The sequence below is a fragment of the Streptomyces triticagri genome (assembly GCF_003429565.1).
In the GTDB taxonomy this organism is placed as follows: Bacteria; Actinomycetota; Actinomycetes; order Streptomycetales; family Streptomycetaceae; genus Streptomyces; species Streptomyces triticagri.
Window position 1 is genome coordinate 57,672 of the sequence record NZ_QUAK01000120.1, and the last position, 115,343, is coordinate 173,014.

Consider the following 115,343-nt stretch of genomic DNA (forward strand, 5'->3'; position numbering starts at 1 on the left):
GGGTGCGCTGCACGCGTGTCCATGCGATCCGACACCGATGCCTCCGGACCGGCCCTGCCCGCCGCCCGACGCCGCCCGATGAGTGCATCGTCACGTCCCCTCGAAAACCCGCAGCAGCCAAGGACAACCGGCGTCCACCGGGCGCCCGTTCACGCCCACCCCACGGCCCGCTGGGTCCGCTGTCTGCAACCCCGCCCGGACGCCACCCTGCGTCTGATCCTCCTGCCGCACGCGGGAGGCGGTTCGGGCTTCTTCCGTATGTGGCCGGCGCTGCTGCCGGACAGCATCGAACCCTGGGCCGTGCAGTACCCGGGGCGCGAACGCCGCGCCGCGGAGCCGCTCCCCGCGCGCCTCGTGGACGTCGTGGCCGACGCCACCGCGGAGTTACACCCACTCCTCGACCGCCCCACAGGTTTCTTCGGTCACAGCATGGGCGCGACGATCGCCTACGAGATCGTCCACCGCCTCGCGACCGAGCACCCCACCGCATTCCGCCAGGTCGCCCACCTCTTCGTATCGGCCCGGCAGGCTCCGCACCACCCACGCAGGGGCATGATCCACACTCTCCCCGACGACGAGTTCGCCGAGGTGCTGCGCCGGCACGGGGGCACCCAGGACGCCGTACTCGACGACCCGGAGATGTGGGAACTCTTCCAGCCGATCCTCCGCAACGACTACCGCATGGCGGAGACCCATCGGCCGACGCCGACGACGCCCCCTCTCCCCGTGGACATCACCGCTCTGACGGGAGATGACGACCCGTCCGTGCACTCCCCCGCCGCGGCACGGTGGTCCGATGCCGGCGACGGCGAGTTCACTCACCGCCGCTGGCCCGGAGGACACTTCTACCTCGTCCCGTACGCCGCCGAAGTGGCCGCGACCGTCGCACGACTGCTCCGGGATTCGGCGGAACGCGGGGCTTCCGCTGCTACTTGACCGCCTTGAAGACTGCTACTTGACGGCCTTGAAGGACGGGGCCAGCTCGTCGAGGAGCCAAGGGATCCCGAGGATCGACGGGTTGCGCAGCTCCGTGATGGTCGCGTTGTCCACCGGCGCGTAGACCCCCGTCGTCTTGACCTTGGTGAACGAGGGGCCCTTCTCCAGCGTGTTGCGCACCTGCGGCGAGGTGAACCCGATCACCGTCAGATCGGAGGCGAGCTTCTCGGCCTGCTCAGGACTGAGCATCCCGGGCTGGGTCTTGCTCGCCGACTTCTCCGTGCCCTGCAGCGTCGGATTCACCTCGAGGCCGAGCGCCTGCAGGAACTTCACGGCGAAGTCGTCGGGCGAGGCGATCGTGGCGATCTGGGTGGCCGAGTAGGCGTACGAGGCGGAGAAGGTCCTGCCCTCGAGCTTCGGGTACCGCCTCGCGGTCGCCGCGATCAGCTTCTCCGTGTCACCCACGGCCTTCTTCGCCTCGTCCGGCTTGCCGAGGGCCTTGCCGATCTTCTCTTCCCGGCTCTGCCAGGAGTCCTCGGCGGCCGACTTGCCTGGGGCGAGGGTGGGCGCGATCTGGCTGAGCCTGGCGTAGTTCTTGCTGATGCCGTAGTCGCCGGTGGCCAGGATGAGGTCCGGCTCGAGGGCCGCGATCTTCTCGAAGGGCATGTCCGGCGTCGTGTTGATCAGCTCGGTCTCCGAGTCGAGCTTGTCGGAGAGCCACGGGCTGACCCCTGACTTGGCGAAGGGATCCTTGGCCGCCCCCACGGGCTCGACCCCCAGCGAGATCGCGGCATCGAGATCCATCGCGCTCAGGGCGACCACACGCTTCGGCGCGGACGCCAACTCGGCCTTCCCCTGGGAATGCTGAAGAGTCACGGGAAACGCGCCGGCACTGCCGGTTTGCGAGTCCTTGCCGGTCTTGGCCGAGTCGTCATCGTCGGACGACCCGCACGACGCCAACCCGACGCACAGCACGCCGACCGCCAGCAATGCGCCGCCTCGTCGCGGTAACGACGAGGCCCGACGCATGCCCCCACCCTCATACCCCGCTCGCGCCGTGCGCGTCTGTCTCATCTCTCCACCCCTCGTCGCAGTTGATGCGGCCACTTTAAGACAGCCTGTCTTTAATAAGCAAGGCTTGCCTAATTGACTGGCTTACCTGATTGACCTTCATGGGCTGCGTTCTGCCGGCCATGGGGCGGTGGCGGTCAGGCCCGCGCACGGCGTCGGGTGAGAAGCCACGCCAGATAGACGCCCCCACCGAGCCCTGTGGCCAACCCGGCCGGCACTTCCACCGACGGCACCATCCACTGGACCGCGACATCGGCCCCCTGGAGCAGCACGGCCCCGGTCAGTGCGGATACGGCGATGCCGGGCCCCGGGTCATGGGTGAGACGCCTGGCGATCTGCGGCGCGGCCAGCGCCACGAAGGTGATGGGTCCGGCCGATGCCGTGGCCACACCCACCAGGGCGACGCCGGTGGTCAGGGCGAGCAGCCGGGTACGCGACGGCGACATCCCGAGCGCACTTGCCGGCTCGTCGCCGAGGGAGAGGATGCCGATCCGCCGGCCCTGCGCCATGGCGAGCGGGAGCAGCACGACGAGGCTGACGGCGACCGGGGTCACGTTCTCCCAGCCGCGGCCGTTGAGGGTCCCGGTGAGCCAGAGTTGGGCGGTCTCGGCGTCCTGCAGTTCGGCCCGGCTGAGCAGCCAGGCGTTGAAGGAGTACGCCATCGCGGAGACACCGATGCCGACGATGATCAGCCGGTGTCCCTGCAGTCCGTCCTTCCGGCAGATGACGTGGACGAGGCAGGCGACGACGGTGCCGCCCGTGAAGGCGGCCACGGAGGTCTCCGCGGGCCCGCCCTGCCACCACAGCAGGGAGAGCAGCGCCCCGGTGGCCGCGCCGTTGCCGAAGCCGACGATGTCCGGGCTGCCGAGGGGATTGCGGGTGACGGACTGGAAGAGCGCTCCGGAGACGCCGAGTGCCGCACCGACGAGCAGCCCGTCCAGACCGCGCGGGACACGCAGATTCATCACGATGAACCGGGTTCCCGAGTCTCCGCCGCCGGCGAGCGCGCGAACCACCGACATGAGGGACAGCGGGTAGTCGCCGGTGGCACAGCCGACGGCGAACATCACCGCGGCGATGACGAGCAGCCCGATCGAGACGAGCAGCCCTCGCGGCCGCATCCGCAGCGACACCCGCCCGACACGCAACACCCTCGCGCCGGACAACGGCACGTCCACGGCCTGCCGTTCGGCCACCGGCTCCGGCGATGCATGGGACGCCGCGGTCATCGGCGCCGCCGGGCTCGGCGGGTCAGGACGACCAGGGCGGGGGCACCGAGGAAGGCGGTCACGATGCCGACCTCGAGTTCGGCGGGGCGCGCGACGGCCCGGCCCACCACGTCGGCCACCAGGAGGAGCAGGGCGCCGAGAAGCGCCGCGTAGAAGAAGATCCATCGATGGTCGGGGCCGCTGATCGCCCGGGCGATGTGCGGCACGGCGAGGCCGACGAAGGCGATCGGGCCGACGGCGGCGGTGACCGCTCCGCACAGCAGGGTGACTGCCAGGACGCCGAGCACGCGGGTGACCCGGACGCGCGCGCCGAGAGCCGCGGCCCCTTCGTCCCCCATCGCCATGGCATCCAGCGGCCTGGTGGTGAGCACGGCAAGCAGGACACCGGCGGCGACGAACGGCAGTACCTGCCACAGCACTTGGGCGTCGCGCCCGGCCAGCGAACCGACCGTCCAGAAGCGGAAGGCGTCGAAGACGGCCGGCCGCATCAGCAGGACGGTCGAGGTCAGCGCGGTGAGCGCGGCCGCGACCGCGGTGCCGGCGAGCACCAGCCGCGCCGGTGTGGCACCGCCCGGTCCGATCGCCCCGATCAGATGGACGAGTCCCGTCACGGCCGCGGCGCCCGCGAGGGCGAACCAGACGTAGCCGACGAAGGTCTGCAGTCCGGCGAAGCCGATGGCCACGACGACGGCGGCCGAGGCTCCGGCGTTCACACCCATGATGCCCGGGTCTGCCAGCGGATTGCGGGTCAGCGCCTGCATCAGCGCCCCGGCCAGGCCGAGCCCCGCACCCGCCACCAGACCGAGTCCCGTACGCGGCAGGCGCATGTCCCGTACCAACTGCTCCTCGACAGTGCCGTGGTACGCGAAGAGCGCGTCGAACACGACTCCCGGCGCGATCGGCTTCGCGCCCACGGCCACCGACGCCAGAGCCGCGAGTGCGATCAACGCCAGCCCCAGCGGGGCGCCCCTGATCCGCCGGCGCCGCCGACGTCCCGAACGACTCGGACGCGGGCCGGCCGGACTCCCGGCCACCCCGGCGCCACCATCCGATTCACCTTCGGGCGGCCGTAGTTGCCGATGCTCCGCATCGACGGTCTCCATGGCACCCCCTCGCTCGAATCTAAGGTGAAGCTAACTTATAAATGACAGCATGTCTTCATCGATCGGGTCCGTGGTCCGTGATCCGCGGACCGCGGTGCTCGACCTCGCCGACCCATGACGGGAGAAGCCGCCCCTGTGCCTGCATCTGCCCCAACTGGCCTTCTACGGCTAACTGTTGACCCCGATGTCCGCAGCCTCGGACTGCGCCATGTGCGCGCCTGGACCCTCACCGCCCGGTGCCCGATGACCGAGCCGGCACTGAGCGCCGCGGCGGCGACCGAGCTGCTCGCCCTGTCGCCCCGGGAGGACTCCGGCGCCGGATACCGAAAGCTGCTCGCCACGCTCGGCCACCCCGGGACGACACCGGCCGGGGAGCGCCTGCGCCGGCTCGTCGCGCAGCGCCCCTGGCGGGGTCACGGTGGCGTCATCGATGCCGTCACCATCGCCTCGGTCGTCCTCGGCGGCGGCATCGGCCTGCACGACGTCACGGACATCCCTGACGGATCAACCGTCCTCGTCCGCAGATCACCCGGCGGCGAGCGGATCGTCCCCGCCTTCTCCTCCCGCTCCCGCCCCGTGCCTTCCGGAGACCTCACGTACGGACTCCGGGCGCCGGACGGGACGTTCACCCCCCTCGCGTGGCTGGGCAGGCAGGACTCGGACTCGGCGGACCATCAGGTGACGGCGAGCAGCCGCACGGTGTGCGTCATCGCGCTGGGACACCCCGACGACGATCCCCGGCACACGCGCACGGCGATCACCACGATCGACGGTGTCCTGCGACGACTTGGCATCCACCTGGACATCCACCCGGTACCCGACGACCACTCCACGGCCGGCCGACCTGAACGAGTGAACAAGTGACAGGTGAAGGGAGACGCACATGAGCAACAGCACGGTGAAGGCCCAGGCGATCGGGTCGCTGCTGCGTCCGGCCGAGTTGGTGTCCGCGCAGGCGGCACTCGAGGCCGGACGTATGACGCCCGCCGAGTTCAAGGTCGTCGAGGACCGGGCGGTCGACGGTGCGCTGCGTCTGCAGGAGAGCGCAGGACTGGATGTGGTGAACGACGGCGAGATGCGCCGCACCACGTTCATGGACCACCTGCTGGCCACGGTGCCCGGCGCTCTGGACCACGAGGCACCGATCGACACGGAGACCGAGGCCGGCGGTGCGTACGCCGTCGAGAACCCGATCGCCGTGGTCGAGCCCATCGCCGCGAGCCGGAACATAGGCGTGGAGGAGTACGTGTACCTGCGCGGCCGCACCCACCTCCCCGTGAAGGTCACCGTCCCGAGCCCGCTCATGCTCTACGGGTTCTGGTCGGCCGAGCGCTCCGCGCGGGTGTACCCGGACCCCTTCGATCTGTTCGGCGCCTGGGCCGCGTTGCTCCGCTCCCAGATCGAGGAGCTCGCCGCCGTCGGCTGCACCCGCGTGCAGATCGATGCGCCCGACATGGCCGTTCTGGTGGACGAGGAGCAGCGCCGGCAACGAGAGGCGCTGGCCATCTCGGTCGAACGCACCCTGTCGGAAGGCTGCGAACTGATCGACTCACTGGCAGCCGTGCCCGGGGTGTCGGTCTCCCTCCACCTCTGCAAGGGCAACTTCCGCAGCATGTGGGCGGCACAGGGCGGCTACGACTGGCTGGCCGAGCGGGTGTTCGCCGGAACCCCTCATGTCGACACGTACCTCCTGGAGTTCGACGACGAACGGTCCGGCGGCTTCGCACCGCTGGCCGCACTCCCTGCGGACAAGAACGTCGTCCTCGGCCTGGTGTCGACGAAGCGCGACGAGTTGGAGCCACTGGACACGTTGCTGTCGCGGGTGGACGAGGCGGCGCACCACGTCGACCGGGCCCGCATCGGCGTGTCCCCCCAGTGCGGTTTCGCCTCGGTCGCAGCAGGAGCCAACCGCATCACCCCGACCATGCAGGCGGCAAAGCTGTTCCGCGTCGGCGAACTCGCGGAGGCTGTGGGGGCGTAGGGCCGAGCGGCAGCAGGCGGGCATGGCCGTCGGAGGCGGGCGGTGGCCTGCGCCGCGATTCGTCAGCCGAGCCCGATCGAGAAGACGTGCAGGTCGGTGTTCTTGGGCAGGGTGACGGATGCGATCCGTTTGCCGGCCGGGATCTCGTACGGCTTCGTGGCGTATACGTATGCCGCCTTGTCGCTCTTGCCGTCGGGGGAGTTGCGGTACGCGGTCTTCGCCACCACCGTGTTGCCGAAGACGGGGTCGCTGCCGCCTCCCGGTTCGGTCCAGTCCCCGAGGGACAGGTCGGCTTCGGCCGTGGTGCCGTCGGTGAAGGTGACCGTCGCCTCGGCCTTCTGATCGCCGTTCGTGGCCGAGCCGACGAAGAGCAGCTTCCGCGCATCCTTGGCATCGGAGGCGATGTCGAGCGTCTGCCCGTTCGCGGTGGCGTTGTCCGGTCGCACGCCGGGCGGGCCCGGCCAGCTGAAGGTGGTGCCCGAAGCCTCGGCCTCGGCCCCGCTCTTCAGCCCCTCGGCGGCCAGCGCCTGGCGGGAGTAGCTGTTCCCGGCGCCGTCGAAGTCGGCCACGGCGGGGTCCTCGTCGCCGGTGACGCCGGCCGCGTCGTACGCGTCACCGAGAGCCGCCGCGACGCTGCCGTCCGCCGCGACCAGCACGATCGCCGTGCGGTGCACCGGATCGCCGCCCTTGCCGCGGATGGTCAGCGGCACCTCGTGGTAGCCGGGCTCGGCGTCCGCCGCGGCCTCGACCTGCAACTCGGCCGTACCGGAACCGGTTTCGCGGTCGAGTGCGACCCGCCCGTCCGGCACCGAAAGCCCCTTCGGCGCCTGGGCGGTGACAGCGAGCCGGCGATCGTGGCCGCCGAGCCGCTGCGCGTGCACCGTGAGCTTCGCCGGCTCGCCGCCGGGCGCCGCCGTGACCTGGTTCGGCGTCGCGTGGGCGAGGAAGTCCTGTTCACCGCTGCGGTACGACGGCGGGACGGACTCGGCGCCGGTGGCCCAGGACTTGTCCGGCGTACCGGACAGCTCGAAGTCGAGCCGGCCGCCGTCGCGGACCGCGGACTTCGGGAGGTAGGTGCGCTCCCAGTCCTTGCCGTCCAGCTGCAACCGGTGCACGTACGGCGCGTCGGCCGTGGCCTTCGGGGCGCGGATGTCCAGGTCCTTGCCGTCACCCGGCAGGTCGAGGACCGCGCGCTCGAAGAGCGGGCTGTGCACCGCCAGGTCCGAGGTGCCCGGAGTCGACGGGTACAGGCCGAGCGCGGCCCACACGTACCACGAGGACTGGGCGCCGAGGTCGTCATTGCCCGGCTCGCCGTCCGGAGTCGGCTTGAAGAGGGTGGTGGCGACCTTCCGTACCGACTCCTGCGTCTTCCACGGCTGCCGCAGGTGGTTGTAGATCCATGGGACGCCGAAGTTGACCTCGTTGCCGGCCCACAGGTACGGCTCGTTCGGGCCGGCGTTGAGCTTGCCGAAGAAGGTGTCCAGACGCTCGGTGGTGGCCTCGCGGCCGCCCATCGCCTCGATCAGGCCGGCCGTGTTCTGCGGTACGAGCCAGTTGTACTGGGCGGCGTTGCCCTCGTCGAAGCCGTCCTGGCCGAACTTGCCCTCCGGCGGCGGGGTGTAGCCGGGCCCGTCGGGGAAGCGTCCGTCGTCGCCGCGTGGGGAGAGGTAGCCGGTGGCGGGGTTGAGGATGTTCTGCCAGTTCTGGCCGCGGCGCGTGAAGGTGCGCTCGGTGTCCTTCTCCCCCGCCGCCCGGGCCAGTTGGGCGATGGCGAAGTCGTCGATGGCCCACTCCAGGGTGACCGAGGCACCGACGCGGGCATGGTCGCCGCGGACCTTGGAGTTGTTGGCGTAGCCACGCTCCATGTACTCCTCGACACCCGGCCGCTCCTGATACGCGCCCGGCCTGTCGTCCACCGATGTCGCGCCCTTGACCAGGTACTTCAGCGCAGTCTTCAGGTCGAAGTCGCGAGCGCCGTACGCGTACAGATTGGCGATGAGCGGGACCGAGTTGTCGCCGGTCATCTGCCCGGTGTAGCCGTTGGCGACCGGCCAGCGCGGCCACCAGCCGCCCTGTTCGGCGTCATGGACGAGGGACTGTGCCATGTCGCTCGCCTGCTTCGGGAAGAGCATCGCCTGCAGCGGGGCGAGCGAACGGTAGGTGTCCCAGTCGGAGAAATTCGCGTACTGGGTCCGGCCGTTCGGGAGCGTGCGGATCTTGTCGTCGAAGCCGATGTAGCGGCCGTCGGCATCGTTGAAGGTGTTCGGATGCATCAGCGAGTGATAGAGGAAGGTGTAGAACATCTTCCGCTCGCTGTCCGTCCCGCCGCCGATCCGGATCTTCCGCAGCGCCTCGGTCCAGTCGGCGCGCGTCCGCTCGCGCAGGTCCTCCAGGCTCCAACCCGGCACCTCCTCGGCCATGTTGGCCTCGGCCCCGTCGACCGAGACGTAACTCATGGAGACCTTCGCGCGTACGGTGCGCTCCTCGGCGGCATCGAAGGTCAGGTACGAGCCCGCCTTAGGCGCGTCCACCGCACTGCTGCCGTCGGTCACCTCCTCGCCGTCCCAGGTCCCGTGCTTCGCGAACGGCCGGTCGAACGTGATCGCGTAGTGAACGGTGTACTCGTTGCCCTTGCCGCAGAAGTTTCCGGTGGTGACGGAGCCGGTGACCTGCCGGTCGCCGGTGATCTTCAGCTCGGCCTGCTGGGTGTTCTCGGCGTTGACGGCGCCGCCGCCCTTGACCAGGACCTGCGCCTTGTCGCCCGCGCTCGCGGGGAACGTGAAAGCCGCAAGGCCCGTGCGCGTGGTGGCGGTGAGTTCGGTGCGCACCTTCGCGTCGTCACCGCCGGAGTTCACCGCGTAGTAGCCGGCTTCCGCCTTCTCGTCGTCGTGGGAGAACTCCTCGGTCCGCTCCCACGGCTCGTCACCGACGTCACCGGCGACCGGCAGCAGCGGTACATCACCGAACGCGGTGCAGCCGACGGAGGCGTGGTTGAGGCTGAAGCCCTTGAGCTTGTCGCTGTGGTACTGGTACCCGGCGTAGGAGTCCTCGGTGTCCGGCGAGAACTGCATCATGCCGAACGGGGCTGCGGGCCCGGGGAAGTTGTTGATCTCACCGACGGACTCACCGCCCTTGCCGGTGCCGATCAGCGGATCCACGTAGTCGGTGGGGTCGTCGATCAGCGCGACCTTCGACGCAGCAGCTGCTGACAACGTTGTCGGAGTGGCCGAGGCCGCCCCGAGAGATCCCGCGAGCAGCGCCCCCACGACGGCGGCGACCACTCCCCCTTGGGCTTTCCAGCTCATCACGTGCGACTCCTGTGCGGTGACGTCCCTGTGCCACCCACACACTCAGCCACTCGCCTGTACGCGGTCAAGAGGCCCGCCGCCCTTCGCGCGGAAGGCCCTGCACCGGAGCGCCGTCGCCCCCAACTCCAGGAACTGGACGCCGACATGGCCGCCCGCCCCGATCCGGGCCTTCGGCGACCTGTCACGCCAGGCCGCCGAAGGCGTACGGAGTCAGGTGCGCCGCGTGCTCGGCCGGCTCGGCGCGACAGGTGCCCTGCGCGAGGGCCGGGCGAGGCGAGCGTGCGTATGCCTCAGCAAACAGTCACGCGCGTCGGTCTCAACGAACGGTGATCTGCACCGTGTTGGAGACAGCGCCCCCTCCCACCATCCGGATATGGCCGAGCCCCTTGACGCCGAGCTTGACGCGCACGCTGTACGTGTGAGCGTCGGTGGTGTTCACATGGATCGGCAGGCCGACCCACTTCTCGTTCTGCAACTGCTGCAACGTGACCCGGGTACCGGCCGGAAGGTGCGTGGAGGCTCCCTGCACGCGGAACTCCTCCCACGCCTCGACGGACTCCACGCTCGCTTCCGCCGACAGGGTCGGCTGCGGAGCGGCGTCCTCCGCGGCCGCACCCGGCACCGTTCCGGCCGTGGTCGAGGTCGGATCGGGGGCGTCGACCGCGGTTGCGGCGGACGCAAGCCCCGCGACGGACAGCAGCAGGGCCGCACTCACACAGACGACCCGCTTCACGGCAGAGTTCACGAAGGTCTCCTCAGACAGACGATGGGATCACGGAAATCTAGACCGATACGCCCGGACTGTCCTCGAAGTGCCGCTTCCCGCGGACCGCGTGTCGCCACGGCCGGCCGCGACGGGATCAGGCAGACCGTTTGCGGAACCTCACGTTGCCGGCCGGCGCGCGGCGTCGCGCGGGCGCAGGTCACAGCATCCGTTCACCATCGCGGAGTTCAGGACTCGCTGCGGGGGGTGAGCGTCCAGGAGGTGAGGAGGTCGAGCGCGTGACGGGACGGTGAGCCTGCTTCGGTGCTGTAGACGAAGACGGCTGCTTCGGTGTCGCCGGGAAGGGCGAAGGTCTCGTACTGCACGGTGATCTCACCGACAAGCGGGTGGAGCAGTCGCTTGGATCCGTACGTGCGCTGATGTACGCGGTGCTGCTGCCACCAGCGACCGAACTCCGTGCTGTTCTCCTTCAGTTCGGTGATGAGGTCCTGCGTCGGTCGGTCGTCGGGGGTACGGCCGCCGTCGAGGCGGAGGCTCTCCACGGCTGCGCGGGCTTGGCGTTCCCAGTCGACGAAGAGGGTGCGGGCCTCCGGGGCGAGGAGGAGCCACCGTGTGTAGTTGCGCCGAGCCGGTGGCAGGGCATCGAAGTCGGTGAACAGCGCCTTGGCCAGCCGGTTGATGCCCAGGACGTCCGCTCGGCGTCCCAGGACCAGCGCCGGGGTGCCCTCCATGGAGTCCAGCAACTGGTGGAGGCCGGGGCGCAGGCGTTGGACAGTGGGCGGACGTCGGCGTCGGTGAACGGCAGTGGTGCCGATGAGGTCGTCGAGGTGGGCACGGCCCGCGGCGTCGAGTTCCAGGGCCTCGGCCAGGGCTTCGACCACCGCGGACGAGGGAGTGATGTGGCGCCCCTGTTCGAGGCGGGCGTAGTAGTCGGCGGAGACTCCGGCCAGTCGTGCCACCTCTTCACGTCGCAGGCCCGGAACGCGGCGGACACGGGTGTCCGGCGGCAGTCCTGCGCGCGACGGGTCGCACTGGGCACGGGCCCGGCGCAGGAAATCGGCAAGTTCGCGGTTCGCGGCGACCATGCATCCAGTGTCGCCGATTCGATGCGGTCGGGACCGCCTCAACGAAGGACTGCCAGTCCTAGGCACAGCGGGCCGCGGCAGGTCAGGGCCGATGATGGCCGCCGTCGGGCCGCCTGGGAAGGCGACAGTGGAGGGGCTGATGGATCCGATTCGGCAGCCCGGTCCCGCACGCGACCGGAGCTGCCGGATCGGCTGCCGACGAGACCCCGAGGAAAAAGCCATGAGTCGCATTCTGATCATCATGTCCGCAGCCGCAGTGTGGGAGCGCACCGACGGATCGCAGTACCCCACGGGCTACTGGGCGGAGGAGCTCGCTGCGCCGCACAAGGCATTCGTCGGCGCCGGCCACACCGTCGACTTCGCCTCTCCCGGGGGCGTGCTGCAGCCGCTGGACAAGCACAGCGCGGATCCGGCGATCGCCGGTGAGGACTGTGCCCGGCACGTGGCCCACGCTCAGCACGCGCTCAGCGACTTCGGGCCGCTGCTGAAGCTGGAGGAGGTCTCGGCCTCCGATTACGACGCCATGGTGCTGCCGGGCGGGCACGGTCCCGTGGTCGACCTCTTCCAGGATGCGGACCTGGGGCGGCTGCTGATCGAGGCCGACCGCGCCGGCAAGATCGTCGGCGCGGTCTGCCACGGTCCGGCCGCACTGCTGTCCGCGGTCGACGAGCAGGGCAAGTGGATCTTCTCCGGCCGGCGGATGGCCGCGTTCACCGACGAGGAGGAGCGCCTGTTCGGCACCGCCGACAACGCTCCATGGCTGCTGGCGAGCCGTCTGCGCGAGATGGGCGCCCGGCACCAGCAGGGTGACCCCTACCAGGCGTTCACCGTCCAGGACGGCAACCTCTTCACCGGGCAGAACCCGGCTTCCAGCACCCCGATGGCCGACGCGATCAACGACGCTCTGGCCGCGGGCTGACTCCTCGCCCCGGGCCGCCGCTGTCCGCACCACCAGGCAGCGGCGGCCCGGGCGACGCTCCTCTTGCTCCACTCCTTCGACGGCAGGTGAGAAGCCACCATGACGGACCGCAGACGACTCCCCTACGGCGCTGATGCTCCGCCGCAGAAGCTGCTGATCGGCGGAAGGTGGGTGCCCGCGGCCGGCGGCGCCACGTTCACCGTCGAGAATCCCGCGACGTGCGAACCGATAACCCGCGTCGCCGATGCCGGCACCACAGACGCCCTCGACGCCCTCGACGCGGCCGCCTCGGCGCAGTCGCAATGGGCCGCGACATCGCCGGGACACCGCAGCCGCGTTCTGCGTCGTACCCACGACCTGCTCCTGGAGCGCCGTGCGGACTTCGCAGAGCTCATCACTCTCGAGATGGGCAAGTCCCTCGCCGAGGCCCGTGCCGAAGTCGACTACGCGGCCGGTTACTTGCGCTGGTTCGCCGAGGAATCCGTCCGCATCGACGGGACCTGGAAGGTCAGCGAGGACGCAACAGCGAGGGTTCTCGTCATGCGTCAACCCGTCGGACCGTGCCTGCTGATCACGCCCTGGAACGCTCCGCTGGCGATGCCGGCCCGTAAGATCGCCCCGGCGGTGGCCGCCGGCTGCACGATGGTCCTCAAGCCCGCCCCGCAGACCCCGCTCACCAGCATCGCACTGGCAACAGTCCTGATCGAGGCGGGTCTGCCGGCCGGCGTCCTGAACCTCCTTCCCACCACCGCCCCTGCTGCAGTGTCCGAGTCACTGATGAAGGATCCGCGGCTGCGCAAGATCTCCTTCACCGGCTCCACGGCGGTCGGCCGGTTACTGCTGGCCCAGGCATCCGAGAACGTACTGCGCACGTCGATGGAGCTGGGCGGCAACGCCCCGTTCATCGTGTGCGCCGACGCCGACGTGGAAGCGGCGGTGGACGGCGCCATCACCGCGAAGCTCCGCAACATCGGCGAAGCGTGCATCGCGGCGAACCGCTTTCTCGTCCATGCCGACATCGCGCAGGAATTCACCGAGCGTCTCGTGGACCGGATGCGTGGTCTCACTCTTGGCAGCGGAACGGAACCAGGTACCGACCTCGGCCCGCTGATCGATCGCACGCAGCGCGACCGTGTCGCCCAGCTGGTGGCGGAGACCATCGCCGACGGCGCTCTGCTGCACACCGGCGGCAGCACCCCCGACCTGCCCGGCTACTTCTATCCGCCCACCGTGCTCACCGACGTCCCGGACGGCGCACGCATCACCCGCGAGGAGATCTTCGGCCCCGTCGCCGCCATCCGGACCTTCCGCAGCGACGACGAGGCCCTCACGATGGCCAATGCCACCGAGTTCGGCCTGGTCGCCTATCTCTACACCCGCGATCTCGGCCGAGCGCTGCGAATGAGCGAACAGATCGAGAGCGGCATGGTCGGCCTCAATCGCGGCTACGTCTCCGACCCCGGCGCGCCCTTCGGCGGCATCAAGCACTCAGGCGGCGGCCGCGAGGGCGGCAACTCCGGTATCGAGGAGTACCTGGAGCAGAAGTACATCGCCATCGACACTTCCACCGACGCGGATACGCCCGCCGTCCCGGACCCGTCATGAGCACCCACGCCCCGCGGCCGGAGCCCTTCTCGCTGACCAGCCGGCTCGCGGCCGACCCCGACCAGTGCGCACTCTTCTGCGAGGACGCGACCCTCGACAGCTGGCTCGCCACCGAACGCGCTCTCGCCCGGGCGCAGGCCGAAGCCGGAGTGCTCACCCACGCGGAAGCCGCCGCCATCCGCGACGCGGCACGGCTGCACCACATCGACCGCGAAGAGCTGTGGCGCACCGCCCGCACGGTCGGCTACCCCATCCTGGGTCTGGTCCGGCAGATCAGCCGCCGGCTCCCGCCCGGACCCGACGGCCGCTTGCACTACGGCGCCACCACGCAGGACATCATGGACACCGGTCTGGCCCTCCAGATGGTCCGCTCCCTGGCCGCTCTCGAATGCCGGATCGTCGAACTCGGCGATGTCCTCGCCGACCGTGTCACCGAACACGCCGCCACCGTGATGGCGGCCCGCACCCACGGCCAACAGGCCGTACCCACCACGTTCGGCGCCACCCTGGCCGGCCTCCTGGCACAGTTCACCCGCCACCGGCAGCGTCTTGCGCAGGCAGCCCCGCGCATCGGCATGATCTCCCTCTTCGGAGCCGGAGGCACCGCTGCCGCATTCGGCCCGCACGCCGCAGCCATCAGAAGGGACACTGCTCGGCTGCTCGGCCTGCACGACACCGCGACCCCGTGGCACGTGGCCCGCGACGGATTCGCCGAGTTCGGCTGGCTGTGCTCCTTGCTCACCGCGACATGCGCGCGGCTGGCTCGCAACATCGTCGACCTCTCCCGTACCGAGATCGCCGAAGTCTTCGAGCCCTACGACGACCACCGCGGCGCATCCTCGACCATGCCGCAGAAAGTCAACCCGATCACCTCCGAAAGCATCATCGGGCTGAGCGGCAGCGCCGGAGCCCTCACCTCCGCACTGCTCCGCGCACAGGAAGCAGGCCATGAGCGCGCGGCCGGCGAATGGCACATCGAATGGCGCGTCCTGCCCGAACTCGCCGTATCCGCCGGAGCGGCCCTCACAGAGACGATCGCCCTGCTGCGCGGACTCCGGGTCGACGCCCGCCGCATGCGCACCAATCTTGGCAGCGACCGCGGCCTCGTCATGGCGGAGTCGCACATGATCGCCCTCGCCGGACCCGTCGGCCGGGAACGCGCCCACGATCTCGTACACGAGGCAGTGACCCGCACCCGCACCACCGGCGCACACCTCACGCAGGCACTGCGCGACGTCCTGGCCGAACGCCATCTCGACACACTCCTGCCCGGCCTGCACACCCAGCCGGAGAACTACCTCGGACAGGCACACCGGATCGCCGAAACCACCGTCCGCCTCTGGCGCACCCAAACCGCACCGCTGCCCGAGCCACCCACCCCACTCACCCAACTCGTCGCCGACTGACCGCCCCGCGGTACGGCCCCGCGGCCGTTCCCTGGCAGGACCCTTACGGTTGTGACGGCCGGCCACCAATCCGAGCACCTGAAAGGTTGCAAATCGCCTTGAAATGCGCTATTTACCGTCACCGCGAACCGCGAACCGCGAACCGCGAACCGCGAACCGCGAACCGCGAACCGCGAACCGCGAACCGCGAACCGCGAACCGCGAACCGCGAACCGCGAACCGCGAACCGCGAACCGCGAACCGCGAACCGCGAACCGCGAACCGCGAACCGCGAACCGCGAACCGCGAACCGCGAACCGCGAACCGCGAACCGCGAACCGCGAACCGCGAACCGCGAACCGCGAACCGCGAACCGCGAACCGCGAACCGCGAACCGCGAACCGCGAACCGCGAACCGCGAACCGCGAACCGCGAACCGCGAACCGCGAACCGCGAACCGCGAACCGCGAACCGCGAACCGCGAACCGCGAACCGCGAACCGCGAACCGCGAACCGCGAACCGCGAACCGCGAACCGCGAACCGCGAACCGCGAACCGCGAACCGCGAACCGCGAACCGCGAACCGCGAACCGCGAACCGCGAACCGCGAACCGCGAACCGCGAACCGCGAACCGCGAACCGCGAACCGCGAACCGCGAACCGCGAACCGCGAACCGCGAACCGCGAACCGCGAACCGCGAACCGCGAACCGCGAACCGCGAACCGCGAACCGCGAACCGCGAACCGCGAACCGCGAACCGCGAACCGCGAACCGCGAACCGCGAACCGCGAACCGCGAACCGCGAACCGCGAACCGCGAACCGCGAACCGCGAACCGCGAACCGCGAACCGCGAACCGCGAACCGCGAACCGCGAACCGCGAACCGCGAACCGCGAACCGCGTAGTCGGCAACGGGCACCGGGGGCAGCGTGGCTTCGCACCCCGCTGACATCCCGTTCCTGCGAACTCCCGTAGGGCAGGACGCACATCGCTGGCGCACGTTTCCCGGCGAACGCACACTCGTTGTCGCAGCCCGGACCCTCACGTCGACCATCCGCATCCTGGAGGTACTGCCCGCACTGCTGCGCGGCGACAGTCGCCTCACCGTGGTCTTCGCGTACGACCCGGGCTCCGCGTTCAGTGACGGATCACTCGACCTGCTGCACGACTCCGGCTGCCGAGTCATGCCGTGGCAACAACTCGCCGACGTCGAGCCCGACTTGATCCTCAGCGCCAGCGAGCACATCGACGTTCCCAAGGGGCGCTGTCCGGTGCTCGTGCTCCCGCACGGCGTCGGATTCCAGAAGTACGTCCCTGACTCCCACTCCCCCCGCACACGCCTCTCGGGCGCCGTGTCGAACGAGCTGCTCGACACCGGCCGGACCTGGATGGCCGTCTCGCACCCGGATCAGGAACGCCAACTCGCCGCTGCGCAACCGAACATCACCGGGCAGACGCTGCTGATCGGCGACCCGTGCCTGGACGAACTCCGGGTGAGCGCCGACCGCCGCGACCAGTACCGTCGTGCGCTCGATGTCGAGCACAATCAGCGCCTGGTGATGGTCAGTTCGACCTGGGGCCCGGGCTCGCTCATCGCCCAGAACCCGGACCTGCCGGCCCGGCTGCTCGGGCAACTGCCGGCCGATCGCTTCCGCGTCGGCCTCATCCTGCACCCCAAGTCTGGTCGGCCCACGGGGAATGGCACGTCCGCACACTCCAGGCCGCCGCCCTCGAAGCCGGCCTGCTCCTCATGCCACCCGTGCACGACTGGCGGCCCGCCCTCGTCGCAGCCGATGCCGTCGTCGGCGACCACGGATCCGTGACGCTGTACGGCGTTGCGCTCGGCAAACCCGTGAGCCTGGCCGCACACGGCGACGAAGCCGTGCCCGGGACCGCCGGCGCCGAACTCGCCCAGGTCGCACCACGCCTTGCCCCCGACGCCGAACTCCTGCCTCAGGTCGTGGACCTCCTGAGACTCCCTGCAGGTCGACGTGCGCAGTACGAGGCCGTGACCGCCCGGGCCTTCAAAGACCCCGGCACGGCCCTGGAGCGGCTCCGGGAGGCGGTCTACGAGCTGCTGCGCCTTCCCCCGCCGTCGACCGACCCCCCGAGACCTCGCGCCCTCGTCGCCCCCGCCAATCCCGCGGCCCCCGTCACCTCGTGGAGGGTGAGCACCGACCTGCTCTCCGACCGCGCCGCCTCCGGCGCCCTCTCCTTGGCCGTCCGCCGCTTTCCCGTCTCTGTCGCGACGGAGCAGCCCGAGACCGCACGCTCCTTCTCGCACCTTGCTGTTCAACCGGCCGAGGAACACGATCGGACGCTTGTCGAGAGCGCCTCGGTCCTGCTCGGCACAGCGCCTGCTCCTGATCTCGACGCGGCCCGCGTCTGGGCAGCCGGTGCCCTGGCCCGCCTGCCCGGAAGTCTCCTTGCCGCCACCGGAGTTCCGACCGGCGTGTGTCTGGTGAGCTCCCGCGACGGTCAATCGGTGGAAGTGTCCTGCCCCGACGGCACGTTCACCGATCCCGGACTGGCTGCCTCTGCCGTCTACGCCTGCCTGCGCGCCGGCATCGCTCCATCGGAGATCGAAGTGTCGCTGTCCCTCGACTGCCCGGACGCCGATTCGATGCGGCTGAAGCTGCGCAGGTTCTGCCCATGAAGCCACGGCCCGGACGTTCTTCAAGGACGTTCTTCAAGGACGTTCTTCAAGGACCTGCTCCCCATGCGATCGCGCTGCATCTACGGTGGTCACCAACGCAGGAGGCGCGGCCGGGACACCAGGACCGCCCGTACTCGGAGGGGGACTCTGTGGCGATTGAGGTGGCAGCGCTTGCCGCGTCCGGAGCAACAAGCATGGTCATCAACCTTGCTGTGACCGATACATGGACCCAGGCACGCACCCGCCTCTCACGCCTGTTCGGCCGCCGCCGGCAGCCTTCCACCGCGGACGAAGAGCTCATCTCCGCTCTCGAACAGTTGGTGGGTTCCATGCAATCGGGCGACCCGCATGCCGTGGGCGACTACGCCGACCAGCTGCGCCGCCGCCTGCGCCATTCCTTACGCCAAGGCTCCGAGGTCGCGCAACGGCTCGTGGCGCTGTTGAACGAGATGGACGAGCTGGAGGGCGGCGCAACAGCAAGTCGCAGCAACCATCCGGGGGCGGCAGCCTCCTCCGCCGACTCGCCCATCTCCCACCGCGTACCCGAGGCTCTGCGCCGCCATGGCCCGCCGTCGCAAGTACCTGCCCTGCGCCACCGGTTCATCAACCGCTCCGACGAACTGGGCTCCTTGGACGCGCAGTTCGAAGACGCCGCTGTTCCCTCGCACGTGGAGGTCCGCGTCCTCGCAGGTCCGCCAGGAGTCGGAAAATCCGCACTGGCCAGACACTGGGCGCTCGGGCCGCATGCCCGTGAGCGTTTTCCCGACGGCCGTCTCTATGTGGATTTCGCGTCCCTTCGCGATCACGCGGAGGCCGGCGCGGACGTCACGGAGGCCGTCGGGCACTGCTTGCGCTCTCTGGGGGTGACGGAGGCTCTGCTGCCTTAGTCGCTCGCTGCGCGCACCGCGCTCTTCCGTGCACGCACGGCCGACCTGCGTGTGCTGCTCGTTCTCGACGATGTGTCCTCGCCCGCCCAAGTACGCGCACTGATCCCCGATGGACCGGGCAGTACCGTGCTTGCGACGAGCACCGCCAAGCTCGGTGAGCTTTCCCTCGACGGCGCCCGCGCCATGCCCCTGGAACCGCTCAGCGAGAGGGCCGGGCTGCTGCTCCTCGCCGACCGGTGCGGCGAGGAGCGAGTGGCTGCGGAGCCCGATGCGGCCAAGGCCCTGGTGGATCATTGCTCGGGCCTTCCGGTCGCACTGCACGTCGCCGCCGCCCGTCTCGCCAACAACCCCCACCTCACGCTCCACGACCTGGCCACGGAACTCTCGGTCGACGAGAACCGCCTGGCCTCCCTGAATGCGGGCCTGAGCGCGTCACCGGTGACCGCGATCCTCGACGCCTCCTACCGGCAACTGCCCGCCCACATGGCGCACGGCTACCGGCTCCTCGGCTGGATCCCTGGCCCCACCTTCGACGCGGCAACAGCAGCGGCAGCCCTCGACTCGGATCCGACGTCCGCCCAAGTGCTCCTCGACGTGCTCGAGGACATGAGCCTGCTGGAACTGACCGAGGACCGCCACTACCACTTTCACGGCCTCATCCATCTCCACGCGCGCAACCGTACGGACGCCGCGGACCGGGTCACCACCAGACTGACCGTCATACACCGTGTGCTGAGGCACTATCTGATCCTCACCGCCTTCGCAGACCGCGCCGTACGAGCGGACCGCCTGCGCATCGCCGACCTGGCCGGCCTGCTGGACGGGCAGACCGACCCCTTCGCCGCCGAGAACGGGCCGGGACCGCTGGACTGGCTTGCGGCCGAAAGCACCAACATCATGGCGGTCCTGCGTGCAGCGGACGAGCCCTCGCTCCATACGCCCGCCTGGCAGCTCGCCGAGGGCTTCACCGTCCTGTTCCTGCACCACAGGCATCTCGACGACTGGCAGGAATCCCTTCGACTGGGCGCACGCTACGCAGCAGCCGCCGTCTCCCCGGCCGCAGAAGCGCGCCTGCGCAGCCTCCTCTCCCGCCCGCTCATGGACCTCGGCGAGGACGAACAGGCGCGCCAGGAACTGACGACGGCGATCTCCTGCGCCGAGGTCGTGCACGATCCGGTACTCCACGCCTCCGTGATGGAGTTCTCCGGCCGCTACTGGGACCGGTTCGACCCGGACAAGGCCGTGGCCGCCTATCAGCACTCCAGGGAACTCAACATCCGAGGCCGGGAACCTCGTGGCGCAGCCATCGCCACGCTCTTCCTCGGCCGCGCCCAGGGCGCCCGCGGCGACCACGGCGAGGCTCTCGCCACACTTCGGCAAGCACGCACGGACCTCCTTGCCCTGCCCACTCCCGATCACCGCATGGCCGCGCGAGCCACCGCCGCATCCGGCCGGGCTCTCGACCGTATGGGCCGAACCACCGAAGCCGTTGCGACCCTCCGCGAGGCAGCAAACACGCTGAACGCCCTTGAGGCCCATGCCTACGAGGCCGAGGCGCTGCTCGACCTCGTCGCCATCGCAGAGCGCCCGGGCACGGACCGCACCACACTCCTGGACGACCTGCGTCGCGCCGTCACCATCCACACGACCATGGGAAGCCCGCAGGCACAGGACCTGCGCAACCGCCTGAACGCACTCACCGCCTCCGCCGGACCGGACCGCTGAGGCCGCCCCGGCTCTCGGATGCAGGAGACGCAGGAGACGCAGGAGACGCGGGAAGAAGTCAGCCGGAGGCGATCGGCAGGGTGTCCGGGGAGAGTGTCGCCGCGCGAGCCGACGCGCTGGTCATCTGCCGGCTGTGGTGGCGGCGGCACAGCACCTCGTACCCGATCTCCTCCGGGGCGTGGTCGACGTCGCCGACGACGACCTGGGCGCCCTCGACGACCATCTCGCCCCGGATCGTCCGGGCATTGTGCGTCGCCCGCGCTCCGCACCAGCACATCGCCTCGACCTGCAGCGTCTCTATGCGGTCGGCCAGTTCGATCAGGCGCTGTGAGCCCGGGAACAGCTTCGTACGGAAGTCGGTCGTGATGCCGAAGGCGAAGACGTCCAAGTCCAAGTCGTCGACGACACGGGCCAGTTGGTCCACCTGCGGCGGGTCGAGGAACTGCGCCTCGTCCACGATCACGTAGTCCACCCGGCCCCCGTGCGACATCTGCTCGACGAGATAGCCGTACAGATCCATGCCCGGCGCCGCCTCCACCGCGTCGGTGACCAGCCCGAGCCGCGACGACAACTTCCCCTCCCCCGCCCGGTCGTCCCGAGTGAAGATCACTCCCTGCAGCCCCCGCGCGGACCGGTTGTGCCCGATCTGGAGCGCGAGAGTCGACTTTCCGCAGTCCATCGTCCCGGAGAAGAAGACGAGTTCGGGCATGGGGAGTTGAGGGCCTTTCGGTGCGTGGAGAGGGCGAGAGGGGGTGGTTCAGGTGCGTACCTCGAGGAGGGGTACGAGCTGTTCGGCGGGGGTCATCGAGCCGTGGTTTCCGACCATGGCCGATTCCTTCGGCTCGCGTTCGGAGGCGATGATCAGGACGTCGTCGCGGGCGGCGGCGATGACGTCGCCGAGGCGGCCGTGCACCCGTTCGTCGCAGGTGCCGGGCGGACCGAACCAGCCCGCGTCGATGGCCTCCTCGCGGCCGGCCACCCAGAACTGCTCGCCGAGCACCTCGCGCCAGCAGGTCAGTACGTCGGCCTCGGCCCCCGGCACCGCGTAGACGTGCCGGGCCCGGCCCTCGCCGCCGAGCAGGGCGACGCCCGCGCTCAGCTCCCAGTCCTCGTCGAAGTCGATACGGGACTGCTCGTCGAAGGGGATGTCGATCATGCCGTGGTCGGCGGTGACGTACAGGGCGCTGCGCGGCGGGAGTTGCTCGGCGAGCCGCTGGGCGAGGCGGTCGACATGGATCAGCTGACCGCGCCAGGCGTCGGAGTCGACCCCGTAGCGATGGCCCTTGCCGTCCACCTCGCTGTAGTACGTGTAGACCAACGACCGGTCACCCGCGGCGAGTTGGACCGCCGCGAGGTCCATGCGCTCCTCGCCGGAGAGCCGGCCGTGGAAATTGCCGCCGCTGAGCGCGACCTTGGTGAGCGGGGTGTCGCGGAAGGTGGGCGAGGAGACCTGCGCGGTGTGCACACCGGCCGCGTCCGCGCGGGAGAAGAGGGTGGGGTACGGCTGCCAGCTGTGCGGTGGCGTCCATGGGTTCCAGCGGAGCTGGTTCATCAGTGCGCCGGTGGCCGGATTGCGCACCGTGTAGCCGGGCAGGCCGTGCGCGGCGGGCGGCAGGCCGGTGCCGACGGAGGCGAGCGAGGTGGCCGTGGTCGCGGGGAATCCGGCGGTGATCGGGCTCCCGGTGCCGCCGCGCGACGAGGCGATCAGGGAGTTCAGGAACGGAGCCTCGTCGGGGTGGGCCAGGAGCTGGTGCCAGCCGAGGCCGTCGATCAGGAAGACGCAGTTGCGGTCGGCCGGTGTCAGTTCGGCGATGGTGGCCGTGGTGTCCGGGACGCCCAGGCCCGCGGCGAGTGTCGGCAGCAGGTCGGCGAGCGAGCCGCTTCCGTAGGCAGGGGCGGGGGCGGAGGAGACGGGCAGCAAGTCCGGGTCGGGCCAGGCGGGCTCGGCCATCAGCGGGTGGTGGCCGCGGTCGCCTCGGACAGTGCCTGGGCGAAGGCGAGCGTCTCGCGCACCGTGTCCGGGCCGTCGCCGGCCTCGCTGACGCGCAGGCTCAGGTCGTCGGCGGTCGAATTGCCCGTGTACCCGTGGTCCGCCTCGCAGTTGGGGTCGCCGCAGGCCGCCGGCTCCAGATCGATACGGGAGACCGCGCCCCAGCCGATGGTGAGGAGCACCTCACGGGGCAGCGTGCCGGGCTTGTACTTCTCCGGGTCGGCGACGACGCGGCTGAGCACCACGGACGAGATCCGGCCGAGCTTCACCGACTCGGTGGACGTGGTGGCGTACGACGACGAGGGTGCGGTGCCGTCGGCCGCCTGCTCGTCGGTGTGGCTGACGATGAAGCGGGTGCCGGTCAGGACGAGGACCGTGACGTGCCGCCGCACCTCGTTGGCATCGAAGGTCGTCTCCTGGTGCACGAGGTACGACACGATCGGTTCGCCGCCGACGGCGGCCTCCACCGCCTCGGCCACGAGGGCCGGGTAATAGCCGCTGCGCTCGATCGCCGTGCGCAGCCCCTGGGTCGTCGTACCGGTCTTTGCCATGGGGCCCATCCTACGGGGGCGCGGTGACAGTGGTGACCCCGGCGGAGCAGGGTCGGCACGGGCCGCGGCGTCCTGCTGTTTCTCCGTACGACGGCTGCTGCTCAGTACAACGGCAGCGCGCGGGGTCCGACGTCCGTGCGTGCGGGCGGTGGGGCCAGTCGTACCGATGCGCTCAGCACGGAGAGGCCGCGGGGTGCGACCACGACCGGCTCGAGGGAGACGGCGACGACCTCGGGGTGGTCGTCGACGAGGCGGGAGACCCGCTGCAGCAGTTCCTCCAGGGCCGCGGAGTCCACCGGTGCCGAGCCCCGCCAGCCGAACAGGAGGGGCGCGGTCCGGATGGAACGCAGGAGTCCGGCCGCATCACGGTCGGTGACCGGGATCAGCCGGTGCGCGGTGTCGCCGAGCAGCTCGGACGGCGCGCCCGCGAGGCCGAAGGAGAGGACGGCACCCGCGGCCTGGTCGATGACGGCGCGCACCACGGTGTCGACGCCGCGCGGCACCATCGCCTGGACGACCGGTCGCAGTTCGGCGGGCTTACCGAGGGTGTCGGTCAGTTCCTGGTACGCGAGGCGCAGCTGGGCCTCGCTCGCCAGGTCGAGCCGGACGCCGCCGAGGTCGGCGCGGTGGCGCAGATGGGGTGCCGTGGTCTTCAGGGCGACCGGATAGCCGAGCTCCGCAGCGGCGCGTACGGCGGCGTCGGCGGTGTCCGCGGGGAGCGTCGGGTGCACCGGGATGCCGTAGCGGCGCAGCAGGTCGGCCGCGTCGGCGGCGTCCAGGCTCACTCCGCGGGACGATTCGGTGCCGGCGAGCAGTTCCTCGATGCGGGCCGCGGCGCCCTGTTCGTCGATGTCGTCGTACTCCGGTACGCGGCCGGGCTCGGCCTCGGTGCGCCGCCAGTGTGCGTACCGTACGGCCTCGCCGAGCGCACGGGCGGCCCGCTCGGCGGAGGGGTACGAGGGGATGGGGCCGGTGGTGCGGGGCTCCGGCGGCGCGGCCTCGGCGCCCTGGTCCGGCACCGGGGCGGGGCCCGTCCCGGTGGATGCGTCGGCCGGCGCGGGCGTCTCGCCGTGCCCGCCGGGAGCCGTGACTCCGGGCGAAACGGGGGCCGCGGCCGTCGGACGGGAGGTGCGCCCGGGCGCGGAGGCGGTGGCCGCGGCGAGTGCCTCGGCGAGGCCGCCGAGCTCCACGGCGACGACCGCGACGGGTTTGGCGGGGGCTTTGGACGCCGCCTCGCGCAGCGCCGCCGCGAGGACCTCGCCCTCCGGGTACTGTGCCGCGCTGTGCTCGTCGACCCAGGGGATCGCGGTGACCACGACCGCGTCGCAGCCGGGATCCGCGAGCGCCTCGGCCAGTGCCGCGCGGAAGTCGCCGGGCGTCGCCGAGGTGGTCAGGTCGACGGGGCTCTGCGGCCGCAGGCCCTCGGCGAGGCAGGCGTCGTAGGTGAGGACGCCGAGCGATTCGGAGTTGCCGAGGATCGCGACGCTGGGCCCGGCGGGCAGCGGCTGGTCGGCGAGCAGGATCCCGGCGTCGACGAGTTCGGTGACGGTGTCCACACGGATCACGCCGGCCTGCCGGAAGAGCGCGGAGACCGTGGCGTCGGGGATGCCGGGGGCGGCGACGGTGTGTCCGGTGGGTGCCGCGCCCGAGTGCCGTGCGCCCTTGACGACCACGACCGGTTTGACGGCCGCGGTGCGCCGGGCGAGGCGGGTGAACTTGCGGGGGTTGCCGATGGATTCCAGATACATCAGGGCGATGTCGGTGTCCGGGTCGTCGTGCCAGTACTGCATGACGTCGTTGCCCGAGACGTCCGCACGATTGCCCGCACTCACGAAGGTGGACAGGCCGGCGCCGCGGCGGTGCAGTGCGGACAGCAGGGCGATGCCGATCGCGCCCGACTGGGTGAACAGGCCGGTGCGGCCGGGGAGCGGCATGGTGGGGGCGAGGGAGGCGTTGAGGCGTACGGCGGGCGCGGTGTTGATCACGCCGAAGGCGTTGGGGCCGAAGAGTCGCATGCCGTACGAGCGGGCCTGGCGGACCAACTCCCGCTGCCGCTCCCGCCCTTCGGGGCCGGACTCCGCGTAGCCCGCGGACAGGACGACCATGCCGCGCACCCCCGCCTCGCCGCATTCGGCGACGGCTTCCGGGACTCGCTCCGCGGGGACCGCGAGCACGGCGAGGTCGACGGGCTCGCCGATGGCGCGCACGGTGGGGTGCGCCGGTACGCCGCCGATCTCGGCGGGACCGTCGAGGGCCGCGTTGACTGCATACACCCGGCCGGAGAAGTCCGCGTCGAGCAGGTTGTGCAGGACCGCGCGGCCCACGCCGCCCGGGCCGCGGCCCGCGCCGATGACGGCGACCGAGTCGGGGGTGAGCAGGCGCTGCACGGAGCGGGCCTCGGCGCGCTGTTCACGGCCGCGCTGCACGGCGAGCGAGGCCTCGGTGGGTTCGAGGCCGAACTCGAGGCGGACCACGCCGTCCTCGAAGCTGCGCTTCTGCTGATAGCCGGCGTCCGTGAAGACCTTGATCATCTTGGAGTTGGCGGGCAGCACCTCGGCGGCGAACCGCCGGATGCCTCGCTCCCGGGCGACCGCGGCGATGTGCTCGAGCAGCGCGGAGGCGACGCCGCGCCCCTGATGGGCGTCCTGTACGAGGAAGGCGACCTCGGCCTCGTCGGCGGGTGCGGTGGCGGGCCTGCCGCGCTCGTCGATGCGGTCGTAGCGCACGGTCGCGATGAACTCGCCGCCCACGGTGACCGCGAGGCCCACCCGGTCCACGTAGTCGTGATGGGTGAAGCGGTGCACGTCCTTGTCGGAGAGGCGCGGGTACGGCGCGAAGAAGCGGTAGTACTTCGACTCGTCCGACACCTGCTCGTAGAAGCTGACCAGGCGCTGCGCGTCGTCCGGCGTGATGGGTCTGATCCGTGCGGTGCCGCCGTCGCGCAGCACCACGTCGGCCTCCCAGTGGTCGGGGTACGCCGCGTGCTCGGACGGGGTCTGCATGACGCCAGCGTACGGGGCGGGGGCCGGCCGGCACCGTGCGCGGCGGGAAGCCGCCCGGGGCGGAGGTGGCGGCGCGGCGGCGGGCGTTGCACTCTGGGGGAGCATCCGGCGGCGTCCGTGCCGGGGCCAAGGCACCCGGCGGCGGCCGGGAGCACGCCCCGCCCGAGCATCGCCGACGGCATGAGAGACTGGTCTAGACAACTGTGAGTCACCTGAAGGGCAGCATCACATGGCTGAGCGCCGCGTCAACGTCGGCTGGGCCGAGGGCCTCCACGCCCGCCCCGCCTCCATCTTCGTCCGTGCGGCCACGGCCTCCGGCGTCCCCGTGACCATCTCCAAGGCCGGCGGCAACCCGGTCAACGCGGCCTCCATGCTGGCCGTCCTGGGTCTGGGCGCCCAGGGTGGCGAGGAGATCGTGCTCGCGTCGGACGCCGAGGGCGCCGAGGGCGCTCTGGACCGTCTGGCCAAGCTGGTCTCCGAGGGCCTCGACGAGCTTCCCGAGACCGTCTGACCGCCTGACGGTCCGCTCGTACCGAAAGCGCCCGGGGTTCGCTCCCCGGGCGCTTTCGCGTTTCCGGGCCGCCTTTTCATGGCACCGCGGCATACCCTTATTGCGCTCGTGAGTTTCCGCGCAACAGTCGTACGGAATTCTTTCGGGGCAGGCGAAATCACCCGGGCCACCGGCACGGCGAATTAATGTCCTTGTATACGGGCCGCATGTTAATTGCCGACGCTCGGGGTGTTTACGCCATGTTGCGAAGGCCTCACGATGCCGTTCGCGGCGACGGTCCGCGGGCGTCGGCCGGCCGCGGCGCGCTCGGCGTGCAGGGCGGTCAGCGACCGGGCGCGCTCCGCGTCGCCGCGCGCCACCGCGTCCACCACCGCGCCGTGTTCGGCCCAGGTCTCGACCGGCCGGGCCGTCACCGTACTGCCGTACATCCAGGTGATCTTGTACTGGAGCTGGGTGAGCAGCGAGGTGAGCCCCTGGCTGCCGGAGGCCTGCGCGAGCGTCTCGTGGAACCAGCTGCCGAGCGAGGCGAGGTCGTCGCTCTGGCCCGATCTGGCGCGCTCCTGGCCCAGCCTGACCAGGCCGCGCAGCACTTTCAGGTGCGCGTGCGTGCGCCGCTGGGCCGCGCGGGCCGCGGCCAGCGGCTCGAGGAGTACGCGCACCTCAAGCAGGTCCGCGGCCTCCCGCGCCGTGGGCTCGGCGACCTGGGCGCCCGCGTGTCTGCGGGTCACCACGAACCCCTCGGCCTCCAGCGTGCGCAGCGCCTCGCGCACCGGCACCCGGGAGACCCCGTACCGCCGGGCGAGCAGTTCCTCGGTGAGCCGGCTGCCGCGCTCGTACACACCGGAGACGATGTCGTCCCGGATGGCCGTGCATACCGAATGCGCGGGAATGCGCATGACCTGACCACCGCCTCGAATCTCCGCGAAACACCACCGCTTCGCCGTTCCTGCAGCGACTCTATTGCAGTGCATCCGGATTTCCGACGCCGGAGCGAAATTCATGGAATTCTTTTGTACGTCCGCCGGGCGCGGGAGAAGTCGACAGGAGGCGTCGGGCACGGGAGAACGCCGAAGGCCCCGGCGGGGGAATCCGGGGCCTTCGGTGTTCTGAGGGGTGTCGGGCGGCGACGCCCGGGGACGGGCGTCAGACGTCGACGCCGTGCCCGCGCAGGTACGCCACGGGGTCGATGTCCGAGCCGTAGTCCGGGCCGGTACGGGCCTCGAAGTGCAGGTGCGGGCCGGTGACGTTGCCGGTGGCGCCGGACAGGCCGATCTGCTGGCCCGGGGTGACGGACTGGCCCACCGAGACACCGATGGACGAGAGGTGCCCGTACTGGGTGTACGTGCCGTCGCTCATCCTGATCACGATCTGGTTGCCGTACGCGCCGCCGTCACCGGCCTCCACGACGGTGCCGCGGCCGACGGACACCACGGAGGTGCCGGAGGCGGCGTGGAAGTCCACACCGCTGTGGCTGCCGGAGGACCACAGGGCGCCGCCGGTCTGGTAGCCGGTGGACACGTAGGAGCCGCTGACGGGTGCGACATAGGCGTTGAGGCGCTTGCGCTCGGCCTCGCGCGCGGCACGCTTCTTGGCCTCGCGCTCCTTCGCGGCGCGCGCCGCGGCCTTGCGCTCGGCCTCCGCCTTGCGCTTGGCCTCGGCGGCCGCCTTCTTCTCGGCGGCGGCCTTGGCGGCGGCACGGTCGGCGGCCTCCTCCTGGGCGCCTGCCTGCGCGGCGATGTGCTGTACGACGGCGACGTCCATCGAGGCGGCCTCGTTCAGGGCGGTCTTCTCGACGGTGGTGCTCTCGGCGGCGTTGTCGGCGGCGAGGGCCGGCGCGGCCAGGGTGCCGACGACGCCGGTGGTCGCCAGGGCCGCGACGCCCACGGCGCCGGCGCCCTTGCGGGTGAGCCGGCTCGGACGGCGGTGCTTCCCGGTGGCACGGGGGAAAGCCATGAAGCGGCGGGATCCTTTCCTTCCTTCTCGCCTACCGGGTTAGCTGACGGGTTCGGAGCAGGAAGGTCTCCTACGGGCGCCCCTGACGGGGCATCCGATTCACCCCAGGGATCGTGCCTCTCGGGCCACAACTGCGGTGCGGCCGCGGAGAGTTGGGTCCCCGGCTCCCCTGGCTCGCGCCGTACGGGGACTCGGCGATGACTGTCCGGTGCCGCGGTTGCGGCGCATGCCTGGCGAACAGCCGGACCGACGCTAAACGGGACATCTTTCAATCCCCAAACGGAGACAGGAGTTTGTAGCGGATGCCACAGGACAGAACGCTCAACACTCCAGCAATACGGACATAAAGGGACCCCGGTGCCTCCTCCGGCACCGGGGTCCCCTCTGCTCCACCCTGCTCGAGGTCCGTCAGCCCGTGACGACCGACACCTCGCCGATGCCGAGGGCCTTCACCGGCTCCGCGATCTGCGCGGCATCACCCACCAGAACGGTGACCAGCCGGTCCACCGGGTACGCACTCACCGCGGCGGCCGTGGCCTCCACCGTGCCCGTCTCGGCGAGGCGCCGGTACAACTGCGCCTGGAAGTCGTCCGGCAGGTGCTGCTCGACCTGGTCCGCCAGGGTGTCCGCGACGGCCGCCGCCGTCTCGTACCGCAGCGGGGCCACGCCCACCAGATTCTGTACCGCCACGTCCCGCTCGGCGTCCGTGAGGCCCTCGGCGGACAGGGTGCGGAGCACCGTCCAGAGGTCCTCCAGGGCCGGGCCCGTGGACTCCGTGTCCACCGAGCCCTGGATCGCGATGAGGGAGACACCGGTGCCGTCCGGGGCGGAACGCAGCACCTGGGCGGAGGACCGCACTCCGTAGGTGTAGCCCTTCTCCTCGCGCAGCACCCGGTCCAGACGGGACGTCAGGGTGCCGCCCAGGCAGTAGCTGCCGAGCACCTGGGCCGGCCAGACCCGGTCGTGCCGGTCGGGGCCGACGCGGCCGATGAGCAGCTGCGTCTGTACGGCGCCGGGGCGGTCCACGATGACCACACGGCCCGTGTCGTCGGCGCTGACCGGCGGGACGGGGCGGGACTCGGCCCCGCTGCCGGTCCACCGGCCGAGGGTGTCCGCGAGGATCGCGTCCAGATCGGTGCCCGACAAGTCACCGACCACGACTGCGGTGGTGGCCACCGGGCGTACATGCGCGTCGTAGAAGGCGCGGACCGCCGCGGCGTCGATGCGCTCCACCGACTCCTCGCTGCCCTGGCGCGGACGCGACATCCGCGAATCGGCCGGGAACAGCTCCTTGAACAGCTGCACGGCCGCGCGGCGGGCCGGGTTGGCCAGCTCGTGCGGGATCTCGTCGAGGCGGTTGCGCACCAGGCGCTTGACCTCGCTGTCGGCGAACGCCGGGGCGCGCAGCGCGTCCGCGACGAGGCCGAGCGCCTTGGCCAGTCGGGAGACCGGGACCTCGAGCGAGAGGCGTACGCCCGGGTGCCCCGCGTTCGCATCGAAGGTGGCGCCGCAGCGCTCGAGCTCGGCGGCGAACTCCTCCGCCGAGTGTTTGTCGGTGCCCTCGGAGAAGGCCCGCGCCATGATCGTGGCGACGCCCTCGATGGCCTGCGGCTCCGCCTCCAGAGGCGCTTCCAGATTGATCTCCACGGCGACGACCTGCTGACCGGGGCGGTCGCAGCGCAGCACGGTCAGGCCGTTGTCCAGGGTGGTGCGCTCGGGTGCCGGGAAGGCCCAGGGCTTGGCCGTGCCGGCCCGGGGCTGCGGGTGGAAGTCCATCGTCACGTCGATGCCGGTGTCGGTCACTTGCCCGCCTCGTCTTCCTGTGCGTCGCCTTCGGCGGCGTCGGCCGCTTCGTCGCCGGTGTCATCGGCCGCCACCGGTTCGTACACCAGGACCGCGCGGTTGTCCGGGCGCAGGCGGGCCGCGGCGATCTCGCGCACCTCGTCGGCCGTCACCTCGAGGACGCGGCCGACGGCGGTCAAAGCGAGCTGCGGGTCGCCGAACAGGACGGCGTACCGGCACAGTTCGTCCGCGCGGCCGGCGACCGTGCCGAGCCGGTCCAGCCACTCGCGCTCCAACTGGGCCTGGGCGCGCTCCATCTCCTCGTCCGTGGGGCCCTCCTCGGCGAACCGGGCGAGCTCCTCGTCGACCGCGGCCTCGATGACCGGCACCTCGACGTCTCCGGAGGTCTTCACGTCGAGCCAGCCGAGCGAGGGTGCGCCGGCGAGGCGCAGCAGGCCGAAGCCGGCCGCCACGGCGGTGCGGTCACGGCGCACCAGGCGGTTGTACAGCCGGGACGACTCGCCGCCGCCGAGCACCGTCAGTGCCAGATCGGCCGCGTCGCACGCGCGCGTGCCGTCCGCCGGGAGCCGGTAGGCCGCCATCAGGGCGCGGGCCGGCACCTCCTCCTCGACGACCTCGCGGTGCTCGGCGCCGTGCACATCGGGCAGGGTGCCGTCGCGCGGGGGCTGCTTGCCGTCGTGCTGCGGGATGGAGCCGAAGTATTTCTCGATCCAGGCAAGGGTCTGCTCCGGGTCGATGTCGCCGACGACCGAGAGCACCGCGTTGTTCGGCGCGTAGTAGGTGCGGAAGAACGTCCGGGCGTCCTCGAGCGTCGCCGCGTCCAGGTCCGCCATCGAGCCGATCGGCGTGTGGTGGTACGGGTGGCCCTCCGGGTACGACAGGGCGGTGAGCTTCTCGAAGGCGGTGCCGTACGGGACGTTGTCGTAGCGCTGGCGGCGCTCGTTCTTGACGACGTCCCGCTGGTTCTCCATCGACTCCTCGTCGAGGGCGGCGAGCAGCGAGCCCATCCGATCGGCCTCGAGCCAGAGGGCCAGCTCCAGCTGATGGGCGGGCATGGTCTCGAAGTAGTTGGTCCGCTCGAAGCTCGTGGTGCCGTTGAGCGAGCCGCCTGCTCCCTGGACGAGCTCGAAGTGGCCGTTGCCCTGCACCTGCTTGGAGCCCTGGAACATCAGGTGCTCGAAGAGGTGCGCCAGACCGGTGCGGCCCTTCACCTCGTGGCGCGAGCCGACGTCGTACCAGAGGCAGACCGCGGCGACCGGGGTCAGGTGGTCCTCGGAGAGCACCACGCGCAGGCCGTTGGCCAGGCGGTGCTCGGTCGCTGTCAGGCCGCCGGAGCCGGCCTGCGCTGTGGCCGTGTGACCCATGGGCATGTGGTCCCTTCGATCGCTGGTGGACAAGCTGCTGCGCCCTCGCGTGCAGCGCCCTGTCACTGTATGCAACCGCCGCGACGTCTGGCGAAGTTCCCGGATTCGTCACCCGCTCGTCCGGACCCCGCCGCACGGCCGTTGACCCGGGCGTTCGCCCTGCGCGGACAGCGCCCGCGGCACGCTGTGGACGGGCGTGCGGAGGCGGATCGGACGGGTCGCGGTCCGCGTTGTCGGTGGCTCGGTCCACAATGGTCGGCGTCAGAACTGGAGATTGCCCCGTACTGGTACGTGAAGGAGCCGCAGCAGCGATGGCCCGCCGCAGCACGAAGACCCCACCGCCCGACGATTTCGAGGAGCGGATCCTCGACATCGACGTCGTCGACGAGATGCAGGGCTCCTTCCTCGAGTACGCGTACTCGGTCATCTACTCGCGCGCCCTGCCGGACGCCCGGGACGGACTGAAGCCGGTGCAGCGCCGCATCGTGCACCAGATGCAGGAGATGGGCCTGCGCCCCGACCGGGGCTATGTGAAGTGCGCCCGCGTCGTGGGCGAGGTGATGGGCAAGCTGCATCCGCACGGCGACGCGTCGATCTACGACGCCCTGGTGCGGATGGCCCAGCCGTTCTCGATGCGCGTCCCCCTGGTCGACGGCCACGGCAACTTCGGCTCGTTGGGGAACGACGACCCGCCCGCCGCCATGCGGTACACGGAATGCCGGATGGCCTCGGCGACGTCCCTGATGACCGACTCCATCGACGAGGACACGGTCGACTTCACGCCGAACTACGACGGCCAGGAGCTCGAGCCGGTCGCCCTCCCGGCGGCATACCCGAATCTCCTGGTCAACGGCTCGTCGGGCATCGCCGTCGGCATGGCGACCAACATGCCGCCGCACAATCTGGGCGAGGTCATCGCCGCCGCCCGGCACCTGATCAAGCACCCGGGCGCGGATCTCGAGACGCTGATGCGCTTCGTGCCCGGCCCCGATCTCCCCACCGGCGGACGGATCGTGGGCCTCGGCGGCATCAAGGACGCCTACGCCACGGGCCGCGGCACCTTCAAGATCCGCGCCACGGCCTCGGTGGAGAACGTCACGGCGCGCCGCAAGGGCCTCGTGGTGACCGAACTGCCCTTCAGCGTCGGCCCCGAGAAGGTCATCTCCAAGATCAAGGACCTGGTCGGCTCGAAGAAGCTCCAGGGCATCGCGGACGTCAAGGACCTCACCGACCGCGAGCACGGACTGCGCCTGGTCATCGAGATCAAGAACGGCTTCGTCCCGGAGGCCGTCCTGGAGCAGCTGTACAAACTGACGCCGATGGAGGAGTCCTTCGGCATCAACAACGTGGCACTGGTCGACGGCCAGCCCCTCACCCTCGGCCTCAAGGAACTCCTCGAGGTCTATCTGGACCACCGGTTCGACGTGGTGCGGCGGCGCAGCGAGTTCCGCCGCGGCAAGAAGCGCGACCGGCTGCACCTGGTCGAGGGCCTGCTCGTCGCACTGCTCGACATCGACGAGGTCATCCGGCTCATCCGCTCCAGCGACAACTCGGCGCAGGCCAAGGAGCGCCTGATGTCCGCGTTCTCACTCAGCGACATCCAGACGCAGTACATCCTGGACACCCCGCTGCGCCGGCTCACCAAGTTCGACCGTATCGAGCTGGAGTCGGAGCGCGACCGGCTGACCGCGGAGATCGAGGAGCTCACCCGGATCCTCGATTCGGACGCCGAACTGCGCAAGCTGGTCTCCGCCGAACTGGCCTCGGTGGCCAAGAAGTTCGGCACCGACCGTCGCACGGTGCTGCTCGAGTCGGCGGGCAAGCCCGCCACGGCGGTGCCCCTCGAGGTGGCCGACGACCCGTGCCGGGTGCTGCTCTCGTCCACCGGCCTGCTCGCCCGTACGGCCACGGGTGAGCTGCCGTTCGAGGCGGACGCCAAGCGGGCCAAGCACGATGTGATCGTGTCCGCGGTGCCGGCCACCCAGCGAGGTGAGGTGGGCGCCGTCACCTCGGCGGGCCGCTTGCTGCGGCTCTCCGTGATCGACCTCCCGCAGCTGCCGGAGACGGCGAGTACGCCCACGCTGTCGGGCGGCGCGCCGGTCTCGGAGTTCCTCAGCCTGGACACCGGGGAGTCGCTGATCTGCCTGATGACGCTCGACGAGTCCTCGCCCGGCCTCGCGCTCGGTACCGCACAGGGTGTGGTGAAGCGCGTGGTGCCCGACTATCCGGCGAACCGCGAGGAGTTGGAGGTCATCACCCTCAAGGACGGCGACCGCATCGTGGGCGCCTGCGAGCTGCGCACCGGCGAGGAGGATCTCGTCTTCATCACCGACGACGCCCAACTCCTGCGCTATCAGGCCTCGCAGGTACGCCCTCAGGGCAGACCGGCGGGCGGCATGGCGGGAGTGAAGCTGACCCAGGGCGCGAAGGTGATCTCGTTCACCGCGGTGGACCCGGGTGCGGACGCGATGGTGTTCACGGTCGCGGGCTCCCGCGGCACGCTCGACGACTCGGTGCAGACCACGGCGAAGATCACGCCGTTCGACCAGTATCCGCGCAAGGGCCGCGCGACGGGCGGTGTGCGCTGCCAGCGGTTCCTGAAGGGCGAGGACTGCCTGTCCTTCGCCTGGACCGGCCCGGTCCCGGCCCGTGCGGCCCAGCGCAACGGCAATCCGGCGGAGCTCCCCGAGGTCGATCCGCGCCGCGACGGCTCGGGCGTCTCCCTGGCGAAGCCGGTGGCGGCGGTGGCCGGGCCGGTGTAGGTCCTGCGCGGAGCCGGTCGAGGTGAGACGGCCTGCACGGGAGGGCCGTCTCACTCCTCCTCGGGTACGAAGCGCCGGCTCATTCCTCCTCGGGTACGAAGCGCAGGACGCCCCAGAGCGCCTCCTCCCGGACCTGCTGCGGCTCCTCGTCCCGGCAGGCGTCGAGTTCCGCGGCCAGGGGCTCGGGGTCGATGCCCGAGCCGATCAGGACGAGCGCGGTGCCGTGCTCCTCGCCTTCCGGCCACGGCTCGGGGTAGAAGCGCAGGAAGCGGCCCACGGCGTGCAGCACATACCGGTTGCGCGGGTCGTGGGCACCGAAGTCGACGTACCCCTTGATCCGGTAGAGGCCCTCGGGCCTGCGGTCCAGGAAGTCGAGCAGCGGACGCGGCCCGAGCGGCCGCCCGGTGGCGTACGAGACGCTCTCGTACCCGGCGTGCAGATGGCCGTCGTGCACCGGCGCCCACGCCGAGTCCGCCTCCCTGCCCTCCCCCGCCACGTCCTCGAAGGACAGCTGGCCGAACCGCTCCGCCCGAGGCTTCCGGTCGAAGAGCAGCTCCGGGTCGATCCTGCCGTACGAGGCACTCACCACGGCGGCCCCGTCGGCGAGCCCGGCGACGGTCTCCGCAAGCCGCTCGCGGTCCGCGTCCGCCACCCGGTCGGTCTTGTTGAGTACCACCAGATCGGCGAGGGACAGATGGCGCCCGATCTCCGGGTGCCGCTCGCGGGTGGCCTCGAATTCCGCGGCGTCCACGACCTCGACGAGGCCGCCGTACACGATGCGGGGATTGTCGCTGGCGAGCAGCATGCGCACCAGCTCCTGCGGCTCGGCCAGGCCGCTTGCCTCGATCACGATCACATCGAGCCCGACAGAGGGCCGGGTCAACCGCTTCAGATAGCTGTCGAGTTCACTGCCGTCGACGGCACAGCACAGACAGCCGTTCCCCAGCGAAACCGTCGACCCGACCTGCCCGGACACCGACATCGCATCGATCTCGATGGCCCCGAAGTCGTTGACGACCACCCCGACCCGAGTGCCACCGCTCCCCCGCAGCAGCTGATTCAGCACGGTGGTCTTCCCGGCCCCCAGAAACCCGGCAAGAACGATCACCGGGATCTGTCGTGCGCGTGCTGTCACTCCGTGGCTTCCTCACACTCGTACCGGGACACCGCGTCGTCGGCGCATGCCTCCGCACGATGCGCGGCGGCCTTCCCGGCCAGGGTATTTCCCCTCCGGAGCAGACGGCCAACACGCCTGATCGCGAGTGCCGGGCCGGTGTGTGAAGTCGAGGTCGCGCGGGTGCCGCCTCAGGGGGACAGCCAGGCTGCGGTGTCCGGAGGGAGGGTGCCGTCAGGGGGCAACGGCGTACTGGAGAGCAGTAGTTCGCGGTGTGCCGGCAGAGGCGCGGGGGTGTCGCCCAGGTTGACGACACAGGCGGCTCCGCCGGGTCGTTCGAACGCGAGGACGCCGGGTGCGGCCGGCAGCCAGTGCAGCGGGCCGTCGCCGAAGGCGGGCGTCGCGCGGCGCAGCGCGAGGGCCGCTCGGTAGAGGGCGAGCATCGAGTCCGGGTCCCGGTCCTGCCGGTCCACGGCGTACGAGGACCAGTCCGCCGGCTGCGGCAGCCAGGGTTCGGCGGCGGCCTCGGTGCCGAACCCGGCGTACGGGGCCGATGCCACCCATGGCAGCGGGACCCGGCACCCGTCCCGCCCGGGGTCGACACCGCCGGACCGGAAGTGCATCGGATCCTGGATGCGGTCCAGCGGCACCTCGGCCTCGGGCAGGCCCAACTCCTCGCCCTGGTACACATAGACCGAACCGGGCAGCGCCAGCGTGAGCAGGGCCGCGGCGCGTGCCCTGCGGGTGCCGAGCGCCAGGTCGCTCGGCGTGCCGAACTCCTTGGCGGCGAAGGAGAATCCGCTGTCCGCGCGCCCGTAGCGGGTCACCGTGCGGGTGATGTCGTGGTTGCACAGCACCCAGGTGGCCGGGGCTCCGACGGGTGCATGCTCGGCGAGGGTCTCGTCGATGACCGTGCGGAGCCGGTCGGCGTCCCAGGGACAGCTCAGGAAGGACAGGTTGAAGGCCGTGTGCAGCTCGTCGGACCGCAGATAGCGGGCGAAGCGCTCGGAGTCCGGGAGCCACACCTCGCCGACGAAGATCCCGCCGTACTCGTCGGCGATCGACCTCCAGGAGCGGTAGATGCCGTGCAGTTCGTCCCGGTCGATGAAGGGGTGCGGGTCGGTGCCCTCGACGAAGTCGGGGAGTTCGGGGTCCTTCGCGAGCAGTGCCGCGGAGTCGATGCGTACGCCGGCCACTCCCCGGTCGAACCAGAAGCGCAGGATGTCCTCGTGCTCCTGGCGGACCGCGGGATGCGCCCAGTTGAGGTCGGGCTGCTGCGGCGCGAACAGGTGCAGGTACCACTCGCCGTCCGCCACCCGGGTCCAGGTGGACGCGGTGGGCGAGAACTGGGACGGCCAGTCGTTGGGCGGCAGTTCGCCGTTCTCGCCGCGGCCGGGCCTGAAGTGGAACAGCTGCCGCTCGGGGCTGCCGGGCCCGGCATCGAGCGCGGCGCGGAACCAGGCGTGCTGGTCAGAGACATGGTTCGGCACGATGTCGACGATGGTGCGGATGCCGAGCGCCCGCGCCTCGGCGATCAGCTTCTCGGCCTCGGCGACGGTGCCGAAGGCGGGGTCGATGACCCGGTAGTCGGTGACGTCGTATCCGCCGTCCACCATCGGGGACAGGTACCAGGGGTTGAACCACAGGGCGTCGACGCCGAGTTCGGCCAGATACGGCAGTCGGGCGCGGACGCCCGCCAGGTCGCCCGTACCGTCTCCGTCGCCGTCGGCGAAGCTGCGGACGTACACCTGGTAGATGACGGCGGAGCGCCACCAGTCGTCCCGTTCCTCGGGATTTCGGGCAGGGGTGGGCTGTCCCACGGTGCGTACCTTTCGTCGTGCCGGTTCGTGGTGGGGGTAGGGCGGCCTGCCGGTCAGCCCTTGGTGCTGCCCGCGCTGATGCCGGCGATGATGTGGCGCTGGAAGACCAGGAACATCGCCACCATCGGGATCGAGGCGATCACCATGGACGCGATCACCACGGTCAGGGAGATGTTCTGGGTGAGCTGGACGAGCGCCACGCTGATCGGCTGCTTCGAGGTGTCGGAGAAGACCATCAGCGGCCAGAGGAAGTCCTGCCAGACGTTGACCAGGGCGAAGATGGAGACCACCCCGAGCACGGGCCGGGACATCGGCAGCACGATCGACCACAGCGTGCGCAGCCGTCCGGCCCCGTCGATCTCGGCGGCCTCCAGGACGTCTCGCGGGATCTGGTCGAAGAACCGTTTCAGGAGATAGAGGTTGAAGGCGTTGGCGACGGCCGGCAGCCAGATCGCCAGAGGGTCGTTGAGCAGGCTGGTGTGCAGGATCGGCAGATCGGCGACCGTGAGGTACTTCGGTACGACCAGGGCCTGGGCCGGCACCATCAGGGTCGCCAGGATCCCACCGAGGATCACCTTGCCGAAGGCGGGCCGGAGTTTGGACAGGGCGTAGGCGGCGGCCGTGCAGAAGATGATCTGCAGGAGCCAGGCACCGCTCGCCTGGACCACCGTGTTCCACAGGTGGGTGGGCAGCTGCATCAGGTCCCAGGCGTCGGTGTAGCCGCTGAGCTGCCAGGAGTCGGGGACCAGCGTCGGTGGCGTACGGACCAGCTCGTCCGGCGACTTCATGGCTCCGGTGACCATCCAGTACACCGGGAACAGGAACGCGAGGGCGAAGAGCAGCACCACCCCGGTGAAGACGCACCAGTAGCCGATCTTCCCGCGGCGCTTGGCGAGCGCGAGTGGCGAGACGAGGGTGCGGGTGGCGGACGTGGGCGCGGTCATGCGGCGTCCTCCTTGGTGCGGGTGAACCGCAGATAGACCGCGGAGAACGCGCTGAGCAACAGCAGAAGCATCACGCTGAGCGCGCAGGCACCTCCGAAGTCGTTGTAGAGGAAGGCGTATTTGTAGATCAGATAGAGCACGGTGACCGTCGAGTTCTCGGGCCCGCCGCCGGTGATCACGAAGGGTTCGGTGAACACCTGCATGGTGGCGATGATCTGAAGGAGCATCAGCATGAGGATGATGAACCGGGTCTGCGGGACGGTGACATGGCGCACCCGCTGCCAGATGTTCGCCCCGTCGAGCTCCGCCGCCTCGTACAACTCGCCCGGGATGCCCTGGAGCGCGGCGAGGTAGATCAGTACGGTGCCGCCCATGTTCGCCCAGGTGGCGACGATGACCAGGGAGACGAGGGCGGTGTCCGCGCCGTTCGACCAGTTCGAGGTCGGCAGGTGCACAAAGCGCAGCGCCTCGTTGGCCAGGCCCGCGCCCGGGTCGTAGAACCACTTCCACAGCAGGGCGCTGACCACCGGCGGGATCATCACCGGCAGGTACACGACCACGCGGAAGAAGGCGCGGGCGTGCCGCAGTTCGTTGAGGACGAGCGCCATCACGAACGGCACGGCGAAGCCGATGAGCAGCGCGAGCAGGGTGAACGTGAGGGTGTTGCGCCAGGCCGCGCCGAACTCCGGATCCTGGAACACCCGGGTGAAGTTGGCCGTGCCCACCCACTCCGGATCGGAGCCCGGCGTGTACTTCTGGAAGGCGATGACCACGGCGCGTACGGCCGGATACCAGGAGAACAGCGCGAAGCAGAGCAGTCCGCCGAGCAGGAAGGCATAGGCCCGCGACTGGTCGGCGATCCTGCGGCGCAGCGGCCGGCGCCGGTCCGCGGGGCCCGGATTCGGGGCCGTACCGCCGTGCCGTCCGGCGGCGGGCGGTGCGGCCCCGGGATGGCCGGAGTGCGCGGATTCATGGAGCGATGCGGTCTTCATCGTGCGTCAGCCCCGGGCCAGGATGCCGTCGATCTTGCCGGACGCCTCCTTGAGGAGCTTGTCGATGTCGGCGTCCTGCTTGGTGAGGACCGCGGACACGGCTCCGTCGAGTACGGAGTAGATCTGCTGGGCCTTCGGCGGCTCGATCTTCTGGTCCAGCTGCTCGTTGCCGTCCAGGAACGCCTGGTAGTTCTCGACGGGTACGTTCGCGTACTTCTCCTTGATCTTCTGGTCCTCGACGTCGGACTTGCCGGTCCACAGGCGGGGTTCGGGCAGGCCGACCGGGGAGTCGTTCTTCTTGTCACGGGCGTAGTCGAAGTTGAAGCCCTTGCCCGGGGTCAGGAACATCTCGTCGAGGAGCTTGAGTCCGGCCTTGATCTGCTCGGGTGTGGCCTTCTTGTTGAACATGTAGCCGTCGCCGCCGAGCAGGGTGCCCTCGCCGCCCGGCATGGGGGCCAGGGCGAGGTCCTTGTAGTCGCCGCCCTTCTCCTGGACGAGGATCGGGATGTTGTCGGGGGCGGCGAGGTACATGCCGAGTTTGCCCGAACCCATCATCTGCTGGACGTCGTTGAGGATGAGCAGCTGCTTGCTGCCCATCGAGCGGTCCTTCCAGCGCATGTCGTGCAGGGTCTGCAGGACGGCCTTGCCCTCGGGGGTGTTCACCGTGGCCTTCTTGCCGTCCTCGCTGACCACGTCGCCGCCCTGCGAGTAGACCTCGGCGGTGAAGTGCCAGCCGCCCTGGTTCTGGGCGCTGTAGTCGGCGTATCCGACGGTGCCCTTGCCGAGCGCGGCTATCTTCTTGGCGGCCGTGCGGACCTCGTCCCAGGTGGCCGGGGGCTTCTCGGGGTCGAGCCCGGCCTCCTTGAAGAGCGTCTTGTTGTAGATCAGGCCCATCGAGTAGTTGGTGCGCGGGATGCCGTACACCTTGCCGTCGACGGTGTAGATGTCCTTCAGTTCCTGCTTGATGTCCTGGTAGCCCTTGAGGTCCTTCACATACGGGGTGAGGTCGGCCGCCTGGTTGATGTCGACGACGTGCTTGGCGTCGGTGAAGTACGTGTAGAACACGTCCTCCATCTGTCCGCCGGCCAGCTTGGCGTCGAAGGTCTTCGGGTCCTGACAGGGGAAGGCGTCGTGGGGCACGACATCGACGTCCGGGTGCTTCTTCTCGAAGGCCTTGACGTCCTCCTGGAAGAACGTGCGGTCGAGCTTGGCGCTCTTGGGCGGCATGCAGTTGATCGATACCCGGGTCTTGCCGCCGGAGCTGCCGTCCTCCCCCGATCCGCAGGCGGCGAGCCCGCCGAGGGTGAGCGCGGTGGCGGTGACGGCGGTGCAGGTACGTCGGAACCCTGATCTGGTCATGGGTGGACCCCTCTGGACGCGTGGGAGCCCACAGCGACTCGCTGTGGCGGCGCTCACTCAAGCACCACCAACAGCTGAGCGCAATATATCGAGCAGATTTCGCAAAAGATTGACAGCGCGATGTCCGCCCGGCGATGTACGGAAGCGGGGCCTCCGCTCCAGTCTCCGGGTGCGCTACGACCCCGTGCGCGGCGCCTGTCCGGTCGAGCCCCGTACCACCAACTCCGGTTCGTAGAGCAGCTCTTCGGACGGGACGGCGCTGCCCACGATCTGCGCGGAGAGCAGCTCCACCGCGGCCCGGCCCATCGCCTCGATGGGCTGCCGGACCGTGGTGAGCGGGGGCTCCGTGCAGTTCATGAACGCCGAGTCGTCGTAGCCGACCACCGATACGTCACCGGGCACGGACTGGCCGCGGCGGCGGGCGGCCCGTACCGCGCCGAGGGCGATCGGGTCGCTGGCGCAGACGATGCCCGTGACGCCCCGCTCGAGCAGCCGCGCGGCCGCGGCCTGCCCGCCCTCGAGCGAGAACATCGCCCGCGCCACGTGCTCGTCCGGTAGCGGAGGGCCCGATTCCGAGGCGATCCTGCGGGCTGCTGCAAGTTTGCGCTGGGACGGCATGTGGTCGGCGGGGCCCAGGACGAGGCCGATGCGCTCGTGGCCGAGTGAGGCCAGATGGCGCCAGGCCTGCTCGACGGCGACCACGTCGTCGCACGAGACCGCGGGGAATCCGAGGTCCTCGATCGCCGCGTTCACCAGGACCACCGGGATCCTGCGGGCGGCCAGCCTGGCGTAGTGCTCGTGCGGAGCGTCCGCCTGGGCGTAGAGACCGCCGGCGAACATCACGCCCGACACCTGCTGCTCGAGCAGCAGCTCGACGTAGTCCGCCTCCGAGACTCCGCCCTTCGTCTGCGTGCACAGCACCGGGGTGAGCCCCTGCTGAGCGAGGGTGCCGCCGATGACCTCGGCGAAGGCGGGGAAGATCGGATTCTGCAGTTCGGGGAGCACGAGGCCCACCAACCGGGCCCGCTCGCCGCGCAGTTGCGTCGGACGTTCATATCCGAGCACGTCCAGAGCGGACAGAACGGACTGCCGGGTGGCCTCGGAGACCCCCGGCTTGTTGTTCAACACCCGGCTGACGGTGGCCTCACTGACCCCCACCTTCTGCGCCACTTGAGCAAGTCGTCGCGTCATACACGCAAGATTAACGCAAGCCTTGCGGGGGTGTTGCGCCCACGCGAAAGTCACCTGGGACGGCAACGCCGTGGGCGGGGGACAACTTTCAGCCCGTCCGGCGTCTGGGGACAAGGCCGCCAGGCAAGGAAGGAGCCGGTCCGGCGATTGAGGACGAGGCCGTCCAGGCCAAAAAAGAGCCCGTCCGGCGATTGAGGACGAGGCCGCCAGGCCGATGCCTGGAACCGCAACGCCTGCTGGACCAGACGGTGCGAGCCGCTGCGCAGCAGCTCGGGGCCCAGCTGGCCTGAGCTGGCCGCAGGCAGTGCTCGCAGTCACGTAGGCCGCGTCCGGCGGATCCCCGTGGACGAGCCCGCGGATCTGCCCAGCCCTCGATCGCCGGGAGCGTGCTCGGCGGGGCGCCTCCCAACCGATGGCCGGGGGACCGCGGGGCCACCAAGATCCGCCGGGCACGGCCCAGTGGCCAACGCCACGTCCGCGGCCGCCGCGCACCCAGAAGCGCGGCCCAGACGCACCGCCGCCGACTCCGGCCACCGTCCGCGCGGCCGCACGGCGACCCCGCAATTTCGGACTCGGCCCCCGGGACCGTACCGTTCATGGGCATGAGTGCAGGTCGCAGGGTGCGGATCGGGATGCCGAAGCGTGTCTTCTCGCAGGTACTGCTCATGCAGCTGTCGATCGCCGCCGGCGTGGCCGTCCTGGCGACCGGACTGTTCCTCGCCCCGCTCAGCGAGCAGCTCGACGACCAGGCGATGCGCCGGGCCCTGGCCATCGCGCAGACCACGGCGGCCCAGCCGGGGATCGCCGCCGATCTGCGGGACACGGCCCCGGCCGTGGACGGTCCCGTGCAGCAGGAGGCCGAGCGCGTGCGCCGGGCCACCGGCGCCGAGTACATCGTCGTCGTGAACACCCGAGGGATCCGCTGGTCGCACACCAGCCCCGACGAGATCGGCCGCATGGTGTCGACCGACCCGGGTGCGGCACTCGCCGGACGCGACGTCATGGAGATCGACGACGGCACCCTCGGCCGCTCCGCCCGCGGCAAGGTGCCGCTGCGCGACTCCTCCGGGAAGATCGTCGGCGCGGTCTCGGTCGGCATCGAGTACGACAGCGTCCGGGACCGGCTCATCCACACCATCCCCGGCCTCTTCGCATACGCCGGCGGCGCACTCGCGGTCGGCGCGCTCGCCGCCTATCTGATCTCGCGCCGGGTCCGCGGGCAGACCCGCGACCTCGCCTTCTCGGACATCTCGGCGCTACTCGCCGAGCGTGAGGCGATGCTGCACGGCATCCGGGAGGGTGTCGTGGCCCTGGACCGCGGCGGCCGCGTGCGACTGCTCAACGACGAGGCGCAGCGCCTGCTCAAGGTCGGCCCCGAGGTCATCGGCGAACCCCTCGACACCGCCTTCGGCCCCGGCCGTACGACGGACGTACTGGCCGGCCGCGTGACCGGCACCGACCTGGTGACGGTACGCGGCCAGCGAGTCCTGGTCTCCAACCGGATGCCCACGGACGACGGCGGCGCAGTCGTCACCCTCCGCGACCGCACCGAACTCGAGCGGCTGGGCCGCGAACTCGATTCCACCCGCGGCCTGATCGAGGCCCTGCGCGCGCAGGACCACGAGCACGCCAACCATCTGCACACCCTGCTCGGGCTCCTGGAGCTCGAGATGTACGACGAGGCCGTGGAATTCGTCGGCGAGACCGTCGGCACCCATCGGGCCACCGCGGAGCAGATCACCGAGAAGGTGGGCGATCCGCTGCTCGCCGCGCTCCTGGTCGGCAAGGCCACCGTCGCCGCGGAACGGGGCGTCGCCCTGCGGGTCTCCGACGACACCCGGCTGCCGGACCATCTCGTGGACCCGCAGGGCCTGGTCACCATGGTGGGCAATCTGGTCGACAACGCCCTGGACGCCTCGATGGGCACCGACCACGCGCGCGTGGAGGTCGCCCTGCACACGGAGGGCCGGTCCGTACGGCTGCGGGTGCGCGACTCGGGCCCCGGAGTGCCGCCCGAACGCCAGGAATTGATCTTCACCGAGGGGTGGTCGACCAAGGAACCACCCGCCCACGGGCGGCGCGGACTCGGGCTGCCGCTGGTGCGCCGGCTCGCCGAACGCCAGGGCGGTACGGCCCGGTGCTCGAACACCCCTGGAGCGGGCGCCGAGTTCACCGTCGTACTGCCGGAGGCCCTGGCGCCACCGGCGCGCGACACAGCGGCGGGGACCGGCGCAGGGCCCGAGACCGAGGCACGACCGGGTGCCGGCGCACGCCCCGGCTCCGACGCACGACCGGGGACCGTCGAGGAGGCACGGTGATCGACGTACTTGTGGTGGACGACGACCGGCGGGTCGCCGCGGTGAACGCGGCATACGTGGCGAAGATCGCCGGCTTCCGGGTCGCGGCACAGGCGCACACCGCGGCCGAAGCGGTGGAACAGGTCGAGGCCCGCGACATCGATCTGGTGCTCCTCGACCACTATCTGCCGGACGCCACCGGCCTCGACGTGGTCCGCGGACTGCGCGAGCGCGGCCACCAGACCGACGTGATCATGGTGACGGCCGCCCGCGACGTGGCGACGGTCCAGGCCGCGATGCGGCACGGGGCACTCCAGTACCTGGTCAAGCCGTTCACCTTCGCCGGACTCCGCGCGAAGCTCGACGGGTACGCGGCCCTTCGCCGCACTCTGGAGAGCGGCGGCGAGGCCGAACAGACCGAGGTGGACCGCATGTTCAGCGCGCTCTCCGCCACCGCCGCGCCGGAGCTGCCCAAGGGGCACTCCCCCGGCACCGCGGACCTGGTGCGCCGCGCCATGACGTCCGCGGAGGGCGCTCTGTCGGCCCAGGAGGTGGCGGACAGGACGGGCCTGAGCCGGCAGACCGCCCAGCGCTATCTGAAACTCCTGGAACGCACCGGCCGCGTCCGCCTCACTCTCCGCTACGGCGACACGGGGCGCCCGGAGCACCGCTACGAGTGGTCGACCGGGCGCTGACCGGGAGCGTGCGGGCCGGCCGTCAGGCCGCCCCGGCCCCGGTGAGGGACCGGACCTCCGTCTCCGCGTGCTTGGCCTCGTCCGCGGGCTCCCGTGAGGTGACCGTGCCGATCCAGCCGGCGAGGAAGCCGAGCGGGATGGAGATCAACCCCGGGTTCTCCAACGGGAACAGCTGGAAGTCCACGCCGGTGAGGATCGACGCCTCGCTGCCGGACACCACGGGCGACAGCAGCACGAGGACGAGCGCCGGGACGAGACCTCCGTAGACCGACCACACGGCACCGCGGGTCGTGAACCGGCGCCAGAACAGCGAGTAGAGCAGTACGGGCAGATTGGCGGACGCGGCGACGGCGAACGCGAGGCCGACCAGGAACGCCACATTCAGATTCCGGCAGAGCAACGCGAGCGCGATGGCGGCGACACCGATACCGATCGCGGCGACCCGCGCGACGCCCACCTCGCTGTGCTGCTTGGCGTGCTTGCGCCGGAGCGAGGCGTAGAGGTCGTGCGCGACCGATGCGGACGAGGCGAGGGTGATACCGGCGACCACGGCCAGGATGGTGGCGAAGGCCACGGCGGCGACGATCGCGAAGAGAACCGTTCCGCCCGTGGAGTCCGCTCCGCCTCCGAGATCGAGCGAGAGCAGCGGAATCGCCGTGTTCCCCGAGCTGTTGGACCGGCGGACCTCGTCCGTGCCGACGATCGCCGCTGCGCCGAACCCGAGCACGATCGTCATCAGATAGAAGCCCCCGATGAGTCCGATCGCCCACACCACCGAGCGCCGGGCGGCGCGGGCGGTCGGCACCGTGTAGAAGCGCGACAGGATGTGCGGGAGGCCGGCCGTGCCGAGCACCAGCGCGAGTCCGAGGCTGATGAAGTCGAAACGCGCGGTCCAGTCCGTGCCGTAGTGCAGTCCGGGCGCCAGGAAGTCCGTGCCGTGTCCGCTGCGGTCTGCGGCGGTGCGGAGCAAGTCGTTGAAGTCCCCGTGGAAACGCACCAGTACGAGCACGGTGAGGGCGATCGCGCCGCCCATCAGAAGTACGGCCTTCACGATCTGGATCCATGTCGTGGCGCGCATGCCGCCGAACGACACATAGACGACCATCAGCGCACCGACGCCGATCACGGTCCAGGTCTGCGCCGCCTGCCCCGTACCGCCGAGCAGCAGGGCGACCAGGCTGCCCGCGCCGACCATCTGCGCCACCAGGTACAGCACCGAGACGGTGACCGACGAAGTACCGGACGCGATCCGCACCGGCCGCTCCCGCATGCGGGCGGCGACCACGTCGGCGAGGGTGAACCGCCCGCAGTTGCGGACGAGTTCGGCGACCAGGAAGAGTACGACCAGCCAGGCGACCAGGAAACCCACCGAGTAGAGCAGACCGTCGTATCCGAAGAGCGCGATGAGTCCCGCGATCCCGAGGAAGGACGCGGCGGACATGTAGTCGCCGGCGATGGCGAAACCGTTCTCCATCGGCGAGAAGAGCCGGTTCCCGGCGTAGAACTCCTCCGGGGACCCGTGCCGGGTGCGGCTCACCCAGGTGGTGATGCCCAGAGTGACGGCGATGAACGCGCTGAACAGAAGCAGCGCCAGGGTCTGGTGATTGCCGGTCAACGGTCGATCCCTCGGGTCAGTTCCTGGGTGTTCCAGCGCAGTTCCAGGGCTGCGCGATCGCGGCGCAGCCGGGCGTGACGGGAGTACGCCCAGGTCAGCAGAAAGGTGGTGAGGAACTGGCCGAGACCGGCGAGCATCGCGACATTCACCGCTCCGGCCACCGGACGCGCCATGAACTCCGGAACCGTCGTCGCCGCCACCACATACGCCAGGTACCAGGTGAAGAAGGCGATCACGGCAGGCACCACGAACCGCCGGTAGCTGCCCCGTACTTCCTGGAAGGCGGCACTGCGCTGGACCTCGAGGTATACGTCCCCGGCACTCGCCGTGGCCCCTGCCGTCTCGGCCCGAAGGCCGGGTGATGCCGATGCTGCCCAGGGCGCGGCCGTATCGGAGGTGGTCGCCCCGGGGGTGACGGTCGTGGGCACGGCAGTCCTGGGCGTGCCGGCCTCGGGGATGCCGGCCCTGGGCGTGGCGGTCCCGGGCCTGTCGGTCCTGGGAGCGAAAGTCCTGGCATGCGGCGTCGTGTGGACGGTCGACGTCGGGGCAGCTGTCTCCGCGCCGTCGAGTCCGCCCCAGCCCGAGGCCGACGCATCGTGCCAGGGGTCACGGTGATCGCCGGGATCACCGACCCGGACGCCATGCCCGGTCTCGCGACTGTCGTGCTGGTCCACCGAAGTCTCCTTGTCCGCGGCCCGACACGACCGCGTGCCCAAGGATGGACAGACCGGGAAGATCCAGGACTCTCCTCTCGGTGCTCTTCACTCCATCAGGTGACTCGCTTCCCGGGCGGCAACCCCACTCCGTGGCGGTACGCGTAGCGCACGGCACCGGCCCGGTCCCGCACTCCCGTCTTCGCGAAGATGTTGTTGATATGCGTCTTCACCGTGGCCATGGACACATGCAGGGCCCGTGCGATCTCTGCGTTGGTGAGCCCCTCGGCGATGCGGCCGAGTACCTCGCCCTCACGCCCCGTCAGGCCGTCCGGAAGCTCCTGCGGCGGCAGCGGCTGGGCGAAGGGCTCGGAGAGCCGCTCGAGGAGCCGTCGCTGGATCTGTGGGGCAAGTCCGGCCTGGCCCGAGAGAACCGCCTGCACCGCACGGACGATCTCGTCTCCGCCCGCGTCCTTTGTCAGATAGCCACGGGCACCCGCCCGGAGCGCAGGGAAGAGCGACTCGTCGTCGATGTATGTCGTGAGGACGACGACCTGGGTGTCCGGGTACTGCTCACGGATGCGCCGGGTGGCGGTGACCCCGTCGCAGCGCGGCATGCGGAGGTCCATCAGTACGACGTCCGGGGCGAGTTGACCGACCAGGGCCACCGCCTCGTCGCCGTCGCCCGCCGATCCGACCACCTCGATGCCCTCCATCATGCCGAGGATCATCACGATGCCCTCGCGCACCACCGTCTGGTCGTCGACGACCACCACACGTGCTGTCATGCCGGCACTCGCAGCCGCACCACGAATCCCTCCCCCTCCGGCTCCGCCTCGAAGGCGCCGCCGAGCAACTCTGCCCGTTCTCTCATCCCGAGGAGACCGTAGCCCGAACCTGTTTCCCCGAGCGGCGCCTCGTCCCGCGTGCGCCCGGAGTCCCTGACCTCCAGCGTGACTTCGCCGTGCTCGTATCCGAGCCGCACCTGGATACTCGCGCCGGGTGCATGCTTGCGGGCGTTCGTCAGGGCCTCCTGCGCGACGCGCCGCAACGCCTGGGACACCTCTGCCTCCAGTGACCTGGGCTCACCTGCCACTTCCACGCGGGCGCCGTCCGCCGCCGCGATCTCGTGCAAGTACTCGTCCACGGGGACCATTTCACCGCGCAGCGCGGACAGCGCCTGCCGTGTCTCCGCGAGCCCCTCCCGCGCCATCGCACGCGCTGCCACCACCCGTTCGAGTATCTGCTCGCGCGCTGCGTCGCGCTCTATCAGCAATCTGGCGGCCTCCAGGTGCACGGTCTGCGCGGACAGGCTGTGCGCCAGCACATCGTGGATCTCTCGGGCGATCCTGGCCCGCTCCCCCAGCGCCGCCGCCATGGACTCGGCAGCGCGGATGTCCCGCTCCTGAGCCAGCAACCGGTATCCCGTGCCCCGGGCCTGCTCGTCGAGGCGCAGCGTGAATCCGAGGAGCGCCACCGCCCCGGCGCTCATCAGGACCTCCACGAGGCTGTCCCTCGTGATCATCAACAGCGCTGCCAGGAACAACAGTTGCGCCGCCACCCCGGCCACCGGCGGCATCCGCGACATGGCGAGCACTGCCGCGGTGATCCACACCAGGATCACCGGTTCGTGTGCCCCGGCCAGGTGACCGACCACACCGGCTGCGCCGAGGACGGAGAGCAGGGCGCAGGAAAGGCCCCACCGATTCTCCCGAGTGGCCCGTGGAAATCGAGCCGCCGCAACGACACAGGCCCCTGCCACGCCCAGCACGACGATCTGGCCGGCTCCCCGCGACAGATGCGCTTCGTACGCACTCACCAGGAGCCACAGGGCCAACCCTGCCCGCAGCAGCACATCGAGTGCTCTCCTCGCCCGTGGCACACCCACTCTCGAGAGCGCCTCGGGCGAGGGCCACTCGACCCACCGCCCCCAGTCCATGCCGGCCATGCTCCTGCCCCCTCCGTCCTCGGACGGCCGTACTCCGTTCCGCACACGCACCGCCACTCAGGCCGCCGCCGCCCGGCCACCCGAACCGCGCCACGGCCCGGCCCGCAAGGCGACAACTGCCGTACGGGCGACGAGGGCAGCGGCAAGAGCGAGCATGGCCGCTTCGGCCCCCTGCTGGACTCCCGCAAGCACTGTGATACCCGAAAGGCCGGCCCCGACCGCCACGGCCCCGGCCCACACAAGAGCCGTACGGCCGCGGGCGCGGCTCCACGCCGCCCCTGAGAGGTCGACCCAGACGTCACTGGTCCGCGCCCAAAGCCCTCCGGCCACAAGCCCGGTGACCGATCCCGCCACCAGGAGCAGCACCGACAAGGACGGCCGGCCTGAATCCACGGGTCCGCCCCCGCGTACGGCCGCGAGTACAAGGGCGGCGGGCAACAGCCAGCCGTGCATGAACTCGGCACTCAGGCGCTGCGGCCTGAACTGCAGCCAGGCAGCGAGACCCAGCCCCGCGACCAGGACAAATCCCTGCGACATCACGCACCTCCACGAGCGTCGACGTTGATGTCTTCGACGTTAGAGATGCGCGGCGTCCGGCGGATCGGAGCCGGGGTGGACCCTGGGTGGATCTTCTCTCCACCCAGGGGTGCAGACGTCTCCGGGCCGCTCCCGGCTCTCGGCCCCGGAGTGCGGAAGGACGCCTCAGGCGTCGATGCGCGAGCGGTCGAGGGTGGCCGCCGAGCTGGTGATGAACTCCTTGCGGGGCGCGACCTCGTTCCCCATCAGAAGGTCGAAGACCTGCTCGGAGGAGTCCAGATCACTGATGTTGATCCGGCGCAGGGTGCGGAACCTCGGATCCATGGTCGTCTCCGCGAGCTGGTCGGCGTCCATCTCACCGAGGCCCTTGTACCGCTGGATCGAGTCCTTGTAGCGGATGCCCTTGCGCTCGAACTCGAGCAGGGTCGAGCGCAGTTCGTTGTCCGAGTACGTGTAGACGTATTTGTCCTGGCCCTTCTTGGGCTGCACGAGCTCGATCCGATGCAGCGGCGGAACGGCCGCGAACACCCGTCCTGCCTCGACCATCGGCCGCATGTACCGCTGGAAGAGGGTCAGCAGCAGAATGCGGATGTGCGCACCGTCGACATCGGCGTCGACGAGCAGGATGATCTTTCCGTAGCGAGCCGTGTCGAGATCGAAGGTGCGGCCCGACCCCGCTCCTATGACCTGGATGATCGCCCCGCACTCGGCGTTCTTGAGCATGTCCGAGACAGATGCCTTCTGGACATTGAGGATCTTGCCCCGGATGGGGAGCAGGGCCTGGAACTCGGAGTTCCGGGCGAGCTTCGCCGTACCGAGCGCCGAGTCGCCCTCGACGATGAAGAGTTCACTGCGGTCGACGTCGTCACTGCGGCAGTCGGCGAGCTTCGCCGGCAAGGAGGACGACTCGAGTGCCGTCTTACGGCGCTGGGCTTCCTTGTGCTGGCGGGCGGCGATACGCGTCCTGGCGGCGGCGACCGTCTTCTCCAGGACCGCTCGCGCCTGTGCCTTGGCGTCCCGCTTGGTCGAGGTCAGGAACGCCTTGAGCTCCTTCGCCACCACGTTCGCCACGACGCGGTTGGCCGCCGAGGTGCCGAGCACCTCCTTCGTCTGCCCCTCGAACTGCGGCTCGGCGAGGCGCACGGTGACCACTGCGGTGAGACCTTCGAGGGCATCGTCCTTGACGATGTCGTCCTCGGCGACGCGGAGCACCTTCTGGGCCCGGAGCTGTTCGTTCACCGTCTTGGCCAGGGAGCGCTCGAAGCCGCTGACGTGGGTGCCGCCCTTGGGGGTGGCGATGATGTTGACGAAGGACTTGATCGTGGTGTCGTACCCCGTGCCCCATCGGAGCGCGATGTCGACGCCCAGCTCCCGTGTCACCTCGGTCGGCGTCATGTGCCCGTGCTCGTCGAGGACGGGCACGGTCTCCTTGAAGGTGCCCTGGCCCGAGAGCCGCTGGACGTCGCAGATCGCCTTGTCCTGCGCGAGGAACTCGCAGAACTCGCTGATCCCGCCGTCGAAACGGAAGGTCTCCTCGCTCTTCCCGATGCCCTCGAGGTCGCGCTCGTCCCGGACGACGATGGTCAGGCCGGGGACCAGGAAAGCCGTCTGCCGGGCGCGCTGATGCAGCGTCTCGAGCGAGAGCTTGGCGTCCTTGAGGAAGATCTGCCGGTCCGCCCAGTACCGCACCCGGGTGCCGGTACGGGTCTTCGGGATCCGCTTGCCCTTCACCATGCCGCTCGAGGCCTCGAAGGGGGCGTCCGGACCCTCCTTCGAGAACTGTCCGGGAACCCCGCGCCGGAAGCTGATCGAGTGCGTGGCACTGCGCAGGTCCACCTCGACGTCGAGGCGCGCGGACAGCGCATTGACCACGGATGCGCCGACGCCGTGCAGGCCTCCGGAGGCGGCGTACGCACCGCCGCCGAACTTGCCTCCGGCGTGCAGCTTGGTCATCACGACCTCGACACCCGAGAGGCCGGTCTTGGGCTCGACATCGACGGGGATGCCCCGGCCGTTGTCCCTGACCTCGACGGAGCCGTCGTCGTGCAGGATCACGTCGATGCGGTCGCAGTAGCCGCCCAGCGCCTCGTCGACGGAATTGTCGATGATCTCCCACAGGCAGTGCATCAGTCCGCGGCTGTCCGTCGACCCGATGTACATGCCGGGGCGCTTGCGGACGGCTTCCAGTCCCTCGAGGACGAGAAGGTGCCGCGCGGTGTAGTTGGAGCCGTCCCGGTCTGCTCCGGTCAGCAGCGCAGTGGACGGCACGGACGTCTCGGCGGTCACGCGTTTCGCTCCTCGCTGAATTCTGATGAGGGCCCCAGTGAACAGGGTCCGGCGTCGGTCGCCGGTCAGAGGGTACCGAGGCCTGGTAGAGCCGATGTACCGCCACCCTCGTCTGCGCTCAGACTAGTCCACGGTCGCATGGGTGTTCGATCCCTCGATGGGGTGATGCGGATATCACGTTCCCAAGCAGGCATGAACCATTTAGGCTCCGGGCACGTCCTCATGAACAACCAGCCGCTCCTGGCTGGGAGGGCCAAAGATGATCCACAACCCATTCGACATACGAACTCGGCAGACCAAGCGAAAACCGTAAGCCACGTAATACGGCACATTCGCCGCCAACCGGCAGCAGACAGCCGCCTCGGAAAGAATTTTCGAGGGAATGCCACGAGCGGGAACGTTTTGGGGCTGGTTGGATGTTGACCCTGGTACGACAGCTCGTCGAGCTAGAGAAGAGGCGACGTGACTACTGTTCTGACCCCCGCGACCCCGCTGACGGCCGCAGACCGGTGCGACCGCTGCGGCGCCCAGGCATACCTGCGCGTCGTCCTGTTGAGCGGCGGTGAACTGCTCTTCTGCGCCCACCACGGCCGCAAGTTCGAGCCGGAACTCAAGAAGATCGCCGCTGAGATACAGGACGAGACAGAGCGGCTCACGGCCGTGCCTGCAAACGACGAGGATCGCTGACGCCTCGCACCACGACGAGCTCGGACCGGCCAGGCCGGTCAACGGGCGGTGTCCCTGGATCCACCAGGAGCCACCGCCCGTTCTCATGCCTGCTTGTCGCCGGTCGGACCGGTCAGCGCCTGCCGACCCCAGCACGGCCTGCCACCGGCGCCCCGGCCCGTGGCGCCTCCGCACGCTCCGCAGCACCCGACCCGGCTGCAGCGCCGTCGCTGCTCCGACCCGTGCCGTCCTGAGCGGCTGCGCCGGGCGACGCGTCGCCGCCGTCCGCCTGCGGGCGACTTCCCTGCTGCTCCTGCTGGACCGCCTCCGTCGCTGCCGGTGACGGATCTTCCGGGGCCGGCGACAGCCGGTGTTCCGTGGGCCGGCTCGTTTCCCGCTCGCGGGACGGCCGCTCCGGCGAGCCTTCGTCCTGCGGGCCCCCAGGGGGCGGCGACTCCCGAGCAGCCTCAGGCTCACCCGGCGGTTCCTCGGCGGGCGGACGAGGCGAGCCCGATTCCTGCGGACCGTCGTCGGGCGGGGTCGCGGAGCCGTCGTTCCCGGCTGGATCGTCTTCCCTCCCGTCGCCCGGTTCGCCGAGCCCGCCGTCGTCTTCCCGCGTGGAGGACGGGCTGGTGCCGCGGGCCGTCTCAGGATTCCGGCGCACCACGTCGGAGATCCGCGTGTACACGCCGGGACTCCCCGCCTTCCCGCAGCCACTGCCCCACGAGACCAGGCCGATGAGCCGCCCGCGTGCCACCAGCGGTCCGCCGCTGTCGCCCTGGCAGGCGTCCCGGCCACCCTCCTCCTCACCCGCGCAGAGCATCGACGTCTTCTCATACGTGCCGTCCGCCGTGCCCGGGTACGCCTCTTCGCAGGACCTGTCCGGCAGCACCTTCACGCTGGCGGCCCGCAGCAGCGACGCGTAGTCGCCCGCTCCGCTGGTGTCCCCCCAGCCGAGAACGTCCGCCGGTGTACCCGCCCGGTACGCCTCGTCCTCGGCCTTCTCCGCCAGAGGAACCGCCGCGGACCGCGGCAGATCCGCGTCCAGCGTGAGCACGGCCACGTCACCGGCATTGGTGTACGAGTCGTACTCGGGATCGATCCAGACGTCACGTACGGGCAGCTCCCGTCCGTCCTTCTTGCGGAGGTCGGCGCGCCCGGAGATCACCCGTAGGTCCCGCACCTCACCGTGCGGTACGCCCAGTACGTCCTGCCCCATGCAGTGCGCCGCGGTGAGTACGGTGCGCGTCCCGATCACCGCCCCACCGCAGAACTGGCCGGACCGCGTACCTCCGAACCGGTCACGGCTGGCAACCGCGACGGTCCAGGGATGATCCGCGATCTGGACCGGCCGCCCACCGACGATCACGCTGTCCGCCGCGGCGGGGGACGGTGCCACCAGCGGGGCGATGACTGCTGTGACCGTCGCGAGCAGGCCCAGCGTCCCCGGCCACGACCCCGGTGGCGTACTCATTGGCGTACTCGACTCCGTACCTGCGAAGGGACGGCGACGCATGCGCTCTCCTCACACTGGGTTGTAAAGGCACACTCAGCGTCGTCGAGGGCAGGCGGGCGCGCATGCGCGCACAGCGCAGGGCCCGGACTCCCGAGGAGGAGTCCGGGCCCTGTGGCGCGGCGGGTGACCGATCGTCACCTGATGGTGTGTCCGGCCGGTGTGCGCGGCCGGGTGGCTGCCGTCTAGTCCAGGTAGTCGCGCAGGACCTGGGAGCGGGACGGGTGGCGCAGCTTCGACATCGTCTTCGACTCGATCTGGCGGATGCGCTCACGCGTCACGCCGTAGACCTTGCCGATCTCGTCGAGCGTCTTCGGCTGGCCGTCGGTCAGACCGAAGCGCATGGAGACGACGCCGGCCTCGCGCTCCGAGAGGGTGTCGAGCACCGAGTGCAGCTGCTCCTGAAGGAGGGTGAAGCTGACCGCGTCGGCCGGAACGACCGCCTCGGAGTCCTCGATGAGGTCACCGAACTCGCTGTCGCCGTCCTCGCCCAGCGGAGTGTGCAGGGAGATCGGCTCACGGCCGTACTTCTGGACCTCGATGACCTTCTCGGGAGTCATGTCGAGTTCCTTGGCGAGCTCCTCGGGCGTGGGCTCGCGGCCCAGGTCCTGGAGCATCTGCCGCTGCACACGCGCGAGCTTGTTGATGACCTCGACCATGTGCACCGGGATGCGGATGGTGCGGGCCTGGTCGGCCATCGCGCGCGTGATCGCCTGCCGGATCCACCAGGTCGCGTACGTCGAGAACTTGTAGCCCTTGGTGTAGTCGAACTTCTCGACTGCGCGGATCAGGCCCAGGTTCCCCTCCTGGATCAGGTCCAGGAAGAGCATGCCGCGGCCCGTGTACCGCTTGGCCAGGGAGACGACGAGGCGGAGGTTGGCCTCGAGTAGGTGGTTCTTGGCGCGGCGGCCGTCCTCGGCGATGATCTCCAGCTCGCGCTTGAGCTTGGGAGCCAGCTTGTCCGAGTTCGCCAGCTTGTCCTCGGCGAAGAGGCCGGCCTCGATGCGCTTGGCGAGCTCGACCTCCTGCTCCGCGTTGAGCAGCGGGACCTTGCCGATCTGCTTCAGGTAGTCCTTGACCGGGTCGGCGGTGGCTCCGGCGACCGCGACCTGCTGCGCCGGCGCGTCGTCCTCGTCGTCGTCGGAGAGGACGAAACCCTTGGCCTCGCCGGTCTCCTCGCTCTCTTCCTCACCGGGCTTGGCCGGCGCGGCTGCCGTCTCCTCGACGGCCTCGTCGCCCTCGACGAGCTCGTCGAGATCCTTCTTGCCCGCGGTCTTCTTGGCCGCGGTCTTCTTCGCGACGGTCTTCTTCGCCGTCGCCTTCTTGGCCGGGGCCTTCTTGGCGGCGGCCTTCTTCGCCGGAGCGGCCGCCTCGGTCTCCTCGACCGGGGCGTCGGATGCGGTCGCGGGCGCGGTGGCGGTCGCCTTCTTCGCCGTGGCCGTCTTGGCGGCGACGGTCTTGGTGGCGGTGCGCTTCGCCGGACTCTTCGCTGCGACGCTCTTACGGGGGCGCTTCGGCGACTCCGCGGCACTGACCATCAGAGTCACACCCTCTTCCTCGAGGATCTGGTTGAGGCTGCGCAGAACGTTCTTCCACTGAGTGGCCGGAATCTGGTCAGCTTCGAAGGCTCGACGCACGTCGTCGCCGGCGATCTGCCCCTCGGCCTTTCCCCGCTCGATGAGCGCCAGGACAGACTCGGATTCGGCGATCTCCGGCGGGAGCGTACGGGATGTGCTGGCCGACACGAACAACCTCTCGGAACGATGGAAACGGCTTCCGGCCCCGTCCTCATGGAACCGGAACCGATGACCGCCGACTGGGGATGGCCGACGGCACGGGCGGGGCGTCAGAGCTGCACAGCGCCGTGAACGGCTGCTGTATTCCCTCCTCGACTGTCGCCTCTTAGGTCATCGCGCTATCTCGAAGAGCGTTACGCCCAATACGCGTGGCCCGAGTCACACCTCGTAACCGCTTAAAACGGTCAGTGCTCGACATTTACGAACAGCTGGCCCCCATACGCGAGTCGCCGGGTCCGAGGAGGAACCGGCGACTCGGCACGGAGTCCGGTACGGCACGGGCACCGACAGAGGGACGCGTCTCGGAGGTCAGTGCTCGCGCGGCGCGGGCACTTCGCGCGGCCCAGGCACCACGCGGTCGACATCCGGGAGCGCGGTGAGCAGTTGCCGCATCGCCCCTTCGGCCGAAGCACCGTCGCCCGATGCGAGAGCGTCCACGATGCGGCCGTGGTGGGCGAGCGAGGAGTCCGTCGGGCGGTCACAGCCCGTGACCGGACCGCCGGAGACGTGGAGGGCGGCGGAGACGATGCCGGACAGGTGCTCCATCATGCGATTGCCGGCGACCTGGATCAGCAGCGAGTGGAACTCCGCGTCCGCTCGGGAGAACGTGATCGCGTCACCGGCGTCCAGCGACCTGCCCATGATGTCGACCATGTCGGCGAGGCGCTGCTGGACGTCCTCGCGGCCATGGCCCGCGGCGAGGCGCGCGGCCAGCGGCTCGATCGTCCAGCGCAGTTCGCTGAGCTCGCGTCGCTGGTCGTCGCGCTGCGGGCCGAAGGCGCGCCATTCGATGATGTCGGGATCGAGCAGATTCCAGTCGCTGACCGGGCGAACCCGGGTGCCCACATTGGGCCGGGCGCTGACCAGGCCCTTGGCCTCGAGGACGCGGAGGGATTCCCGGACCACCGTCCGGGACACCTCGAATCGCTGGCCGATCTCTTCGGGGACGAGCGGACGGTCCGCCCCGAGGTCGCCCGAGACGATCATCTGCCCCAGCTGCTGGACGAGTTGGCCGTGCAGTCCGCGGCCGCGACTGCCTGCCGGGCGTCGGCCGACCCGTCCCAGATCGGACTCCGCCCCCTCCCAGGAGGGCGCCGAGACGCGTCCCGCCGCGGACGGTTCTGCATAGGGATAGCGGTCGAGTTCGCCCGGGCCGGCGAGCCCTGAGTCGGCGGAACGGGCGGTGGTCATCATGGTGTGCGCAAGGGTACTCACGGATCATTTGTCGGCGCCGCCTCCAACCCCCTTGAGGTCTTTGGTGAAAAGCACACGAAAGGGTGATCGCTTACCTTGCCGCAATTGACGCCTTATCGTGACGAATCCGACATTTTTTCAGGCAACTGTCCACGGTAATCGGAAGTTGAGATTCGCTCGAGCCAAGTTCCGTTCACGGCCCGGGGAATGTGGTTCCGTCGCTGGGCGGCAGGCCTCGGTCGACACCCGCGCATCGACCCCGCCGACGGACCGTCGGCACCGCTTACTGACGAGCCCGCGGTCGCGGCCTCAGCGCGGTCAGAACGTAGGCGACGAGGAGGGCGCACAGGCTGAAGAGGAGCGCCCCGCCCACCGGTTGAGTCAGCATTCGCACGACAGCGGCCACGTAGTGATTTCCACCCGCGGGCCAGGGCACCAGGGCGAGCTCCCGCAGTCGCTCCGGGAGGCCGGCGGCGGAATGTACGGCGGGACCGGCGAGCAGCTTCTGCACGGCCGGCACCAGGGCGACCGGAACGGCGAGCACAGCCGCCAATCCTGCTGCGGTCGACCGGAACACTCCTGCCGCCAGCACCCCTGCCCAGGCACATCCGACTGCGAGGGCGATCCAACCGGTCAGCAGGGAGGGCCAGTTGTCGGGCAGGACCGTCATCTGGTCGCCATAGACGAGCTGGAGGACCGCTCGGTCCGTGACGAGCGTGACCGCCGCGAGGATCACGGCCGTGACCGCGGAGACGAGGAGCTTGGCCAGCAGCAGGCCGATCCTGCGCGGCACGGTCCCCCGGTCCACGGCCAGTGCGGGATGCCGGAACTCGTCGCCGAAGGACAGGGCGCCCAACAGGCCCGCGCCCAGAGCGGCGGGCGGCAGCGGCATCTCGAAGTGCCAGGCCGCCAGCAGCCGAGGCAACGGAGTATGGCCGGTCCTCGCCAGGACGACCGCCGTCAGAACCGACACCACCAGCGCCGACAAGGCCACCAGGAGCCCGGTACGCACCCCCGTCAGCCGTCGCACCTCGTATCGCAGGGGACGCAGGGGCGCCCTCGACGACCGTACGGAGATGGGCGGAGGGAGTGGCGAGAGCCCTTGCTCCTGGGTGACGGGCCGCGCGACGGCACGGGGTTCAGTGGGTGGCGTCGACTCGGCGTCGGTGCCCGCGGATTCGTCCGCGGCCGACTGCGATGCGGGAAGTACCGCGGTGTCGCTGTCGGGACCGCCGTCGCTGGCGTCCGTACCGCTGCCGGTCGCGTGGCTCTCCGCGGGAGGCTCCGGCAACGCCGGTGGGCCCGAGTCACCTGTCTCGTCGGCGAGTCGATGGATCAGCACGCCGTGCCTGAACGCCACATCGCCGACAGCCGCACAACTGCTCCCGTACACCGACAGGTGATTGCCCCCCTCCCGCGCGACCTCCACCGAACGACGCCCGATCCGTGCCTCCTTGGCGAGGAGCGCGGCAAGCCGTGCCGCATACGGCGAAGCCACCGCGACCCTCGGTCGGAGTCTGGTGCGGGCGAAGTCCTCGACGGCCTGGTCACCGACGATCCTGCCGCGCTCCAACGTCACGACGTGGTCCGCGACCCGAGCCGCCTCCTTGGCGTCGGCCGTCGTGAACAGCACCGTCCCGCCCTGTCCCGCGTAAGCCCGCAACACACCGTGCAGCCAAGCCGCTTCGCGCGGCGCCAGTCCGTCCGCGGGCGAGTCGAGCACCAGCGTGTGCGGATCGCCCAACAAGGCGCAGGCCAGCCCGAGACGACGGTCAAGACCACGGGAGAGGGTGCCGAGCCGCTCGTCGCGCAGGCTGACCAACCCCGTGGCCTCGAGCACGTCGTCCGCCCTGAGTGCCGGCACACCCACGGCCGCGCACAGCATGCGCAGTTGCCCTCTGACGGAGCGTCCGGGATGCCCCGGCACCTGCCCCAGCAGCACACCCACCTCGCGCGACGGATGCGCGATGCGGTGCAGCGGACGCCCTCTGAAGTACGTGACGCCTCGGCCGGGTTGCAGCTCGAGCATGAGCCGCAGCGCAACCCCGGTGCCCGACCCCGCGGCACCGAGCAGCGCCGTCACACGGCCGGCCCGCGCCTCGAAGGAGACGTCGTCGACGGTGGGCGGCTTGCCCTGTCGGGTGTGAGTGGTCAGTCCAGTGGCCTGAATCATCGCTTCTCTCGCGGGACGTAGGGAATCCCGTAGGTACTCCAGCAAGATAACGCGATGTTTCCGGCAATTCGGGCAGGGGCCGGGCAGCGGGTGTGGCCGCCGCGCTCACACTTCGGGACGCAGCATCGGCGGGTTGAGGAGCGTGGCCCCGCCGGCTCGGAACAGCTGTGCCGGCCGCCCGCCTTGGCGAGTGGTCGTCCCTCCGGTGGGCACCAGGAAACCCGGAGTGCCCGTGACCTTGCGGTGGAAGTTGCGCGGGTCCAGTACTACGCCCCACACCGCCTCGTAGACCCGGCGCAGCTCCCCCACCGTGAACTCCGAGGGGCAGAACGCCGTGGCGAGCGAGGAGTATTCGATCTTGGAACGTGCCCGCTCCACGCCGTCGGCGAGGATCTGACCGTGATCGAAGGCAAGAGCGCCCGCACCGTCCCCCGTCTGCCCGAGGAAGGTCTCCACCGCTGCCCAGCGGGCACTGTGCGCGTCGCCACCTGCCGTCGGTGCCGGCAGGTCGGGAGCGAGCGCCAGGTGCGCGACGCTGACCACGCGCATCCGGGGGTCGCGTTTCGGATCACCGTAGGTGGCGAGTTGCTCAAGGTGGGCGTCGTTGCCCGCCGAGGGCACCGAGGCGTCGGTGTCGTGGACCTGCAGGCCCGTCTCCTCCACGAGCTCGCGCGCCGCCGCGGCAGCCAGGTCCTCGTCGTCCCGGACGAAACCGCCGGGCAGCGCCCAGCGCCCCTGGAACGGCGGCTCCCCCCTGCGTACGGCCAGTGCACACAGCTCGTGCCGGCGAACGGTCAGCACCACCAGGTCGACGGTGACGGCGAAGGGCGGAAAGGCCGACGGGTCGTAGGGCGACATGCCGCGATCATAGTCGTCTGCCTGACGATAAACAGTCCCTTCGGCAGGAAGATCGACGCCCGCCGATCAGGTCCGCAGGCGCATCCCGGGCTCCACCTCCTCCACCATGGCCAGCCCTTGAGCGTTGACTCGTGCCGTGAACGCACCGCCGGCAAACACGAGTCCCGTCAGGGTCAGGTCGCCCAGAGGAGTGCTGCGCAGAGGCCGCAGGGTCACCGTGCCGGCCGGGGCGTCCGGCCGGACCCCGATCAGGGCGGTCAGTATGTGTAGCGCCCCGGCGGCAGCCGTGGCAGCCGGTCTGCACGCTGCCGGATGCGGCACGGGGGCGCTGCGGCGTACGCGCTGATATCCACCGACGATGTCGGGCAGCCGGTGGCCGAAGGCGTCGGCGACACGCAAGGTGCCCTCGATCAGCGCGGCAACATCCGCGTCCCGACCGACGGCCGCCAGCCCTGCGGCCGCCACTGCCGTGTCGTGCAGGTGCACCGCGCCGGTGCGGCGGCCGAGCGGACTGAAGCCGCGCTCCGTCGCTCCGAGGCTGCGGATCCCCCACCCCGAATTCATGACGGGCCCGCTGATCAACTGCGCCAGCCTGACGGTCTGTGCCTCGTCCAGGAGGCCGGGCGCGAACTCGCCCGCCGCGGACAGACCGGGGTCCAGAAGATGCGCCGTCGTGCTGTTCAGCGAGACGCTGCGCCGACCGTCCTCGGTCAGACACGTGACGGGCCGTCCTCCGTCGCGGCCCGCGGCCCAGAAGTCCAGGCGAAACGAACTGCGCAACTGTCGGGCCCACTGCCGCCAGGACTCGGCGCCCGGTCGACCGTAGGCATCGAGGAGGTCGGCGCCCAGGAGCGCAGCCCGGTGTGCGTGCGCCTGTGTCGCGGCGCGGAACAGCACGCGCGGACCTGGGTCGGGGACGTAGAGGCCGTCGCCCACGGCTCGTCGCAACCAGTCGAGGCATCGTTCCGCGGCCGGGACGAGCGGTGCCGCGTCGCGATCCGCCAGTCCCCAGCGGCGGGCCTCCGCGAGAAGCACGGGGAATAGCAGCGTGGCCTCGAGCTCGTGCGCCGTCGCCCGCAGTCGCATACCCGACGCCGGATCCGTCCGCGGTGCGAGCACCAGCCCGGACTGCCGCCCCGAGCCCCGATGTTGAGCTCTGGCCAACGTCCGTAACGTACCGACTGCAAGCTCCGTCCCCAGCGGCAGGCACATCCGTGCTGCGGATGCCGCCACACCCGGTGAGAGGCCGCAACGCCACGGGACTCCGGCGGCCAGATACGTCTCCCCCGCGTGCTCGAGGTCAGGAACCAGCAGTCCCCGCAGGTCCTGCAGGCAGGTCCGCAGCATGCGGGATGCTCGCGGGTCGCTGCAGATCGCCTCGGCGCCCGAGAGGAGTCTCCGCGGTCCCGGCCGCGTGACAACCGGGACGATCGCTCGGCCCGTCCGCTCCCGTACGAGCGGGCCTCCAGGTGCTGCAGAGGTCTGCCGACTCGACCGTCCGGCACGGCGGACTGGGCCTGAGCCTTGCGCAGTATGTGCCACGGACACGGCACTTGTGAGACCCGCTGCATCGGACCGACCCGTCAGTGCGCGGCTGTCTGCGTAGCGCCGCACTCTCAGGTCGATCACGAAGTCCTCGCCCGGACGCAGTTCGAGGTCCCAGTGCAAGAGTCCGGCCCTGGCCAATACGTCGTGCGGCCGTGGGTCGGCCTCTACCACCGCGTCCCCGTCGCGGGATGACCAACGCAGTCCTGAAGCACACACCGCAGCCGGCACGCTCTCGCCTCCGATGCCCTCCGCGAGCGCTTCGATGTCCGCCAGGTCCGTACTCAACGAGAGCTCCACCGGCACGCGGAGGGTTCGTTGCGCTGTGCTGCGCAGAGCGATCCGCTCTCTCCCGGACGCCACCCTGGTGCGCTCCACTGTCAAGATCGGGTCGGGGTCGTCCGGAACATTGACCAGGCCGAAGAACGCGGCCCGGTCGGCCCGCACCATCCCGGCCCGGAGCGGCGTCGGCTCGCGCCCCGCCACCCGCAAGTGGCAGCGGGAGAGCAGCCGTCTGCCATGTCCGTAGAAACCATCGAGGCCGGCGCCGTCGATCTGACCGTGCCCTGCCCCGATGAAGAGGCGGGGCAGGGCGACGCCGATCAGGGCATCGTGCATGGCCGGCACGTCGAACCGGGGCGAAGCGGGCTTCCGAGGGGAGCCGGCGCGGCGCTTCCTGCCTGTCACGGAGGCCGATGGCGCGGCGGACGGACGGTGCACGTGGTGCTCGCGCCGACTCCGGGTGCGCACCGCCCGGGTTTCCGCAGGTCGTGCGTCGAACTCTCGCGGCGGCACCGGCGCATGGACACGCCCTTCGTGTCGTGTTCGTGGCGCCGCCGGTCCGGTTGACGGAGCGACGCCTCGTCTCAAGTCCGCCCTCGCTGGCGCCTGTTGTCTCACTCGTGCCTCCGCATCGACAACTCCGACCTCGGTACTCCGTGGGGACCTCTCTCCGTACCCGGACTCCGGCAGGCGGTCGCGCCGAAGCCACCGACTTCCGCGAACCACCCGGCGGTGAGTGCGGTGCGGGCGGTGAGTGCCTCCCACGTCCCGGCAGGCACGGCTCGGCCGCTGCGTCCCGCGACCACGGCGCGCTACGTACCGCACACCGGCCGCTGGCAGGGCATCTCCGGTGTCGGCCGCCACGGATCGACCGGCCGTGGCGCTGGGAACGGAAGCTCTATTCCTCCGCCTGCGGTGCCACCGTCCGAGCCAACGAGCCGGGACCCAGAGGCTCATCGCCTACCCCGCGAGCCCGGTGTACCCGAACGACGGTCACGTCCGACTGGCCTGCCCGGACCCTTGGAGCCGGGCGAGCGCACATCGCCGCGTGCCGTCCGCGGGCGGCGTGTCCGGTCCCCACCCCACGCTCCGCTCGCGGTGCGGTGAGAAGTGGACCGTCGCTGCCTCGGAATGAGCGGCTTCGGCACAGGAGCCGAGCTCGGCTCCTGCCGAACGGAAGGTGCAGTGCTGCGCTGCTCCTCACCAGCCCCCCGTTGCACGCACAGATCGGCCGCACCGCTGTCTGTCTCCTGGCTCGTGTCGGCGCCCGCGACGGCAGTCGCTCCAGGTGCTTCGCCCTGCGGCGCAGTGCCCCGGCGGCTCTCCCGGAGGCACTTCCGCACCGCCTCGGGATCGAGCCCTTCCATGATCGCGTGGTGCAGCAGACGGGCGAACGTGTAGTCCGGGGCGAGCCGCAGCGCCATGCACAGAACGGCGCGGGCCTCGATCTCGTCCCCCAATGACCAGGCGACCCAGCCGGCCAGAGTCAGCGGAGCCGTCGCGTGCTCCGCGTATGCCCCTGCACAGCGTCGGGCAAGGGAGCGCCAAAGGCGCAGCGCCGCCTTTCCGTCCTGGCCCTCCATCCACTCCGCGGCCCGGTCCCGGGTCGTACGGTCCTGGAGCCCGATGATCAGTGTCGCGGCCTGTCGGTCGCTGAGCAGGGTGTCGTCGCCGATGTCGGCCATCACTCGGCCCGCGGCCGGCGCTGTGATCCGAAAGCGCTCCAGCGCCCTGCTGAGTGCCGACAATGTCTCCTCCGCGATCCGCGGACGGATGTCCTCGTCCAGAATCTGGGGCACAAGCATGCGTCCCGCGGCGTCCAGCGCCTGCTCCTGCGCTTGGGCGGCAGAGCCTTCGATCGGTGCGTACCTGCTTTCCATCTCCCGGATGGAGCCGCGCACTTGGAGGCCGGCATAGGCCGCCGCCGCGGCGATGACCGAGGTCCCCGCCACGCTCAGCGGCGTGCCCTCGGGCACGCAGCAGCGGGGGTCCGGGCAGAGGTACGACCAGTACCGTCCGTCCGAGAGGCAGAGCGACTCGCGCACCGGCACTCCGGCGGCCCGGCAGGCGTGGCCGAGCGCGTCCGCGAGAGGCCGCAGATGCTCCATCACCTGCCGTCCCGTCTGGCCGTCACTCGGCTCACGGCACAGGTACACGACCATGGCGTCCGGCTTGGATCCGCGTCGCATGCTGCTCTTGATCAGGCAGTTCGCCAGTTGCTCAGCCGTTTCCGGCCAGTCGTCCGCAGAATCCGGGAGACCAAGGCGCACACGGGCTCCGAGTGCGCCTTCGTCCCCGTGCGTGGCCGCGAGCACGACGCTCTCGTCCGGATGGAATCCCATCAAGTAGGGGAGCGCGTCCGCCAGTTCGGCCGGGCCGCGCAGAACGATCGGGTGGTTGCCGGAAGAGTCGGCTGCTTCGTTGTGATGCGTCATGCGGCGACCTTCTCCCGAAACAGAAAATTCCGCTTATGCCTGTGGATAACCCCAGACATGACCATGCCCAGACTTGTCCACAGATTCGGAAGCGCATTGGCCGGATGTCCGACCCATCGGGTTGCATGGACGCATGAGCAACGAAGCACTCCGCACGGCCGCCGACTCCGTACTGGCCCGGCTGGTCGGTGACCCGACCGGCAGCGCCGCACTGCGCGAGGACCAGTGGCGTGCGATCGAAGCCCTGGTCGCCGACAAGCGCCGAGCCCTGGTCGTGCAGCGCACCGGCTGGGGCAAGTCGGCGGTGTACTTCGTGGCGACGGCGCTGCTGCGAGAGCGAGGCGCCGGACCGACGGTGATCGTGTCCCCTCTCCTCGCCCTGATGCGCAATCAGGTGGAGGCGGCAGCCAGAGCAGGCATCCACGCCCGCACGATCAATTCGTCGAACACCGAGGAATGGGACACGGTTCAGACGGAAGTCGCCGCCGGCGAGGTCGACGTGCTGCTGGTGAGCCCCGAGCGGCTCAACAATCCGGATTTCCGCGACGAGGTGCTCCCCAAGCTGGCCGCCGCCACAGGACTGCTCGTCGTCGACGAAGCGCACTGCATCTCCGACTGGGGCCATGACTTCCGGCCCGACTACCGGCGCTTGCGCACCATGCTCACGGACCTCCCGCCGGACGTACCGGTCCTGGCGACGACGGCCACCGCCAACGCCCGGGTCACCGCCGACGTCGCGGAGCAGTTGGGCACGGGGCAGGGCACCGACGCCCTGGTGCTGCGCGGGCCGCTCGACCGGGAGAGCCTCAGCCTGTCCGTGCTGCAACTCCCGGACGCGGCACACCGGCTGGCCTGGCTCGGCGAGCACCTGGAGGATCTGCCGGGGTCCGGGATCATCTACACCCTGACGGTGGCAGCGGCGGAGGAGGTCACGAGCTTCCTGCGCCAGCGCGGCCACCCGGTGCAGTCCTACACCGGCCGTACGGAGAACGCCGACCGTCAGCAGGCCGAGGACGATCTCCTGGCGAATCGGGTCAAGGCGCTGGTCGCCACCTCCGCCCTCGGCATGGGCTTTGACAAGCCCGATCTGGGTTTCGTGGTGCACCTGGGTTCACCGTCGTCCCCGATCGCGTACTACCAGCAGGTCGGCCGCGCGGGCCGCGGCGTGGAGCACGCGGACGTCCTGCTGCTTCCCGGGCGGGAGGACGAGGCGATCTGGCGCTATTTCGCATCGGTCGCCTTCCCGCCCGAGGAGCAGGTCCGCCGCACGATCGACGTGCTGGCGCAGTCCGACCGACCGCTGTCACTGCCCGCGCTGGAACCACTGGTCGAGCTGCGCCGCTCCCGGCTCGAGACGATGCTCAAGGTCCTGGACGTCGACGGCGTCGTCAAGCGCGTCAAGGGAGGCTGGATCGCCACCGGACAGCCGTGGACCTACGACGCCGACCGCTACGCATGGGTTGCCCGCCAGCGCGAGGCCGAGCAACAGGCCATGCGGGACTACGCGACGACCGGCGGCTGCCGGATGGAGTTCCTGCGCCGTCAGCTGGACGACGAGGCCGCGGTCCCGTGCGGCCGCTGCGACAACTGCAAGGGCGCCCGGTTCACCGCCGACGTCGGGTCCTCGGCACTGGCCTCCGCCCGCGGTGAGCTCGAGCGCGCAGGCGTCGAGCTCGAGCCACGGAAGATGTGGCCCACCGGCCTCGCTGCCGTGGGAGTCGCTCTGAAGGGGCGCATCCCTGCCGGTGAACAGGCGGGTACGGGCAGGGCCCTCGGGCGGCTCTCCGACATCGGCTGGGGCAATCGGCTGCGCCCTATGCTGGCGCCCCAGACCCCTGACGGTCCGGTGCCGGACGACGTGGCGCGGGCAGTCGTCGAGGTGCTCGCCGACTGGGCCAAGGGCTCCGGGGGTTGGGCGACGGCGGAGCCGTCGACAGCCCGGCCGGTCGGTGTGGTCGCCATGCCTTCCCACGCCCGGCCGCAGCTGGTCCACTCGCTCGCCTCGCACATCGCTTCCGTAGGACGCATGCCGCTGCTCGGATCGCTCGCGTACGCACCTGGAGCTCTCGAGGCGCCGGTCCCACGGTCCAACAGCGCCCAGCGGTTGCGCGCCCTCGACGGCGCACTGGAGGTGCCGGACGAATTGGCCGCGGCGCTTCGACAGGCGCCCGGCGGACCAGTGCTGCTCGTGGACGACATGAGTGACACCGGCTGGACGCTTGCCGTGGCGGCCCGGCTGCTCCTGCGCAGCGGAGCTGAGGGGGTGTTGCCCTTGGTCCTCGCAGTTCAGGGGTGAGCGGAGCGGGGCGGGCGTCGCCAGGTCGCCCCGTGGGCAGGGATATTGGTGGCGCACCCACGCATTCCGGTCGACGATGCCAATTGCTCGTTGCCGCGGGCGAGTACGGCGGCGAGAATTGAAGTCGCTCCCCACGTGGCTCGTCCGTGGCCCGGCAGGGCTGTGTCGTGGTGCGTTCCCCCAGTCAGACCCCCGCCCGCAGGTGTGGGCGCGTAGCCGAAGGGAGGACCGTGACCTTCGGATTCGCTCCGTCCGCCGGACAGTCGAGGCCTCGGCCTCCGGCGTCCTTCGGGATGCCCACCGACTCCAGCAACCAACTGGCCAGATCTCTCGAGCCCGCCGAGTGGGCCGCTGCCGGAATTCCGCTGCTTCGGGATCCCCGCGAGGTGGTCACCGGACTGCACGCCCGACATCTGCCGTCGCCGCAGACAGCGGTCGTGGCCGTGCTCGACCAGGAGGAACGGCTCAGGGCGAGCGCGTCGTTCGTCCGGCGGGCCACTGCGTCCGACGGCTGGGTGTTCCGAAACGCCCTGCTGTCCCAGCTCCGGCGGGTCATCCCGCACGATCTGCGGCGCCGCACACCCGTCCGTACAGCCGTCCTCCTCTACTGCAGGGACGGCGAGGACCAGTGGACACAGGAGGACGGCGCCTGGATGTGGGGACTGCGGGACGCCTGCACGTTGCACGGCTTGCGCTGTGGCGCGTACATCACGCTGACCCGCACCGGCTGGCGGGTCTTGGGCGAGGGCCGCAGCGGTCGTCGACCACAGGCGGAGAGGGGCCTTCCCCGGGCGGACGGCTCGACTGCCGCCCCGGGGGCGACGCAGCACCGGGAGCCACTGACCGAAGTCGACAGGCCACGGGGCCGGCTGGGCGGCGGGAGCGTCGAGCCCTTCCGCCGCGCCACGGCGATGTAACGAGCGATTGCATCGCACATCGACCAGTTGACGGGCGGCCCACCGGTCAGGAGGCAGCGCGGCTGGACGCAACACGACTGGACTCGGCACGCCTGGACGCAGCACGGCCGCGCGGACGAGCCCGACAGCGCGGTCGAACGACAGACCGGCGGCGAGCCCGCCGCCTCTGCCGCACGGACCGGAGGACCGGCCGCGCGGCAGAGGTGTCAAACGCCGACGCCGAGCGCGGAGTTGATCCGCTGCGGGTCACCGCAGACGATCAGCAGTGCGCTTGCCCGCCCGAGGGCGAGCGGCAAGGCCTCGGCAGCAGCGCTGTCGTCGCCGTTGTTCAACGCGACGACGACCACGGGCCGGACCGAAGCGCGGGCCAGGTCCGCGGCACCGGCGTGGAACACGTCGTCGCGCGCGTCGTGCTGAGCCCAATAGGCACTGTCGCCGAACGACCGCTCGTGCGCGGCCCACGGATGCAACTCACCGGTGGTGACCACCAGTACGTCGCCGGGCGCACGCCCTGAGTCGAGCAGCAGGTCGACCGCTTCCTCGGCTGCGGCAAGGGCCCCTTCGACAGAGGCCGGGATCAACTGGATCTGCGGTGAAGCGGATGCCGACGCGGCCGCCGGAGCAGCCGGTGCGGCCGGGGCCGGCCTGGCCGAGTCGCGCGTACTGCGCTGGGTCGGAGGCTTGGGCCGAGCAGGACCCGGGCGGCCGGGCGGCGGGGCCGCCGCGGGACGCGGTCCGGGTACGGGGCGAGGGGTCGGCACGCTGCGGCCGGCGGCCGCATTCGTGCGGGGACCCTGGGCGCTCTCGGGAATCTGAGGCTCCTCGGGAATGAGAGGCATGGGTGGTTGTCTATCAAACGCCGGTGCGAGTCGGACCGGCGGGTGGCACATGAGTGCGACCGGCAATGATGTCAGAAGTCGAAGCCGAGCTGCCCCTCGATTTCCACGGCGGCAGGGCGGGGCGCCGGGACCCGGTTCTTCTTCAGGTGCCGCCACCGAGGCAGCTCGTCGAGGTAGGACCAGGACAGCCGGTGGTGTTCGGTGGGACCGGACTCGGCGAGGGCCGCCTTGTGCACGGGCGAGGGATAACCCGCATTGGCCGCGAAGCCGAAGGGCGCGCAGTCCGCACCCAGTTCGGCCATCATGGCATCGCGCCGCACCTTGGCGATCACCGAGGCCGCCGCCACCGCGATGCAGGACTGGTCACCCTTGATCACGGTACGAACCTTCCACGGATCACCGAGGTAGTCGTGCTTCCCGTCGAGGATCACGGCATCAGGACGTACCGGGAGACCTTCGAGGGCACGCACGGCCGCCAGCCGCAGCGCAGCGGTCATGCCCAGCGCGTCGATCTCCTCCGGAGAGGCGTGACCGAGCGCGAAGGACGTGACCCAGTCCGTGAGCAACTCCGCAAGGGCGGTGCGTCGCTTCACGGTGAGCAGCTTCGAGTCGGTGAGACCCTCGGGCGGGCGGCGCAGACCGGTGACCGCGGCGCAGACCGTGACCGGGCCGGCCCACGCCCCGCGCCCCACCTCGTCGACACCGGCAATGATCTTGGCCCCGGTCGTGGCGCGGAGTGAGCGCTCGACGGTGTGGGTGGGTGCTTCGTACGGCATGGCGTTCTCAGATTACGCCGCCTCCCGGGCCCGACGACACCCAGCCCCGGATCGGAACTTCCCGCCGCCCGCGGAGCCCAGGCCGCCGTTGCGGCGCCGCAGCCCCGAGTCAGGCCCCCCCGGGCTCCATGGCCAGCAGCGGCACCATCAGTTCGTCGATCATCCGGACGACCTCCGCCGGCTGCCAGTCACTGTCGTACATCTTGGCCCGGTACATCATGATCGCGGGGATGACGTCGCCGACCAGTTCGCCGGCCGCACCGGGGCGCACCTCACCGCGCCGGATGCCGCGCTGCACGAGCTCCCCGATCTGTCGCCGGGACGGCCGTACGAGACCGTCGAGGATCAGTGCGTTGAAGCGTGCCGCCGATTCGTCGTCGCATTCGTGAATGACGGAGCGGAGCGCGATACCGGGCGGTGAGTACATGACATCGCGCATCGCGATGCACAGTTCGATCAAGTCCTCGCGCACGCTGCCGTTGTCCGGCAGTTCGGAAAGCTCGGGGAAGCCTGCGCACAGCGCGTCCGCCACCAGGTCCTCCTTGGAGGGCCAGCGCCGGTACACCGCAGCCTTGCCCGTCTGCGCCTGGGCCGCGACGCCTTCCATCGTCAGCGCGTTCCACCCGACGACGCTGAGCTGCTGGAGCGCCGCATCGAGGATCGCCCGCTTCAGCACCGCCCCACGCCGGCGGGACGGAGTCGAAGCGGACGCCTTCGACGCATGGACGGCGGCCTGCTGAGCGGGGAGGGATTGCCCGCGCGAACTAACCATCAGGGACTCTCCGTTGACCGTGAGCGGACGGGTGTGGCAAGTCACGACACGGCGTCTTCAGTGAACGCTTGCGTTCACTGTTGGGGAGTTACTACCGTGGGCGCGACAGTGAACGCTGCCGTTCACTAACACACTTGTGGGGGATCCATAGTGCCAACCTCTCAGTTAACGCCGGATCAGAAGCCCGGAGCCGCCCGCCGGGAGGGGCGCCCCGGCATCGCACTCACCGTCATCGCGGCCTGCCAACTCATGGTCGTACTCGACGTGACGATTGTGAACATCGCGCTCCCGCACATCCAGAATGCACTCAGCTTCTCGACCACGGATCTCACCTGGGTCGTGAGTGCATACACACTCACCTTCGGCGGAATGCTGCTGCTCGGCGGCCGGGCCGGTGACATCCTCGGACGCCGCCGGGTCTTCATGGCCGGCGTGCTGCTCTTCACCTTCGCCTCGCTGCTCGGCGGACTCGCCCAGGAGCCCTGGCAGTTGCTGGTCGCCCGGGCTCTGCAGGGAGTCGGCGGCGCCATCGCCTCACCCACCTCGCTGGCCCTCATCACGACGACGTTCGCCGAGGGGCCACAGCGGAATCGTGCCTTCGGTGTGTTCGCCGCGGTGTCGGCGGGCGGTGGCGCCGTCGGACTGCTCGCGGGCGGCATGCTCACCGAATGGCTCGACTGGCGATGGGTCCTCTTCGTCAATGTGCCGATCGGTCTGCTGATCGCCTTCCTCGCGCCGCGGTACATCAACGAGTCCGAACGCCATCCGGGCCGCTTCGACTTGTCCGGCGCCCTTACCTCCACACTGGGGATGGCATCCCTGGTCTACGGATTCATCCGAGCGTCGGAGGAGGGTTGGCGCGACGACCCGACCATCGGGTCCTTCGGCGCGGCAGCCGTCCTGCTGACCGCGTTCGTGATGATCGAACGGCGCGTGAAGGAACCCATCACGCCGCTCAAGATGTTCCTCGACCGCAATCGGTCGGGCACCTATGTGATCATGCTCAGCCTGTCCGCCGCGATGTTCGGCATGTTCTTCTTCATCGTGCTGTTCGTGCAGAACGTACTGCAGTACACACCCATCGAGGCGGGACTCGCGTTCCTGCCGGTCACGGTGGCCATCGCCGTCGGCGCCGGCCTCTCGCAGCGCTTCCTCCCGGTGTTCGGTCCGAAGCCGTTCATGGTGGCCGGTTCCACCATCGCCGCCGTGGGGCTCGCCTGGCAGGCCACGATCAGCGCGGACAGCTCCTATCTGGGCGGCGTACTGGGCCCGATGATGATCTTCGGCTTCGGCATGGGCCTCAACTTCGTCACCCTGACCCTGACCGCCGTGTCCGGAGTGGCAACACATGAGGCAGGGGCGGCCTCCGGACTGCTCAACGCGACACAGCAGGTGGGAGGTTCACTCGGGTTGTCGATCCTGACCACGGTCTTCGGCACGGCCAGTCGCCATGAGGCGGAAGACCTGCTTCCGGGCTTCCTGGCGAACGCGACGCCGGCCCAGAAGTCCGAGTTCGCCGCGACCCACCAGTTCCCCGCGGACTCCTCGTGGGGCCGCGGTGTGCTCGCCGAGGGGATCGGCACGGCCTTTGTGCCGGCCGTCGCGATGGCCGTACTCGCCCTGGTCACCGCTCTGTTCGTGATCAGGGTCCGCAAGAGCGATCTGGAGGCCTTGAGCGGGGTGGCAGGACCGTCGGCGGGCGGATGACTCCCTGAGAGGGTGGCCGGCGAACACCCCGTGCCCCGCCGGCCACCCGCACTCAGTGGGCGTCGCGCTCCGACCCCGTCGGCCCGTCGACCGCCACGTCGACACATGCCTGACGATCCGCCTTCGCCGGCAGCTCGGCATCGATACGGCGCGCCCTCGCCTCCCCGAGGCTCGTGGCGTACCAAGGCTTCTGCTCGGCGCCGAGCCCGTCGACGATTCCGCTCACCGCGCATGAACGCAGCGGCTCCGGCAGGGACTTGAAGGTCGGTACGGCATCGGCCGACAGGCCCTTGGCGTACTGCAGGTCGAAGTACCCGGTGTCCCGGTAGCGCTGCACATTGCGCTCCGCGATGAGCGCGTCCGGGGATACGAGACCGAAGGCGAGGACGCCGCCCGCAGCCGACACCACGACGGCGCGGGGCAGCCACCGCGCTCCCCATATCCCGGCTGCGATGATCAGCACGATCACGACGCCGAACCAGATCTCCGCGGCCATCACGGAGATCCGCAGCCGGGTGAGCCCGTAGGCGTCGACGTACATGTCGAGACGGCGGAGCGCCGAGGCCACGACGATCAGCGTCATCCCGCACAGCGTGCCGAGGACACCACGGACCAGCGTGCGACGGGCCCGTGGCGCCCAGCGCGACGCCAGAGCGATCACGACGAGGGTGAGCAGGGTGGCCACGAGCAGCTGCCAGAAGCCCTGTCGGGCGTAGTCCGCGTAGGTCAGGCCCTGGCGGAGCGCGGCGTCGTAACCGCCGAACAGGACGGTGAGCTGGATGACGTTGAAGACACCGAAGAGCAGATTGAGTACGACCAGGGGAAGGGTCCACTCGAGCCGGCCGCGCGGCCTGCCGGGCCGCACCCGGAGGCTGTCCCAGCTCAGCGGCGCGCCCGCGCTGTGCGCCGCGGCCAGCGCCAGCAGGGCGCCTAGAGCGAACAGCAGTACCCGCAACGGCCCGTCCGACACGGATGCGTCCGGGACGAGCCCACTGAGCAGGTCGCTGAACGCTTCGTCGGCGCTCGCGAAGAGGGCCCCGAACACGACAAGCAGCACCGCGCTCACCACCACCGCCCGCAGCACCGGGCCGACGCGGCCCTGTCCGCTTCCCGCGCGTTCGCGCAACCCGGTCCAGGCCCAGGCGACAGCGGAACCCGAGGCACCGATCACGCCGAACGGGTTGAGGATCACCCCCGGCCAGGTACGACTGCCGTGCAGGGCGAGTGATCCCATGCCGAAGGCCGCGGCCACGGCGAGGAAAGACGGCCACCCCGCGTCGCGCAGTGCCGGGACGACGAGGAGCCCGAGGCCGACGGCTGCCCAGATCCAGGTCAGCGGTCGCGGACGCCGTCCGGCCGCGTGCCCGGCGAACAGCGCGGCAAGAACTGCGGGCACCGCAATGATCAGCAGGTTGAGCGCGATTCCCGGGCCGAGCAGCAGCATGCTGAGTACGGCGGTGGCGAACGCGGCCCAGAGCGTCGCCGTCCGGATGGGCGCGGGTGGGTCGGCAGCTATTCGGTCGGCCCAGGTGGGGTGCGATCCGCCCGCCTCGGCCGGATGGGACCAGCTGTCCCGGTGGCCGGGGGCGCGTCGGGCGACCGCTCGCGCACCGTGCCGGGGCTCTCCCCGGCCCTCGGCGGCCGTGCGTCCGCCGTATCCCGCATGGGCGCCCACCGGCGGGGCGGCATCGGACGGTTCAGCGGCGGGCGCTCGCTCGCCGGCGTCCGACGGCTCCTCGGCCTCCGGAGACCTCTCGGCTTCGGACGGCTCGGCTCCGTCGGCCTGCTCCGCTCCGGACGGATCGTGCTTCTCTTCTGACACGGGACCCCCTCCCGACCGCCCCGCGCCCCCACGACCGGCGATGAGCGGCGTCTCTTGTGCCCGCCCGCCATGATCAACAGGCGGCGTGACGCCACAGAGTAGCCCCACGACAGCGCCGCGGCGCCGGAGAAGGCGTTCCTACGACTCGTTGTGGCCCGACCGTGACGCCGCAGGACGACGGCGTTGCAGCGGTCTGTACGGCGGCACTGCGGTGCCGCGGCACCGCGCCGAAGCATCCATCCCGCCAGACGGGCGCCTCAGGCCACCGCCGTGGGAAGCCAGTCGGGCAGCGCCTCCGTCTGCTCGACCCATGCCTCCGGCGGCGCCCCGGCAGCACCCGCCGCGAGCACCCCGCCGGCGATCGCACAGGTCGTGTCCATGTCCCCGCCGACCCGGACGGTGCTCCAGAAGGCGGCCTCGAAGTCGGCGAGGTTCCGCGCGGCCGACCAGAGGGCGAACGGCACGGTGTCGTGCGCGGTGGTGCGCCGCCCGCAGCCGAGCACCGCCGCCACCGTCGCCACGTCGCTGTAGTCGAGCATGTCCCGTGCGCGGCGGAGCCCGGCGCCGACCGCGCTGCGCGGAATCAGATCGATCACAGCGCCGAGCAGTGCGTCCGGGGCCGGCGGGCGGTCGGAGCCCGCAACGATCGCCGAGGCCGCCGCCACCGCCATGGCACCCACGACCGCTTCACGGTGCTGATGCGTCGGGTAGGCGGAGATCTCCGCCTGATGAGTGGCCTGCTCGGGGTCGTCCGCGTACCAGGCGCCGATCGGGGCCACGCGCATCGCCGCGCCGTTCCCCCACGATCCCTGGCCCTTGAACTGGGTGGCCGCAAGGGCCCGCCAGTCCCCGCCGTCCCGCAACCGGCCGAGCAGCCGGTCGACGGAGGCGCCGTACTCCCGCTCCTGGTCGTGGTGGGTCGCGAAGGCATGGGCCAGGACGTCCTGGTCGATCCGGTGGTGTGCCGCGAGCACCGCGAGGACGGAGGACGCCATCTCGGTGTCGTCGGTCCACCGCCAGGGGCCCTCCGGCACCTCGTTTCGCTGCAGCAGGGCGTAGTTCGCCGGGACGAAGAACCGGGAGCCCAGGGCATCCCCCACCGCCAGCCCGCGCAGCGAGGCCAGCGAGCGCTCCAGGCGCCGGTCGGAAGAGGAGTAAGCGATCATCGCTCCCCCACCTTATCCGGTGTGCCCGTACGGCTCCGGGGTCCGCCAGTGCTCGAAGGGCCGGTCGAGGGTGTACTTGCCGTCGGCTCCGAGCTGCAGGATCCGCACCTCGCCGTTCCCCGGATTCGACAGGGCCTCGAACTCGTCCACCGTCCAGTGGAACCAGCGCATGCAGAACAGGCGCATCGTCAGACCGTGGGTGACGAGCAGGACGTTCGGCGGGTGGTCCGGCGCTTCGAAGCTGCGGAAGAGGCTCTCGAGGAACGCGCCCACCCGGTCGTAGACATCGGCACCGGACTCGCCCTGCGCGAAGCGGTAGAAGAAGTGCCCGTACGCATCCCGGTAGGCCTTCTGCAGCCGGACGTCGTCCCTGTCCTGCCAGTTGCCCCAGTCCTGCTCACGCAGTCTGGGCTCCTCGCGCACCCGGACCAGGTCCGGATCGAGTCCGAAGGATCCCAGCGTCTCGTGTGTACGGCGGTACGGAGAGACGTATACGCTGACGCGCTCCTGGGCGAACAGCTGCCGCAGACGTGCGCCTGTCTCCGCTGCCTGCGCACGCCCTTTGGCGGTGAGTGCCAAGGCATGGTCGGGCTCCCTCTCGTACACCGTGTCGTCCGCATTGCCATCGGACTCGCCGTGCCGGACGAGGACGATGCGCCGGGGTCGTGCCATGCGAAAACCCTAGAACGCGGGACCGACAACCGCTCGCTCCCCCCTGTCCCTGCCCCTGACGAGCGGACCGGCGCAGCGGGCAGGTCAGACCGTCCAGGACGGCTCGAGCTCGACGACGTCCCCGGCCACGGCCGCCACGTCCGCGTCCGTCTGGGCCCTGGCCGAGAGCCGCTCCACCCGGTCCGGGCGGTACTTGCCGTACTCCTGCGTGGACTGCCACATCGAGAGCACCAGGAACTCATGTCCCGGTGCCTCTCCGAACAGACCGCGCACCATGCCCGGGGAACCCGCCATCGCCGGATTCCACACCTTCTCCTGCATGTGGGCGAAGTGCTCGACCCGGTCCGCATGCACCCGGCAGTGCGCCACGCGCAGCACGTCCGCGTCGGTGAAGCGGGGCTCGAACCCTGTCTTCACATCGAAGCGGTAGTCGAAGAGCTTGGTATGGAGATCCTTGTACGTACCGGCCTGGGCGGCGTGCAGGCGGTCGTGGGAGCGCGCCATGAACGAGTCGTAGAAGGCACGGCTCTCCCAGAAGGCGAAGACATGGACGACCGACGGTGCGGCTCGGCTCCACCCCCCACCCTGCGCTCTGAACCCCGGCTCCCCCAGAAGCCCCGCCCACTTCCGCTGTCCCCGCTCGAACCCCCGACGGTCCACCACAGTGCAGCGAATCCACTTGACCAGCACTGAGCCATCGTACGGTGCTTGCACACGGCAGGATCCTCTCCAACGTCCCTTCACGGCGGTGCAGTTCACATCCTGCGCCACCTTGTGATTGCGTGGCAGGAATGATCCACAGAGGGGGAAGGAAAGTGTGATGAGCAGTTTGAACAAGGGGCTCGCGAAGGTCGAAGTCGGCCTGGCCTGGGACCCGAGCACCCCCGGCGAGGCGCCGCACGACCTCGACATCGTCGCCGCGACATACACCACCGACGACCCGTCCGGGCGGCCGGCGTACCTGGTGCATTTCGACAGCCGTTCACCGGACGGCACGATCACCCTCAACCGGGACAGCAAGACCGGGCAGGGATTCGGCTTCGACGAGGTGATGACGCTCGAGCTCGACCGGCTCGCGTCCGACTACGCGCGCGTGGTCATCGGTGTCACGATCCAACAGAGCGGCGGGGAGCTCGTGTTCGGGGACGTCGGGAACGTCCGCGTACGCATCAGGGAGGACCACACCGACCTGCTCGAGCACGGCTTCGCCGACATTCCCGCCGCTCGGTCGGCCACGGTCGCGGAGTTCGTCCGCGACGAGGACAGCACATGGGAGATGCGGGAGATCTATCAGGGCTTCGACGCAGATCCGGGCACCTTCGCCGATGTGATGGGCAGTGCCGGTCCCGTCTGACCCCGCGCACACAGGGCAGGACGAGCAGAGGGTGCCGCGCCGGCCGCAGTCGGCGCGGCACCCCTTCGCCGTACTCCCCGCAGCCGTACACCCGGATATTCGGTTCTCCGATCGCGCCCGGTGGTCGCAGGATGGTGCGCATGACGCTGCCCACCCCCGAACTGCACACCGCTCGCCTACGATTGCGGCCCTTCGCGGACTCCGACGCGGACGCTCTCCACACCATGCACAGCAGCACCCACGTGATGCGCTACTGGGATTCCCCTCCGTGGACCGAGCGGACCCGCGCCCAACGCTTCATCGCCGTATGCCGGGAGATGGCGGACGAAGGCACCGGTGCGCGGCTGGCCATCGAGCGTGCGTCCGACGGGGCTTTCGTCGGCTGGTGCGGGCTGACCGGCTGGAATGCGGACTTCCGCAGTGCGTCCTTGGGCTACTGCCTCACTGAGGCGATGTGGGGCCACGGTTTCGCGACGGAAGCGGCGCACGCCGTCCTGAAGTGGGCTTTCGACACCCTGGACCTGAACCGCGTGCAGGCCGAGGCGGACACACGCAATGCGGCGTCCGCCCAGGTCCTGCAGAAGGTCGGCTTCGTACGGGAAGGGACCCTGCGGGAGGACTGCATCGTGAACGGCGATGTGTCCGACTCATGGGTGTTCGGCTTGCTCAGGCGCGAATGGCAGCCGTCGGCGACGCCGTCCGCCCCGCGCTGAGCACACATGCCGAAGGGGACCGGCCGAGACCGGTCCCCTTCAGTGCGTGCTGGTCAGCTGCAGCCGCTGGTCGAGCCGCAGCCCTCGCAGATGTAGCAGGAACCGGCCCGCTGCATCTTCGTACCGCAGGAGAAGCAGAGCGGCGCATCGGCGCTGATGCCCAGCTGCATCTCGACCAGTTCGGCGGAGGTGTGCGCCTGCTGCGGCGCGGGCTCGGAGCCCGGGGCCGCGACCGACTTCAGCAGCTCCTGGGCGCGCGGGGCGGACTGTGCGAGCGCCTCGACGTCCACCTCGTCCTCGTTCGGCTCGTACGAACCGGTCTCGAGGTGCCGCTGGCGCTCCTCGGCGGAGTGGATGCCGAGCGCCGAACGAGTCTCGAACGGCAGGAAGTCGAGCGCCAGGCGCCGGAAGATGTAGTCGACGATCGACTGCGCCATCCGCACGTCCGGGTCGTCCGTCATGCCGGCCGGCTCGAAGCGCATGTTGGTGAACTTCGAGACGTAGGTCTCCAGCGGGACGCCGTACTGCAGACCGACGGAGACCGCGATCGAGAAGGCGTCCATCATGCCCGCGAGGGTCGAGCCCTGCTTGGACATCTTCAGGAAGACCTCGCCGAGGCCGTCGTCCGGGTAGGAGTTGGCGGTCATGTACCCCTCGGCACCGCCCACCGTGAAGGAGGTGGTGATGCCGGGCCGGCCCTTGGGCAGGCGCTTGCGGACCGGGCGGTACTCGACGACCTTCTCGACGGCGCCGCGGATCTCGCCCTCGGTCTTCTCGGCGATCTCCTCGACCTCCTGCTCCTTCTTCTTCGCGGAGAGGGGCTGGCCGACCTTGCAGTTGTCGCGGTAGATCGCGAGGGCCTTGACGCCGAGCTTCCAGGCCTCGAAGTAGACCTCTTCGACGTCTTCGACGGTCGCCGACTCGGGCAGGTTCACCGTCTTGGACAGCGCGCCGGAGATCCAGGGCTGGATCGCGGCCATCATGCGCACGTGGCCCATCGCGGAGATGGAGCGCTCGCCCATGGCGCAGTCGAAGACGCTGTAGTGCTCGGGCTTGAGACCGGGGGCGTCGATCACATTGCCGTGGTCGGCGATGTGGGCGACGATCGCCTCGATCTGCTCCTCCTGGTACCCGAGGCGGCGCAGCGCCTGCGGCACGGTGCCGTTGACGATCTGCATGGAGCCGCCACCGACGAGCTTCTTGAACTTGACCAGCGCCAGGTCCGGCTCGAGGCCCGTGGTGTCGCAGGACATCGCCAGACCGATGGTGCCGGTCGGAGCGATCACCGAGGCCTGCGAGTTGCGGTAGCCGTGCTTGTCGCCGAGCCGGACGACGTCCTGCCAGGCCTCCGTGGCGGCGGCCCAGACCGGGGTGTCCAGGTCGTCCATGCGGACGGCCTTGGCATTGGCGTCGGCGTGCTGCTTCATCACGCGCTTGTGCGGCGTGGCGTTCTTCGCGTAGCCGTCGTACGGGCCGACCACGGCGGCCAGTTCGGCGGAGCGCTTGTACGAGGTGCCGGTCATCAGGGAGGTGATGGCGCCGGCCAGGGCGCGGCCGCCGTCGCTGTCGTACGCATGGCCGGTGGCCATGAGAAGGGCGCCGAGGTTGGCGTAGCCGATGCCGAGCTGGCGGAAGGCGCGGGTGTTCTCGCCGATCTTCTGGGTCGGGAAGTCCGCGAAGCAGATCGAGATGTCCATCGCGGTGATGACCAGCTCGACGACCTTGGCGAAGCGCTCGGACTCGAAGGACTGATTGCCCTTGCCGTCGTCCTTGAGGAACTTCATCAGGTTCAGCGAGGCGAGGTTGCACGAGGTGTTGTCCAGGTGCATGTACTCGCTGCACGGGTTCGAGCCGTTGATCCGGCCGGACTCCGGGCAGGTGTGCCAGGCGTTGATGGTGTCGTCGTACTGGATGCCGGGGTCTGCGCAGGCCCAAGCGGCCTCGGCCATCTTGCGGAAGAGGCTCTTGGCCTCGACCTCCTCGATGACCTCTCCGGTCATCCGGCCCCGCAGGCCGAACTTGGAGCCGGCCTCGACGGCCTTCATGAACTCGTCGTTCACCCGCACCGAGTTGTTGGCGTTCTGGTACTGCACCGACGTGATGTCGTCGCCGCCCAGGTCCATGTCGAAGCCCGCGTCACGCAGGGCGCGGATCTTCTCCTCCTCCTTGACCTTGGTCTCGATGAAGCCCTCGATGTCGGGGTGGTCGACGTCGAGGATGACCATCTTGGCCGCGCGACGGGTGGCACCACCGGACTTGATCGTGCCGGCGGAGGCGTCGGCGCCGCGCATGAAGGAGACCGGTCCGGAGGCATTGCCGCCGGAGGACAGCAGCTCCTTGGAGGAGCGGATCCGGGAGAGGTTCAGGCCTGCGCCGGAGCCTCCCTTGAAGATCATCCCCTCTTCCTTGTACCAGTCGAGGATCGACTCCATGGAGTCGTCGACGGAGAGGATGAAGCAGGCCGAGACCTGCTGGGGCTGCGGCGTCCCGACGTTGAACCACACCGGCGAGTTGAAGCTGAAGATCTGGTGCAGGAGGGCGTACGCCAGCTCGTGCTCGAAGATCTCCGCGTCGGCGGGCGAGGCGAAGTAGCTGTTGTCCTCACCGGCCTTGCGGTACGTCTTCACGATCCGGTCGATCAGCTGCTTGAGGCTGGTCTCCCGCTGCGGTGTGCCGACGGCACCCCGGAAGTACTTGCTGGTGACGATGTTGACCGCGTTCACCGACCAGAAGCCGGGGAACTCGACGCCACGCTGCTCGAAGTTCACCGAGCCGTCGCGCCAGTTGGTCATGACGACATCACGGCGGTCCCACTCCACCTCGTCGTACGGGTGCACGCCGGGGTTGGTGTGGATTCGCTCGATGCGGAGTCCCCGCCGGGTCGCAGCAGCGGTCTTGGATCCCTTGCGGGAACCTCGTGCCGGACCGCTCGTCGTCTCTGTCATGCCGCCTCCCTGTATCGGGCTAAAACGCCCTGAAGTGCCGCGTTCTTCCCGTGGCACGGTGTTGTCTCTGATGCCGTGAGCGCCGCAAGGGCAACCCCTGGCAGGTCTCGATCGCCGCCGAATCCGCCGGATCGCGCCGGCCGCGGTTCAGTCGGCCGCTGTGGCGGGCACGGGGACCTCGGGTGCCCCGGTCGAACCGCCTTCACCCTCGGGCCGGGCGTCCGGCCTCTCGTCATCGCCGCCCGGCCCGGTGCGCAGTTCCTCGATCGCCGCTTCGAAGTCCTCGAGCGAGTCGAAGGCCCGGTACACGGATGCGAAGCGCAGGTACGCGACCAGATCGAGCTCGCGCAGCGGGCCCAGTATGGCCAGGCCCACGTCGTGCGTGGTCAGTTCGGCGCTGCCGGTGGCCCGTACCGCCTCTTCGACCCGCTGGCCGAGCTGAGCGAGGGCGTCCTCCGTGACCGGCCGCCCCTGGCACGCCTTGCGTACGCCGTTGATGACCTTGGTACGGCTGAAAGGTTCCGTCACCCCGCTGCGCTTGACGACCATCAGCGAGCAGGTCTCCACCGTCGTGAATCGACGGGTGCAGTCCGGACACTGACGCCGCCGGCGGATCGACGTGCCGTCGTCGGTGGTGCGGCTGTCGACGACCCGACTGTCGGGGTGCCTGCAGAAGGGACAGTGCATGGCTCCCAACCCTCCCTCACAGCACGACTGTATGGCCTCACCGGGGGACGAAGGCCCCCTCGAAGCAGTCCCAAGCATAGGCGATGCCGGAGCCTCTGAAAGACCCGGACCACAACTTGTGGGCTGCTGATGCAATCCAACCACTAGATCTGGGGTTTGGCCGCACAATCGACACCAACGCGTGTCGCGAGCCCCGCGGCGCCACGAGCCTACGGGACAGGCTTCCGGCAGCCGCGCGCCGGGCGGGAGTGGCAGACTGAGCACCCACACCGAAGCGGGTGCGCGGCACAGCGGCGAACAGTACCGCAATCATCCGAATTGCCCGCTGTTCGATACTCCGGCAGTACACCTGAGCACATGATCACGTCAGGGAAATCCAGGTTTTTCACTCGAACGTGTGTTTGGCGCAACCTTTCGAAAGCAACTACCGTTGTCCAGCTAGGGAGAACATCGCGAGAGGGGCCGCCATGACCACCACCGCAGACAGCGCCACCATCACCGCCCAGGACCGCAGCCGCGGCCAGGGCCGACTGGAGCCGGTGCACGCCATGAACGACTCGGGCACGAACCCGGAGACGCCGAAGCCTACGCGCTCGCTGCCCGGGCGACCTCCAGGCATCAGGGCGGACAGCTCGGGCCTCACCGATCGGCAGCGGCGGGTGATCGAAGTGATCAGGGACTCCGTGCAGCGCCGCGGTTACCCACCGTCCATGAGGGAGATCGGGCAGGCCGTTGGCCTCTCCAGCACCTCATCGGTGGCTCACCAGCTGATGGCCCTGGAGCGCAAGGGATTCCTGCGTCGCGACCCGCACCGCCCGCGCGCGTACGAGGTCCGGGGGTCGGACCAGCCCAGCGCGCAGCCGACGGACACTTCGGGCAAGCCCGCCGCCTCCTACGTGCCACTGGTGGGCCGGATCGCGGCCGGTGGCCCCATCCTGGCCGAGGAGTCGGTCGAGGACGTCTTCCCGCTCCCCCGGCAACTGGTCGGTGACGGCGAGCTCTTCGTGCTCAAGGTCGTCGGTGACTCGATGATCGAGGCCGCCATCTGCGACGGCGACTGGGTCACCGTCCGCCGCCAGCCCGTCGCGGAGAACGGCGACATCGTGGCGGCGATGCTCGACGGCGAGGCCACCGTGAAGCGCTTCAAGCGCGAGGACGGACACGTCTGGCTCCTCCCGCACAATGCGTCCTACCAGCCGATCCCCGGCGATGAGGCGACCATCCTGGGCAAGGTCGTGGCTGTGCTGCGGCGGGTCTGAGACCTTCCGCCCCCCCTCAATCCGGGCCCCGGGACCAACTGCGCCGGTCCTGGGGCCCTGTTCGTATGCGTGGACAGGCGCCCGCGGTGCGCCGGCTCAGCTCACCGGCCCGGCATCGGTATCGGCCTCCGCCTTCGCCGCCGCGTCGATCGCGGAAAGTGAACGGCGCACCTGATTGCGGTCCGTCGTGTACCAGAAGTCCGGCATCGAAGCCTTGAGATAGCTGCCGTAGCGCGCGGTCGCGAGGCGTGGATCGAGGACAGCAACCACGCCCCGGTCCCCCGAGGCCCGGACCAGACGTCCCGACCCCTGAGCCATCAGGAGTGCCGCATGTGTGGCCGCGATCGCCATGAAACCATTGCCACCCGCCTCTTCCACGGCCTTCTGGCGGGCGCTGAGCAGAGGGTCGTCGGGGCGGGGGAAGGGGATCTTGTCCATCACGACCAGCTGACAGCTGGCCCCGGGCACATCCACCCCTTGCCACAGCGACAGCGTGCCGAACAGACACGTACGCGGATCCGCCGCAAAGCCCTTGATCAGCTCGCCCAGGGTCTCCTCTCCCTGCAGCAGGATCGGATACTCCGGGATCCGCGATCTCAGCTCCTCGGCCGCCGACTGCGCGCCGCGCATCGACGAGAACAGACCCAGAGTGCGCCCACCACTGGCCTGGATCAGCTCGGTCAGCTCGTCGAGCATGTCCGTACGAGCCCCGTCCCGGGCCGGCCGGGCCAGATGCTTGGCGACATAGAGGATGCCCTGCTTGCCGTAGTCGAAGGGGGATCCGACGTCGATCCCCTTCCAGACCGGCAGCTCCTCGGCCGAGGCATCGCCCGGTGCGGCCGTGCCCTCGGGGGCCAGGCCGAGAGAGGCGCCCACGCCGTTGAAATCGCCGCCCAGTTTCAGCGTGGCCGAGGTCAGGATCACCGAGCGGTCGGTGAAGAGCTTCTCGCGCAGAAGTCCGGAGACCGACATCGGAGCCACCCGGAGCGATGCACCGAACCGGTCGTGGCGCTCGTACCAGACGACGTCCCATTCGGAGCCTGCGGTGATGCGCTCCGCGACGTCGTGGACGGACTCCACCGCGGCCATCGCCTGCTTCCGCACGGCGTCCTCGTCCGTGACGGACTTGTCGCGGGTGGCGCCCATCGCCGAGATGACGTTCCGCGCGGCGTCGCGGAGGGCGAGGAGTGCGTACCCCAGGTCCTCCGGGATCTCCTCCAGCCTGCCCGGCAGCGCCAGCTCCATGATCCGCTCGAACGTCTCGGCGGCGGTCTGGAGTTGGTCGGCCGCCTTTTCGTTGACCAGCTTCGCCGAGCGTCGGACCGCGCGGTTGACCTGACCAGGGGTGAGCTCGCCGGTGGCCACGCCCGTCACCCTTGAGACCAGCTCGTGCGCCTCGTCCACCACGAGCACCTCGTGCGAGGGCAGGACGGGGGCGCCCTCGATGGCGTCGATCGCGAGCAGCGCGTGATTGGTGACGACGACCTCGGAGAGCTTCGCGCGCTCCCTGGCCATCTCCGCGAAGCACTCCGCGCCGTATGCGCACTTGGATGCTCCGAGGCACTCCCGGGACGAGACGGACACCTGGGACCAGGCCCGGTCGGAGACGCCCGGCGTCAGATCGTCCCGGTCCCCCGTCTCCGTCTCGTCCGCCCAGTCCCGCATCCTCAGCAAGTCCTGGCCCAGCTTGCTGGTCGGTGCGGCCGCCTCGAACTGGTCGAAAAGGCCCTCCTCCTCGTCCTGCGGCACGCCCTCGTGCAGGCGGTGCAGGCACAGGTAGTTCGACCGGCCCTTGAGCATGGCGAACTGGGGACGGCGGCGCAGCAGTGGATGGAGCGCATCCACCGTGCGCGGCAGATCCCGCTCGACCAGCTGCCGCTGGAGAGCCAGCGTGGCCGTCGCGATCACCACCCGCTCGCCGTGAGCGAGGGCCGGCACCAGATAGCCGAGGGACTTGCCGGTGCCGGTGCCGGCCTGGACCAGCAGGTGGGCGTCGCCGTCGATCGCTTCGGCGACCGACTCGGCCATGGTCACCTGGCCAGGGCGCTCCGTGCCGCCGACGGCGGTGACGGCGGCATGGAGGAGTTCGGAGAGGGAGGGCTTCGTCATAGCTCGACCACCCTAAAGCCAGCCACTGACAATCCCCTCCGTCACTTCGGTCACGGCTGGTGCTTCGGTCACGGCTGGTGCAGGGGGTTGGGGACGGTGCCGTGGACCGCTGCGTGCGGGCGGTCGGGGCGGTCCCGGTAGCCGTCCAGGTGGAGGCGGTTGCGGTTGAGGCAGAGCCGCTCGATGCGTTCGGTGAGCAGGTCGAAGGTGTCGAAGCGGTCCTTCAGCCCGGGGAACCTCGCCTGGTGCCGGAGGATCTCCGCCCGAACGAGCGACCAGAACTCGCGCTCCGGCACTCCGAGATGGTCCTCGCAGAGCGGCGCGAGGTACCGGAACACTCCGACGAAAAGCCCGGAGTGAATGAACTGGGTGAGGAACTCGGGCGGCTCGGTCAGCAGCACTCGGCGCACGTCATCGGGCATCGACGCGTGCTCGGGGAGCGGGGTGGCGCTGATGTTCACATCGTCCACGAAGTCCTTGACCGCGAGGCGTACCGGTACGTCGTGCTCGTCGAACACGACGATGGCGTTCTCGCCGTGCGGTGAGAAGACCGTGCCGTACCGGTACAGGAAATGCAGGAGCGGGGGCAGCAGGGCGGCGAAGAGGTGACGCAGCCAGACCCGCGGCTCGAGGCCCGAGCGTTCGACGAGCTCCGCGGTGAAGGACCGGCCCTGCGGATCGGTGTGCAGCAGCGCGGCCAGCGTCCTGGCGCGCTCCCCCGGCTCGAGGTGGCGGTCGAGCGGCTCGCGCCAGATCGCCCCGAGCAGCTCCTTGTACTGGTACGGGACCTCCTCGAGCCCGTCGTACACGGGGTGTTCGACGGCGACCGAAGCGACTTCGCCGAGCAGGATCACCCGGCAGGTGTCGCGCAGGAACGGATCGTGGTCCCGCAGTCCGTGCACCCAGGCGGTGACCGCGGGGGCCGCTGCGGTGCGCTCGGTGGGGAGGCCGCGCCATACCAGGGTGTTGAGTACGGACAGCGGGAGCTTCACCGTATGCCGGTCCGGCCTCGAGACGTTGAGGAACGTACGGATCGACTGCTGTGGCAGCCGCAGATCGGTGTCCGCTCCCGTGGGGAGCGGCACGATGTCGCCGGCCGCCACGGACTGGGCGAACAGCGGGAGCACGATGTCGTCCCACTGCCACGGGTGGACGGGCAGATAGAGGTACTCGTGCGGGTCGTGGCCGCGGGTCGCGAGCGCCGCCGCGAAGACCTCGCGGGTCGGCGGGTCGAGTTCGCGTTCGTAGAGGTCGGCGGCGGAGTCGAGGCCTGCCACTCCCCGGTAGTGGGCGAGACTGCGGCGTACCGCGATCCAGGGCAGCGCGGTGGCACGGCGGGCCTCGGGGGCCCAGGTCGCGGCGTCGGTGGCGGAGAAGCCGAGGCGGCCCTTGTTCATGACGATCCAGGGGTGGCCCGTCTGGTGGCCTTCGAGCGCCGCGTAGTCGAGTTCGGCGAGCTGCCCTGCGGTGAGGGCGCTGTGGTCGAGCTTGGCGTCGGCGGCGAGCGTGGCGCTGAGTTCGCGGACCAGGTGGCCGAGTGTGGCGCCGTCGAGGTTCAGCGTCGTGCGTGCCCGGGTGAGGAGGAGTATCGGGTCCTCGAAGACGGTGGCGGCCTCGGGGTGTCGTCCGTTCGCACCGGGGCGCGAGGGCGCGCGGAGGGTGAACGAACCGGGCAGGACGCGCCAACTGTCGTACGCGCAGCGGCGTGCGCGGAACTCCAGGCGGGCGCCGTCGTCGAGGGCGAGGGTGTAGTGGTCGGGGCCCGTGTCCGGTGCGGCCGCCGGGGTGACGATCTGCTCGTGGGCGAACTCCGAGATCATCTTGGCGAGCAGTCGGCGGGCCGCCGTCGTCCAGGCGCGTCGGTTCAGTTCGGGCGGTTCCAGGAGCGAGGTGAGGTCGGAGGACTTGTCGGACGGGGGGACCTCGGGGGATTTCTGCACGGGAGCTCCGGTATCTGGAGGGTCGGCAGGCATCGGCGGGTCGCGGTGCTCGGGAGGCCGGTGCATGTCGGGGCGGGGACGGGGGTGAGGCGATGGCAGGAGCCGGGGCGGCGCGGTGAATCCGTCGGGTTCGGATGGGAACCCGACCGGCTCGGCCGGTGTACTAGAAGTGACAAGCGGCTGGGGATGGTTGGGGAGGAGTCACAGTGGCGGTGACGGTGACGGTGTTTGTGCGGTCGACGTGGGCGGGCCGGGGACGGGACCCGACCGGCCGGTCGGCTGGTTCTTCCGGGGCCGGGGCCTGGGCCGGGGCGTGGGACTGGTGCGGGCGATGCGGTCGTGGACCATGAGGGCCGCACGTTTGTCGGGCAGGTCGACTTCTTCGGAGTTCCGGAATCCTGCGGCCTGGAATGCCGCGACGGAAGGGGTGTTACGGACGTCGGGCTCCGCGACGACGCGGGTGCACCGGGTGCGATGGTCGAGTACGAGGCCGGTGACGGCCGCGATGAGGATGGTCCCGAGACCTCTGCCCCGGTCGCCGGCTCCACCGATGAGCAGATGGATCCCGGTGTCGTGCGGGCGGGCCGGGTAGTGCCGGGCGAGTGGGTCGAGGTCGGCACGGTAGAGCTCCCAGTAGCTCATGGGGACGCCGTCCAGAACGCCCAGGCAGGGAGCGCTGCGGCCGTCTCCCTCGAGTTGCGGGCGCAGGTGGTCGGCCGTGACGTCTTCCGGGCCCGCCAGGTCCCAGAAGGCCGCCACGGTCGGGTCGTTCATCCAGCGGGTGATCAACGGCAGATCGCGATCGAGGCGCACCGGCCGGAGGTGGAACACTCCGGCCGTGGTCACCGCGGGTGCCCAGTCCGCCACTTGATCGAGGAGGTCGCCCTCGGTGACGTGGGCATCGTCGGGACGGCGGGTGAGCCGGTCGCGCGGTCTCCGGTTCAGAAGGGCGATGAAATCGTCCGGCAGCCGGAGGTCGAGGGTGTCCTCGACGTCTGCGGTGGCGAGTTCCGGTTCTGCCGGGGTGGCAGGGCCGGCGCCGGCGCCCGTGCTGGCTTCGGTGGCTGACACAGTGACGCTCCTCTCCTGGGAGACGTTCATGTCCGGGAGTGATGAAGGGGGTTGGCGATGGTGACGTACACGGACTGGGTGTCCACGGGGCCGACGAGCTCGTCGAGCCCGTGCACCCGAGTGAGCAGGTTGGCCTTGCACCGCAGCACCGATGACTCGAGGAGCTGCTCGGCGAAGGAGGAACGCAGCTTGTGGGTGCCTGAGTTGACGTCCCCGAGGAAGCGCCGGAAGGCGGCGATGAGCAGCTGCTCGTCCGCGAGACCCTGCGAGCCGAAGGCGCCGATCAGGCCGAGGATGTTGTTGATACCGAGGTAGTAGACGAAGCGCTCGTCGGTGACCGGATCGGGGACGAAGGTGTCGCTCGCCACTCCGAGGCCGGGGAGACGGCGGTCGAGGTCGGCGCGCCGGGACTCGCGGAAGTAGTAGCCCTGATTGTCCCGATAGCGCCCGCCGGCGGGCCAGCCCTCGGGATCGAGGACGACCAGCGTGTTCTGCTGATGTGCTTCCAGGGCCACACCGGCTTCGCTGTCGAACCAGAGCACCGGGCGGACTACGTGCTCGAGATAGCGCAGGAACCACTCGGCTGCCACTGCTCCCCGGGAGCGGCCGGTGCGCGCGGCGAGCGAGGTGACGATCTCCTCCAGCGCGGAGCGCATCGGAGCCGTGCCGTGCTCGTGGCCCGCCTGCCCGCTCATCTCGCCGGTCCCCTCGGGGGCTACGGGTCGGGGCGAGACGAGGCCGGCCACGCAGCGGACGTTGTCACCGGGCGCAAAGGGGTTGTTGCGGATCATCACGTCGAGTCCGGGCAGCGGAGCGCCTCCGGGTTCGGTGACAGAGAGCCATGCGGGGTCGCGCACGATGTCGAATCCGGGGTGCGCGGCCTGCCACTGGTCGGCGAGGCCGCTGCGCAGCAGGCGATGGACCTCGACGCCGCGGCGGAGCTCCTTGTGCAGGTTCTCGCGGCGGGAGTTGGTGATGCGCAGTCCGAGAGAGAGTTTGAGCATGGCAGGGGCGCCGGGTCGGTAGAGCGTGCGGACGGAGGAGGTGGGGAACCACGGATCGCCCTGTGCACCGAGGTCGTGGAGCAGTCCGGCGTCGAAGAGTTCGGCGACCTCGGGACGGTGCCTCGACTCGCGGGCCTGCCAGGGGTGGAGAGGGAGAGCGGCGTGACCGTCGGGAAGATCGAGCCACGATCCCGCCATCCTGACCGTGAGCTTCCTGGCGCTGATCGAGCGTCCTCGTTCCGTCCAGGCGGAGTCCTCGGCGAGGACGGCTGGGTGGACGGCGTACCAGTGCAACGGGAAGGAGCCGCGCAACTCGGGTGAGTAGCGCAGTGATTCGGCGTCGGAGAGGCCTTCGCGGCTCTTGGGTGTGGGGTGCAGTGGATGGCCGAGCGTCAGGGACTGCTCCGCGGCGAGGAAGGCATCGGCGGCATCCCCCGTGGAGTTCCTTCGCTCCTTGAGGAAGGTCGCGGTGCGTCGTACGGAGTCGGCGACGCGGCCGGCCAGGTCGCCGCCGTCCCCGCGGAAGGTGCCCTGGTCGGTGGGTTCCTGCGAGCCCGAGGCTTCCCTGACGAGGAGACTCGCCACCGTGACGGCGTCGGCCGGAGGTGCGCCGGGCGGTGCGCCCTCGAGGCGGGGTGGCCCCAGCCGGTGCGCTCCGGTGACCGACCAGTAGTGGACGGGGACGGTCAGGGCGGTTCCGCTCGACGGGAGCGGGATGCGCAGCGTGGTCGTTCCTGCGGTTGCCGCTCCGGTGCCGGCAGTGCCGTCGGTGGCCGCGTGCGGAGCCGGGACGTCGTTCTCCCGGATCCAGCAGCGCAGCAGGTTCTCGACGGCTGCGGCCTCGGCGGCGGTTCCCGGGTCCGGGTGCTCGAGCAGGTCGGCCGGGCCGGCATGACGGGAGTCGTCGCTGGGGCGCGGCGTGGCGTGCGGGACGGTCTTCTGCCGTGGCACGGCGCTCGCCTCGGCCACCAGGGGGGCGGTTCCGAGTGAGGGAGTGGGGCCGAGTGCAGAGGGAGTGTCGTGGTGACGACCGTCGGGTGCGGAGTTGAGGTTCAAGTGATGTTCCTTGTGCGATGGCTGATGCGGTTCGTGCGCAGGTCGCGAGGTGGGCCTGCTCCGGGTGTCGGGCGGGGGCCGGTATGGCGTGCGCCGTCGGGAGCCGCCGGGACCAGTTCCGGTTGCGGGTCGCGTGCCGGCGCGCCGCGTTGGGCCGGCGGGGACGCGCTGCGGCCCGCTGGGTTCGGCGAGGTGACCGACCCGGCCGGTGACACGGTGTCAGGGCCGCCTCCCCGTGACGGGAATCCGGTACGGGCGCAGGCCGGGGGACGGCGCTCGGCCGCGACAGTCCGAGTCCGGCCGGGCGGGGTCGTGGTGCGGCTGCCGTACGGCGGCAGTTGCCGGCCACAGCGTTCACCAGCGGGGTGCGGACGCGGTCAGTGCGTCGGCGAGACGGTCGAGGACTGCGGAAGCCTGTTCGTCGGTCAGGGTCAGCGGCGGGAGCAGGCGTACGACGCTGGGCTGTTCGCCACCGAGTTCGACGATCAGACCGCGTCGCAGGCACTCACGTTGGACGGATTCGGCCAACTCTGGTGCCGGCGGGGCGGGTTGGCGGTCGGCTTCATCCGGGGTCCCTGGCCTGGCCGCGGAGCCGCCTTCGGGATCGACCAGCTCGATGCCGATCATCAGTCCTCGCCCACGGACCTCGCCGATGCAGGGGTGCCCCGCAGCGAGCGCACGGAGTCGGTCGAGCATCCGGGCTCCGAGGATGGCGGCGCGTTCGGCCAGTCCGTTGGCGGTGACGTGGGCGAGGGTGGCGGCACCCGCGGCCATGGCCAGCTGGTTGCCGCGGAACGTCCCGGTGTGCAGTCCGGGAGATCGGGCATCGAGCCCTTCACGGTGGACGACGACCGCCAGAGGCAGACTGCCGCCGACGGCCCGGGAGAGGATCATCACGTCGGGGACGACGCCGCTGTGCTCGACGGCCCAGAAGGCGCCGGTGCGGCCGACGCCGGTCGCCGTCTCGTCGACGATCAGCGGGATGTCGCGGGCGGCGGTGATTTCCCGTATCCGTCGCATCCAGGCGTCGGGCGCCGGGTGCACCCCCGCGCCCTGCACCGCTTCCACGAGCATTCCCGCGGGCCGGTGGGGGCCGGATTCCACGTCATTCAGGAGCGCCTCGGTCCATCGCGCGGAGAGCTCGCCGCCCTGCGGTCCGCCGATTCCGAACGGGCAGCGGTAGTCCCGCGGGAAGGGCAACCGAGCGGCCCGTACGTCCTCCGCATCGCCGGCGCTCGTGCCGTGGTGGGCACCCGCGAAGACGAGCGTCCCCCGCCGCCCCGTGGCCCTGCCCACCAGCTTCAGCGCGGCCTGCACCGCCTCGGCGTCGCCCGGCCCGCAGAACTGGATGCGTGCACGGTCCGCGAACGCGGACGGCAGCGACTCGAACAGAGCCTCGGTGAAGGCCTCCTGCGCGGGCGTGACGAGGTCCGGTGTGTGCAGCGGTGCACCCGAATCCAGGACACCGCGGATGGCGTCGAGGACGACGGGGTGATTGTGACCGAGCACCAGCGACCCGGATCCGGAGAGGCAGTCGAGATAGCGCTTGCCGTCGGCGCCCTCGATGGTCAGACCGCGCGCCCGCACCGGCACGATGGGCAGTTTCCGCGCGTACGTCCGAGCCGAGGGCTCGCCGAGCGACTGCCGTCGGAGAATCGCTCCCGGACCGTGCGGAGAAGCGGCGACCGGCACCCCCGGCGATGGATCGATCACGGCCACGACTGTGGTCCTCCCGCTGCGCTCCTGCGAGTTGGACGCCCGGCGTCCCCGAGTCAGGGGGTCTGAACGCACACCGCGTGTCCCCCGTACGTACCAACGACGCAGAGCGCGGGGGATCACGGGTCGCCGGAAGATCCTTGCCGTGACGGAACCGTTGCGGAGCCGTGGGCCGTCCCCAACGGCACCGGCATAGTGTGTGGGTGCTCGATCGGGCACCTGCCGGTGCGGACGAGCGAGCACGTTTGCCCATGAAATCCACACAGGGGGAGATCTCGACATGCAAGGTATACGTCCACGCTTCAACTTGCGGCGCAGGAAGGGGGCGAGGCGCGGCACCTCCCCCGCGACGGCAGCGCTCGCCCTCTGCGCCGCGCTCGCCCTGACCGCCACGGCCTGCGGGCCCGAGGACGACAACGCGAGCGACAAGCCGTCGTCCTCGTCGAAGGCCCCGGCGGGCGGCGACGACCAGCTCGAGATTCCGGGCGACATCAAGGACCGCCTGAAGGACCACGGGATCGACCTGGACAAGTGGAAGGACGGAGCCTGGAAGGACTGGAGCAAGGACGACTGGCTCCGCGAGGCCGAGGACTACATCAATCCGATCATCGAGGACCTCTGGGACTCGGACCGGATGAGGGATGCGGACAAGCGCCCCGACAAGCCCGTGGACAACGACATTTCGGGCGACGAGGGTGTCACCGACCCGACGCCCGAGCCCGTCGACGCCGAGCCGGTGAAGACGCCGTACCACGAGAGTGCACCCGAGGCCGGCAAGCTCTTCTTCGACGGCCCCGACGGCTCGATGGTCTGCTCCGCCACGGTGGTGAAGGACCCGGCCAACCCCGGCAAGTCCAACATGGTGTGGACCGCCGGACACTGCGTGCACGCCGGCAAGAGCGGCGGCTGGTACCGCAACCTGGCCTTCGTGCCCTCGTACAACAACGACGGGAAGTCGATCGAGGAGCTCCAGGGCGCGACCGAGGAAGAGATCGCCCCGTACGGGATCTGGTGGACCGACTGGGCGCAGACGTCCCAGGAGTGGATCGAGCAGGGTGGCGCCACCGGCGGCCAGGGCGCTCCGTACGACTACGCGGTGATGCATGTCACGCCGGAGAAGGGCGGTAGCGGCAAGTCCCTGGAGGAGACGGTCGGTTCGGCGCTCGCCGTGGACTTCAACGCGCCCGCGGTTCCGGAGATCGAGAGCATGACGGCCACCGGCTACCCGGCGGCGCCTCCCTTCGACGGGCAGCTCGCGCACTCCTGCACCGACAAGCCGGGCCGGCTCTCGCTGGGCAAGGAGCAGCCCACGATGCACCGCATCGGCTGCACCATGACCGGTGGTTCGTCGGGTGGCGGCTGGGTCCACGAGGGGCAGGACGGCAAGCCCGCACTGGTCTCCAACACGTCCATCGGCCCGGTGACGGCGGGCTGGCTCGCCGGCCCCCGTCTCGGCCCCGGAGCCAAGAAGATCTACTCGGCCGTCAGCGACAAGTACGCGAAGTAGGCGGCTCGGACGCCGGGTAGGAGCGGCACCGGTGGGCGCCGTGCCCACCGGTTCGCCGAACTGCCGGACAGTCGGGGCTTCTTGTGGACGTCCGCCACCGCGGGCGGCCACAAGAAGCCTCCCGGAGACCGGAAGTCGGGACCGGGGAGACGCCTTCACGGACCCACCGTCAAGCGTCCGCAACCGACACGGCATAGTGGCATCCGGTCTCCGGTCGGCGACCGAGAAGTGGCCACTGAATGACACGCGCATGACACTCCAGCTGTGCGCGTCTCCCCGGCGGCACACCAGCGCACGCCGGACACCCACTGACACGAGCCACGGTGAGCAGCTCACTCCGCGGCCGCATCAACGAACGAGATCCATCGGGGGTTCACCGCATCATGCGATCCATACGTCCCGCCCGCGCCGTCTCCGGGACACGCGCCCGGAGAGGCGCGCGCCGTTCCGGCCTCGCTGCGGCGGGTGCCGTACTCGCCCTCGCGATGACAGCGACGGCGTGCGACTCGGGCGACGACAAGTCCGACAACGCCGACGCCAAGCCCGAGCAGTCCCAGCCGGCGGACCAGGGCAAGGACCAGGGCAAGGACACACCTGAGATTCCCGCCGACATCGCCGACCGTCTGAAGGACCGCGGCATCGACGTCGACAAGTGGAAGGACGGCGACTGGAAGAACTGGGACAAGGACGCCTGGCTCCGCGAGGCCAAGGACTTCGTCAACCCGGTCATCGAGGGCCTCTGGAAGCCCGATCGGATGCAGAAGGCCAAGGACCCGGCCAAGACGGTCACCGCCAAGGACGCCGCAGGCGACCAGGGCGCGACCGACCCGATCCCGGACCCGGTCACCGCGCAGCAGGAGAAGACTCCGTACCACAAGCACGCCGCCCCGGTCGGCAAGGTCTTCTTCGACACTCCCGAGGGCTCGGCAGTCTGTTCCGGCACGGTCGTGAAGGACAAGCGCAACCCCGGCAAGTCCAACCTGGTGTGGACGGCGGGCCACTGCGTGCACGCCGGCAAGCAGGGCGGCTGGTTCCGCAACATCGCCTTCGTCCCGTCGTACAACGACCTCGGCAAGTCGCCCGCAGCGCTCCAGGGCGCGACCCAGCAGGAGGTCGCCCCGTACGGCACGTACTGGGCGGACTGGGCGTCGACCTCGGGTGAGTGGATCGACGGCGGCGCCGCGGCCGGCATCCCGGGTGCTCCGTACGACTACGCCGTACTGCATGTGAAGCCCGAGAACGGCAGCAAGTCGCTCGAGGAGACGGTCGGCAACGCGCTGCCCGTCGACTTCTCCACGCCCTCCGCCACCGAGGTCAGCGCGATGGGTGCCTGGGGCTACCCGGCCGCCCCGCCGTACAACGGCGTACAGATGCACAAGTGCATCGACCGCCCGTCGCGTCTCTCGCTGAGCCCGCAGAAGCCGACGATGTACCGCATCGGCTGCTCGATGACCGGCGGCTCGTCCGGTGGCGGCTGGTTCCGGCAGATCTCCAAGGGCAAGCTCGCCCTGGTCTCCAACACGTCCATCGGCCCGGCCACTTCCGGCTGGCTGGCAGGACCGCAGCTGGGTCCGGGCGCCGAGCAGCTCTACGACTCGATGAGCAAGAAGTACGGCAGCCAGTAGCGTGCCGCGGTGGGCCGCCCCGTCTCAACCCGGGCGGCCCGCCACTGCCGACATACTCGAAGGCCCGTCCCGCAGTTGCTGCGGGACGGGCCTTCGCCTCGGGTGCGTGCGCCTCTCAGCGGTCCGCGGGGATGTACTTGGCGAGCTCCGCCGCCAGTTCCTCGTGCACCCGCGCCTTGAGCACGGTGCCCTCCGCGATGTGCTCCTCGGAGATCACCTCGCCCTCGGCATAGGTGCGCGACACGAGCGCGCCCTGGGTGTAGGGCACCAGCGCCTCGATCTCGACCTGGGGCCGGGGCAGTTGGTCGTCGATGAGTGCCAGGAGTTCGTCGATGCCTTCGCCCGTGCGGGCGGAGACGACGATTGCGTGCCTTTCGGCCCGCAGCAGGCGCTGCAGGACGATCGGGTCGGCGGCATCCGCCTTGTTGATCACGACGATCTCCGGTACGTCGGACGCACCGACGTCTCGGATCACCTCGCGGACGGCGGCCAGCTGCTCCTCCGGCACCGGATGCGATCCGTCCACCACATGCAGGACGAGGTCGGAGTCGCCGACCTCCTCCATGGTGGAGCGGAAGGCCTCGACCAGGTGGTGCGGCAGATGCCGGACGAATCCGACGGTGTCGGCCAGCGTGTAGAGCCGCCCGCTGGGCGTCTCGGCTCGGCGCACCGTCGGGTCCAGGGTGGCGAACAATGCGTTCTCCACCAGGACGCCCGCGCCCGTCAGTCGGTTGAGCAGGGAGGACTTGCCGGCGTTGGTGTAACCGGCGATGGCGACCGACGGCACCTTGTTCCGCCGGCGCTCCTGTCGCTTGATCTCGCGGCCGGTCTTCATGTCCGCGATCTCCCGGCGCATCTTCGCCATCTTCTCGCGGATACGCCGACGGTCCGTCTCGATCTTGGTCTCACCGGGACCACGGGTGGCCATGCCGCCACCACCGCCGCCGCCCATCTGCCGGGAGAGCGACTGGCCCCAGCCGCGCAGCCTCGGCAGCATGTACTGCATCTGTGCGAGCGCGACCTGGGCCTTGCCCTCACGGGACTTGGCGTGCTGGGCGAAGATGTCGAGGATCAGGGCGGTGCGGTCGACCACCTTGACCTTGACGACGTCCTCGAGGTGGATGAGCTGACCCGGGCTGAGTTCACCGTCGCAGATGACCGTGTCCGCGCCCGTGTCGAGCACGATGTCGCGCAGCTCCTGTGCCTTGCCGGAGCCGATGTACGTGGCCGGATCCGGCTTGTCGCGGCGCTGGACGACACCGTCGAGCACCATGGCGCCCGCGGTCTCGGCGAGTGCGGCCAGCTCCGCGAGGGAGTTCTCCGCGTCGTGCACCGTGCCGCTCGTCCAGACACCGACGAGGACCACGCGCTCCAGACGGAGCTGCCGGTACTCGACCTCGGTGACGTCCTCGAGCTCGGTGGACAGACCCACCACACGGCGCAGCGCCGCACGCTCCGTGCGGTCCAGCTGCTCACCGTCCCGCGCGCCGTCGATCTCGTGGCTCCAGGCGACGTCCTCTTCCATCAGGGCATCGGCCCGAAGTCCCTCGGCAGGATTCGGCGCGGGGTTGTGCACGTTCTGTGCGTCCTGGGAAGGGGATGAAGAGGAGGTCATTGGATCCTTACGGTCGAAGGGTGGGGTACGGCTCCGGCGGACGGGCAGTCGCCCCGGCCGGAATCGCCGTGTCCGGGACGACGTGGCAGTCCCGGCACACTCGGTGATGTCAACGCCCCGGACCGTCCGAAGATTCCCCTGGGCGTTCTGTCGCACCGACGCATCGATGGTCGCACGGCACGCCCCGTCTCGTCACCAGGGTTATTCGGCGCCACGACGGAGTTCCTGCGCACCGCGCTCACGCGCCGCCGTCCGACGGCGCCGTCTCGTCCCCGTCCGCGGGCGGTGCGGACCGCCAGTCCGCGTGACCGGGCATGGGCGGCGTCTTCGCGCCGTACAGCCAGCCGCGGAAGAAGCCGGAGAGATCACGGCCCGCGGTCCACGAGGCGAGCCTGGTGAAGTCCTCGGTCGTGGCGTTGCCGTCGGCGTACCGCTGCACCCAGGCGCGCTCCAAGCGGTCGAAGGCGGAGCCGCCGATCTCCTGGCGCAGGGCGTAGAGCACCAGCGCACTGCCGTCGTAGACGATCGGCCGGAAGAGGCTGAGCTGCCGGCCCGGGGCCGCCGGTTCGGGGGCGGCCGGTGGCCCGCCCGAGGCGCGCCAGCCGTCGGAACTGCGGTACGCCTCCTTCATCCGCTCCTCGAGGGACCGGCCGGCCCGCTCCTCGGTGAACAGCGCCTCGTACCAGGAGGCATGCCCCTCGTTGAGCCACAGGTCGGACCAGGTGCGCGGGCTGACGCTGTTGCCGAACCACTGGTGGGCGAGCTCATGGACCATCACCGACTCGACGTACCACCGAGGCACGCCCTCCGTGGTGAACAGATCGCGCTCGAAGAGGGACAGCGTCTGCGTCTCCAGGGCGAAACCCGTCCGCGCTCCCGCTAGGAGCACGCCGTACGTCTCGAACGGATAGCGCCCCACCTTGTCTTCCATCCAGGCGACATGGTCCGGGGTCTTCTCGAGCCACGGCTCGACCTTCGCGCGGTCGGCCGTCGGCACGACGTCCCGAATGGGCAGACCGTGCGGCCCCTGCCGCCGTACGACCGTCGACTTCCCGATCGCGACCTGGGCCAGTTCCGTGGCCATGGGGTGGGCGGTCCGGTACGTCCAGGTCGTACCGCGGGCGGTGGTCCGCTTCCCGGCGGCCAGGCCGTTGGCCACTGCTGTGGTGCCCTTGGGTGCGGTGATACGGAAGGTGAAACGGGCCTTGTCCGCCGGGTGGTCGTTGCACGGAAAGACCCGGTGCGCCGCATCCGCCTGGTTCGCCATGACGAGGCCGTCGCCGGTGCGGATCCAGCCGCCCTTGTCCTCGTCGCCGCCGGGGTCGCTGGTGTGCCGCACCACGAGGGCGATCGGCATGCCCTTGCGGACCGGCTTCGGCGGTGTGACGACGAGGTCCTCGCCCTGCACGGTGAATTGCGCGGTCTCGCCGCCGACGAGCACGGAACCGACCTTGCCGCGCGTGTGATCGAGGTTGATGCGCCGCAGATCGGCGGTGGCCAGCGCGTCGATCTTGGTGACGGCGTTCAGCGGACGGCTGTTGTCACCGCTGTAGTCGAAGGCGATGTCGTACGAGACGACGTCGTAGCCGGGGTTCCCGAGATGCGGGAAGAGCGGGTCGCCGATGCCGAGCGGCCCGGGCGCGGGCGCACCCGCGGCCACCAGGGCAGTGGCAGCGGCGGCCAGGAGAGCGGCCCTGATACGGGGCGAGAGCAACATGATCCACGGCTATCAGTGCCGCACGCCCCCCGGCCGACGGCGCGCTCCCGGCCCACCCGAACGAGGGGTCGTACTTCCACCCGTGACGCCCTGCGACGAGGGAAGACGCCGTGCGTGCCCGACTACGGAGCGGCCGCTGCCGGATGCTGGGCGCGGCTCACGTCGTACACGCCGGCCACCTTGCGCATGGCGCGCATCAGGGTGGGGAGCCTTGCGGCGTCCGGGAGTTGCAGCGAGTAGGTGTGGCGCACCCGGCCCTCGGTGGGCGGCTCGACCGTGGCCGAGACGATGGCGACACCCTCGATCGCGATGGCCTCGGTGAGATCGGCGAGCAGATGCGGCCGCCCGAACGATTCGGCAGTCAGGGTCACCCGGCACTCCGCGTCCCGGACCCAGCGCACGCCGACCGGTTCGCGCCCCGCCTCGGTCATCCGCTGCACCGCGGAACACTCCGCGCGGTGCACCGTCACGGCGCCGCCGCGCACCGCGAAGCCGATCACCGGATCCGGCGGCACAGGCGTACAACACCCCGCGATGCGTACGCTCGCACCGGGGCGGTCCACCACCACGTTCTCCACCGCGGGGCGGGTGGCTGCCACCGTGAGCTGCGGGCGGGGAGCGGCATCGGCGTCCTGCCGGTCGTCGGGGTGCGCGGTGAGCCAGTGCCGGATGGCGATGCGGGCGGCGGGCGTACGCGCGTGGTCGAGCCAGTCCGGAGAAGGTCCGGAAGTGGTCTCGAGCGGGGCGAGCAGGACATGCACGGTGTCGCCGTCCCTGAGGACCGTGCTCAGGGGCACCAGGCGGCCGTTCACCCGGGCACCGATGCAGGCGTGGGCATCATCGCCGTACTGCGCGTAGGCCGCGTCCACGCAGCTGGCGCCTGCGGGGAGGCCGAGCGTGCCACCGTCGGTGCGGTAGACGGTGATCTCGCGATCCTGGGACAACTCCTCGCGCAGGGACCGCCAGAAGGTGTCCGGATCCGGCGTGGCCTGCTGCCAGTCCAGCAGGCGGGAGAGCCAGCCGGGGCGGGTCGGGTCGGTGCGCTCGCCCTCCCCCTGGATCCAGTCGGTCTCGACGGCGTCCGGAGCCTCCTCGGCGCCCGATGCGTACGGATTGCCGAGCGCGACCACGCCCGCCTCGGCGACCTTGTGCATCTGATGTGTGCGGATGAGGACTTCGGCCACCTCGCCGTCCGGCCGGGCGACGGCCGTGTGCAGCGACTGGTAGAGGTTGTACTTCGGCGCGGCGATGAAGTCCTTGAACTCGGAGACCACCGGTGTGAAGCAGGTGTGCAGCTCGCCGAGCGCGGCGTAGCAGTCGGCGTCCTCGCCGACGAGGACGAGGATCCGGCCGAAGTCCGCACCGCGCAGCTCGCCGCGCTTGATGCTGACCCGGTGCACGGAGACGAAGTGCCGTGGCCGGATGAGGACTTCGGCGGGGATGCCGGCCTCGCGCAGCACGGCGCGGAACTCTTCGGCGGTCTCGCCGAGCGAGTCGGACCGCGCGGAGTTCTCCGCGAGGAGCGCGCGGGTCCGTTCGTACTCCTCGGGGTGCAGGATGGCGAAGACGAGATCCTCGAGCTCGGTCTTGAGCGCCTGGACGCCGAGGCGCTCGGCGAGCGGGATCAGGACGTCCCGGGTGACCTTGGCGATGCGCGCCTGTTTCTCCGGGCGCATCACGCCGAGGGTGCGCATGTTGTGCAGCCGGTCGGCGAGTTTGATGGACATGACCCGCACGTCGTTGCCCGTGGCGACGAGCATTTTGCGGAACGTCTCCGGTTCGGCAGCCGCTCCGTAGTCGACCTTCTCGAGCTTCGTGACGCCGTCCACGAGATAGCAGACCTCGTCACCGAACTCGGTGCGGACCTGGTCGAGCGTCACGTCGGTGTCCTCGACCGTGTCGTGCAGCAGCGACGCGGTCAATGTGGTGGTCTCCGCGCCCAGTTCGGCGAGGATCAGGGTCACCGCGAGGGGGTGCGTGATGTACGGCTCGCCGCTCTTGCGCATCTGCCCTCGGTGCGAGGACTCGGCGAGCACATAGGCGCGGCGCAACGGGTCCAGGTCCGCATCCGGATGGTGCGCTCGGTGCGCCTCGGCGACATGCCCGATCGCGTCGGGCAGGCGGCCCCGCGACGCACCACCGAGCAGAGCGGCACGGCCCAGCCTGCGCAGATCGATCCGAGGCCGGCCACGCCTGCGAGCAGGGGCGTGGCCCTCCACGGCGTGCGGCGTTGCGGTCGGGGTGTCCCTGGGGGCGTCGGTGCTCTCCGCGACGGCGCTCCCCGCGTCCGGGGCGCTGGGCGTCGCGTCCTGCGCTTCTGGACTCATGGGCACCTCCGGCGTCGACCGGCGGTGGGGCGGGCGGCGGCTTCCCCCGTCCGCGCCGGTGCTTGATGCTACCGAGCCCATCACGCGGGGTTCACCTGCTCTCGCCGGGAGTGAAGCGGATCACCCATTCGAGGGAAGCTTCATCGGAGTACGGTTTCGAACCAGTCGGGGTCGATCTCGCCCTCGGCGACGATCACGGCGGGACCGGTCATCTCGACCGTGCCGTCGGGATGCTCCGTGATCACCAGACGTCCGCCGGGCAGATCCACGGTGTACGCCACGGGTGTGCCGGTCCTGGCCGGATCGACTCCGTCACGACGGGCCGTCGCCACGGCCACCGCACACGCTCCCGTACCGCAGGAGCGGGTCTCGCCCGAGCCGCGCTCGTGCACCCGCATGGCGACGTGCCGCTCGCCTCGGTCGACGACGAACTCCACGTTCACCCCCTCCGGATAGACGCCCTCCGGACTAAGCGGCGGCGGCCGGAACAGGTCTCCGGCGTGTGCGAGGTCGTCGACGAAGGCGACCGCGTGGGGATTGCCCATGTTCACGTTGTACGCGGGCCAGCTGCGGCCCTCGACCGTCACCGTGGCCCGCTCCTCGGGGAGCACGGCACGGCCCATCGAGACCGTGATGTCGCCGTCGGCGCCGCCCTCGCCCTTGGCCAGGTGGACGCGCTTGACGCCGCCACGGGTGGCTACGGCCAGGTCGCCGGCCTGCACATGACCGGCGCGCTGCACATAGCGGGCAAATACCCGGACGCCGTTCCCGCACATCTCGGCGATGGAGCCGTCCGCATTGCGGTAGTCCATGAACCACTCGGCCTCGGCGGCCATTCCGGAGGCCTCCGGGTGCGCGGCGGAGCGGACGACGCGCAGCAGCCCGTCGCCTCCGATGCCGGCCCTGCGGTCGCACAGGGCGGCGACGGCGGCTGGGCCGAGGTCGAGGGTGTCGTCCGGGTCGGGGACGATCACGAAGTCGTTCTCGGTGCCGTGTCCCTTGAGGAAGCCGATCCGCGTGCTCATTCCTCGATCGTACGGGGTGGCGGTGACAACGCGTCGTGCGCCCGGATGGCGCCCGGGAAGAGTCAGCGGAGGCGGTCGACGCGCCAGACTGCCAGCACGGCGACGGACAGGACGACCACGGCGTAGACCGCGACCACCCGCCAGTCGGGGCGGCGGCCCGAGCCCCGCACCGGAAGGCCAGGCCAGGTCAGACCGACCCGTCGGGCCGCCATCACACCCCAGCCGGCGGAGCAGCAGCTGAGCAGGATCCCGAGCATGGCCACGACCGCGCCGCCGTCACCGAACTCGAAGGCGAGCGGGAAGGCGAACATGAGGGAGCCGATGGCGGCGAGTGCGACGATCGGGGCGATCTGCCAGATCCGCAGGCGCCGCTGGGGACGCAGTTCCACCTCGACCTCGGAGACCGGCGTGGCCTCGTCCTCATCGGGACCGGGCTCGTCCGAGCCGCGCGGAACGGCCTCGTCCGGTGCCGTCCCGGGACCGTCGGCGCTGAGCCCTTCCGATTCCCCGTGTGCGGTGTTGCGAGGGCCGGCCTCCATCGCCACGCGCCCTCCCAACTAGGTCGTGTCCGAAAGTCCTGTGCGGTGCTCGCGGTGTCCGATGCGCGCTCTCGCCGTGGGTGCCGTGCGGGACTTTCCGGCCACGGCCCAGGACTCCACTGTCGATCGCAGATCGATGATGGCACGCGCCCATGAGCCGGGATGACCGCAGAAGCGTCCCGATGCCATCACGTGATCAGGCTGTAACCGCTCGTTCGACCAACGTCAGGGCCCGGGCCGGGAGTTCCCCGCGATCGGCGGCCGCTCCGCTCAGCCAGTGCACCCGTGGATCACGCCGGAACCAGGTGTCCTGCCGGCGCGCGAAACGCTTGGTGGCCCGCACCGTCTCGGCACGCGCGTCCGACTCCGTGCACTCCCCCGCGAGGGCCGAGAGCACCTGCTGGTAGCCGAGCGCGCGGGACGCCGTGCGCCCCTCGCGCAGGCCGCGCGCCTCGAGGGCGCGCACCTCGTCGACGAGACCCGCGTCCCACATGCGGTCGACGCGGTCCGCGATCCGGGCGTCGAGTTCGGGCCGGGCCACGTCCACACCGATCTGCACGGTGTCGTAGATCGACTCGTGGCCCGGGAGATTGGCGGTGAAGGGCCGGCCGGTGATTTCGATGACCTCGAGGGCGCGGACGATACGGCGCCCGTTGCTGGGCAGGATCGCGCGGCCCGCCTCCGGGTCGGCGGCGGACAGACGGGCGTGCAGGGCGCCGGGACCGCGCAGGGCGAGCTCGTCCTCCAGGGCGGCGCGCACCTCGGGGTCGGTACCGGGGAATTCGAGATTGTCCACGGCGCCGCGTACGTACAGGCCGGAGCCGCCGACGAGCACCGGCCAGCGCCCCTCGGCGAGGAGCCGGTCGATGTGGGTCCTGGCGAGCCGCTGGTACTCGGCGACGCTGGCCGCCTCGGTGACATCCCAGATGTCGAGCAGCTGGTGCGGGACTCCGTCCCGCTCCTCACGGGTGAGCTTGGCCGTGCCGATGTCCATGCCGCGGTAAAGCTGCATCGAATCGGCGTTGACCACCTCGCCGCCGAGCCGCTGGGCGAGGAAGACGCCGAGATCGGATTTTCCGGCCGCGGTGGGCCCGACGACGGCGATGACCCGCGGGGCGGGGGCTGTGGCACTCACTGCTCCAGTCTCGCAAACCGCCGCGGCAGCTCTCGCACGTGCGGGGTGACGGTGCGTGCACATACCGGACGCTCCGGGCCGGAGCGCGTTTTCGCTCGCGCGAGTAACGTATGGAGCAGTTATGGGTGTTTTTGCATGGTTTCTACGGGTGTCCCGCAAGGCCGACACCGCTGCGGCCCTCGAATCCACGGCCGGGCCCTCCGGGACCGCGGACCCGGCGCAGCCCGATGGTACGGGGGGCCTGGGTCGTCGAGATCCCGCAGCAGCAGTCGGCCCGTGGCGCGGCCGACAATGAGACCGGCGACAGCACCCGCAGGTAATCCGGCCACGAGGAAGGTGGCACCGATGGGTCTGTTGGATTCACTGAAGGCCAAGCTCGGCCCAGCCAAGGACAAGGTCTCAGGCCTCGCCCAGGAACACGGGGACAAGATCGACCAAGGTCTGGACAAGGCCGCCAAGACGGTCGACGAGAAGACCAAGGGCAAGTACAGCGACCAGATCCGCACGGGCAAGGAGAAGGCCAAGGGCGCCGTCGACCGTCTCGGCTCCCAGGAAGGCTCACCGGGCGGCGCAGACAGCAAGGGCACCGGTGACTACAGCCCTCAGCGCCCCGTCGGCGACGGGCCGGAGAGGGCGGCGGGGGACGAGTGACGGGGTGTGAGTGACGGGGTTGGGGTGGGGCCCCCCCCCCCCCCCCCCCCCCCCCCCCCCCCCCCCCCCCCCCCCCCCCCCCCCCCCCCCCCCCCCCCCCCCCCCCCCCCCCCCCCCCCCCCCCCCCCCGCGGCGCGCGNAGGTAGCCCACGCCGTACGGCGCCGCGTCGTACAGCAGCTCGCCTCGCAGGTCCGTGCCGTCCGCCGCTCCGGCCAGGACCTGCCAAGGCGCCCTGCCCACGGCTTGGAGCTCGGCCGCGAGCTGCGCGTCGAGCTCCGCCAGTGCCGCGGTGTCCGCGGTGCGCAGGGCCTCGGCGACCGTGGCGTCGAAGCCCTCCGCGCGCTCGTCGTAGTAGCCAGGTGCCTTGAGCGTGCGGCACGCACTCGCGTCACCGAGCACCAGTAGGGCGACTCTTGGTGCTGCTGCTGCGATTCTGCGTCCCGTTTCTGTACACCGCTCGGCGGTCAGAGGTTCCCCTACGGCGAGACCTTCTTGCGGGGCAGCGGCCCAAGCGGCGTGTTCGAGCAGCCATGCGCCCACCGCGAGCGAGAGCGGCAGCTCGCGCTTCTCACCCGCGGAGGCGCCGGCGCCGGTGGGCACGGATGCCGAGGCCTCCGGGCCGAGGCCGTCGGCCCGTTCGCCCAGGCCGACCTCCACATCCACGCCGAATCCCCGGAACGAACCGCGCGCGCCCTGCGGGTACGGGCCCCGCTGGTGCTGCTGCTCCGCGGTACCGATCACGACGAGGCGATCGGGGCGCGAGGCGGCGAGGACGGCGATCGCGTCCGAGCAGGCGGCGCGCAGTGCGTCGAGCTCAGGGGCGGCGCCGGCGGCGACGTCGGGCACGAGCAGCGGCGGGCAGGGGCAGACAGCGGCAGAGACGAGCATGATCGGCAGCGTAACGCGCGCGTGGTACCCGGCAAGGCGCTCCTCAGGGCGCTCGAACAAACAGCGCCCTGTAGGTGGCCGGGTGGGCGAACCACCCTAGTGGCCGTCCTTCAGTCGCAGCCGCAACCGCCGGTCGCCGCCGGCACGGGCTCGGGTACGCCCACCTTCGGCAGGCCGAGCAGAACGCCGGCCGGCTGCTCGGCGGGTGCGGCGTTCCTCTTCTCCCAGGCGTCCCCCGCGCGCGTGCGCCGCACCTTCAGGGCCGGGCCTTCGGCGAGGAGGTGGTGCGGCGCCGCGTAGGTGATCTCGACGGTCACCACATCGCCGGGCCGCACCTCCTGGTCCGGCTTGCTGAAGTGCACGAGGCGGTTGTCGGGGGCGCGTCCGGACAGTCGGCGGGTGGCGTCGTCCTTGCGGCCCTCGCCCTCGGCGACCATCAGGTCGAGGGTGCGTCCGACCTGCTTCTTGTTCTCTTCCCAGGAGATCTCCTCCTGGAGGGCGACGAGGCGCTCGTAACGCCGCTGTACGACCTCCTTGGGGATCTGTCCGTCCATCTCCGCCGCGGGCGTCCCGGGGCGCTTGGAGTACTGGAAGGTGAACGCCTGCGAGAAGCGCGCCTCGCGGACCACGTGCATCGTCTGCTCGAAGTCCTCCTCGGTCTCGCCGGGGAAGCCCACGATGATGTCGGTGGTGATCGCCGCGTGCGGGATCGCGGCACGGACCTTCTCGATGATCCCGAGGTAGCGCTCCTGCCGGTAGGAGCGGCGCATCGCCTTGAGGACGGTGTCCGAGCCGGACTGCAGTGGCATGTGGAGCTGCGGCATCACGTTCGGCGTCTCGGCCATCGCGGCGATGACGTCGTCGGTGAAGTCGCGCGGGTGCGGCGAGGTGAAGCGCACCCGCTCCAGGCCGTCGATCGTGCCGCAGGCGCGCAGCAGCTTGCTGAAGGCCTCGCGGTCGCCCATGTCGGAGCCGTACGCGTTGACGTTCTGGCCGAGCAGGGTGATCTCCGAGACGCCTTCGGCCACGAGTGCCTCTACCTCGGCGAGGATCTCGCCGGGCCTGCGGTCCTTCTCCTTGCCGCGCAGCGCCGGGACGATGCAGAACGTGCAGGTGTTGTTGCAGCCGACGGAGACGGACACCCAGGCCGCGTATGCGCTCTCCCTGCGGGTGGGCAGGGTCGAGGGGAACGCCTCGAGCGATTCGGCGATCTCGACCTGCGCCTCCTCCTGCACCCGGGCGCGTTCGAGGAGGACCGGCAGCTTGCCGATGTTGTGCGTGCCGAAGACGACGTCGACCCAGGGGGCGCGCTCGACGATCGAGTCGCGGTCCTTCTGGGCGAGGCAGCCGCCGACGGCGATCTGCATCCCGGGGCGGGCGGTCTTCATCGGAGCGAGGCGGCCGAGGTTGCCGTAGAGGCGGTTGTCCGCGTTCTCCCGTACGGCGCAGGTGTTGAAGACGATGACGTCGACCTCGCCCTCGGCCGCGTCCTTGGGGGCGCGCACATAACCGGCCTCCTCGAGGAGGCCGGACAACCGCTCGGAGTCGTGGACGTTCATCTGGCACCCGTAGGTGCGGATCTCATAACTGCGAGTGCCCACTGCCTGGCTCCGGTCGCTGCTGCTCATGCGAACAAGGGTAGGCGGTTGCGGGGACAGCCCCGTCCCGCCCTCCACGCGCGCGTGGGGGGCGGTTTCCGCTGTGACCCCGGGCATGGTCATACGTGTCCGTCACCTGGCAGGATCGCGCGCATGCCCCGCGCCGCACTGCCCCGCACGAGCCGCGGTCGCGCCGTCGTCGGCGCCACCGCGTGCCTTGTCGTCGCGGGGCTGCTCCTGTGGTGGCTGGTGCCGGCCGGTGATGCGCAGCCCAGGGGTCGCGTGACGTTCAGCACCGGCGTGGACGCGGGTGTGTACGAGAAGTACGGCAAGCTGCTGCAGCAGGCGGCGGCCCGCGATCTGCCCGAACTCGACATCGATCTGGTGACGAGTGACGGTTCGCAGGAGAACGTGGCGCGGGTCGCGCAGGGCCGCGCCGACTTCACGATTGCCGCCGCCGACGCCGTGGAGCAGTACCAGTTGGAGGGTTATCCGGGCGGCGAGCGGCTGCGCGGCTGTGCCCGTCTGTACGACGACTACATCCAGCTGGTGGTGCCGCAGGAGTCCGGCATCAGGGAGGCGGGGGATCTGCGCGGCAAGCGGGTGGCGGTGGGCCAGGACCGTTCCGGGGTCCGGCTGGTCGCGGACCGCGTGCTGCGGGCCGCCGGATTGGATCTGGACAAGGACCTGACGGCCGTGGCGAGCGGTATCGACGAGGCGCCGGAGCTCCTGTCGAAGGGCGATGTCGACGCGTTCTTCTGGTCGGGTGGGCTGCCCACGAGCAGTGTGCGCGAGTTGTCCGAGCGCGACGACATCCGTCTCGTGCCCCTCGGGTCGCTCATCACCGAACTGCACAAGCAGGGCGGGGCGTCGCGCTACTACCGCGCCGCCGTGATGCCGGCGGATGCCTATCCGCGCGCGCAGAACAGCGCGGTGCGCACGCTCGCGGTGGCCAATCTGCTGGTCACCACGATCGGTCAGGATTCGGCTGTGACCGAGGGCCTGACCCGTACGGTGATCGACAACCGGGATCACATCGGCTCCGAGGTGCACGCGGCCCAACTGGTCGATCTGCGGACCGCGATCTACACGGATCCGCTTGCGCTGCACACGGGGGCGCGGGACTACTACCGGTCGGTGAAGCCGTAGACCGCGCCCTTGAAGCCGTGGGCCGCGCCCTTCGGGGGCGTGTTGCCGGGTACCCGGCCGTATCAGGCGTTCGGGGCCATCCGCGGCAGCGTGACGGTCACCTCGAGACCGTGCGGTGCATGATGGCCGTACTCCACCCGGCCGCCGCCTGCCGCGAGCAACGCGCGCGTGATGGACAGTCCGAGCCCGGATCCCTTGACGTTCTGGTGGCGGCCGCTGCGCCAGAACCGGTCGCCGATCCGGGCGAGTTCGTCATCCGTGAGACCCGGTCCGCGGTCGGCCACCACGATGGTCGCCGAGTCGCCGTCGGATCCCACGGAGACGGTCACCGACTCGCCTTCGGGCGTGAATTTCAGGGCGTTGTCGATCACCGCGTCCAGCGCACTGGACACGGCGACCGCGTCGGCCCATGCGGTGGCGGCGGTCCGGCCGTCGAGGGAGAGCAGGACCCCGCGGTCGTCGGCGAGCGGCCGCCAGGCGTCGACGCGCTCGGCTGCGAGTTCTCCGATGTCCGTGAGGCCGAGGTCGGCGGGTGCGTGCTCGGCGAGTGCCAGGTCGAGCAGGTCGTCGAGTACCTGGGCGAGGCGCTTGCCCTCGGTGCGCACCGAGGCGATCTCCTCGTTGCCCTCCGGCAGTTCGAGGCCGAGCAGTTCGATGCGGAGCAGCAGCGCGGAGAGTGGGTTGCGCAGCTGGTGGGAGGCGTCGGCGACGAAGGCGCGCTGTTGCTCGAGCACGTCCTCGACGTTGTCGGCCATTTCGTTGAACGACCCGGCCAGGCGCTGGAGTTCGGGCGGGCCGCCGGCCACCGCGACCCGGGATTTGAGGCGTCCGGTGGCGATGTCGTGGGTGGTGGCGTCGAGTACGCGCACCGGGCGCAGCACCCAGCCGGTTAGCCGGAGTGCGGCCCCGATGGCGAGCAGCATGGCCGCGGCCTCGCCCGCCGCGATGAGCAGCCAGCCGCGCAGGATCGCCGAACGCATGTCGCCGGTCGGCGACTCGGTGAGTACGACGGCGACGACGTCACCGTCCCTGATGACCGGAGAGGCGACGTAGAGCCGCCTGTGCTCCCAGGGCCAGACCTGTGGGGGATCGTGGCTCCTGCGGCTGTACAGCGCCTCCTCGAAGGCGGCACGGCCCTCGCCGGACTCGGGCACCCGCCAGTGCGGCGCGCGCGTCATGGACTCGCCGTTGCGGTAGAAGACGCCGGCCCGGATGCCGTACACGCGGTGGTAGCGCACGAGTTCCTGTTCCAGGGTCACCTGGCGCTCGTCCCTGGGGGTGCCCGCGGAGGTCTCGTCGTCGTGCGTCACGTACTGGGCGAGTCCGGCAAAACGTGCCGTGTCGTCGATGCGATCGACCACGACCTCCTGCTGCTGCCCGCCGGCCAGGCTCACGGCGAGCGGGACGCCGAGGGCGAGCAGCACACCGGCCATCAGGACGATGAGCAGGGGGAGCAGACGGGTACGCACGAAGGGGGTTCCGCGTCACGCGGGGGCGACGAGCCGGTAGCCGACGCCCCGCACCGTCTCGATCAGGGCGGGCATGCGGAGCTTGGAGCGCAGCGAGGCGACGTGCACCTCGAGGGTGCGACCGGTTCCCTCCCAACTCGTGCGCCACACCTCGCTGATGATCTGTTCGCGGCGGAAGACCACACCCGGGCGCTGGGCCAGCAGGGCGAGCAGGTCGAATTCCTTGCGGGTCAGCTGGACGGCCTCGCCGGACACGGAGACCTGGCGGGTGGGCAGTTCGATGCGGACGGCCCCGAGCAGCAGCGCCTCGTCCGGTGTGACCGACGCGTCGTCCGGGGCGGTGCGGCGGCTCACGGCGTGGATGCGGGCGAGGAGTTCCCCGGTGTCGTACGGCTTCACGACGTAGTCGTCGGCGCCGAGGTTGAGGCCGTGGATGCGGCTGCGTACGTCGGCGCGCGCGGTGACCATGATCACCGGGGTGGAGGTGAGGCGGCGGATCTTGCCGCAGACCTCGTAGCCGTCCAGGTCGGGCAGTCCGAGGTCGAGCAGGATGACACCGAAGGGTTCACTCTCGGTGGGCAGCAGGGCGCGCAGCGCGTCCTCGCCGCCGCGCGCGTGCGTGACCTCGAAGCCGTGCCGGGACAGTACGGCGGAGAGTGCCGCGGCGACGTGGTCGTCGTCCTCGACCAGCAGCAGCCTCATCCCGCCTCCTTCCCTGAACAGCCACCGTCCGGACACCGGGCGGTCACGCGCGCGTGCAGGAATGCACCAAGGCATCCATGCCGATGACTCCCGACGGCGTCAAGAGGGTTCCGGTCACGGCCGGGTTCCGTTACCCACCCGGTACGCACCGGTACGCGCGCGGGGCGTCGTCTTCACACGGTGTGTCCGGTTGCGGCCGGATCGTTATGCTCAATTTCCCCTCAGATGTAATGACGCTGGTCGCACCGCGTTATTACTGTCCTCCCAACCGAGGAGGATGGAGCAAGTACCCCCATGGCCGAAGTATCGGTGACCAAGGACGCCGCACCCGCGGCCGACGAACTGGTCGCGCTGAGGAACGTCAACAAGCACTTCGGCGCGTTGCACGTGCTCCAGGACATCGACCTGACCATCGACCGCGGCGAGGTCGTCGTGGTGATCGGGCCGTCCGGTTCGGGCAAGTCCACGCTGTGCCGCGCCATCAACCGCCTGGAGACCGTCGAGTCCGGCACCATCACGATCGACGGCAAGCCGCTGCCCCAGGAGGGCAAGGAACTGGCGCGGCTGCGGGCCGACGTCGGCATGGTCTTCCAGTCCTTCAACCTCTTCGCGCACAAGACGGTGCTCGAGAACGTGATGCTGGGCCAGGTCAAGGTCCGCAAGGCGGAGAAGTCGGCGGCCGAGGACAAGGCTCGCAAGCTGCTCGACCGTGTCGGCGTCGGCACCCAGGCGGACAAGTACCCGGCGCAGCTGTCGGGTGGTCAGCAGCAGCGAGTGGCGATCGCCAGGGCGCTGGCGATGGACCCGAAGATCATGCTCTTCGACGAGCCGACCTCCGCTCTCGACCCCGAGATGATCAACGAGGTGCTCGAGGTCATGCAGCAGCTCGCCAGGGACGGGATGACGATGGTCGTAGTCACCCATGAGATGGGCTTCGCGCGGTCGGCGGCCAACCGGGTCGTGTTCATGGCCGACGGCCGCATCGTCGAGGAGGCCACGCCCGACCAGTTCTTCAGCCACCCGCGCAGCGACCGGGCCAAGGACTTCCTGTCGAAGATCCTGCACCACTGACGCCCGCGCGTCTCCCGTCACCTGTCCGACACGAAGGATGTTCACCATGAAGCTCCGCAAGTCCGCCGCCGTAGCGGCGACGATCGCTGCCCTCGCCCTGACCGCCACGGCCTGTGGCGGCGACTCCGGCACCGCGGGCGACAAGCCCAAGGGCGGCTCCGGCGGCAAGGACCAGCCGAAGCTGCCGACGTACACGGTCGCCACGGACGTGAAGGTCGACTCGCCGACCCTCAAGAAGGCCCAGAAGGCCGGGAAGATCGTCTTCGGCGCCAAGAACGACCAGCCGTATCTCGGCTTCGAGGACACCGACGGCAAGCGTTCCGGCTTCGACATCGAGATCGCCAAGATGGTCGCGGCCGACCTCGGCTTCAAGCCCAGCCAGATCGAGTTCAAGACCGTCGACTCCGGTGTGCGTGAGACGACGATCTCCAAGGGCGACGTCGACCTGTACGTCGGCACGTACACCATCAACGACGAGCGCAAGAAGCAGGTCGGCTTCTCGGGCCCGTACTTCCTGGCCGGTGCCGACCTCCTCGTCCGCAAGGGCGAGAAGGACATCAAGGGTCCGGAGACGGTCAAGGGCAAGAAGGTCTGCTCGATCGTCGGTTCGACGCCGCTGCAGGAGATCAAGAAGTCCAAGTACGGTGCCGAGACGGTCGAGTTGGCCAAGTACTCGGAGTGCGTCCAGCAGCTTCTGAACAACGAGGTCGACGCCGTCACCACCGACGACGCGATCCTGCAGGGCTACGCGGCCCAGCGTCCGGAGAAGCTCGAGGTCGTCGGCAAGCCCTTCACCGAGGAGCCCTACGGCGTCGGCATGAAGAAGGACGACAAGGCACTGCGGGACGCGGTCTCCGACGCCCTGGAGAACCACCAGAAGAACGGCAACTACAAGAAGGCCTACGACGCGACCCTGGGCCTGTCCGGCTCGAAGCCCCAGGACCCGCCGGCCCTCGAGCGCTACTGACGCACGGTCCGGACCGCCCCACGGGGTTCGGTACGCCCGGTCCGGTACGCCTCTTCTGATCAACCGGCAGTGAGCTGCAGTGGCCCCGTACGCGTGCTCCACGCGCGCGTGCGGGGCGCGGCAACCCCTGCCCGTCCACTGCCGCCCACGAGGACATCCCCGTGAATGTATTGCTCGACCATCTCCCGGAGTTCCGCGAGGGGTTCATAGGCACCGTCCTGCTGACCCTGTCCAGCGGCCTCCTTGCGATGGTGCTCGGCGTGATCGTCGCCGGTTTCCGGGTCTCGCCCGTACCGCCGCTGCGGTTCCTCGGAGCCGCCTGGGTGACGCTCTTCCGCAACACGCCCCTGACCCTGCTGTTCCTGATCGCCTGGTTCGTCGTACCGGTGATCTTCTGGCCCGGACTCAGTCCATGGACCAAGGCGATCCTCGCGCTCGGGTTCTACACCTCGGCGTTCGTCTGCGAGGCCGTCCGTTCCGGCATCAGCACGGTGCCGCTCGGGCAGGCGGAGGCCGCCCGTTCGATCGGCATGACCTTCATCCAGACGCTGCGGCTGATCGTGCTGCCGCAGGCGACACGGACCGTGATCGCCCCGCTGAGCTCGATCTTCATCGCCCTCACCAAGAACTCCGCCATCGCCGGCGCGTTCAGTGTGGCCGAGCTCTTCGGCGTCCAGAAGCTCCTGAGTGACAAGGGCTTCGCGATCGTCCCGATCTTCCTGTTCGTGGCCATCGCGTACCTGATCATCACCTTCACCATCAGCGGTCTCTTCCGGCTGCTCGAGCGGCGCATGGGGGTCGCACGATGAGTTCGAGCGTCCTGTACGACGCACCGGGTCCCAAGGCCCGGGTGCGCAACATCATCTACACGGTCCTGGGTTCGGCCCTGGTCCTCGGCCTCGTCGTCTTCTCGGTGTACCGGCTGAACGAGAAGGGCGTCCTCGAGCCCGAGGTCTGGAACATCTTCAACAACGCCGGTGTCCGGGCCAATATCCGCGACGGCGTCCTCAGCACCCTGAAGGTGTTCGCCCTCGCCGGTGTCCTGTCGCTGGTGCTCGGTCTGCTGCTCGCGGTCGCGCGGCTCTCGGACCACAAGTGGATCAGCTGGGTCGCCACGGGCTTCATCGAGCTGTTCCGTGCCGTCCCGCTGCTGATCACTATCTACGCCCTGTGGGTGCTCTTCCTGAGCTACAAGGACGACCTCGGCGTGATCGGCGAGAACGCCTCGTTCTGGGCGCTGGTCATCGGCCTGACGGTGTACAACGCCTGTGTCCAGGCGGAGGTCCTGCGCGCCGGCGTCAACGCGGTGCCACGCGGGCAGGTCGAGGCCGCGTACGCACTGGGCCTGCGCAAGACCCAGGTCATGACGATGCTGCTGCTGCCGCAGGCCGTCCGGTCGATGCTGCCGACGATCATCAGCCAGCTGGTGGTCACCCTCAAGGACACCTCGCTCGGTTACATCGTCACGTACGCGGAACTCCTCTTCGCGGCACGCACGATGGCGAACAACATCATCGTCAACGGCGAGAACCCGATCACCGCCGTGGTCATCGTCGTCGCGGCCATCTACATCGCGATGTGTCTGCTGCTGTCCTCGCTGGCCACCTGGATCGAGAAGCGCGGCCGCCGCGCCAAGACCGGGATCACGGTGGCGCACGCGGGCGGGACGGGCGGTGCGCCCGAGGACGTGCCGGGCGATGTCGGCATGCCGATGGACGGGCCGCCCGACGTCTCGAAGTGAGCGGTCACCACTGACGGTTGAGCATGCGGTGGGCGGGTCTCGAAATGAGGCCCGCCCACCGTCCGTCGGGCGAGGGCGCCTCCCTCGCCCCGCGCGTACCGTTCCGTCACCGTTGCTCCCGCGTCCGTGTCAAGGCCGACCATCGGTCACTTGACGCAAGCAGCGGCAGTGGGTTGCATACGTTCTGTGATCGCGCTCCCCGCTCCATGCGTCCCCTCAAGTACGAGTCCCAGGGCACCTCTCGCAGCGGGGAGCAGCACGCCGTGGATCCGGTGATCGTCGTCGGGGCGGGGCCCGTCGGGCTCACGCTCGCGCTCGCTCTGGCCCGTCAGGGCGTGCCGTCGGTGGTGCTCGACGAGGGGCCGGGCAAGGACGAGCAGCGGCCCGCGCGCACCGCCGTGCTGCGCGACGACACGGCCGCTCTCGTGGAGCGGCTCTGCTCCGTCCCGCTCGCCGGCGCGCAGCTGGCCGGCTGGCGTTCGTACCGGCGCAAGCAGCAGGTGCGGGCGGTGGCCTTCGGCGCGGACGAACCGGCGCCGGTGCATCTCGTCCAGCATGTGCTGACGGGCGCGCTGCGCGAGGCCGTCGCCGCGGAGCGGCTCATCAAGGTGGCGGTGAACAGCCGCCTCGACTCCGTGGAGCAGGACGCGACCGGACTGACGGCGCACACCCGGGGGCCCGACGGCACCTGGTGGCGCGGCAGTTACCTGGTGGGGTGCGACGGGCCTCGCTCCACGGTGCGCAAGCTCCTGGAGATCCGCTTCCCCGGGCGTACCGCGGTGGAGCGGCATGCCGTGGCCGCACTGCGGGCCGAACTGCCGCCGGCCGGTGAGGCGTTGCTGTACCGCCTGCCTCCCTGGCGCGGCGCCGGACCGGAGATCGCCGTACGCCCCTTGCCGGAGGGCGCCTGGCGGATCGACTGGCTGCTGCCGTCACGCAGCGAACTGGTCACCCCGGACGCCCTGGTGACCCGTGTCAGGGACACCCTCGCCGCGCTGTGCGGCGGCAGCACTCCCCCGTACGAACTGCTCGACACCGGCGTGCACACCGTGCACCACCGACTGGCCCGGCGATGGCGGTCGGGCCGGTGCTTCCTCGCCGGGGACGCGGCGCATCTGCTCGGAGCGCTCGGCACCCAGGGCCTCGACGAGGGGCTCCGCGACGCCGACAACCTGGCCTGGAAACTGGCGCACTGCTGGCACCACGGCGAGTCACGGGCGCTGCTCAGCAGCTACCAAGCCGAGCGGCGCACCTGTGTCGCCGCTCGGCTGCGCGCCGCTGACCAGGCACTTCCGATACTGCGCGGAGGCGGAGGACTGCGCTCCTACGTGCCCGGCGGCGCCCGCGGACACGACGGGCTGCTGGCGGACGGGCATCTGGGGCGCGGCCCGCTCGGTGCCGTGCCGTCCTATGCGAGTTCGCCGCTCGCGCCCGGGACCACTCCGGCCGAGACAATCGTCGGGACGGCGCCCGGAGCGCCCGTCGCCGATGTGCCGGTCACCGCTCCGGACGGGGCCACGGTCTCGCTGCGGGACCGGCTCGGCCGGGGTCGGCTGCTGGTCGTCCTGGTCGCGCCGGGGACCGGTGTCTGGGAGCGGCGGCACTGGCTGACGGCAGGGGTGATGCCCCGGCTCGCGGCGGCGGTCGCCGCGCTGCCGATGACCGCCGAGCTGCTGGTCGCGGAGGAGTATCCGGGTGCCGCGGCGCACACCGTCCTTCTGGTACGGCCCGACGGCCATCTGGTCAGCGCACTCGCGGGGGTCAGGCCCGAGGAGCTCCACGCGGCCGCGGAAGCCGTACGGGGCGGGGCGCCGGCGGAGGCAGGCGTACGGGCCGGGCGGTGAGGCGGCGCCGTCGTCTTGCGCAGAGTGACCGGAGTACGGACAACGTTTGACCATGAACGGCCGTCGTGCTGTACTCCCGCCATGACTGACACCAGCCGACGCCTGTGGCGGCGAGTCCATATGGACCTCGTCCGCTACGCGGGCTGCGTGTGTCGCCCGTCCTGCTGAATTCGCCTCCCCATCCTCTCCGTGCGCCGCGCTCTGCCGCGTCTGCGCGCACCACCCAGCGATTCCAGGACGGCATCCATGTCTCTGTCCCGTACATCCGTCGTGTCCACTCCCGTGGTCGAGCTCGCCGCCTCGGCCTCACCCGCCGAAGCTGATACCACGTCAACCAGCAAGCCCACCGCACTCGTTGCCCCGCTCCCGACCGAGGATGCCGCGTCCGAGGGCTCCTCCTCCGTGGCGGTCGCGCCCGACGCGAATGTGCCGGGGACCGGCGACGAGCGGCCGTCGACGCCCCCGACGCAGGCCGAGCTCCTGGACT

Annotated in this window: 88 protein-coding genes, 3 pseudogenes and 1 riboswitch (1 of these 92 only partly in view); of the genes and pseudogenes, 32 read left to right on the forward strand and 59 right to left on the reverse strand. The window is 70.3% G+C overall.

The window, feature by feature from the left end:
• Window positions 1-21: 21 nt before the first annotated feature.
• Window positions 22-936: a thioesterase II family protein gene (locus DY218_RS22240; RefSeq protein WP_233521809.1), complete on the forward strand. Its 915-nt coding sequence runs from the start codon at window positions 22-24 to the stop codon at window positions 934-936.
• A gap of 15 nt (window positions 937-951) precedes the next feature.
• Here the strand turns inward: DY218_RS22240 and DY218_RS22245 are convergent, their stop codons facing one another.
• The 3 genes from DY218_RS22245 to DY218_RS22255 all read right to left on the reverse strand — a co-directional run bounded on the left by DY218_RS22245 (window position 952) and on the right by DY218_RS22255 (window position 4,339).
• Window positions 952-1,812 carry an ABC transporter substrate-binding protein gene (locus tag DY218_RS22245; protein ID WP_158574086.1) on the reverse strand — a complete coding sequence of 287 codons (861 nt, stop codon included), beginning with the start codon at window positions 1,810-1,812 and terminating at the stop codon, window positions 952-954.
• Between the two features lie 332 nt (window positions 1,813-2,144).
• The gene (locus DY218_RS22250) at window positions 2,145-3,236 is read right to left on the reverse strand and encodes a FecCD family ABC transporter permease (RefSeq protein ID WP_128557893.1); all 1,092 of its coding nucleotides are present in this window, start codon (window positions 3,234-3,236) and stop codon (window positions 2,145-2,147) included.
• Window positions 3,233-4,339, reverse strand: coding sequence for an iron chelate uptake ABC transporter family permease subunit (locus DY218_RS22255; RefSeq protein WP_128557894.1), 1,107 nt, complete (start codon window positions 4,337-4,339; stop codon window positions 3,233-3,235). Before DY218_RS22255 ends, DY218_RS22250 begins: the two co-directional genes overlap by 4 nt.
• Window positions 4,340-4,582: 243 nt before the next feature.
• Between DY218_RS22255 and DY218_RS22260 the strand changes: the two genes are divergently transcribed.
• Window positions 4,583-5,203, forward strand: a complete 621-nt coding sequence (locus tag DY218_RS22260; protein WP_128557895.1) for a hypothetical protein — start codon at window positions 4,583-4,585, stop codon at window positions 5,201-5,203.
• A 19-nt stretch (window positions 5,204-5,222) separates the two neighbouring features.
• Entirely contained in the window at window positions 5,223-6,320 is a 1,098-nt protein-coding gene (locus tag DY218_RS22265) for a cobalamin-independent methionine synthase II family protein (RefSeq protein ID WP_128557896.1), read from the forward strand.
• 62 nt (window positions 6,321-6,382) lie between these two features.
• On the opposite strand, the gene DY218_RS22270 is transcribed toward DY218_RS22265, so the two are convergent.
• The 3 genes from DY218_RS22270 to DY218_RS22280 all read right to left on the reverse strand — a co-directional run bounded on the left by DY218_RS22270 (window position 6,383) and on the right by DY218_RS22280 (window position 11,437).
• A complete protein-coding gene (locus DY218_RS22270; protein WP_128557897.1) occupies window positions 6,383-9,625 on the reverse strand; it encodes a GH92 family glycosyl hydrolase in 3,243 nt (1,080 codons plus the stop codon).
• A gap of 319 nt (window positions 9,626-9,944) precedes the next feature.
• A complete protein-coding gene (locus tag DY218_RS22275) occupies window positions 9,945-10,373 on the reverse strand; it encodes a hypothetical protein (protein ID WP_128557898.1) in 429 nt (142 codons plus the stop codon).
• Between the two features lie 206 nt (window positions 10,374-10,579).
• A complete protein-coding gene (locus tag DY218_RS22280; RefSeq protein WP_128557899.1) occupies window positions 10,580-11,437 on the reverse strand; it encodes a helix-turn-helix transcriptional regulator in 858 nt (285 codons plus the stop codon).
• A gap of 220 nt (window positions 11,438-11,657) precedes the next feature.
• On the opposite strand from DY218_RS22280, the gene DY218_RS22285 reads away from it, so the two are divergent.
• The 3 genes from DY218_RS22285 to DY218_RS22295 all read left to right on the forward strand — a co-directional run bounded on the left by DY218_RS22285 (window position 11,658) and on the right by DY218_RS22295 (window position 15,367).
• Window positions 11,658-12,356 carry a type 1 glutamine amidotransferase domain-containing protein gene (locus DY218_RS22285; protein ID WP_128557900.1) on the forward strand — a complete coding sequence of 233 codons (699 nt, stop codon included), beginning with the start codon at window positions 11,658-11,660 and terminating at the stop codon, window positions 12,354-12,356.
• Window positions 12,357-12,455: 99 nt separating this feature from the next.
• Window positions 12,456-13,961 carry an NAD-dependent succinate-semialdehyde dehydrogenase gene (locus tag DY218_RS22290; protein ID WP_128557901.1) on the forward strand — a complete coding sequence of 502 codons (1,506 nt, stop codon included), beginning with the start codon at window positions 12,456-12,458 and terminating at the stop codon, window positions 13,959-13,961.
• Window positions 13,958-15,367 carry a lyase family protein gene (locus tag DY218_RS22295; RefSeq protein WP_128557902.1) on the forward strand — a complete coding sequence of 470 codons (1,410 nt, stop codon included), beginning with the start codon at window positions 13,958-13,960 and terminating at the stop codon, window positions 15,365-15,367. Before DY218_RS22290 ends, DY218_RS22295 begins: the two co-directional genes overlap by 4 nt.
• A 118-nt stretch (window positions 15,368-15,485) precedes the next feature.
• Here DY218_RS22295 and DY218_RS34300 read toward each other — a convergent pair whose 3' ends face one another.
• Window positions 15,486-16,259 (reverse strand): hypothetical protein, encoded by a 774-nt coding sequence (locus DY218_RS34300; RefSeq protein ID WP_158574088.1) that lies wholly within the window; start codon window positions 16,257-16,259, stop codon window positions 15,486-15,488.
• Between the two features lie 17 nt (window positions 16,260-16,276).
• Here DY218_RS34300 and DY218_RS35340 point away from each other — a divergent pair, with 17 nt between their 5' ends.
• From DY218_RS35340 to DY218_RS22320, 4 genes are all read left to right on the forward strand, one after another.
• Window positions 16,277-17,170: a hypothetical protein gene (locus tag DY218_RS35340; RefSeq protein ID WP_233521799.1), complete on the forward strand. Its 894-nt coding sequence runs from the start codon at window positions 16,277-16,279 to the stop codon at window positions 17,168-17,170.
• Window positions 17,098-18,003 (forward strand): hypothetical protein, encoded by a 906-nt coding sequence (locus tag DY218_RS35345; protein ID WP_233521800.1) that lies wholly within the window; start codon window positions 17,098-17,100, stop codon window positions 18,001-18,003. Before DY218_RS35340 ends, DY218_RS35345 begins: the two co-directional genes overlap by 73 nt.
• Before the next feature lie 194 nt (window positions 18,004-18,197).
• Window positions 18,198-18,890: an ATP-binding protein gene (locus DY218_RS22315; RefSeq protein ID WP_128557903.1), complete on the forward strand. Its 693-nt coding sequence runs from the start codon at window positions 18,198-18,200 to the stop codon at window positions 18,888-18,890.
• Between the two features lie 126 nt (window positions 18,891-19,016).
• A complete protein-coding gene (locus DY218_RS22320) occupies window positions 19,017-20,615 on the forward strand; it encodes a tetratricopeptide repeat protein (RefSeq protein ID WP_158574090.1) in 1,599 nt (532 codons plus the stop codon).
• A 58-nt stretch (window positions 20,616-20,673) separates the two neighbouring features.
• Here DY218_RS22320 and DY218_RS22325 read toward each other — a convergent pair whose 3' ends face one another.
• The 4 genes from DY218_RS22325 to DY218_RS22340 all read right to left on the reverse strand — a co-directional run bounded on the left by DY218_RS22325 (window position 20,674) and on the right by DY218_RS22340 (window position 26,158).
• Window positions 20,674-21,324 carry a thymidine kinase gene (locus tag DY218_RS22325; RefSeq protein ID WP_128557905.1) on the reverse strand — a complete coding sequence of 217 codons (651 nt, stop codon included), beginning with the start codon at window positions 21,322-21,324 and terminating at the stop codon, window positions 20,674-20,676.
• Between the two features lie 48 nt (window positions 21,325-21,372).
• A complete protein-coding gene (locus DY218_RS22330) occupies window positions 21,373-22,566 on the reverse strand; it encodes an alkaline phosphatase family protein (RefSeq protein ID WP_128557906.1) in 1,194 nt (397 codons plus the stop codon).
• The gene (locus DY218_RS22335) at window positions 22,566-23,156 is read right to left on the reverse strand and encodes a DUF5998 family protein (protein WP_128557907.1); all 591 of its coding nucleotides are present in this window, start codon (window positions 23,154-23,156) and stop codon (window positions 22,566-22,568) included. The genes DY218_RS22330 and DY218_RS22335 overlap by 1 nt, the downstream gene beginning before the upstream one ends.
• Window positions 23,157-23,257: 101 nt before the next feature.
• Window positions 23,258-26,158, reverse strand: coding sequence for a bifunctional acetate--CoA ligase family protein/GNAT family N-acetyltransferase (locus tag DY218_RS22340; protein WP_128557908.1), 2,901 nt, complete (start codon window positions 26,156-26,158; stop codon window positions 23,258-23,260).
• A 229-nt stretch (window positions 26,159-26,387) separates the two neighbouring features.
• On the opposite strand from DY218_RS22340, the gene DY218_RS22345 reads away from it, so the two are divergent.
• A complete protein-coding gene (locus tag DY218_RS22345; RefSeq protein WP_128557909.1) occupies window positions 26,388-26,669 on the forward strand; it encodes an HPr family phosphocarrier protein in 282 nt (93 codons plus the stop codon).
• A 209-nt stretch (window positions 26,670-26,878) separates the two neighbouring features.
• Here DY218_RS22345 and DY218_RS22350 read toward each other — a convergent pair whose 3' ends face one another.
• From DY218_RS22350 to DY218_RS22365, 4 genes are all read right to left on the reverse strand, one after another.
• Window positions 26,879-27,565 (reverse strand): GntR family transcriptional regulator, encoded by a 687-nt coding sequence (locus DY218_RS22350; protein ID WP_128557910.1) that lies wholly within the window; start codon window positions 27,563-27,565, stop codon window positions 26,879-26,881.
• Window positions 27,566-27,812: 247 nt separating this feature from the next.
• Entirely contained in the window at window positions 27,813-28,622 is an 810-nt protein-coding gene (locus DY218_RS22355; RefSeq protein ID WP_128557911.1) for a M23 family metallopeptidase, read from the reverse strand.
• A 14-nt stretch (window positions 28,623-28,636) separates the two neighbouring features.
• Window positions 28,637-28,829, reverse strand: a riboswitch (cyclic di-AMP (ydaO/yuaA leader).
• 201 nt (window positions 28,830-29,030) lie between these two features.
• Complete coding sequence (locus DY218_RS22360; RefSeq protein ID WP_128557995.1) at window positions 29,031-30,398, reverse strand: M16 family metallopeptidase; 1,368 nt, start codon at window positions 30,396-30,398, stop codon at window positions 29,031-29,033.
• A 23-nt stretch (window positions 30,399-30,421) separates the two neighbouring features.
• Window positions 30,422-31,795, reverse strand: coding sequence for a M16 family metallopeptidase (locus DY218_RS22365; RefSeq protein ID WP_128557912.1), 1,374 nt, complete (start codon window positions 31,793-31,795; stop codon window positions 30,422-30,424).
• Window positions 31,796-32,100: 305 nt separating this feature from the next.
• On the opposite strand from DY218_RS22365, the gene DY218_RS22370 reads away from it, so the two are divergent.
• Complete coding sequence (locus DY218_RS22370; RefSeq protein ID WP_128557913.1) at window positions 32,101-34,551, forward strand: DNA gyrase/topoisomerase IV subunit A; 2,451 nt, start codon at window positions 32,101-32,103, stop codon at window positions 34,549-34,551.
• A gap of 79 nt (window positions 34,552-34,630) precedes the next feature.
• Here DY218_RS22370 and DY218_RS22375 read toward each other — a convergent pair whose 3' ends face one another.
• The 6 genes from DY218_RS22375 to DY218_RS22400 all read right to left on the reverse strand — a co-directional run bounded on the left by DY218_RS22375 (window position 34,631) and on the right by DY218_RS22400 (window position 41,971).
• The gene (locus DY218_RS22375; RefSeq protein WP_128557914.1) at window positions 34,631-35,686 is read right to left on the reverse strand and encodes a CobW family GTP-binding protein; all 1,056 of its coding nucleotides are present in this window, start codon (window positions 35,684-35,686) and stop codon (window positions 34,631-34,633) included.
• 170 nt (window positions 35,687-35,856) lie between these two features.
• Complete coding sequence (locus tag DY218_RS22380; protein ID WP_128557915.1) at window positions 35,857-37,485, reverse strand: glycoside hydrolase family 13 protein; 1,629 nt, start codon at window positions 37,483-37,485, stop codon at window positions 35,857-35,859.
• Between the two features lie 53 nt (window positions 37,486-37,538).
• Window positions 37,539-38,429: a carbohydrate ABC transporter permease gene (locus DY218_RS22385; RefSeq protein ID WP_128557916.1), complete on the reverse strand. Its 891-nt coding sequence runs from the start codon at window positions 38,427-38,429 to the stop codon at window positions 37,539-37,541.
• The gene (locus tag DY218_RS22390; RefSeq protein ID WP_128557917.1) at window positions 38,426-39,421 is read right to left on the reverse strand and encodes a carbohydrate ABC transporter permease; all 996 of its coding nucleotides are present in this window, start codon (window positions 39,419-39,421) and stop codon (window positions 38,426-38,428) included. Before DY218_RS22390 ends, DY218_RS22385 begins: the two co-directional genes overlap by 4 nt.
• 6 nt (window positions 39,422-39,427) lie before the next feature.
• Complete coding sequence (locus DY218_RS22395) at window positions 39,428-40,780, reverse strand: ABC transporter substrate-binding protein (protein WP_128557918.1); 1,353 nt, start codon at window positions 40,778-40,780, stop codon at window positions 39,428-39,430.
• A 174-nt stretch (window positions 40,781-40,954) separates the two neighbouring features.
• Window positions 40,955-41,971, reverse strand: coding sequence for a LacI family DNA-binding transcriptional regulator (locus DY218_RS22400; RefSeq protein ID WP_128557919.1), 1,017 nt, complete (start codon window positions 41,969-41,971; stop codon window positions 40,955-40,957).
• A 602-nt stretch (window positions 41,972-42,573) separates the two neighbouring features.
• On the opposite strand from DY218_RS22400, the gene DY218_RS22405 reads away from it, so the two are divergent.
• Together DY218_RS22405 and DY218_RS22410 are read left to right on the forward strand one after the other, a co-directional pair.
• Window positions 42,574-44,289: a sensor histidine kinase gene (locus tag DY218_RS22405; protein WP_128557920.1), complete on the forward strand. Its 1,716-nt coding sequence runs from the start codon at window positions 42,574-42,576 to the stop codon at window positions 44,287-44,289.
• Window positions 44,286-44,963 (forward strand): response regulator, encoded by a 678-nt coding sequence (locus DY218_RS22410; RefSeq protein WP_128557921.1) that lies wholly within the window; start codon window positions 44,286-44,288, stop codon window positions 44,961-44,963. The genes DY218_RS22405 and DY218_RS22410 overlap by 4 nt, the downstream gene beginning before the upstream one ends.
• A gap of 22 nt (window positions 44,964-44,985) precedes the next feature.
• Here DY218_RS22410 and DY218_RS22415 read toward each other — a convergent pair whose 3' ends face one another.
• The 6 genes from DY218_RS22415 to DY218_RS22440 form a co-directional block, all read right to left on the reverse strand.
• Window positions 44,986-46,578: a solute symporter family protein gene (locus DY218_RS22415; RefSeq protein ID WP_128557922.1), complete on the reverse strand. Its 1,593-nt coding sequence runs from the start codon at window positions 46,576-46,578 to the stop codon at window positions 44,986-44,988.
• Window positions 46,575-47,036, reverse strand: a complete 462-nt coding sequence (locus DY218_RS22420; RefSeq protein ID WP_407703675.1) for a DUF485 domain-containing protein — start codon at window positions 47,034-47,036, stop codon at window positions 46,575-46,577. The genes DY218_RS22415 and DY218_RS22420 overlap by 4 nt, the downstream gene beginning before the upstream one ends.
• A 311-nt stretch (window positions 47,037-47,347) precedes the next feature.
• Window positions 47,348-48,019 (reverse strand): response regulator, encoded by a 672-nt coding sequence (locus tag DY218_RS22425; protein WP_128557924.1) that lies wholly within the window; start codon window positions 48,017-48,019, stop codon window positions 47,348-47,350.
• Entirely contained in the window at window positions 48,016-49,170 is a 1,155-nt protein-coding gene (locus DY218_RS22430) for a sensor histidine kinase (RefSeq protein ID WP_128557996.1), read from the reverse strand. Before DY218_RS22430 ends, DY218_RS22425 begins: the two co-directional genes overlap by 4 nt.
• Window positions 49,171-49,236: 66 nt before the next feature.
• The gene (locus DY218_RS22435) at window positions 49,237-49,716 is read right to left on the reverse strand and encodes a DUF1453 domain-containing protein (RefSeq protein ID WP_128557925.1); all 480 of its coding nucleotides are present in this window, start codon (window positions 49,714-49,716) and stop codon (window positions 49,237-49,239) included.
• A gap of 165 nt (window positions 49,717-49,881) precedes the next feature.
• Window positions 49,882-52,002: a DNA gyrase/topoisomerase IV subunit B gene (locus DY218_RS22440; protein WP_128557926.1), complete on the reverse strand. Its 2,121-nt coding sequence runs from the start codon at window positions 52,000-52,002 to the stop codon at window positions 49,882-49,884.
• A 462-nt stretch (window positions 52,003-52,464) separates the two neighbouring features.
• On the opposite strand from DY218_RS22440, the gene DY218_RS22445 reads away from it, so the two are divergent.
• The gene (locus tag DY218_RS22445) at window positions 52,465-52,689 is read left to right on the forward strand and encodes a DUF7455 domain-containing protein (RefSeq protein ID WP_128557927.1); all 225 of its coding nucleotides are present in this window, start codon (window positions 52,465-52,467) and stop codon (window positions 52,687-52,689) included.
• A gap of 637 nt (window positions 52,690-53,326) precedes the next feature.
• Here the strand turns inward: DY218_RS22445 and DY218_RS35350 are convergent.
• The 8 genes and pseudogenes from DY218_RS35350 to DY218_RS22480 all read right to left on the reverse strand — a co-directional run.
• A pseudogene (locus DY218_RS35350) lies at window positions 53,327-54,142 on the reverse strand (S1 family peptidase); the annotation flags it as partial.
• A gap of 224 nt (window positions 54,143-54,366) precedes the next feature.
• Window positions 54,367-55,926, reverse strand: coding sequence for an RNA polymerase sigma factor (locus DY218_RS22455; RefSeq protein ID WP_267899383.1), 1,560 nt, complete (start codon window positions 55,924-55,926; stop codon window positions 54,367-54,369).
• A 360-nt stretch (window positions 55,927-56,286) separates the two neighbouring features.
• On the reverse strand, window positions 56,287-57,192 hold the full coding sequence (locus tag DY218_RS22460; RefSeq protein WP_128557930.1) for a FadR/GntR family transcriptional regulator: 906 nt from the start codon (window positions 57,190-57,192) through the stop codon (window positions 56,287-56,289).
• Between the two features lie 262 nt (window positions 57,193-57,454).
• Window positions 57,455-59,344, reverse strand: coding sequence for an ATP-binding cassette domain-containing protein (locus tag DY218_RS22465; protein WP_128557931.1), 1,890 nt, complete (start codon window positions 59,342-59,344; stop codon window positions 57,455-57,457).
• A 105-nt stretch (window positions 59,345-59,449) separates the two neighbouring features.
• The gene (locus DY218_RS22470) at window positions 59,450-60,202 is read right to left on the reverse strand and encodes an NUDIX hydrolase (protein ID WP_128557932.1); all 753 of its coding nucleotides are present in this window, start codon (window positions 60,200-60,202) and stop codon (window positions 59,450-59,452) included.
• A 66-nt stretch (window positions 60,203-60,268) separates the two neighbouring features.
• Window positions 60,269-61,366, reverse strand: coding sequence for a glucosidase family protein (locus tag DY218_RS35355; protein ID WP_233521801.1), 1,098 nt, complete (start codon window positions 61,364-61,366; stop codon window positions 60,269-60,271).
• 465 nt (window positions 61,367-61,831) lie between these two features.
• Window positions 61,832-62,986: pseudogene (locus tag DY218_RS35890) on the reverse strand (glycogen debranching N-terminal domain-containing protein); the annotation flags it as partial.
• Window positions 62,983-64,464, reverse strand: coding sequence for a DUF4192 domain-containing protein (locus tag DY218_RS22480; RefSeq protein WP_128557934.1), 1,482 nt, complete (start codon window positions 64,462-64,464; stop codon window positions 62,983-62,985). The gene DY218_RS22480 and the pseudogene DY218_RS35890, both read right to left, overlap by 4 nt.
• A 133-nt stretch (window positions 64,465-64,597) precedes the next feature.
• Between DY218_RS22480 and DY218_RS22485 the strand changes: the two genes are divergently transcribed.
• Together DY218_RS22485 and DY218_RS22490 are read left to right on the forward strand one after the other, a co-directional pair.
• Window positions 64,598-66,760, forward strand: a complete 2,163-nt coding sequence (locus tag DY218_RS22485) for a RecQ family ATP-dependent DNA helicase (RefSeq protein WP_128557935.1) — start codon at window positions 64,598-64,600, stop codon at window positions 66,758-66,760.
• Between the two features lie 230 nt (window positions 66,761-66,990).
• The gene (locus DY218_RS22490; RefSeq protein ID WP_128557936.1) at window positions 66,991-67,677 is read left to right on the forward strand and encodes a hypothetical protein; all 687 of its coding nucleotides are present in this window, start codon (window positions 66,991-66,993) and stop codon (window positions 67,675-67,677) included.
• A 206-nt stretch (window positions 67,678-67,883) separates the two neighbouring features.
• On the opposite strand, the gene DY218_RS22495 is transcribed toward DY218_RS22490, so the two are convergent.
• From DY218_RS22495 to DY218_RS22505, 3 genes are all read right to left on the reverse strand, one after another.
• Window positions 67,884-68,516 carry a hypothetical protein gene (locus DY218_RS22495; RefSeq protein WP_128557937.1) on the reverse strand — a complete coding sequence of 211 codons (633 nt, stop codon included), beginning with the start codon at window positions 68,514-68,516 and terminating at the stop codon, window positions 67,884-67,886.
• Between the two features lie 71 nt (window positions 68,517-68,587).
• A complete protein-coding gene (locus tag DY218_RS22500) occupies window positions 68,588-69,292 on the reverse strand; it encodes a ribonuclease HII (RefSeq protein ID WP_128557938.1) in 705 nt (234 codons plus the stop codon).
• Window positions 69,293-69,401: 109 nt separating this feature from the next.
• Complete coding sequence (locus tag DY218_RS22505) at window positions 69,402-70,064, reverse strand: TetR/AcrR family transcriptional regulator (RefSeq protein ID WP_128557997.1); 663 nt, start codon at window positions 70,062-70,064, stop codon at window positions 69,402-69,404.
• 150 nt (window positions 70,065-70,214) lie between these two features.
• Here DY218_RS22505 and DY218_RS22510 point away from each other — a divergent pair, with 150 nt between their 5' ends.
• The gene (locus tag DY218_RS22510; protein ID WP_128557939.1) at window positions 70,215-71,771 is read left to right on the forward strand and encodes an MFS transporter; all 1,557 of its coding nucleotides are present in this window, start codon (window positions 70,215-70,217) and stop codon (window positions 71,769-71,771) included.
• 52 nt (window positions 71,772-71,823) lie between these two features.
• Here the strand turns inward: DY218_RS22510 and DY218_RS22515 are convergent, their stop codons facing one another.
• From DY218_RS22515 to DY218_RS22530, 4 genes are all read right to left on the reverse strand, one after another.
• Entirely contained in the window at window positions 71,824-73,593 is a 1,770-nt protein-coding gene (locus DY218_RS22515) for a DUF4153 domain-containing protein (protein WP_407703672.1), read from the reverse strand.
• 257 nt (window positions 73,594-73,850) lie between these two features.
• Complete coding sequence (locus tag DY218_RS22520) at window positions 73,851-74,759, reverse strand: ADP-ribosylglycohydrolase family protein (RefSeq protein ID WP_128557940.1); 909 nt, start codon at window positions 74,757-74,759, stop codon at window positions 73,851-73,853.
• Window positions 74,760-74,771: 12 nt separating this feature from the next.
• Window positions 74,772-75,431, reverse strand: a complete 660-nt coding sequence (locus DY218_RS22525) for a histidine phosphatase family protein (protein WP_128557941.1) — start codon at window positions 75,429-75,431, stop codon at window positions 74,772-74,774.
• An 84-nt stretch (window positions 75,432-75,515) separates the two neighbouring features.
• Entirely contained in the window at window positions 75,516-76,121 is a 606-nt protein-coding gene (locus DY218_RS22530; protein ID WP_128557942.1) for a YdbC family protein, read from the reverse strand.
• Between the two features lie 88 nt (window positions 76,122-76,209).
• On the opposite strand from DY218_RS22530, the gene DY218_RS22535 reads away from it, so the two are divergent.
• Both DY218_RS22535 and DY218_RS22540 read left to right on the forward strand, forming a co-directional pair.
• On the forward strand, window positions 76,210-76,785 hold the full coding sequence (locus DY218_RS22535) for a TerD family protein (RefSeq protein WP_267899384.1): 576 nt from the start codon (window positions 76,210-76,212) through the stop codon (window positions 76,783-76,785).
• A 140-nt stretch (window positions 76,786-76,925) separates the two neighbouring features.
• Window positions 76,926-77,498 carry a GNAT family N-acetyltransferase gene (locus DY218_RS22540; RefSeq protein ID WP_128557944.1) on the forward strand — a complete coding sequence of 191 codons (573 nt, stop codon included), beginning with the start codon at window positions 76,926-76,928 and terminating at the stop codon, window positions 77,496-77,498.
• A gap of 53 nt (window positions 77,499-77,551) precedes the next feature.
• Here DY218_RS22540 and DY218_RS22545 read toward each other — a convergent pair whose 3' ends face one another.
• Together DY218_RS22545 and nrdR are read right to left on the reverse strand one after the other, a co-directional pair.
• Window positions 77,552-80,443 (reverse strand): vitamin B12-dependent ribonucleotide reductase, encoded by a 2,892-nt coding sequence (locus DY218_RS22545; protein WP_128557945.1) that lies wholly within the window; start codon window positions 80,441-80,443, stop codon window positions 77,552-77,554.
• A gap of 147 nt (window positions 80,444-80,590) precedes the next feature.
• Window positions 80,591-81,130 (reverse strand): transcriptional regulator NrdR, encoded by a 540-nt coding sequence (nrdR, locus tag DY218_RS22550; RefSeq protein ID WP_128557946.1) that lies wholly within the window; start codon window positions 81,128-81,130, stop codon window positions 80,591-80,593.
• Between the two features lie 467 nt (window positions 81,131-81,597).
• On the opposite strand from nrdR, the gene lexA reads away from it, so the two are divergent.
• Window positions 81,598-82,389 carry a transcriptional repressor LexA gene (gene lexA / locus DY218_RS22555; protein WP_128557947.1) on the forward strand — a complete coding sequence of 264 codons (792 nt, stop codon included), beginning with the start codon at window positions 81,598-81,600 and terminating at the stop codon, window positions 82,387-82,389.
• Between the two features lie 96 nt (window positions 82,390-82,485).
• On the opposite strand, the gene DY218_RS22560 is transcribed toward lexA, so the two are convergent.
• The 5 genes from DY218_RS22560 to DY218_RS22580 all read right to left on the reverse strand — a co-directional run bounded on the left by DY218_RS22560 (window position 82,486) and on the right by DY218_RS22580 (window position 91,288).
• Window positions 82,486-84,498 carry an ATP-dependent DNA helicase gene (locus DY218_RS22560; RefSeq protein WP_128557948.1) on the reverse strand — a complete coding sequence of 671 codons (2,013 nt, stop codon included), beginning with the start codon at window positions 84,496-84,498 and terminating at the stop codon, window positions 82,486-82,488.
• Between the two features lie 68 nt (window positions 84,499-84,566).
• Complete coding sequence (locus DY218_RS22565) at window positions 84,567-86,471, reverse strand: IucA/IucC family protein (protein WP_128557949.1); 1,905 nt, start codon at window positions 86,469-86,471, stop codon at window positions 84,567-84,569.
• 168 nt (window positions 86,472-86,639) lie between these two features.
• On the reverse strand, window positions 86,640-87,539 hold the full coding sequence (locus DY218_RS22570) for a GNAT family N-acetyltransferase (protein WP_128557950.1): 900 nt from the start codon (window positions 87,537-87,539) through the stop codon (window positions 86,640-86,642).
• Window positions 87,536-89,464 (reverse strand): IucA/IucC family protein, encoded by a 1,929-nt coding sequence (locus DY218_RS22575; protein ID WP_325052016.1) that lies wholly within the window; start codon window positions 89,462-89,464, stop codon window positions 87,536-87,538. Before DY218_RS22575 ends, DY218_RS22570 begins: the two co-directional genes overlap by 4 nt.
• Before the next feature lie 459 nt (window positions 89,465-89,923).
• Window positions 89,924-91,288 carry an aminotransferase class III-fold pyridoxal phosphate-dependent enzyme gene (locus DY218_RS22580; RefSeq protein WP_128557951.1) on the reverse strand — a complete coding sequence of 455 codons (1,365 nt, stop codon included), beginning with the start codon at window positions 91,286-91,288 and terminating at the stop codon, window positions 89,924-89,926.
• A gap of 277 nt (window positions 91,289-91,565) precedes the next feature.
• Here DY218_RS22580 and DY218_RS22585 point away from each other — a divergent pair, with 277 nt between their 5' ends.
• Both DY218_RS22585 and DY218_RS22590 read left to right on the forward strand, forming a co-directional pair.
• Window positions 91,566-92,792 (forward strand): trypsin-like serine peptidase, encoded by a 1,227-nt coding sequence (locus DY218_RS22585; RefSeq protein ID WP_128557952.1) that lies wholly within the window; start codon window positions 91,566-91,568, stop codon window positions 92,790-92,792.
• A gap of 383 nt (window positions 92,793-93,175) precedes the next feature.
• Window positions 93,176-94,417 (forward strand): trypsin-like serine peptidase, encoded by a 1,242-nt coding sequence (locus DY218_RS22590; protein ID WP_128557953.1) that lies wholly within the window; start codon window positions 93,176-93,178, stop codon window positions 94,415-94,417.
• A 115-nt stretch (window positions 94,418-94,532) separates the two neighbouring features.
• On the opposite strand, the gene hflX is transcribed toward DY218_RS22590, so the two are convergent.
• The 6 genes from hflX to miaA all read right to left on the reverse strand — a co-directional run bounded on the left by hflX (window position 94,533) and on the right by miaA (window position 102,775).
• On the reverse strand, window positions 94,533-96,032 hold the full coding sequence (gene hflX / locus DY218_RS22595) for a GTPase HflX (RefSeq protein ID WP_128557954.1): 1,500 nt from the start codon (window positions 96,030-96,032) through the stop codon (window positions 94,533-94,535).
• 238 nt (window positions 96,033-96,270) lie between these two features.
• Entirely contained in the window at window positions 96,271-97,752 is a 1,482-nt protein-coding gene (locus tag DY218_RS22600) for a M1 family metallopeptidase (RefSeq protein ID WP_128557955.1), read from the reverse strand.
• A 119-nt stretch (window positions 97,753-97,871) separates the two neighbouring features.
• The gene (locus DY218_RS22605; RefSeq protein ID WP_128557956.1) at window positions 97,872-100,076 is read right to left on the reverse strand and encodes a RelA/SpoT family protein; all 2,205 of its coding nucleotides are present in this window, start codon (window positions 100,074-100,076) and stop codon (window positions 97,872-97,874) included.
• 140 nt (window positions 100,077-100,216) lie between these two features.
• Entirely contained in the window at window positions 100,217-101,101 is an 885-nt protein-coding gene (gene dapF / locus DY218_RS22610) for a diaminopimelate epimerase (protein WP_128557957.1), read from the reverse strand.
• Between the two features lie 62 nt (window positions 101,102-101,163).
• A complete protein-coding gene (locus tag DY218_RS22615; RefSeq protein WP_128558000.1) occupies window positions 101,164-101,640 on the reverse strand; it encodes a hypothetical protein in 477 nt (158 codons plus the stop codon).
• 196 nt (window positions 101,641-101,836) lie between these two features.
• On the reverse strand, window positions 101,837-102,775 hold the full coding sequence (gene miaA / locus DY218_RS22620; protein WP_128557958.1) for a tRNA (adenosine(37)-N6)-dimethylallyltransferase MiaA: 939 nt from the start codon (window positions 102,773-102,775) through the stop codon (window positions 101,837-101,839).
• Window positions 102,776-103,120: 345 nt separating this feature from the next.
• Here miaA and DY218_RS22625 point away from each other — a divergent pair, with 345 nt between their 5' ends.
• Window positions 103,121-103,426 carry an antitoxin gene (locus tag DY218_RS22625; RefSeq protein ID WP_128557959.1) on the forward strand — a complete coding sequence of 102 codons (306 nt, stop codon included), beginning with the start codon at window positions 103,121-103,123 and terminating at the stop codon, window positions 103,424-103,426.
• A gap of 140 nt (window positions 103,427-103,566) precedes the next feature.
• Here the strand turns inward: DY218_RS22625 and DY218_RS35360 are convergent.
• Window positions 103,567-104,315, reverse strand: a pseudogene (locus DY218_RS35360) (class III extradiol dioxygenase subunit B-like domain-containing protein); the annotation flags it as partial.
• A gap of 110 nt (window positions 104,316-104,425) precedes the next feature.
• Window positions 104,426-105,943, reverse strand: coding sequence for a tRNA (N6-isopentenyl adenosine(37)-C2)-methylthiotransferase MiaB (gene miaB, locus DY218_RS22640; RefSeq protein ID WP_128557960.1), 1,518 nt, complete (start codon window positions 105,941-105,943; stop codon window positions 104,426-104,428).
• Window positions 105,944-106,066: 123 nt separating this feature from the next.
• Here miaB and DY218_RS22645 point away from each other — a divergent pair, with 123 nt between their 5' ends.
• Window positions 106,067-107,062 carry a TAXI family TRAP transporter solute-binding subunit gene (locus DY218_RS22645; RefSeq protein WP_128557961.1) on the forward strand — a complete coding sequence of 332 codons (996 nt, stop codon included), beginning with the start codon at window positions 106,067-106,069 and terminating at the stop codon, window positions 107,060-107,062.
• A 62-nt stretch (window positions 107,063-107,124) separates the two neighbouring features.
• Here DY218_RS22645 and DY218_RS22650 read toward each other — a convergent pair whose 3' ends face one another.
• Together DY218_RS22650 and DY218_RS22655 are read right to left on the reverse strand one after the other, a co-directional pair.
• The gene (locus tag DY218_RS22650; RefSeq protein ID WP_128557962.1) at window positions 107,125-108,531 is read right to left on the reverse strand and encodes a sensor histidine kinase; all 1,407 of its coding nucleotides are present in this window, start codon (window positions 108,529-108,531) and stop codon (window positions 107,125-107,127) included.
• 15 nt (window positions 108,532-108,546) lie between these two features.
• The gene (locus DY218_RS22655) at window positions 108,547-109,233 is read right to left on the reverse strand and encodes a response regulator transcription factor (RefSeq protein ID WP_128557963.1); all 687 of its coding nucleotides are present in this window, start codon (window positions 109,231-109,233) and stop codon (window positions 108,547-108,549) included.
• Between the two features lie 294 nt (window positions 109,234-109,527).
• Here DY218_RS22655 and DY218_RS22660 point away from each other — a divergent pair, with 294 nt between their 5' ends.
• The 7 genes from DY218_RS22660 to DY218_RS22685 all read left to right on the forward strand — a co-directional run.
• Window positions 109,528-110,304 (forward strand): amino acid ABC transporter ATP-binding protein, encoded by a 777-nt coding sequence (locus DY218_RS22660; protein ID WP_128557964.1) that lies wholly within the window; start codon window positions 109,528-109,530, stop codon window positions 110,302-110,304.
• Window positions 110,305-110,350: 46 nt separating this feature from the next.
• Window positions 110,351-111,271: a glutamate ABC transporter substrate-binding protein gene (locus tag DY218_RS22665; protein ID WP_128557965.1), complete on the forward strand. Its 921-nt coding sequence runs from the start codon at window positions 110,351-110,353 to the stop codon at window positions 111,269-111,271.
• A gap of 161 nt (window positions 111,272-111,432) precedes the next feature.
• Window positions 111,433-112,080, forward strand: a complete 648-nt coding sequence (locus DY218_RS22670; RefSeq protein ID WP_128557966.1) for an amino acid ABC transporter permease — start codon at window positions 111,433-111,435, stop codon at window positions 112,078-112,080.
• The gene (locus DY218_RS22675; protein WP_128557967.1) at window positions 112,077-113,012 is read left to right on the forward strand and encodes an amino acid ABC transporter permease; all 936 of its coding nucleotides are present in this window, start codon (window positions 112,077-112,079) and stop codon (window positions 113,010-113,012) included. Before DY218_RS22670 ends, DY218_RS22675 begins: the two co-directional genes overlap by 4 nt.
• Before the next feature lie 263 nt (window positions 113,013-113,275).
• Window positions 113,276-114,856: an FAD-dependent monooxygenase gene (locus tag DY218_RS22680; protein WP_128558001.1), complete on the forward strand. Its 1,581-nt coding sequence runs from the start codon at window positions 113,276-113,278 to the stop codon at window positions 114,854-114,856.
• Window positions 114,857-114,937: 81 nt separating this feature from the next.
• The gene (locus DY218_RS35740; protein WP_325052017.1) at window positions 114,938-115,024 is read left to right on the forward strand and encodes a putative leader peptide; all 87 of its coding nucleotides are present in this window, start codon (window positions 114,938-114,940) and stop codon (window positions 115,022-115,024) included.
• Between the two features lie 234 nt (window positions 115,025-115,258).
• Window positions 115,259-115,343: the 5' end (the start) of a cupin domain-containing protein gene (locus DY218_RS22685; protein ID WP_128558002.1), read on the forward strand. The gene runs 464 nt beyond the window's last position; only the first 85 of its 549 coding nucleotides appear in the window; the start codon lies at window positions 115,259-115,261; its stop codon lies off the right edge, out of view.

Bases quoted from the DNA above. Each gene is read 5' to 3' on its own strand.
- DY218_RS22540 (WP_128557944.1), top strand. From the start codon at position 76,926: ATGACGCTGCCCACCCCCGAACTGCACACCGCTCGCCTACGATTGCGG.
- DY218_RS22470 (WP_128557932.1), bottom strand. From the start codon at position 60,202: ATGTCGCCCTACGACCCGTCGGCCTTTCCGCCCTTCGCCGTCACCGTC.
- DY218_RS22315 (WP_128557903.1), top strand. From the start codon at position 18,198: ATGGTCATCAACCTTGCTGTGACCGATACATGGACCCAGGCACGCACC.
- DY218_RS22350 (WP_128557910.1), bottom strand. From the start codon at position 27,565: ATGCGCATTCCCGCGCATTCGGTATGCACGGCCATCCGGGACGACATC.
- DY218_RS22525 (WP_128557941.1), bottom strand. From the start codon at position 75,431: ATGGCACGACCCCGGCGCATCGTCCTCGTCCGGCACGGCGAGTCCGAT.
- DY218_RS22355 (WP_128557911.1), bottom strand. From the start codon at position 28,622: ATGGCTTTCCCCCGTGCCACCGGGAAGCACCGCCGTCCGAGCCGGCTC.
- DY218_RS22570 (WP_128557950.1), bottom strand. From the start codon at position 87,539: ATGAACGTCTCCCAGGAGAGGAGCGTCACTGTGTCAGCCACCGAAGCC.
- DY218_RS22465 (WP_128557931.1), bottom strand. From the start codon at position 59,344: ATGATTCAGGCCACTGGACTGACCACTCACACCCGACAGGGCAAGCCG.
- DY218_RS22395 (WP_128557918.1), bottom strand. From the start codon at position 40,780: ATGACCAGATCAGGGTTCCGACGTACCTGCACCGCCGTCACCGCCACC.
- DY218_RS22290 (WP_128557901.1), top strand. From the start codon at position 12,456: ATGACGGACCGCAGACGACTCCCCTACGGCGCTGATGCTCCGCCGCAG.
- DY218_RS22590 (WP_128557953.1), top strand. From the start codon at position 93,176: ATGCGATCCATACGTCCCGCCCGCGCCGTCTCCGGGACACGCGCCCGG.
- DY218_RS22425 (WP_128557924.1), bottom strand. From the start codon at position 48,019: ATGACAGCACGTGTGGTGGTCGTCGACGACCAGACGGTGGTGCGCGAG.
- DY218_RS22385 (WP_128557916.1), bottom strand. From the start codon at position 38,429: ATGACCGCGCCCACGTCCGCCACCCGCACCCTCGTCTCGCCACTCGCG.
- DY218_RS22365 (WP_128557912.1), bottom strand. From the start codon at position 31,795: ATGCCCATGGGTCACACGGCCACAGCGCAGGCCGGCTCCGGCGGCCTG.
- miaB (WP_128557960.1), bottom strand. From the start codon at position 105,943: ATGAGCAGCAGCGACCGGAGCCAGGCAGTGGGCACTCGCAGTTATGAG.
- DY218_RS22435 (WP_128557925.1), bottom strand. From the start codon at position 49,716: ATGTCGCAGGGATTTGTCCTGGTCGCGGGGCTGGGTCTCGCTGCCTGG.
- DY218_RS22505 (WP_128557997.1), bottom strand. From the start codon at position 70,064: ATGGTTAGTTCGCGCGGGCAATCCCTCCCCGCTCAGCAGGCCGCCGTC.
- DY218_RS22345 (WP_128557909.1), top strand. From the start codon at position 26,388: ATGGCTGAGCGCCGCGTCAACGTCGGCTGGGCCGAGGGCCTCCACGCC.
- DY218_RS22615 (WP_128558000.1), bottom strand. From the start codon at position 101,640: ATGGAGGCCGGCCCTCGCAACACCGCACACGGGGAATCGGAAGGGCTC.
- hflX (WP_128557954.1), bottom strand. From the start codon at position 96,032: ATGACCTCCTCTTCATCCCCTTCCCAGGACGCACAGAACGTGCACAAC.
- DY218_RS22480 (WP_128557934.1), bottom strand. From the start codon at position 64,464: ATGACGCATCACAACGAAGCAGCCGACTCTTCCGGCAACCACCCGATC.
- DY218_RS22260 (WP_128557895.1), top strand. From the start codon at position 4,583: ATGACCGAGCCGGCACTGAGCGCCGCGGCGGCGACCGAGCTGCTCGCC.
- DY218_RS22270 (WP_128557897.1), bottom strand. From the start codon at position 9,625: ATGAGCTGGAAAGCCCAAGGGGGAGTGGTCGCCGCCGTCGTGGGGGCG.
- DY218_RS22625 (WP_128557959.1), top strand. From the start codon at position 103,121: ATGGGTCTGTTGGATTCACTGAAGGCCAAGCTCGGCCCAGCCAAGGAC.
- DY218_RS22390 (WP_128557917.1), bottom strand. From the start codon at position 39,421: ATGAAGACCGCATCGCTCCATGAATCCGCGCACTCCGGCCATCCCGGG.
- DY218_RS22405 (WP_128557920.1), top strand. From the start codon at position 42,574: ATGAGTGCAGGTCGCAGGGTGCGGATCGGGATGCCGAAGCGTGTCTTC.
- DY218_RS22520 (WP_128557940.1), bottom strand. From the start codon at position 74,759: ATGATCGCTTACTCCTCTTCCGACCGGCGCCTGGAGCGCTCGCTGGCC.
- DY218_RS22325 (WP_128557905.1), bottom strand. From the start codon at position 21,324: ATGCCCGAACTCGTCTTCTTCTCCGGGACGATGGACTGCGGAAAGTCG.
- DY218_RS22280 (WP_128557899.1), bottom strand. From the start codon at position 11,437: ATGGTCGCCGCGAACCGCGAACTTGCCGATTTCCTGCGCCGGGCCCGT.
- DY218_RS22370 (WP_128557913.1), top strand. From the start codon at position 32,101: ATGGCCCGCCGCAGCACGAAGACCCCACCGCCCGACGATTTCGAGGAG.
- DY218_RS22545 (WP_128557945.1), bottom strand. From the start codon at position 80,443: ATGACAGAGACGACGAGCGGTCCGGCACGAGGTTCCCGCAAGGGATCC.
- DY218_RS22330 (WP_128557906.1), bottom strand. From the start codon at position 22,566: ATGGCCGAGCCCGCCTGGCCCGACCCGGACTTGCTGCCCGTCTCCTCC.
- DY218_RS22560 (WP_128557948.1), bottom strand. From the start codon at position 84,498: ATGACGAAGCCCTCCCTCTCCGAACTCCTCCATGCCGCCGTCACCGCC.
- DY218_RS22400 (WP_128557919.1), bottom strand. From the start codon at position 41,971: ATGACGCGACGACTTGCTCAAGTGGCGCAGAAGGTGGGGGTCAGTGAG.
- DY218_RS35740 (WP_325052017.1), top strand. From the start codon at position 114,938: ATGACTGACACCAGCCGACGCCTGTGGCGGCGAGTCCATATGGACCTC.
- DY218_RS22265 (WP_128557896.1), top strand. From the start codon at position 5,223: ATGAGCAACAGCACGGTGAAGGCCCAGGCGATCGGGTCGCTGCTGCGT.
- DY218_RS22430 (WP_128557996.1), bottom strand. From the start codon at position 49,170: ATGGACTGGGGGCGGTGGGTCGAGTGGCCCTCGCCCGAGGCGCTCTCG.
- DY218_RS22360 (WP_128557995.1), bottom strand. From the start codon at position 30,398: ATGGACTTCCACCCGCAGCCCCGGGCCGGCACGGCCAAGCCCTGGGCC.
- DY218_RS22255 (WP_128557894.1), bottom strand. From the start codon at position 4,339: ATGGAGACCGTCGATGCGGAGCATCGGCAACTACGGCCGCCCGAAGGT.
- lexA (WP_128557947.1), top strand. From the start codon at position 81,598: ATGACCACCACCGCAGACAGCGCCACCATCACCGCCCAGGACCGCAGC.
- DY218_RS22240 (WP_233521809.1), top strand. From the start codon at position 22: ATGCGATCCGACACCGATGCCTCCGGACCGGCCCTGCCCGCCGCCCGA.
- DY218_RS22485 (WP_128557935.1), top strand. From the start codon at position 64,598: ATGAGCAACGAAGCACTCCGCACGGCCGCCGACTCCGTACTGGCCCGG.
- DY218_RS22605 (WP_128557956.1), bottom strand. From the start codon at position 100,076: ATGAGTCCAGAAGCGCAGGACGCGACGCCCAGCGCCCCGGACGCGGGG.
- DY218_RS22675 (WP_128557967.1), top strand. From the start codon at position 112,077: ATGAGTTCGAGCGTCCTGTACGACGCACCGGGTCCCAAGGCCCGGGTG.
- DY218_RS22565 (WP_128557949.1), bottom strand. From the start codon at position 86,471: ATGCCTGCCGACCCTCCAGATACCGGAGCTCCCGTGCAGAAATCCCCC.
- DY218_RS35345 (WP_233521800.1), top strand. From the start codon at position 17,098: ATGCCACCCGTGCACGACTGGCGGCCCGCCCTCGTCGCAGCCGATGCC.
- DY218_RS22335 (WP_128557907.1), bottom strand. From the start codon at position 23,156: ATGGCAAAGACCGGTACGACGACCCAGGGGCTGCGCACGGCGATCGAG.
- DY218_RS22645 (WP_128557961.1), top strand. From the start codon at position 106,067: ATGCCCCGCGCCGCACTGCCCCGCACGAGCCGCGGTCGCGCCGTCGTC.
- DY218_RS22665 (WP_128557965.1), top strand. From the start codon at position 110,351: ATGAAGCTCCGCAAGTCCGCCGCCGTAGCGGCGACGATCGCTGCCCTC.
- DY218_RS22340 (WP_128557908.1), bottom strand. From the start codon at position 26,158: ATGCAGACCCCGTCCGAGCACGCGGCGTACCCCGACCACTGGGAGGCC.
- DY218_RS22250 (WP_128557893.1), bottom strand. From the start codon at position 3,236: ATGACCGCGGCGTCCCATGCATCGCCGGAGCCGGTGGCCGAACGGCAG.
- DY218_RS22285 (WP_128557900.1), top strand. From the start codon at position 11,658: ATGAGTCGCATTCTGATCATCATGTCCGCAGCCGCAGTGTGGGAGCGC.
- DY218_RS22585 (WP_128557952.1), top strand. From the start codon at position 91,566: ATGCAAGGTATACGTCCACGCTTCAACTTGCGGCGCAGGAAGGGGGCG.
- DY218_RS22660 (WP_128557964.1), top strand. From the start codon at position 109,528: ATGGCCGAAGTATCGGTGACCAAGGACGCCGCACCCGCGGCCGACGAA.
- DY218_RS22295 (WP_128557902.1), top strand. From the start codon at position 13,958: ATGAGCACCCACGCCCCGCGGCCGGAGCCCTTCTCGCTGACCAGCCGG.
- DY218_RS22495 (WP_128557937.1), bottom strand. From the start codon at position 68,516: ATGCCTCTCATTCCCGAGGAGCCTCAGATTCCCGAGAGCGCCCAGGGT.
- dapF (WP_128557957.1), bottom strand. From the start codon at position 101,101: ATGAGCACGCGGATCGGCTTCCTCAAGGGACACGGCACCGAGAACGAC.
- DY218_RS22655 (WP_128557963.1), bottom strand. From the start codon at position 109,233: ATGAGGCTGCTGCTGGTCGAGGACGACGACCACGTCGCCGCGGCACTC.
- nrdR (WP_128557946.1), bottom strand. From the start codon at position 81,130: ATGCACTGTCCCTTCTGCAGGCACCCCGACAGTCGGGTCGTCGACAGC.
- DY218_RS22500 (WP_128557938.1), bottom strand. From the start codon at position 69,292: ATGCCGTACGAAGCACCCACCCACACCGTCGAGCGCTCACTCCGCGCC.